This is a genomic window from Aquibacillus albus, from assembly GCF_016908325.1.
In the GTDB taxonomy this organism is placed as follows: Bacteria; Bacillota; Bacilli; order Bacillales; family Amphibacillaceae; genus Aquibacillus_A; species Aquibacillus_A albus.
This window is the reverse complement of sequence record NZ_JAFBDR010000006.1, coordinates 1-115,343: the sequence shown is the minus strand read 5'-3', so window position 1 is coordinate 115,343 and position 115,343 is coordinate 1. Positions and strand designations below refer to the sequence as shown.

Annotated in this window: 121 protein-coding genes, 1 rRNA gene, 1 riboswitch and 1 other annotated feature (1 of these 124 running past the window's edge); of the genes, 87 read left to right on the top strand and 35 right to left on the bottom strand. The window is 36.6% G+C overall.

The annotated features are described in order from the left end of the window. The 3 genes from JOC48_RS07280 to JOC48_RS07270 form a co-directional block, all read left to right on the top strand. Nucleotides 1-1,803 carry the 3' portion of a rhamnogalacturonan lyase gene (locus tag JOC48_RS07280; protein WP_338024242.1) on the top strand. Its footprint begins 1,404 nt before the window's first position, so 1,803 of the gene's 3,207 nt are visible here — the last part of the coding sequence; its start codon lies off the left edge, out of view; the stop codon is at nt 1,801-1,803. A 245-nt stretch (nt 1,804-2,048) separates the two neighbouring features. Beyond that, nucleotides 2,049-2,318, top strand: coding sequence for a hypothetical protein (locus tag JOC48_RS07275; RefSeq protein WP_204498418.1), 270 nt, complete (start codon nt 2,049-2,051; stop codon nt 2,316-2,318). A 5-nt stretch (nt 2,319-2,323) separates the two neighbouring features. Beyond that, on the top strand, nt 2,324-2,578 hold the full coding sequence (locus JOC48_RS07270; protein ID WP_204498417.1) for an alpha/beta-type small acid-soluble spore protein: 255 nt from the start codon (nt 2,324-2,326) through the stop codon (nt 2,576-2,578). A gap of 75 nt (nt 2,579-2,653) precedes the next feature. On the opposite strand, the gene JOC48_RS07265 is transcribed toward JOC48_RS07270, so the two are convergent. The 6 genes from JOC48_RS07265 to JOC48_RS07240 all read right to left on the bottom strand — a co-directional run bounded on the left by JOC48_RS07265 (nt 2,654) and on the right by JOC48_RS07240 (nt 10,036). Beyond that, nucleotides 2,654-3,082, bottom strand: coding sequence for a BrxA/BrxB family bacilliredoxin (locus tag JOC48_RS07265; RefSeq protein WP_204498416.1), 429 nt, complete (start codon nt 3,080-3,082; stop codon nt 2,654-2,656). 12 nt (nt 3,083-3,094) lie between these two features. Then, nucleotides 3,095-4,243, bottom strand: coding sequence for a conserved virulence factor C family protein (locus JOC48_RS07260; RefSeq protein WP_204498415.1), 1,149 nt, complete (start codon nt 4,241-4,243; stop codon nt 3,095-3,097). A gap of 80 nt (nt 4,244-4,323) precedes the next feature. Beyond that, complete coding sequence (gene pabB, locus JOC48_RS07255; RefSeq protein WP_204498414.1) at nt 4,324-6,060, bottom strand: aminodeoxychorismate synthase component I; 1,737 nt, start codon at nt 6,058-6,060, stop codon at nt 4,324-4,326. Then, entirely contained in the window at nt 6,038-6,655 is a 618-nt protein-coding gene (locus tag JOC48_RS07250) for an anthranilate synthase component II (RefSeq protein WP_204498413.1), read from the bottom strand. The genes pabB and JOC48_RS07250 overlap by 23 nt, the downstream gene beginning before the upstream one ends. A gap of 138 nt (nt 6,656-6,793) precedes the next feature. Next, nucleotides 6,794-9,076, bottom strand: a complete 2,283-nt coding sequence (amt, locus tag JOC48_RS07245) for an ammonium transporter (RefSeq protein WP_204498412.1) — start codon at nt 9,074-9,076, stop codon at nt 6,794-6,796. A gap of 327 nt (nt 9,077-9,403) precedes the next feature. Then, on the bottom strand, nt 9,404-10,036 hold the full coding sequence (locus JOC48_RS07240) for a YczE/YyaS/YitT family protein (protein WP_204498411.1): 633 nt from the start codon (nt 10,034-10,036) through the stop codon (nt 9,404-9,406). Between the two features lie 201 nt (nt 10,037-10,237). Here JOC48_RS07240 and JOC48_RS07235 point away from each other — a divergent pair, with 201 nt between their 5' ends. Together JOC48_RS07235 and JOC48_RS07230 are read left to right on the top strand one after the other, a co-directional pair. After that, on the top strand, nt 10,238-11,401 hold the full coding sequence (locus JOC48_RS07235) for an acyl-CoA dehydrogenase family protein (RefSeq protein WP_204498410.1): 1,164 nt from the start codon (nt 10,238-10,240) through the stop codon (nt 11,399-11,401). 142 nt (nt 11,402-11,543) lie between these two features. Then, nucleotides 11,544-12,467 carry a M14 family metallopeptidase gene (locus JOC48_RS07230; RefSeq protein WP_204498409.1) on the top strand — a complete coding sequence of 308 codons (924 nt, stop codon included), beginning with the start codon at nt 11,544-11,546 and terminating at the stop codon, nt 12,465-12,467. 73 nt (nt 12,468-12,540) lie between these two features. Here JOC48_RS07230 and JOC48_RS07225 read toward each other — a convergent pair whose 3' ends face one another. After that, nucleotides 12,541-13,008 carry a YndM family protein gene (locus JOC48_RS07225; protein WP_204498408.1) on the bottom strand — a complete coding sequence of 156 codons (468 nt, stop codon included), beginning with the start codon at nt 13,006-13,008 and terminating at the stop codon, nt 12,541-12,543. A 174-nt stretch (nt 13,009-13,182) separates the two neighbouring features. On the opposite strand from JOC48_RS07225, the gene JOC48_RS07220 reads away from it, so the two are divergent. Further along, nucleotides 13,183-13,602 (top strand): universal stress protein, encoded by a 420-nt coding sequence (locus tag JOC48_RS07220; protein WP_204498407.1) that lies wholly within the window; start codon nt 13,183-13,185, stop codon nt 13,600-13,602. Between the two features lie 29 nt (nt 13,603-13,631). Here JOC48_RS07220 and JOC48_RS07215 read toward each other — a convergent pair whose 3' ends face one another. Then, complete coding sequence (locus JOC48_RS07215) at nt 13,632-13,838, bottom strand: DUF1657 domain-containing protein (RefSeq protein ID WP_204498406.1); 207 nt, start codon at nt 13,836-13,838, stop codon at nt 13,632-13,634. A gap of 99 nt (nt 13,839-13,937) precedes the next feature. Continuing rightward, nucleotides 13,938-14,390: a GtrA family protein gene (locus JOC48_RS07210; protein ID WP_204498405.1), complete on the bottom strand. Its 453-nt coding sequence runs from the start codon at nt 14,388-14,390 to the stop codon at nt 13,938-13,940. An 871-nt stretch (nt 14,391-15,261) separates the two neighbouring features. Between JOC48_RS07210 and JOC48_RS07205 the strand changes: the two genes are divergently transcribed. Next, nucleotides 15,262-16,032: a VLRF1 family aeRF1-type release factor gene (locus tag JOC48_RS07205; RefSeq protein WP_204498404.1), complete on the top strand. Its 771-nt coding sequence runs from the start codon at nt 15,262-15,264 to the stop codon at nt 16,030-16,032. Nucleotides 16,033-16,045: 13 nt separating this feature from the next. Here JOC48_RS07205 and crcB read toward each other — a convergent pair whose 3' ends face one another. From crcB to JOC48_RS07170, 7 genes are all read right to left on the bottom strand, one after another. Then, nucleotides 16,046-16,408, bottom strand: a complete 363-nt coding sequence (crcB, locus tag JOC48_RS07200; RefSeq protein ID WP_204498403.1) for a fluoride efflux transporter CrcB — start codon at nt 16,406-16,408, stop codon at nt 16,046-16,048. A 1-nt stretch (nt 16,409) separates the two neighbouring features. Beyond that, the gene (locus JOC48_RS07195; protein ID WP_204498402.1) at nt 16,410-16,799 is read right to left on the bottom strand and encodes a fluoride efflux transporter FluC; all 390 of its coding nucleotides are present in this window, start codon (nt 16,797-16,799) and stop codon (nt 16,410-16,412) included. After that, nucleotides 16,790-17,197: a Fur family transcriptional regulator gene (locus JOC48_RS07190; RefSeq protein WP_204498401.1), complete on the bottom strand. Its 408-nt coding sequence runs from the start codon at nt 17,195-17,197 to the stop codon at nt 16,790-16,792. Before JOC48_RS07190 ends, JOC48_RS07195 begins: the two co-directional genes overlap by 10 nt. Next, nucleotides 17,194-18,045, bottom strand: coding sequence for a metal ABC transporter permease (locus JOC48_RS07185; RefSeq protein WP_204498400.1), 852 nt, complete (start codon nt 18,043-18,045; stop codon nt 17,194-17,196). Before JOC48_RS07185 ends, JOC48_RS07190 begins: the two co-directional genes overlap by 4 nt. 14 nt (nt 18,046-18,059) lie before the next feature. Beyond that, nucleotides 18,060-18,815, bottom strand: coding sequence for a metal ABC transporter ATP-binding protein (locus JOC48_RS07180; protein WP_204498399.1), 756 nt, complete (start codon nt 18,813-18,815; stop codon nt 18,060-18,062). 281 nt (nt 18,816-19,096) lie between these two features. Further along, nucleotides 19,097-19,423: a spore coat protein gene (locus tag JOC48_RS07175; protein ID WP_204498398.1), complete on the bottom strand. Its 327-nt coding sequence runs from the start codon at nt 19,421-19,423 to the stop codon at nt 19,097-19,099. Between the two features lie 15 nt (nt 19,424-19,438). Continuing rightward, nucleotides 19,439-19,705, bottom strand: coding sequence for a hypothetical protein (locus JOC48_RS07170; RefSeq protein ID WP_204498397.1), 267 nt, complete (start codon nt 19,703-19,705; stop codon nt 19,439-19,441). Nucleotides 19,706-20,045: 340 nt separating this feature from the next. Between JOC48_RS07170 and JOC48_RS07165 the strand changes: the two genes are divergently transcribed. The 22 genes from JOC48_RS07165 (at nt 20,046) to JOC48_RS07060 (ending at nt 43,641) form a co-directional block, all read left to right on the top strand. After that, a complete protein-coding gene (locus JOC48_RS07165; protein WP_204498396.1) occupies nt 20,046-22,445 on the top strand; it encodes a 3-hydroxyacyl-CoA dehydrogenase/enoyl-CoA hydratase family protein in 2,400 nt (799 codons plus the stop codon). Nucleotides 22,446-22,465: 20 nt separating this feature from the next. Continuing rightward, a complete protein-coding gene (locus tag JOC48_RS07160) occupies nt 22,466-23,641 on the top strand; it encodes an acetyl-CoA C-acetyltransferase (protein ID WP_204498395.1) in 1,176 nt (391 codons plus the stop codon). Nucleotides 23,642-23,657: 16 nt separating this feature from the next. Further along, nucleotides 23,658-25,442 carry an acyl-CoA dehydrogenase family protein gene (locus tag JOC48_RS07155; protein WP_204498394.1) on the top strand — a complete coding sequence of 595 codons (1,785 nt, stop codon included), beginning with the start codon at nt 23,658-23,660 and terminating at the stop codon, nt 25,440-25,442. 154 nt (nt 25,443-25,596) lie between these two features. Beyond that, complete coding sequence (locus tag JOC48_RS07150; protein ID WP_204498393.1) at nt 25,597-25,953, top strand: arsenate reductase family protein; 357 nt, start codon at nt 25,597-25,599, stop codon at nt 25,951-25,953. 77 nt (nt 25,954-26,030) lie between these two features. Beyond that, nucleotides 26,031-26,417, top strand: a complete 387-nt coding sequence (gcvH, locus tag JOC48_RS07145) for a glycine cleavage system protein GcvH (protein WP_204498392.1) — start codon at nt 26,031-26,033, stop codon at nt 26,415-26,417. A 175-nt stretch (nt 26,418-26,592) separates the two neighbouring features. Then, on the top strand, nt 26,593-26,943 hold the full coding sequence (locus JOC48_RS07140) for a ribonuclease M5 (RefSeq protein WP_204498473.1): 351 nt from the start codon (nt 26,593-26,595) through the stop codon (nt 26,941-26,943). A gap of 12 nt (nt 26,944-26,955) precedes the next feature. Beyond that, nucleotides 26,956-27,273, top strand: a complete 318-nt coding sequence (locus JOC48_RS07135) for a thioredoxin family protein (protein ID WP_204498391.1) — start codon at nt 26,956-26,958, stop codon at nt 27,271-27,273. Nucleotides 27,274-27,580: 307 nt separating this feature from the next. Continuing rightward, nucleotides 27,581-27,692: riboswitch (SAM riboswitch) on the top strand. Between the two features lie 163 nt (nt 27,693-27,855). Then, the gene (locus JOC48_RS07130; RefSeq protein ID WP_204498390.1) at nt 27,856-28,881 is read left to right on the top strand and encodes a methionine ABC transporter ATP-binding protein; all 1,026 of its coding nucleotides are present in this window, start codon (nt 27,856-27,858) and stop codon (nt 28,879-28,881) included. Beyond that, complete coding sequence (locus JOC48_RS07125; protein ID WP_204498389.1) at nt 28,874-29,542, top strand: methionine ABC transporter permease; 669 nt, start codon at nt 28,874-28,876, stop codon at nt 29,540-29,542. The genes JOC48_RS07130 and JOC48_RS07125 overlap by 8 nt, the downstream gene beginning before the upstream one ends. 88 nt (nt 29,543-29,630) lie before the next feature. After that, the gene (locus JOC48_RS07120; RefSeq protein WP_204498388.1) at nt 29,631-30,536 is read left to right on the top strand and encodes a MetQ/NlpA family ABC transporter substrate-binding protein; all 906 of its coding nucleotides are present in this window, start codon (nt 29,631-29,633) and stop codon (nt 30,534-30,536) included. Nucleotides 30,537-30,669: 133 nt separating this feature from the next. Next, nucleotides 30,670-30,903, top strand: a complete 234-nt coding sequence (locus tag JOC48_RS07115) for a YuzK family famiily protein (RefSeq protein ID WP_204498481.1) — start codon at nt 30,670-30,672, stop codon at nt 30,901-30,903. A 526-nt stretch (nt 30,904-31,429) separates the two neighbouring features. After that, nucleotides 31,430-32,212, top strand: a complete 783-nt coding sequence (gene sufC, locus JOC48_RS07110) for a Fe-S cluster assembly ATPase SufC (RefSeq protein WP_204498387.1) — start codon at nt 31,430-31,432, stop codon at nt 32,210-32,212. Between the two features lie 17 nt (nt 32,213-32,229). Next, nucleotides 32,230-33,537 (top strand): Fe-S cluster assembly protein SufD, encoded by a 1,308-nt coding sequence (sufD, locus tag JOC48_RS07105; RefSeq protein WP_204498386.1) that lies wholly within the window; start codon nt 32,230-32,232, stop codon nt 33,535-33,537. Next, nucleotides 33,537-34,757 (top strand): cysteine desulfurase, encoded by a 1,221-nt coding sequence (locus JOC48_RS07100; RefSeq protein ID WP_204498385.1) that lies wholly within the window; start codon nt 33,537-33,539, stop codon nt 34,755-34,757. Before sufD ends, JOC48_RS07100 begins: the two co-directional genes overlap by 1 nt. Beyond that, complete coding sequence (gene sufU, locus JOC48_RS07095; RefSeq protein ID WP_204498384.1) at nt 34,747-35,187, top strand: Fe-S cluster assembly sulfur transfer protein SufU; 441 nt, start codon at nt 34,747-34,749, stop codon at nt 35,185-35,187. The genes JOC48_RS07100 and sufU overlap by 11 nt, the downstream gene beginning before the upstream one ends. A gap of 71 nt (nt 35,188-35,258) precedes the next feature. Then, nucleotides 35,259-36,656 (top strand): Fe-S cluster assembly protein SufB, encoded by a 1,398-nt coding sequence (gene sufB / locus JOC48_RS07090; RefSeq protein WP_204498383.1) that lies wholly within the window; start codon nt 35,259-35,261, stop codon nt 36,654-36,656. A 424-nt stretch (nt 36,657-37,080) separates the two neighbouring features. Beyond that, a complete protein-coding gene (locus JOC48_RS07085; protein ID WP_204498382.1) occupies nt 37,081-38,475 on the top strand; it encodes a bifunctional metallophosphatase/5'-nucleotidase in 1,395 nt (464 codons plus the stop codon). A gap of 61 nt (nt 38,476-38,536) precedes the next feature. Beyond that, on the top strand, nt 38,537-38,842 hold the full coding sequence (locus JOC48_RS07080) for a YunC family protein (protein ID WP_204498381.1): 306 nt from the start codon (nt 38,537-38,539) through the stop codon (nt 38,840-38,842). Nucleotides 38,843-39,099: 257 nt separating this feature from the next. After that, nucleotides 39,100-40,203: an HD-GYP domain-containing protein gene (locus JOC48_RS07075; RefSeq protein ID WP_204498380.1), complete on the top strand. Its 1,104-nt coding sequence runs from the start codon at nt 39,100-39,102 to the stop codon at nt 40,201-40,203. 101 nt (nt 40,204-40,304) lie between these two features. Next, nucleotides 40,305-41,096 carry a sporulation protein YunB gene (yunB, locus tag JOC48_RS07070; RefSeq protein WP_204498379.1) on the top strand — a complete coding sequence of 264 codons (792 nt, stop codon included), beginning with the start codon at nt 40,305-40,307 and terminating at the stop codon, nt 41,094-41,096. A gap of 899 nt (nt 41,097-41,995) precedes the next feature. Next, complete coding sequence (locus JOC48_RS07065) at nt 41,996-43,537, top strand: sodium-dependent transporter (RefSeq protein ID WP_204498378.1); 1,542 nt, start codon at nt 41,996-41,998, stop codon at nt 43,535-43,537. Then, a complete protein-coding gene (locus tag JOC48_RS07060; RefSeq protein WP_204498377.1) occupies nt 43,537-43,641 on the top strand; it encodes a MetS family NSS transporter small subunit in 105 nt (34 codons plus the stop codon). Before JOC48_RS07065 ends, JOC48_RS07060 begins: the two co-directional genes overlap by 1 nt. Nucleotides 43,642-43,788: 147 nt before the next feature. Here JOC48_RS07060 and JOC48_RS07055 read toward each other — a convergent pair whose 3' ends face one another. Together JOC48_RS07055 and JOC48_RS07050 are read right to left on the bottom strand one after the other, a co-directional pair. Then, nucleotides 43,789-44,748 (bottom strand): M23 family metallopeptidase, encoded by a 960-nt coding sequence (locus tag JOC48_RS07055; RefSeq protein ID WP_204498376.1) that lies wholly within the window; start codon nt 44,746-44,748, stop codon nt 43,789-43,791. 122 nt (nt 44,749-44,870) lie between these two features. Beyond that, entirely contained in the window at nt 44,871-45,503 is a 633-nt protein-coding gene (locus tag JOC48_RS07050) for a YhcN/YlaJ family sporulation lipoprotein (protein WP_239584239.1), read from the bottom strand. A 215-nt stretch (nt 45,504-45,718) separates the two neighbouring features. Here JOC48_RS07050 and JOC48_RS07045 point away from each other — a divergent pair, with 215 nt between their 5' ends. From JOC48_RS07045 to modB, 21 genes are all read left to right on the top strand, one after another. Further along, a complete protein-coding gene (locus JOC48_RS07045; RefSeq protein WP_239584246.1) occupies nt 45,719-45,976 on the top strand; it encodes a YutD family protein in 258 nt (85 codons plus the stop codon). Nucleotides 45,977-46,095: 119 nt separating this feature from the next. Beyond that, nucleotides 46,096-46,533 (top strand): DUF86 domain-containing protein, encoded by a 438-nt coding sequence (locus JOC48_RS07040; RefSeq protein WP_204498374.1) that lies wholly within the window; start codon nt 46,096-46,098, stop codon nt 46,531-46,533. A gap of 386 nt (nt 46,534-46,919) precedes the next feature. Next, nucleotides 46,920-47,960 (top strand): hypothetical protein, encoded by a 1,041-nt coding sequence (locus JOC48_RS07035; RefSeq protein WP_204498471.1) that lies wholly within the window; start codon nt 46,920-46,922, stop codon nt 47,958-47,960. Further along, on the top strand, nt 47,947-50,115 hold the full coding sequence (locus JOC48_RS07030) for a molybdopterin oxidoreductase family protein (RefSeq protein WP_204498373.1): 2,169 nt from the start codon (nt 47,947-47,949) through the stop codon (nt 50,113-50,115). Before JOC48_RS07035 ends, JOC48_RS07030 begins: the two co-directional genes overlap by 14 nt. Next, the gene (locus JOC48_RS07025) at nt 50,116-50,679 is read left to right on the top strand and encodes a 4Fe-4S dicluster domain-containing protein (protein WP_204498372.1); all 564 of its coding nucleotides are present in this window, start codon (nt 50,116-50,118) and stop codon (nt 50,677-50,679) included. A 33-nt stretch (nt 50,680-50,712) separates the two neighbouring features. Beyond that, nucleotides 50,713-51,234, top strand: a complete 522-nt coding sequence (locus JOC48_RS07020) for a Rieske 2Fe-2S domain-containing protein (protein WP_204498371.1) — start codon at nt 50,713-50,715, stop codon at nt 51,232-51,234. Further along, a complete protein-coding gene (locus JOC48_RS07015; protein ID WP_204498370.1) occupies nt 51,224-51,433 on the top strand; it encodes a hypothetical protein in 210 nt (69 codons plus the stop codon). The genes JOC48_RS07020 and JOC48_RS07015 overlap by 11 nt, the downstream gene beginning before the upstream one ends. Continuing rightward, the gene (locus JOC48_RS07010) at nt 51,420-51,716 is read left to right on the top strand and encodes a hypothetical protein (protein ID WP_204498369.1); all 297 of its coding nucleotides are present in this window, start codon (nt 51,420-51,422) and stop codon (nt 51,714-51,716) included. The genes JOC48_RS07015 and JOC48_RS07010 overlap by 14 nt, the downstream gene beginning before the upstream one ends. Before the next feature lie 2 nt (nt 51,717-51,718). Next, nucleotides 51,719-52,006 (top strand): hypothetical protein, encoded by a 288-nt coding sequence (locus tag JOC48_RS07005; protein WP_204498368.1) that lies wholly within the window; start codon nt 51,719-51,721, stop codon nt 52,004-52,006. Beyond that, complete coding sequence (locus JOC48_RS07000) at nt 51,999-53,522, top strand: nitrate/nitrite transporter (protein ID WP_204498367.1); 1,524 nt, start codon at nt 51,999-52,001, stop codon at nt 53,520-53,522. The genes JOC48_RS07005 and JOC48_RS07000 overlap by 8 nt, the downstream gene beginning before the upstream one ends. 19 nt (nt 53,523-53,541) lie before the next feature. Beyond that, nucleotides 53,542-54,198 (top strand): sensor histidine kinase, encoded by a 657-nt coding sequence (locus JOC48_RS06995; RefSeq protein ID WP_204498366.1) that lies wholly within the window; start codon nt 53,542-53,544, stop codon nt 54,196-54,198. A 13-nt stretch (nt 54,199-54,211) separates the two neighbouring features. Further along, the gene (locus JOC48_RS06990; protein ID WP_204498365.1) at nt 54,212-54,865 is read left to right on the top strand and encodes a response regulator; all 654 of its coding nucleotides are present in this window, start codon (nt 54,212-54,214) and stop codon (nt 54,863-54,865) included. Further along, a complete protein-coding gene (locus JOC48_RS06985) occupies nt 54,855-55,328 on the top strand; it encodes a GAF domain-containing protein (protein WP_204498364.1) in 474 nt (157 codons plus the stop codon). Before JOC48_RS06990 ends, JOC48_RS06985 begins: the two co-directional genes overlap by 11 nt. Before the next feature lie 17 nt (nt 55,329-55,345). After that, entirely contained in the window at nt 55,346-57,067 is a 1,722-nt protein-coding gene (locus JOC48_RS06980; RefSeq protein ID WP_204498363.1) for a sensor histidine kinase, read from the top strand. 143 nt (nt 57,068-57,210) lie between these two features. Continuing rightward, on the top strand, nt 57,211-58,218 hold the full coding sequence (moaA, locus tag JOC48_RS06975) for a GTP 3',8-cyclase MoaA (RefSeq protein WP_275580722.1): 1,008 nt from the start codon (nt 57,211-57,213) through the stop codon (nt 58,216-58,218). A 50-nt stretch (nt 58,219-58,268) separates the two neighbouring features. Further along, on the top strand, nt 58,269-59,540 hold the full coding sequence (locus tag JOC48_RS06970; RefSeq protein ID WP_204498361.1) for a molybdopterin molybdotransferase MoeA: 1,272 nt from the start codon (nt 58,269-58,271) through the stop codon (nt 59,538-59,540). Nucleotides 59,541-59,565: 25 nt separating this feature from the next. Further along, nucleotides 59,566-60,030, top strand: a complete 465-nt coding sequence (locus tag JOC48_RS06965) for a molybdenum cofactor biosynthesis protein MoaE (RefSeq protein WP_204498360.1) — start codon at nt 59,566-59,568, stop codon at nt 60,028-60,030. 5 nt (nt 60,031-60,035) lie between these two features. After that, a complete protein-coding gene (moaD, locus tag JOC48_RS06960) occupies nt 60,036-60,269 on the top strand; it encodes a molybdopterin converting factor subunit 1 (protein WP_204498359.1) in 234 nt (77 codons plus the stop codon). Nucleotides 60,270-60,324: 55 nt separating this feature from the next. Further along, complete coding sequence (locus tag JOC48_RS06955) at nt 60,325-60,834, top strand: MogA/MoaB family molybdenum cofactor biosynthesis protein (protein WP_204498358.1); 510 nt, start codon at nt 60,325-60,327, stop codon at nt 60,832-60,834. Nucleotides 60,835-60,858: 24 nt separating this feature from the next. Beyond that, on the top strand, nt 60,859-61,611 hold the full coding sequence (gene modA, locus JOC48_RS06950; protein WP_204498357.1) for a molybdate ABC transporter substrate-binding protein: 753 nt from the start codon (nt 60,859-60,861) through the stop codon (nt 61,609-61,611). Nucleotides 61,612-61,694: 83 nt separating this feature from the next. Then, entirely contained in the window at nt 61,695-62,354 is a 660-nt protein-coding gene (gene modB / locus JOC48_RS06945) for a molybdate ABC transporter permease subunit (RefSeq protein ID WP_204498356.1), read from the top strand. Nucleotides 62,355-62,477: 123 nt separating this feature from the next. Here the strand turns inward: modB and moaC are convergent, their stop codons facing one another. Continuing rightward, complete coding sequence (gene moaC, locus JOC48_RS06940; protein WP_204498470.1) at nt 62,478-62,960, bottom strand: cyclic pyranopterin monophosphate synthase MoaC; 483 nt, start codon at nt 62,958-62,960, stop codon at nt 62,478-62,480. A 105-nt stretch (nt 62,961-63,065) separates the two neighbouring features. On the opposite strand from moaC, the gene mobB reads away from it, so the two are divergent. Both mobB and mobA read left to right on the top strand, forming a co-directional pair. Next, complete coding sequence (gene mobB, locus JOC48_RS06935; RefSeq protein WP_204498355.1) at nt 63,066-63,569, top strand: molybdopterin-guanine dinucleotide biosynthesis protein B; 504 nt, start codon at nt 63,066-63,068, stop codon at nt 63,567-63,569. 52 nt (nt 63,570-63,621) lie between these two features. Next, nucleotides 63,622-64,206, top strand: a complete 585-nt coding sequence (gene mobA / locus JOC48_RS06930) for an NTP transferase domain-containing protein (RefSeq protein ID WP_204498354.1) — start codon at nt 63,622-63,624, stop codon at nt 64,204-64,206. A gap of 133 nt (nt 64,207-64,339) precedes the next feature. Here mobA and JOC48_RS06925 read toward each other — a convergent pair whose 3' ends face one another. Then, nucleotides 64,340-64,852, bottom strand: coding sequence for a phosphatidylglycerophosphatase A family protein (locus JOC48_RS06925; protein ID WP_204498353.1), 513 nt, complete (start codon nt 64,850-64,852; stop codon nt 64,340-64,342). 155 nt (nt 64,853-65,007) lie between these two features. On the opposite strand from JOC48_RS06925, the gene yutH reads away from it, so the two are divergent. The 5 genes from yutH (at nt 65,008) to thrB (ending at nt 70,400) form a co-directional block, all read left to right on the top strand. Then, the gene (gene yutH, locus JOC48_RS06920) at nt 65,008-65,982 is read left to right on the top strand and encodes a spore coat putative kinase YutH (RefSeq protein WP_204498352.1); all 975 of its coding nucleotides are present in this window, start codon (nt 65,008-65,010) and stop codon (nt 65,980-65,982) included. Between the two features lie 22 nt (nt 65,983-66,004). Further along, nucleotides 66,005-66,970 (top strand): 2-hydroxyacid dehydrogenase, encoded by a 966-nt coding sequence (locus tag JOC48_RS06915; protein ID WP_204498351.1) that lies wholly within the window; start codon nt 66,005-66,007, stop codon nt 66,968-66,970. Between the two features lie 176 nt (nt 66,971-67,146). Further along, nucleotides 67,147-68,439, top strand: coding sequence for a homoserine dehydrogenase (locus tag JOC48_RS06910; protein WP_204498350.1), 1,293 nt, complete (start codon nt 67,147-67,149; stop codon nt 68,437-68,439). 3 nt (nt 68,440-68,442) lie between these two features. Continuing rightward, nucleotides 68,443-69,504: a threonine synthase gene (thrC, locus tag JOC48_RS06905; protein ID WP_204498349.1), complete on the top strand. Its 1,062-nt coding sequence runs from the start codon at nt 68,443-68,445 to the stop codon at nt 69,502-69,504. Next, nucleotides 69,501-70,400 (top strand): homoserine kinase, encoded by a 900-nt coding sequence (thrB, locus tag JOC48_RS06900; protein ID WP_204498348.1) that lies wholly within the window; start codon nt 69,501-69,503, stop codon nt 70,398-70,400. Before thrC ends, thrB begins: the two co-directional genes overlap by 4 nt. Nucleotides 70,401-70,523: 123 nt before the next feature. On the opposite strand, the gene JOC48_RS06895 is transcribed toward thrB, so the two are convergent. After that, nucleotides 70,524-70,745, bottom strand: a complete 222-nt coding sequence (locus JOC48_RS06895; protein WP_204498469.1) for a NifU family protein — start codon at nt 70,743-70,745, stop codon at nt 70,524-70,526. Nucleotides 70,746-70,904: 159 nt separating this feature from the next. On the opposite strand from JOC48_RS06895, the gene JOC48_RS06890 reads away from it, so the two are divergent. The 4 genes from JOC48_RS06890 to JOC48_RS06875 all read left to right on the top strand — a co-directional run bounded on the left by JOC48_RS06890 (nt 70,905) and on the right by JOC48_RS06875 (nt 72,896). Beyond that, a complete protein-coding gene (locus tag JOC48_RS06890; RefSeq protein WP_204498347.1) occupies nt 70,905-71,225 on the top strand; it encodes a YuzD family protein in 321 nt (106 codons plus the stop codon). A gap of 96 nt (nt 71,226-71,321) precedes the next feature. Beyond that, nucleotides 71,322-71,561, top strand: a complete 240-nt coding sequence (locus tag JOC48_RS06885; protein ID WP_420829210.1) for a YuzB family protein — start codon at nt 71,322-71,324, stop codon at nt 71,559-71,561. A 54-nt stretch (nt 71,562-71,615) separates the two neighbouring features. Next, nucleotides 71,616-72,470 carry a diaminopimelate epimerase gene (gene dapF / locus JOC48_RS06880; protein WP_204498345.1) on the top strand — a complete coding sequence of 285 codons (855 nt, stop codon included), beginning with the start codon at nt 71,616-71,618 and terminating at the stop codon, nt 72,468-72,470. Nucleotides 72,471-72,536: 66 nt separating this feature from the next. After that, entirely contained in the window at nt 72,537-72,896 is a 360-nt protein-coding gene (locus JOC48_RS06875) for a HesB/IscA family protein (RefSeq protein ID WP_204498344.1), read from the top strand. 539 nt (nt 72,897-73,435) lie between these two features. On the opposite strand, the gene JOC48_RS06870 is transcribed toward JOC48_RS06875, so the two are convergent. Then, the gene (locus JOC48_RS06870; protein WP_204498343.1) at nt 73,436-74,422 is read right to left on the bottom strand and encodes an NAD(P)/FAD-dependent oxidoreductase; all 987 of its coding nucleotides are present in this window, start codon (nt 74,420-74,422) and stop codon (nt 73,436-73,438) included. A gap of 269 nt (nt 74,423-74,691) precedes the next feature. Here JOC48_RS06870 and JOC48_RS06865 point away from each other — a divergent pair, with 269 nt between their 5' ends. The 3 genes from JOC48_RS06865 to JOC48_RS06855 all read left to right on the top strand — a co-directional run bounded on the left by JOC48_RS06865 (nt 74,692) and on the right by JOC48_RS06855 (nt 77,153). Continuing rightward, a complete protein-coding gene (locus tag JOC48_RS06865) occupies nt 74,692-75,909 on the top strand; it encodes an NAD(P)/FAD-dependent oxidoreductase (protein ID WP_204498342.1) in 1,218 nt (405 codons plus the stop codon). Nucleotides 75,910-76,061: 152 nt separating this feature from the next. Continuing rightward, nucleotides 76,062-76,373 carry a YuiB family protein gene (locus JOC48_RS06860; protein WP_204498341.1) on the top strand — a complete coding sequence of 104 codons (312 nt, stop codon included), beginning with the start codon at nt 76,062-76,064 and terminating at the stop codon, nt 76,371-76,373. A gap of 135 nt (nt 76,374-76,508) precedes the next feature. Further along, nucleotides 76,509-77,153 (top strand): 3D domain-containing protein, encoded by a 645-nt coding sequence (locus JOC48_RS06855; RefSeq protein ID WP_204498340.1) that lies wholly within the window; start codon nt 76,509-76,511, stop codon nt 77,151-77,153. A 61-nt stretch (nt 77,154-77,214) separates the two neighbouring features. Here the strand turns inward: JOC48_RS06855 and JOC48_RS06850 are convergent, their stop codons facing one another. Next, the gene (locus JOC48_RS06850; RefSeq protein WP_204498339.1) at nt 77,215-77,691 is read right to left on the bottom strand and encodes a divergent PAP2 family protein; all 477 of its coding nucleotides are present in this window, start codon (nt 77,689-77,691) and stop codon (nt 77,215-77,217) included. Nucleotides 77,692-77,917: 226 nt separating this feature from the next. Continuing rightward, nucleotides 77,918-78,628 (bottom strand): purine-nucleoside phosphorylase, encoded by a 711-nt coding sequence (gene deoD, locus JOC48_RS06845; protein ID WP_204498338.1) that lies wholly within the window; start codon nt 78,626-78,628, stop codon nt 77,918-77,920. Between the two features lie 272 nt (nt 78,629-78,900). On the opposite strand from deoD, the gene JOC48_RS06840 reads away from it, so the two are divergent. The 3 genes from JOC48_RS06840 (at nt 78,901) to JOC48_RS06830 (ending at nt 80,956) form a co-directional block, all read left to right on the top strand. Further along, nucleotides 78,901-79,164 (top strand): phosphocarrier protein HPr, encoded by a 264-nt coding sequence (locus tag JOC48_RS06840; RefSeq protein ID WP_204498337.1) that lies wholly within the window; start codon nt 78,901-78,903, stop codon nt 79,162-79,164. Between the two features lie 117 nt (nt 79,165-79,281). Further along, a complete protein-coding gene (locus JOC48_RS06835; protein ID WP_204498336.1) occupies nt 79,282-79,770 on the top strand; it encodes a cation:proton antiporter regulatory subunit in 489 nt (162 codons plus the stop codon). A 7-nt stretch (nt 79,771-79,777) separates the two neighbouring features. Next, nucleotides 79,778-80,956: a cation:proton antiporter gene (locus JOC48_RS06830; protein WP_204498335.1), complete on the top strand. Its 1,179-nt coding sequence runs from the start codon at nt 79,778-79,780 to the stop codon at nt 80,954-80,956. 175 nt (nt 80,957-81,131) lie between these two features. Here the strand turns inward: JOC48_RS06830 and kapB are convergent, their stop codons facing one another. Then, nucleotides 81,132-81,521, bottom strand: a complete 390-nt coding sequence (gene kapB, locus JOC48_RS06825; RefSeq protein ID WP_204498334.1) for a kinase-associated lipoprotein KapB — start codon at nt 81,519-81,521, stop codon at nt 81,132-81,134. 130 nt (nt 81,522-81,651) lie between these two features. Between kapB and JOC48_RS06820 the strand changes: the two genes are divergently transcribed. Continuing rightward, nucleotides 81,652-81,855, top strand: coding sequence for a hypothetical protein (locus JOC48_RS06820; protein ID WP_204498333.1), 204 nt, complete (start codon nt 81,652-81,654; stop codon nt 81,853-81,855). A 203-nt stretch (nt 81,856-82,058) separates the two neighbouring features. Then, nucleotides 82,059-82,631: a superoxide dismutase family protein gene (locus tag JOC48_RS06815; protein ID WP_204498332.1), complete on the top strand. Its 573-nt coding sequence runs from the start codon at nt 82,059-82,061 to the stop codon at nt 82,629-82,631. Between the two features lie 76 nt (nt 82,632-82,707). On the opposite strand, the gene JOC48_RS06810 is transcribed toward JOC48_RS06815, so the two are convergent. Next, nucleotides 82,708-83,880: a MalY/PatB family protein gene (locus JOC48_RS06810; RefSeq protein WP_204498331.1), complete on the bottom strand. Its 1,173-nt coding sequence runs from the start codon at nt 83,878-83,880 to the stop codon at nt 82,708-82,710. 398 nt (nt 83,881-84,278) lie between these two features. Between JOC48_RS06810 and yugI the strand changes: the two genes are divergently transcribed. Further along, the gene (yugI, locus tag JOC48_RS06805; protein WP_204498330.1) at nt 84,279-84,662 is read left to right on the top strand and encodes a S1 domain-containing post-transcriptional regulator GSP13; all 384 of its coding nucleotides are present in this window, start codon (nt 84,279-84,281) and stop codon (nt 84,660-84,662) included. A gap of 50 nt (nt 84,663-84,712) precedes the next feature. Here the strand turns inward: yugI and JOC48_RS06800 are convergent, their stop codons facing one another. Then, on the bottom strand, nt 84,713-85,927 hold the full coding sequence (locus JOC48_RS06800) for a threonine synthase (RefSeq protein WP_204498329.1): 1,215 nt from the start codon (nt 85,925-85,927) through the stop codon (nt 84,713-84,715). Nucleotides 85,928-86,208: 281 nt separating this feature from the next. Between JOC48_RS06800 and JOC48_RS06795 the strand changes: the two genes are divergently transcribed. Both JOC48_RS06795 and JOC48_RS06790 read left to right on the top strand, forming a co-directional pair. Further along, a complete protein-coding gene (locus tag JOC48_RS06795) occupies nt 86,209-87,555 on the top strand; it encodes a glucose-6-phosphate isomerase (RefSeq protein ID WP_204498328.1) in 1,347 nt (448 codons plus the stop codon). 118 nt (nt 87,556-87,673) lie between these two features. Continuing rightward, nucleotides 87,674-88,075 carry a YugN-like family protein gene (locus JOC48_RS06790; protein WP_204498327.1) on the top strand — a complete coding sequence of 134 codons (402 nt, stop codon included), beginning with the start codon at nt 87,674-87,676 and terminating at the stop codon, nt 88,073-88,075. Here the strand turns inward: JOC48_RS06790 and JOC48_RS06785 are convergent. Continuing rightward, a complete protein-coding gene (locus JOC48_RS06785) occupies nt 88,067-89,068 on the bottom strand; it encodes a potassium channel family protein (RefSeq protein WP_204498326.1) in 1,002 nt (333 codons plus the stop codon). The genes JOC48_RS06790 and JOC48_RS06785 overlap by 9 nt on opposite strands. A 119-nt stretch (nt 89,069-89,187) precedes the next feature. Between JOC48_RS06785 and JOC48_RS06780 the strand changes: the two genes are divergently transcribed. Further along, the gene (locus tag JOC48_RS06780; RefSeq protein ID WP_204498325.1) at nt 89,188-90,243 is read left to right on the top strand and encodes a M20/M25/M40 family metallo-hydrolase; all 1,056 of its coding nucleotides are present in this window, start codon (nt 89,188-89,190) and stop codon (nt 90,241-90,243) included. Between the two features lie 78 nt (nt 90,244-90,321). Here JOC48_RS06780 and JOC48_RS06775 read toward each other — a convergent pair whose 3' ends face one another. Both JOC48_RS06775 and JOC48_RS06770 read right to left on the bottom strand, forming a co-directional pair. After that, entirely contained in the window at nt 90,322-90,705 is a 384-nt protein-coding gene (locus tag JOC48_RS06775) for a hotdog fold thioesterase (RefSeq protein WP_204498324.1), read from the bottom strand. A gap of 55 nt (nt 90,706-90,760) precedes the next feature. Further along, a complete protein-coding gene (locus JOC48_RS06770) occupies nt 90,761-91,708 on the bottom strand; it encodes a 1,4-dihydroxy-2-naphthoate polyprenyltransferase (RefSeq protein ID WP_204498323.1) in 948 nt (315 codons plus the stop codon). A 331-nt stretch (nt 91,709-92,039) separates the two neighbouring features. On the opposite strand from JOC48_RS06770, the gene JOC48_RS06765 reads away from it, so the two are divergent. The 5 genes from JOC48_RS06765 (at nt 92,040) to JOC48_RS06745 (ending at nt 98,425) form a co-directional block, all read left to right on the top strand. Continuing rightward, on the top strand, nt 92,040-93,431 hold the full coding sequence (locus JOC48_RS06765; protein ID WP_204498322.1) for an isochorismate synthase: 1,392 nt from the start codon (nt 92,040-92,042) through the stop codon (nt 93,429-93,431). A gap of 3 nt (nt 93,432-93,434) precedes the next feature. After that, nucleotides 93,435-95,186, top strand: coding sequence for a 2-succinyl-5-enolpyruvyl-6-hydroxy-3-cyclohexene-1-carboxylic-acid synthase (menD, locus tag JOC48_RS06760; RefSeq protein WP_204498321.1), 1,752 nt, complete (start codon nt 93,435-93,437; stop codon nt 95,184-95,186). After that, nucleotides 95,187-95,999, top strand: a complete 813-nt coding sequence (menH, locus tag JOC48_RS06755; RefSeq protein WP_204498320.1) for a 2-succinyl-6-hydroxy-2,4-cyclohexadiene-1-carboxylate synthase — start codon at nt 95,187-95,189, stop codon at nt 95,997-95,999. Further along, nucleotides 96,000-96,818 (top strand): 1,4-dihydroxy-2-naphthoyl-CoA synthase, encoded by an 819-nt coding sequence (menB, locus tag JOC48_RS06750; protein WP_204498319.1) that lies wholly within the window; start codon nt 96,000-96,002, stop codon nt 96,816-96,818. A 119-nt stretch (nt 96,819-96,937) separates the two neighbouring features. Beyond that, the gene (locus JOC48_RS06745) at nt 96,938-98,425 is read left to right on the top strand and encodes an o-succinylbenzoate--CoA ligase (RefSeq protein ID WP_204498318.1); all 1,488 of its coding nucleotides are present in this window, start codon (nt 96,938-96,940) and stop codon (nt 98,423-98,425) included. Between the two features lie 793 nt (nt 98,426-99,218). Here the strand turns inward: JOC48_RS06745 and JOC48_RS06740 are convergent. Both JOC48_RS06740 and JOC48_RS06735 read right to left on the bottom strand, forming a co-directional pair. Further along, nucleotides 99,219-100,469 carry a Y-family DNA polymerase gene (locus tag JOC48_RS06740; protein ID WP_204498468.1) on the bottom strand — a complete coding sequence of 417 codons (1,251 nt, stop codon included), beginning with the start codon at nt 100,467-100,469 and terminating at the stop codon, nt 99,219-99,221. 220 nt (nt 100,470-100,689) lie between these two features. Further along, nucleotides 100,690-100,986, bottom strand: a complete 297-nt coding sequence (locus tag JOC48_RS06735) for a DUF6154 family protein (RefSeq protein ID WP_204498317.1) — start codon at nt 100,984-100,986, stop codon at nt 100,690-100,692. A gap of 250 nt (nt 100,987-101,236) precedes the next feature. On the opposite strand from JOC48_RS06735, the gene JOC48_RS06730 reads away from it, so the two are divergent. The 5 genes from JOC48_RS06730 (at nt 101,237) to asnB (ending at nt 106,923) form a co-directional block, all read left to right on the top strand. Then, nucleotides 101,237-101,551, top strand: coding sequence for a hydrolase (locus JOC48_RS06730; RefSeq protein ID WP_204498316.1), 315 nt, complete (start codon nt 101,237-101,239; stop codon nt 101,549-101,551). A 237-nt stretch (nt 101,552-101,788) separates the two neighbouring features. Then, nucleotides 101,789-102,382 (top strand): hypothetical protein, encoded by a 594-nt coding sequence (locus JOC48_RS06725; RefSeq protein ID WP_204498315.1) that lies wholly within the window; start codon nt 101,789-101,791, stop codon nt 102,380-102,382. A 48-nt stretch (nt 102,383-102,430) separates the two neighbouring features. After that, complete coding sequence (gene ytkD, locus JOC48_RS06720; RefSeq protein WP_204498314.1) at nt 102,431-102,922, top strand: RNA deprotection pyrophosphohydrolase; 492 nt, start codon at nt 102,431-102,433, stop codon at nt 102,920-102,922. Between the two features lie 563 nt (nt 102,923-103,485). After that, nucleotides 103,486-104,685, top strand: a complete 1,200-nt coding sequence (metK, locus tag JOC48_RS06715) for a methionine adenosyltransferase (RefSeq protein WP_204498313.1) — start codon at nt 103,486-103,488, stop codon at nt 104,683-104,685. 333 nt (nt 104,686-105,018) lie between these two features. After that, nucleotides 105,019-106,923 carry an asparagine synthase (glutamine-hydrolyzing) gene (gene asnB / locus JOC48_RS06710; RefSeq protein WP_204498312.1) on the top strand — a complete coding sequence of 635 codons (1,905 nt, stop codon included), beginning with the start codon at nt 105,019-105,021 and terminating at the stop codon, nt 106,921-106,923. Here the strand turns inward: asnB and JOC48_RS06705 are convergent. Further along, nucleotides 106,913-107,809 carry a C39 family peptidase gene (locus JOC48_RS06705; RefSeq protein ID WP_239584236.1) on the bottom strand — a complete coding sequence of 299 codons (897 nt, stop codon included), beginning with the start codon at nt 107,807-107,809 and terminating at the stop codon, nt 106,913-106,915. The two genes, asnB and JOC48_RS06705, sit on opposite strands and share 11 nt — an antisense overlap. A 108-nt stretch (nt 107,810-107,917) precedes the next feature. Then, complete coding sequence (locus JOC48_RS06700; protein ID WP_204498311.1) at nt 107,918-108,433, bottom strand: gamma carbonic anhydrase; 516 nt, start codon at nt 108,431-108,433, stop codon at nt 107,918-107,920. 145 nt (nt 108,434-108,578) lie between these two features. On the opposite strand from JOC48_RS06700, the gene JOC48_RS06695 reads away from it, so the two are divergent. Continuing rightward, entirely contained in the window at nt 108,579-109,646 is a 1,068-nt protein-coding gene (locus tag JOC48_RS06695; protein ID WP_275580720.1) for a tetraprenyl-beta-curcumene synthase family protein, read from the top strand. Nucleotides 109,647-109,674: 28 nt separating this feature from the next. Here JOC48_RS06695 and mnmM read toward each other — a convergent pair whose 3' ends face one another. Next, nucleotides 109,675-110,241, bottom strand: a complete 567-nt coding sequence (gene mnmM, locus JOC48_RS06690) for a tRNA 5-(aminomethyl)-2-thiouridylate-methyltransferase MnmM (protein ID WP_204498310.1) — start codon at nt 110,239-110,241, stop codon at nt 109,675-109,677. Between the two features lie 170 nt (nt 110,242-110,411). Between mnmM and JOC48_RS06685 the strand changes: the two genes are divergently transcribed. The 3 genes from JOC48_RS06685 to JOC48_RS06675 all read left to right on the top strand — a co-directional run. Further along, nucleotides 110,412-110,729 (top strand): DUF2524 family protein, encoded by a 318-nt coding sequence (locus tag JOC48_RS06685; protein WP_204498309.1) that lies wholly within the window; start codon nt 110,412-110,414, stop codon nt 110,727-110,729. Between the two features lie 225 nt (nt 110,730-110,954). Then, nucleotides 110,955-111,167: a binding site (T-box leader), on the top strand. 61 nt (nt 111,168-111,228) lie between these two features. After that, nucleotides 111,229-113,646 (top strand): leucine--tRNA ligase, encoded by a 2,418-nt coding sequence (gene leuS / locus JOC48_RS06680; RefSeq protein WP_204498308.1) that lies wholly within the window; start codon nt 111,229-111,231, stop codon nt 113,644-113,646. A 670-nt stretch (nt 113,647-114,316) separates the two neighbouring features. Continuing rightward, nucleotides 114,317-115,343 (top strand): 16S ribosomal RNA (locus JOC48_RS06675); the annotation flags it as partial.

Here is a 115,343-nt window from a genome sequence, read left to right as displayed (position 1 = left end):
GAGGAATTTACTTACCGTGCTAATGACGCTAGTGTTGCTGATCTTGATGGTGACGGTCAATACGAAATTGTTCTTCAATGGGATCCATCTAATTCACAGGATAACTCTCGTCCTGGGTTTACAGGAAACACGTATATCGATGCATATGAATTAGATGGAACACACTTATGGCGTATCGATTTAGGGGTGAATATCCGATCTGGTGCTCACTATACACAATTTTTAGTTTATGACTTTGATGGCAATGGTAAAGCTGAAGTAGCATTTAAAACAGCAGATGGAACGATAGATGGTAAAGGGAATGTTATAGGGAATGCAGATGCAGATTATCGAAATTCTAGTGGCTATGTGTTAGATGGACCTGAGTATTTAACTATTTTCAATGGTGAAACAGGTGAAGCGATTGACACTGTTAATTATGAGCCACCACGTGGAAATGTTAATGACTGGGGCGATGGTTATGGAAACCGTGTTGACCGATTCCTTGCTGGAGTTGCATATTTAGACGGAGAAAATCCAAGCCTTGTGATGGCTCGTGGATATTATACAAGAACTGTATTAGTTGCCTATGATTTTCAAGGTGGGGAGTTAGTAAAAAGATGGAAGTTTGACAGTGACGAACCTGGAAATAAGAGTTTTGCAGGTCAGGGATTCCATAGTTTAAGTATCAATGATGTAGATAATGATGGAAAAGATGAAATTGTTTACGGAAATGCTGTTATGGATGATGACGGTACGGCTATGTACACAACTGGATTAGGGCATGGAGATGCGATGCATGTGAGTGACTTTGATCCGAATCGGCCTGGAATGGAAGTCTTTACTGTACAAGAAAGTAGTAATGCAAAGTTCGGAATTTCTTTGAGAGATGCTGAAACTGGTAAGAATATTTGGGGCGTCTATACTGGTCAAGACACAGGACGTGGATTAATAGCTGATATTGACCCTAGATACCCTGGTGCAGAGGCATGGGCTATTGATGGAGCATGGAATAGCCAAAATGGCGGCATATATACCACAACTGGAGAAAAAATTTCTTCAAGTATACCACCTGCAAACTTTGCGATATGGTGGGACGGTGATCTTTTGCGTGAAGCGTTAGACCATGATTGGAATCAAGATAAAGGAGTAGGTGTTGGCACAATAGGTAAGTGGGATTATGAAAACAACGAAATGGTGAATCTGCTAACTGCAGAAGGTACTTATTCCAACAACTACACAAAAGGAAATCCTAGCTTACAAGCCGATATCTTAGGTGATTGGAGAGAAGAAGTAATTTGGCGAACAGAGGATAGTAGTGCTTTAAGAATCTATACAACTACTGAAGTAACTGATCACCGTATTTACACACTTATGCATGATCCAGAATATAGATTAGGCATTGCATGGCAAAACATTGGTTATAATCAGCCGCCACATACAAGCTATTTCTTAGGACATGATATGGAGAATGCGCCGATTCCAACAGTTTATACGGGAAAAATGAACACCGCTGATGTAGAATTGACACCGCATACATTAAATTTAAAATCAAAAGGTGGAAAGAATTCGTTACAAGCTAAAATCACCTTAACGTCCTTAGCAGAAGTGGATACTAGTAACATAAGAATAAAGGTGAATGGTCAAACAATTTTTGCAACGGATGCAAATCAACAAGGAAAGGTACTCACAGCAAAATTTGATAGACAACAAGTAAATGAAGCATTTAAAGGAATAAATGGTGATATTGAGGTTGAAGTAATTGGTTATTTAAAAGATGGGAATGCGTTTCTTGGAAGGGATTCTATCCGAGTCATTCATTAAAAAATAATTACCGATTTTATTTAAAAAATGAGCTGCCAATTATTTGGTAGCTCATTTTTAACACATCTAAGGAAAATTAGTTAGGAAGTAAATTCGACAATAAAAATTTTAAGAGTAAAGTTTAAGTTCGACTAGGTCATAGGTTACCAAAGGTTCGGCGATCTAATGCCAAGTTTTCTATTGTATCAATTTTACATAGCTGCTACATAATAATCACAAACGGAAGAGGAAAGAGGGGGGAGAATGTGAATCAATTTAATGGAAGTATTTTTGGTGGAGATTTTTTAGAAAATACCTTTTATTTGACGAGAGTAAAGCATTTGGATACTGCTTCAAATATCTCTTCAGAACAAATGAAACATTTATATCAATATTTAATGAAATATAGTGAGCAAGATGAATCATGTACCATCACAGTTAATGATCAAATGCCAATATTGTTAAATGCAGATGAAGTCCACTTTCTTCAAAACGACTTGAGTGAGCTTTTAGCAAAAATAGATGAAAAGAGGTGAGTAGGATGGCTAGAAGAAATAAAATCCTTGTGCCAGAAGCTAGAAAAGGTTTAGATCAATTAAAAGCAAGAGTCGCTGGAACGGATGATCCAAAAAAGGCAAAATATGAGGTTGCAGAAGAACAAGGAGTTCCATTTAACAAAGGGTATAACGGCAATATACAAGCAAAGGATGCCGGTAAAGTTGGTGGAAACATCGGTGGTCAAATGGTGAAGGAAATGGTAAAAATGGCCCAACAGCAAATGAACAAGAAGCAATAATCTGCAGGTAGAGTAACGAACTGTAATAGGCCGGGCAACTCCGCCCGGCCTGATAAGATGAATCGATTTATTTTATTAGCAGTATTGCTGATAAGTGGTTGTTAAATTATTTACAATTTCTTCGACTTCATGACCTTCGATTTCTTCACGTGGGATAAAGTGAAGCACCTGTCCATCCTTCATTAAAGCAATCGATGGGGAAGAAGGCTCAATCCCTTCAAAGTAATCGCGCATTCTTGCAGTAGCTTCTCGATCTTGTCCAGCAAAAACTGTTACAAGATTGTCTGGCTTTTGCGGACTATCTAGAGATAATCGAACAGCTGGACGTGCAAGGCCAGCAGCGCACCCGCAAACAGAGTTTACGACAACTAAAGAAGTCCCTTTTGTTGTCGTTACAAAATCGTCAACTTGTTCTGGAGCTGTTAATTCTTGAAAACCTGCTTCAGTTAATTCATCTCTCATCGGTTGAGAGATTTCTTTCATGTATTGATCATATGGATTCATTTGTAATCCTCCTCATTTCTTTTCTTTTTTTAATGTTGCTTGTGTCATTTGATGCCACACCGACCCTTTTGCTTCCTCGCCACCCTTGATTCTTTCCAATGCCATATTAACTTGCATACGAACCTCAAACTCAGAATCATCTGCTGCAGCCTCGAGTGCAGGAATAGCTGATTCATCTCCAGCTTCATATAAAAACATAGCTGCTCGCCATCTAACGAGTCTGTTGGAATCTGATAAAGCTTCGATCATTCTTGGCATTGCTTCTTTATAGCCAAGATCAGAAATACAATCCCCGGCAGTTCTTCTAACGGTTACTGCACTATCCTTTAACGCTTTATATAGCAAAGGCAAGACGTCTGGTTCTTCAATCATTCCAAGATAGGCTGTGGCTAATCTTCGGATTGAGGCTTTCTCATCATCTAATGCCTTTTCTAAAATCGAAAAATGTTCAAGGGTTGGTTCCATTTGATCGAGTGCAGCATATCTTGCTTTCCAATCCGGATTATCAAAGGTTGCTAGTGAAATGCTTTGAGTGGTTTTTTCGTTTTTCTCAGGTTTGTCCTGAAATGCAAGCTTTACTAATTGGTTAAGACGATCTTGATCATAACTTGCGGATAATTCCTCAACAACCTCAACACCTATTTCTTCGATTGATCCATATCTAGGACGCTGTTCCTGCCATTTACGTTCCATTACAACATTTGGAGAGGCTGGTGATGCTTCCATAACCGCTTCCATGAAACGTTCCGGTAACCCGAATCGTTTTTCGTCAGTCCCATCATCTAATTTTACTTGAATTGGGATGTTTCGAAACATTTGGATAAATACTTTTACCTCACCAAATGAATTGCCTTCTTGTTCCTGCTTTTTGTCTAAATCCCAATTTTCTTGTTTATTGTCAGAGGTACCTAATATTTTTCGAACTTCCGGAAGAATAGATTCCCATGCAACTTTAGGATGTCGTTCTAAAGCAATAAAGTCAACGACGTGATAGAGACCTTTCACACCATCAATAGTAAACAACTGCTGAACATATTTTGGAGCTTGTTCCAAATTATCATTAAGCTTGTAGTTACGGCTTTCACCATCTGGTAGCTTTTCATCTAGATTTATTTTCATCGAGTGTGGACTTGGGGTAGGCTCGATGGAAGTTATTTTCATTGAAATCCCCCTTAACAGTTCATTATTTGTCATTTTAACAGAGATCTAGCATAGATTCCATTTGCAGGATTGGGTCTGCTCTAAATCAGCTCTACCTCCAGCCATCCCCTTACACTATTAATGAACCAAATCCGATCAAAAGAGGAGAGGTCACTTTTATAAAGTGTTTTTTCAGTAATTTCTCCATTATCGATTAGTTTTTGGCGCCTTGTCCCTGGTAAAACCCCGCTAGTTATTGGAGGTGTATAAAAGTTTCCATTCATCTCTACGACTAAATTTCCAAACGTAAATTCCGTTAATTCCTCTTCTTCATTCCATAATAAGACTGAAAATGAACCTTCCGTAGCACTTTCTTGATGTTTTTCATAATGCTTCCGATATGTCGTTTTATGAAAAAGATATAAATTTTCTCTATTAACTGGTGTTTCAGCAAGGGAACAAGGAACCGGCAGTTTCATTGGTTTAACAGGAATAGATTCAAGGCTTAATTCCCCATTTTCATCTAATGTGAGACGTACCTTGAAATCACCAGTTGGGTTTATTTCGGCATGCTTGGCTAAAGTATCCTCTATTATTTTTTCATGGATAGTAAAATTAAAATATTGGGCAGAATCTCTTAGTCTGTTAAGATGATAAGTTTTTAAAGGGTATGTGCCATTTGTCAGTAAGATTGACTCTAATAATTGAAACTTTTCCTTTTGTTCTGTTAAAAGGCGTGCTTTCGTGAACAGTTCATCATATTCTCCAGTGACCGTTGAATCCCAAGTTATACCACCACCGACCCCATATATAGCTTGTTTGTTTTCGATATCGATGACGACTGTACGGATCGGAACGTTAAATACTGCATTTCGGTGGGGAGTAAAATATCCAATCGCTCCACAATATATATCTCTTGGTGACTGTTCTAGTTGTGCTATATAGTCCATCGTCCGAATTTTTGGAGCACCAGTTATAGAGCCACAAGGAAACAACGCTTGAAACCATTCAAAAATAGATTTGTTCTCTTCTAATTCAGCTCGTACAGTGGATGTCATCTGATGGACGGTAGGGTAGGTTTCAATTTCGAACAGCTTTGGTACATGAACAGATCCTGGTTTGGCTATTTTCCCAAGGTCATTCCGTAATAGGTCAACAATCATTAAGTTTTCTGCAATTTCTTTTTCTGAGTTAAGTAAATGATGCTTTTTTGCTTGATCCTCACTGGAAAAACGTCCGCGCTTTGCAGTACCCTTCATCGGCTTTGTTGTCAGTGTATTTCCATTGACTTGAAAAAATAATTCAGGAGAAGCAGACAGAATCCGGTATTTTCCAATATTCAAATAGGCGCTATAGGAAGATTGTTGATTCTTCGTTAATTGTTTATAAAAGGAAAACTCGTCTCCTTCAAAATCTGCACGTAATCGAGCTGTATAATTGACCTGGTAAGTATTTCCTTTTTTAATCGCTTTTTTTATTTGACTGATTCCTTCCTGGTATTTATCAAAGTTTGCGTCTAAAGACCAATTAGAAACATGATATGGAAGAATGTTATCTTCTTGTTTATCATCCAACGGCTCATCGAAAATTCCGAACCAGACAAGAGGCATATTTGGGCCAGGATGGACAGTGATTTTCGGCTCAAAGGCAGGTGCAGCTTCATAAGAAATATATCCAGCTACATAATAACCATTGGCTATTTCTTCTTCCATTGCTACAAAAATATCATGGACCTTTGATATATCTTCGGTTTGATAAATTCGAATAGGGTTAATGAAATGCTTATTACTTATTTGCCCGTTTTCATTTACAAATTCAAATAACAGGTGAGGATTCATTCGATACACCTCGTTTAGCCTTCCAAGTTCGAGCTATATGATAGTGGTTTTCAATCATTTGAAAGCCGTGTTCCGTTAAAATAGATTCCGGGTGAAATTGGATTCCTTCGATCGGATGCTTTAGATGACGAACACCCATAATTACGCCATCGTTCGTTCGGGCAGTGACAACTAATTCTTCAGGAATCGAAGTAGAATCAGCAATAAGTGAGTGATATCGTGTAACTTTCGTCGGATTAGGAATAGAATTGAACACTCCATCTTGAATGTGATGGATGTTTGATATTTTTCCGTGCATTGGTTGTTCTCCCTTGATAACCTTTCCTCCAAAGAATTCAACGATTAACTGGAATCCTAGACAAACTCCGAAAATAGGGATTGTTTTATGGAATTTTGATACGATTTCTTTGCAGTTGCCAGATTCCGTTGGCTTGCCTGGTCCGGGTGATAAAACAATGATATCTGGATTCAGCCGATCTATGTTAGATATTGATATCTCGTCATTTCGATAAACGTGTACGTCCGGATCCAATTGCTTATAATACTGTACTAAGTTGTATGTGAATGAATCGTAATTATCAATGATTATAATCATGAAAGCACCTTCTTTCTATCGGTGTTAATTACCATGGTTCATTATAACTCGAATTATGCAACACGTCATTAAACGAGAACGATTGACTTGAACACACACTTGAAAAATAGAAAAAAATCAGGTTGCCCTGATTTTTTTCTAATGTTCCGTTTTAAACTGACCTACTTCTTTATCTAGTTGATTGCTACTTCTTTTCATTGTGTTGGAAATATCGGAAATTCGTTTGGAAATTCCAACACCTGTTTGACTTTTTTTACTAATTGAATCGATTTTGTCTGTAAAAGAAGAAAGTTTTATGGCTTGTTCTTTTTTAGATTGATTTATTTCATGAGAATCTTTACTAATACGATCAACATGATTGACAAAATTTTTCGTGTAATCATTGATTTCTTCCATATCGCTATCCATCAACTGGAATTTTGCAGGTATTTGACCTAACTCTTCGTTTAACTCTCGGAAATCATCCATGAATTGAACAATATCAACATCTACTTCTTCCATTTTTTTAACAGAATTGTCGATGATGGAAGCTATTTGCTTCGTTGCTACTTCAGTGTCATTGGATAAAGCTCGGATTTCGCCTGCGACAACCGCAAATCCTGAACCAGAATCCCCTGCACGAGCTGCTTCAATTGCCGCGTTTAACGATAAGAGATTAATTTTTTTGGAAATATTGGCGATTGTATCAATAATTCCTTGGATTTGATTAGAAAAATCACGAATGTGAGTTACGTTGGATTCTACTTTTTCAATTTTGGTGTTGACTGATTGATTTTTTTCATTTACGACATTCACATCTTTGGTCAAAAGCGACACATGGTTTCGGAGTCCTGTAATTTGTGAGCTTATTTCTTCCATTGTTGTAAAAGAGTCTTGAATCATTGAGACAACTTGTTCGTCGGTTTTTAAATCTGCCTCAAAACGCTGATCAAGCTCGATAAAGTACGCTTGGAGTTTATGAACGAAATTGTGTTGATCCTCTGAGTTCACTTTTAATTCGTTACTCAATTCATACATATCTTCAGATAAATCATTTACATTTGTTGTTTGCTTTTTAATATTGGAAACAATGGTGTTTAATCGTCCTAACACTTGATTAAAGGCTTCATTTAATTCTGCTGTATCCTCGCCATGTTCGATCTTCAAGCGTTTAGTCAAATCTCCTTTTGCAGCTGCTATTTCTTTCATGGAAATTAAAGTATCAAGCATGGATATTTTTGCACCATGCTCCGACACATTTAGCCCGGCGATTTCATCCTCCGTACTTACCCGTAAAAGATTCATTTTTTTGAGGACCATGTAAAAAATAATTCCAAGTCCAAATGCCCAAATAAATCCAGCCAGAACACCGATAACTTGTACACCTATTTGTGTCATGCGATCGGAAGCAATTAACATATCACTTTTGGCAAATATTGCTGTAGCAACGGTTCCCCAAGCACCAGCAAAACCATGGACTGCGACCGCACCAACTGCATCATCCACTCGGAATTTTTTTTCTACTAACTCTATCGCTAAAGTCGTCACAATCCCGCCAATAAGACCAATCAAAAATGCACTTCCTGGACCAACAACATTACATCCAGCAGTTATCGCAACTAAGCCACCTAAGACACCGTTTAGTGTGCTAGAAACGTTCGGTAATCCTTTGATGAACCAGCTTACTAAAATCGCTGCAAATCCTCCAGCGACAGCTGAGATATGTGTGTTTAAAGCAATTAAAGCAATACTTGCATCGCCAACGGTTGTACTCCCGGCATTGAAACCAAACCATCCAAACCAAAGCAAAAACATACCTAACGTTGCTATCACTGCACTACTAGGAGAAAAATCATTAGAGGTTTTATCTTCATTGTATTTGCCAATTCGAGGACCTACAGCGATACAAGCTGCAAATGCGACCCATGCACCAATCGAATGTACAACGGTGCTTCCTGCAAAATCCATAAACCCTAAATTTTCCAACCAACCAGTGCTATCGCCTCCCCATAAGCTTCCCCACGCCCAGTGACCATAGATTGGGTAAATAATTAGCGTAATTAAAATGGTTCCAATGATATAACCAGAAAACTTGGAGCGTTCAGCTATAGCTCCACTTACAATCGTTGCAGCAGTACTTGAAAAGGCGATTTGGAATAATAAGAATGACCAATTCCATGGATCATCGTCCATGTTTAAAAAGAAATTGGTGGAGCCAAAAAATCCGCCAACACTTTCTCCAAACATTAGTGGAAAGCCAATTAATGCAAAAACGATGGAAGCAAAGATAAAATCAGTAACATTTTTCATTGCCACATTTATCGAATTTTTTGCACGTGTAAAACCTGCTTCTAACGCTCCAAATCCAGCCTGCATGAAAAAGATAAGAACGGTTGCAATAAGTACCCACACAAAATTTAAATTTAGCTGAAATGTTTCCATAATAACCTCCTTTGGAAATAGAACCAATCGTACCTATGATTTTGTTTTGTATGTAAAAGGTTACAGTTTATGTTATGTTACGTTACATAATTATAACACGAATTGTCAGATAATGGCTCGAATTTTGATTGTTTATCGTAATTTTTTGTGTATTATGTCGGAGAGGATGAGGGTAGGGGGGCTGATTTAGTTCGAAGAGCACGAAAATCGGTTTGGATCCGCAAAAGTTGTCGAAGACTAGTTTGAGGAATCCATAATCAGATCCGCCAAAAAAGATAAACTATGAAACAAAAGAAAGAGGAAGACATCGATGTATCTTCCTCTTTCTTATGAAGCTATTTGATTTTTCTGCTTCCACGTATGCTTTTTTATGATTTCTACGTATGGTAAAAAGAACTGAATAAGAACACCTGTAAACAACGCGTTTATTAATGTACCAATACCGATTGCGCCATTAAAAAAGAAAGCGAGAATAACGAGAGCTATACTGATTAATGCTCTTGAAAATGTAACACTCCAACCGGTTAATTCAGAAACGACTAACATCGAGCGATCCATCGGGTTTGGTGCGAATTTAGACTGTAAATAAGTTGCAACTCCTATGCCTGTAAATATAATTCCGAGTGTTAGGGCAACCGATTGACTAATCCATGTTTGTGGCACAACCCAATTACTTAACAAAAATAGCCATAAGTCAATTCCGATTCCGGTAATGAAAGAAGTTAATAGTGCGTAATATTCAGGAGTTTTTTTCTGTGCTAATGCATTACCTAATACCATTGTTAAGCCGACAACAATTTCCCAGCTTCCTATTGTTAATCCAAACGTTCTATGCAAGCCAACTAGGAGCGCATCAAATGGTGAGGCCCCTAGTTTTGATATAATTGTAAGTGCAATTCCAAGCGTTAATATTAAAATACCAGAAATATAAAATAAAAAACCTTCACGAATTAGCTTCATGACGTCACTTCCTTTTCTATTGTATCGTTCTACGAAGCTACTCTTCATACTATAACAAAGTGGTGGTTAAAAAGGAACAAGGAAATTCATCTACTATGATGAAGTAAATAAGTGGAAGAATTCATTCTATTTTTGTATGATTTAAATAGTGTTAACATGAAAATTTGATCGTTATTTACTAAAAATTTGGAGTGAAAAGCAATGTTACCTTTATTTGAGTCTTTTGTTAAAAATGAGCGACAAAGAAACTTGGTAGAAAAAGCTGCACGGATTGCTTCTCGGGCAAAAGAACAAGTACCAGATACAGAAAAACAGGCTACTTTTTCTTCAAACACTTTGCAGGATCTAAAATCTGAGGATTATGTATCTTTGCCACTTCCTGAATCTTACGGTGGGGAGGACATAAGTCTTTATGAGCTCGTTCTCTTGCAGGAAAGACTTGCTGTAGGGGACGGTTCAACGGCATTATCGATCGGTTGGCATATGGGAATCGTTATGGAATTAAGTGAACAAAAATTATGGTCGCAGGAAAAATTTGAGATGATTGCAAAAGAAGTTGGCGAAAATAAAAAAGTTGTGAATCGAGCCGCTTCTGAAGCAGCAACGGGAAGTCCAACTCGTGGAGGCATTCCCGAAACGAAAGCAGTTCGTGATGGAGATTACTATATTGTAAATGGAAGAAAAACATTTACAACAATGGCAACTGTGTTGGATTATTACATTGTTTCGGCGTATGTGGAGGATAAGAAGGCTGTAGGTTGGTTCCTTATCAGTCGTGAAGAACCAGGTGTATCTGTTGAACATACTTGGAATACATTAGGTATGAGAGGAACTGGAAGTGATGATTTAGTTTTAACTGATGTTAAACTTCATGAAGAGTTATTAGTAGAGGTAAATGAAAAAGGAGGAAAACCTTCTCCAAAGGGGTGGCTTTTACATATTCCGGCATGCTATTTAGGCATTGCTATCGCTGCGCGAAATGACGCCATTGAATTTGCTAAGAATTTTCAACCGAACAGTCTAAATACGACGATATCTGAAGTTCCGCATGTAAAGCAAAAGATAGGTGAAATGGATATGAAATTGCTTTACGCGCGTAACTTTATGTATGCAATTGCGGAGAAATGGGATCAATACCCAGACCAAAGGTCAAAGCTTGGATCAGAATTAGCAGTGGTGAAAACTGTTGCAACGAATGTCGCAAATGAAGTAGTAGACATAGCGATGCGAATTGTAGGTGGGAGAGGTTTATCGAAGGATTATCGTTTTGAACAATACTATCGTGATGTTCGAGCAGGTCTTCACAATCCACCGATGGATGACATGGTTATTCAAATGCTTGCCAATCAAGCGTTAAAGGAATAAGCTCTTTTAATTAGGCTGTTGATAAATCTCAACAGCCTATTCTTTTTCCTTTAAATCAACTTCCATTACAAAAAGAATATAATACCTATAGGAGTTGAATGATAGGAACCCAATTATGTATATAATCTTGGAGGAGAGAGGAATGGATAGAATTGTAAATCCGAAACAGGTCTATACCTATGAACAATTAGTCAAAGACATAACCAAGCTAAAACAAAAATTTCCTGACTTGATTCAGGTAGAGGTGATTGGGCATTCCATTGAAAACAGAAAGCTGTACGCACTAAAGTTAGGAAAAGGAGATAGAGAAATATTTATCAATGGAGCACATCATGCCAGGGAATGGTTAACGACAGCATTACTCATGGTTATGGTGGAGACTTATAGTGAGGCTTTCAAGAATAACCAAAAAATTGGTGGATTTGATGTAAAGGAAATTTTATCGAAAACTTCTATCTGGTTTGTTCCGATGGTGAATCCTGATGGTGTTGCGCTTGTTCAGAATGGGGAGCAAACAATGTCAAATGCAAATCAATTACTTGAATTAAATAACGGTAGTAAAGATTTTTCATCGTGGAAAGCGAATATTCACGGTGTTGATTTAAATAGACAGTATCCTGCTGATTGGGAGAATATCCAAAATGACCCTGGAAAACCGGCTTCGGCGATGTATAAGGGCCCATCCCCATTAAGTGAACCAGAAACGAAGTCTATATATGACTTTACAATAGCGCATAATTTTGAGCTAGCGGTTGCTTATCACTCTTCTGGTGAAGAGATTTTTTGGAAGTATAGGAGTAATGGTGACCTGCTTCGTCAGTCGAAAAAAATTGCTGACATGATTAGTAAAAAGACAGGATATTCATTGATATTTCCTGGACCTAATCCGAGTGGAGGGGGATTCACGGATTGGTTTTTGGATTCATTGAAGAAACCAGGGTTTACCATAGAGATTTCACCATTAGTCGGGCCAAGACCGGTACCAATTAGCTTTTTTGATAAAATTTGGAATGAAAATAAAGAAGTGGGGATCATGCTTGCCAAAGAAGCTGTTAATCCATTTTGATGCAAGGGGTCAGACCCCTCAACTACAAAGTTCACCAAAAATAAGCTTGGAGCCAACAGCTCCAAGCTTATTTTTATTCACCGTCTTTTTTTTTCTTTAGCTCAATAATATCTATATCTGGATTTTCCTCTGAAAATTCTGTTTGTAATTGTCTTGATGTTTGATATCGATCAACATAGATTTCTTCATCACCATTGTGTAATACTTTGTTATCCATGTAGATGTGAAATAAAGCTTCTGTTAAGCTTATGAGGATTGCACAAAACAAAGAAGCTGCTACAATTCCATATTCCAATCCTAAAAAGAATACGGATAACAACCAAATCGCACCAAATGCTAAACCAAAATCGGCAATTGTAGCTATCAAATTCCCGAACCGCGGTAGGATAAATAAATCTCCCACTACGTAAGCAACACCAGTTACAAGTACACTTATAATAAATATATTTAAAAGTGAAGCGGAATAAAAGCTTGTCAAAATGGAGTAGAGCACAATAGCGATGACAAGAAACTTAATGCTAATTGCTTTTAAATGCTTCATCTAAAAATCTCCTTCCAGCAAGATATTTTATATTATCTGTAAAATAAAAAATTAAATTCAAATGAAAGCTGGTAATTCTTTCAGATAAGGGAAAGGCTCGCACGAAAGTTGTTTAGGAAAAGAAACAGGTTTGCTATAATGAATTAAAAAGTATTATTTAAGGGGAATTTATCCATGTTTAACAATATATTATTAGCTTCAGATGGTTCTGCACACGCAATTAGAGCTGCTGAAAAAGCATTAACCCTTGCAAAGAAAAATCCTGACGCAAAGGTCATCATTCTTTATGTAATTGATGGTTCAAAATCTAAATCAGATGTGTTAAATCACTGGAACTCAGTGAACTTAGATCAAACGCGTAAGGAAAAATTGACGATAACGGAACAAAAGATGAAACATGAGCATGTAGATTATGAAATAAAAGTACTTCATGGAGAACCAGGACCAACAATCGTTAAATATGCAAATGAAAATGAAGTGGATATTTGTGTGATAGGTAGTCGTGGCTTAAATTCTTTACAAGAGATGGTGCTAGGAAGTGTAAGTCACAAAGTTGCAAAACGTGCAAATTGTCCGGTAATGATTGTAAAGTAAAAGGGATGGCGATACCATCCCTTTTTTCGTTATTGATTTTTATATTGTGGTTCTTGTGTTTCGATATATTGTAAACGAGCTTTTAGATTATCGAGAATTTGTTGTTGTTGATTACTTAAGTTTTGAAACATTTGCTTTGCTGTTTGATCTTGTGTTTCCAGTGAAAAGCTGTGTAAGCTAGCTATTACACTTTCGCAGCTTGCAATTGCTTGCTGCATTTGTGTCCCTACAGTCAATTCCCTTCACCTCCTTATCAGATGCGTTTACAGTTTTCCCGCGAGAAAGTATTTTATGATTACAAAAGCGCAAGCATTTTTTACTGCTTGCGCTTTTATTTAATGTTCAGTTTGGTTTACATCTTTTTTACGGAATACAAAGAACTTCATGAAGAAAAAGCTGGCTGATGATGACAGAAACATTGCTAAGCCCTTTGCTATGTTCTGGCTTATAAATACAGGAATTGAAATAAAAGTCTGATCCACTAATAGTCGAAACGCACCAATAAATACAAGGTTGCTAATCACTAAAGCAATTGTTGCTTGTAATATAAACAAGGAAATTTCTTTTGTATCAATATTAGCACGGTGACTAAAGGTATATTTCGTATTCCAAATATAGCTGTTGATGATTGTTAGGATATAGGCAATTGTGTTAAACACAAACAATAAAGAGGATTGTGTCGTTGGCCAAATCCACAGCAATACATTTAACGAAACGATATCTACGATTGCATTGCTTATTCCAATAAATCCAAATTGCATCATTTGAGTACGAAGTTTTTTTGCCATTAGATTTCCATCACTTTCTTAAGTTTATGTTTTAAAGATTGTTGCTTTGTATGATAAGCCTAATTGCACAGAAGCTATAATGTGCAGTAACTATTACATGATTTGCTTTCTTCCAGATCTTTTCTATCGAGTGCCATACAATCGCTTCGGCAGAATACTTCGCTTTCCGCGGGCACGGCCTCAGCCTCCTCAGAAGCAAAGAGCGCTTCTTGCGGGGTCTTCGGACACGTGCTGTTCCCGCAGGAGTCTACGTATTCTGCCTACGCTAAAAGCGATTCTTCGATTAATCATATGTGTAAGTACTGGAATTCACATTACGTGGATGTCTTCTCTTCAGGAAAGCACCGACACTATTACATCATACATAAGAAATTGATTTATTTTTTCGAATAGTCTACATGTGCTTCCACCACTTGATAGTCGAAATTTCATAAAATAACTAATTTTAGTTAAAAGAAATGGTATGAGAGCTTCGTTACAGCAGTTGGACAGATTCTCACTTAAAAAAATTTAATCCAAGCTGTGGAAAAATGCGAGACTCCTGCGGGAAAAGCAAATGGTTTTCGGTGGGGCGAGTAATCGAAGTCCCAACAGCTGAAAATCCCGCAGGAAGCGGTTTTCTTCCGAGGAAGTTGAAGCGTTGCCCGCGGAAAGCGAGTGTTTTTCCACAGCGTCGGTTATGCACTCTTTTTATTCGTTAGATTAATGACAAATCATCTTTTATTGCGCATTATCTGTCAATTGTGTAGTAAAAAACAACAAACAATACGAAAAGAGTCTTTATTTAAAATCCGATGTTTGAGCTTACTAAATATAGGATACATATTAGTATATACGATTTCAAATCAATTAAGGGAGGGGAACCATCTATATGAGTTTAGAAGCTGAGTTAAAGTGGTTGCAAAAAGTTGAATTGGACAAGCCAGATAGCGTTCTAAGTATGTATCTGAACACAGACCCTGCCGATCCAGACCAACGTGGAAGAGAGTGGAAAATCCAACTGAAAAATGGGTTGAATAGCTTTGAAAACTATCTTGAGGAAAGTGGAGACAAAGACGAACTACACAATTTTAAAATAGTTAGAAACAAAGTTGAAAAATTTATAGATGAACAACAATTGAATTTTAAAAAAAGTGTTGTCATTTTTGCATCTTCAAACGGAGAGATCTGGTTAGCTAAACATCTGCAAATGAGAGTAAAAACAGAATTTTTTTGGCAAGAATCTCCAGTAACTGACCAGTTGTATCAATTAAGAGAGCTTTTTCCAAAATTAGGCGTGATACTCGTTCAACAAAGTAGGGTGAAAGTTATCGAAGCGGAATTGGGTGACATTATAGAAACAAGAAGATATCAATTGAATCAGGAAACGGGTGATTGGCAGCAATTACCGGATGTGTTTGAAGTTGTTTCGACCACTAATGGGAATGGAAGAAAAGACAATGAAAAGCGTTGGTATAAGTCAATAGCCCCAGTATTGGACAAGCTAGCCAAAAAACATAATTGGGAAAAGATTTATTTAATGGGAGAACCTGAAGACGTTCAATACATGAATGATTGTATGCATAAAAAAGTGGACAAGGTGGAAAAACAGAACATCTTAGATCAACCGGAAACAACGGTTATCGATAAAATAATTGCATAATATAGGGGGCTTATTAAGAAATAGCCCCCGTTAATACTAATATAATACTTACGAAAAAAATACTTACTGCGAATGAAGAGAATGTGTAAAGAAAAGCCTGTTTGTAGTTTTTAGAAAATAACATCTCTATTGTTTCTTTACTAAACGTAGAAAAAGTAGTAAATGACCCACAAAATCCTATTCCAACTAATAGGCTTACCCAATCGTTTTCGGGATTATTTATGCGCAAAGCTACTAGTATTCCTAATAAAATAGAGCCACTGCTATTAACAATAAACGTCCCAAAGGGGTATTTTTTTGAATTCCAGTGTGAGCTAATGATGTATCTTGCTATAGAACCGATTAACCCTCCAAAAGCAACAAAGAAAAATGCCACGTTAAACGCTCTCCTTTTGTTTTCTGACCATGACATAACCTAGGAAGCATAGCAATAAACCACCAAAAAAAGTGGAAAGAATATAGATCATTGCAAGTATGTAGCTGTCCTTCCATAGAAGTACAGTTTCGGTTGTAATCGCAGAAAATGTGGTAAAGGAACCGAAGAACCCTGTTGTCAATGGAACAAAAGCATGAAAAGGAATCAACCCTTTTAAGGTAGCACTATACGATAAATAACTAAGTAAAAAGCAGCCAATCAAGTTCACAAATAAAGTAGCAAATGGAAACCCTTCGGAGATAATCAATAAGGTGACACTATATCTTGTGACTGCTCCACAGGCACCTCCAACACCAATAAACAAAAGCTGTTTGTAGTTGTTTACTGGCATGCAGGACATAAACCGTAAATTTCAAATTTATGACTATCAATAGCAAAACTTTTTAACTCTTCTTCAATTTCATCCATTGGACATTTATGAATTTCTTTCGTTATTCCACAATCCTTGCAAATAAAATGATGGTGATGCTGATGGTCACATTTCATTCGAAAGTGTTTTTCCCCATTTAACTCTGTAGTTTCTAATATTCCAACTTCATGAAACAAGTGTAAGTTTCGGTATATGGTATCAAAACTTATCCCTTGATAATTTGGTTCCATATAGTTTAGTAAATCTTTTGCAGTACGGTAACGGTTTTCACTTGAAAAGAAAGAAATAATATCTTCTCGTTTACCAGTATGCTTATACCCTTTATTTTTTAATAGTGTTAATGCTTCTTGAACATTCATTGGATCGCCCTCTTTCTAGCACGATTAAATTTGATTCGTTTAATCAAAATAGAAAGTAATAATAGTAAAATAGAGGTTAATACAATGGTACCTCCTGGCGGGATTTCAAAATAATATCCTGCTACTAATCCTATAATAACAGATATTTCGCCAAAAATAACGGATAAAAACATTGTTTGCTTAAAGCCATTTGCTATTCGGATACTTGCTGCAACTGGCAATGTCATCAAAGCAGAGACGAGTAAGACTCCAACAATTCGAATCGAGGCTGCGATAACAAGGGCTGTAACAACAATAAAAAGAAAATGAATGCGTTTTGCATGGATACCGGAAACAACCGCGTGTTCTTCGTCAAAAGATAAGGTGAATAACTCTTTGAAAAAAAGCGTAATCACGATTAAAACGATAATGGTAATTGCTAAAATACTCCACAAATCTTGACGACTAACAGCAGAAACTGATCCAAATAAATAGTTATACAGATCTGTATTAAAACCATTAGCAACGGATATAAAAACAACACTTAGGGCAACACCACCAGACAGGATAATTGGAATAGCAAGTTCTTGATAGGCTTTATATACACGTCTTAGTTGCTCGACAAAGGCAGAAGCCATCACTGAAAATCCCATGCCTGTGTAAAAAGGTGATAACCCTAAGGCGAATTTTTTTTCTAACAGTAATCCAAAGGCAATACCGGCTAATGTAACATGGGACAATGCATCAGCAATTAATGATAATCTACGGACGACTACAAATGTACCTAGTAAAGGTGCGATTAATCCAATTAAAAGCCCTGTATAGAATGTGTTTCGTAAAAATTCATATTCAAAAAAATGACCAATCATATAATTTCCTCCGATTAGTGGTGATGTGACACGACATTTAGCTGATGTCCATAAAACGCTGAGAGATCCTGTTCTGATAATTGCGTATATTGTGATGGGTTTCCATGAAAATGTAATGTTTTATTTAAACAAGCAATATCTGTTGCATGATGGGTCATGGTACCTGTGTCATGTGTAATGAGTAGCAATGTTATACCATTTTCATCATTCAACAGATGAAGCAGCTCATAAAACTTCTGAACGTTTTCTGTGTCTACACCAACTGTAGGTTCATCAAGAATTAACAAATCAGGATTACTTACTAACGCTCGAGCGATAAAAATTCTTTGCTGTTGCCCCCCAGATAAATCACCAATATTTTCATGTAAATAATCAGACATTCCAACTTGGGACACAGCTTTTTCTATTTGTTTCTTATGTGATTGATTAAAAAATTTCATGTATCCAACTTTTGCAGTTAACCCCATCGATACTACTTCGGAAACAGTAGCTGGAAAACCACGATTAAAGGTATTAGCTTTTTGTGAGACAAACCCGATTTTATTCCAATCTTTAAATTTTTGGATGGGGGTGCCAAATAACTGAATCGAACCATTTTGAGGTTTGTGTAATCCTAGCAATAATTTTATTAATGTTGTTTTTCCACCGCCATTAGGGCCAACTAACCCTAAAAAGGATCCTCTTTGTATTTCGAAATTTATATCTTTGAGTGTCGGCTTGTTGTCATAGGCGTAACTAACGTTTTTCATTGTAACAATCGGATTAGACATACCTTATTCTCCTCGTTTCTTTATCACATAGGTTAAACTTATTTTTAGTAGGGCATATGCTATTTATTGCCCCTTCCTATCATTTTCTTCCTATATATTATAAATGCAAAATTATTTTATCGTAATCATTACGATTTGTAAACAGTAATAATTACGCTTTAGAAAAGGATATGCATGAGACGAATAATCTTTCCTAAAATTGCTATGGGATTAAAATTTTACTTCCAAATTAAAAAGAGGCTGTCCCTTTGCTTTTGGGACAGCCTGTTATGAGTATTGTCTTAATGAATAGGGAGTTGGCTTGTGTAACCAGAAAACTGTTGGTAAGCTTGTTGAATTTTTTGTTGATCGGCTGCTTCTAAACTATACCAACCATTTTTGAACATAAGATTGTAAAGATTTCTTTGACAGTCTTGTGTCTCTTGGAAAATGGAGAATAAATCCTGATACATAGTTTGGTTACTTGCTTCGTTTAGGGCGTTACTATATGCATCTGTCATATACTTTTCTGTTGTTAATATATCGTTTACGAAGTCTCGATCGTTCATCTGCGGAGTTTTGGGTACTTGTGTTTCAGGATTTTGAATTTTTTGTTGTTGATTATTCATTTTCATTACTCCTTTCTACATCATTGTTGAAGGGTTTTGTTGATTTAAATGCTGCAATAGCTTATTGTAATGATTCGTGTGCATTTGGCATGCTTGCTCTAATGCAGACTTAATCTCTGGATTTGTACACTGTTGAGCAGAGAAATGTGCTTTTTTTGCAGCATTTAAATTCCATGACAGCATATCAGTAAGATAAAGTAAATCTTTCGAACTAATTTGATTTGGCGGCTGTGGCATTGGTTGTCCTTGGTTTTGACCAAGTGATTGATTTTGTTGTTGCATAAAATGAAAGCCTCCTTGACATTTTTTCAACGTTAATTTTCCCAAAAAGATACCTGCTTATGCTCTAATGAATAAACCAAAAGACTTTTTGTTGAAAAAGGATTGCGAAATGTCAGAAAATATTTTATAGTAAATCTAGATGAAGGACTTAATTTTTTCACGTTGGGAAAGTAAAAAAATTTTAGCGCTGAAGTTAATCGACGTAGTAAAAATTTTTAGGAATTAAGTATAAGCGCAACTAGGCGATTTACCTGCGCCTAAAGGCTTGGCGTTAGCCAAGTTTTCTTTGGATCATAAAATGAATGAGTATTCATTCAAGTACAAGATTGGGGGAACATATATGGTTCGAAACATTAACCGTGTTGCGGTAATAGGTTCGGGAATCATGGGTTCTGGAATTGCTGCTCATCTAGCAAATGTTGGTATTCAAACGTATATGCTGGATATAGTTCCGAAACAATTAACGAAGGATGAGGAAGGTGCAGGTTTAACCCTTAATCATCCAGCGGTTCGGAATCGGTTATCGAGAGAAAGTAAAAAAGCTTTAAGAAAACAGAAACCCTCTCCAATTACTAGTGAAGCAAGTCTGGATTTGATTCAAGTAGGAAATTTAGAAGATGACTTGGATGTAATAAGTCAAGCAGATTGGATTATTGAAGTAGTAACTGAAAATTTAGATATAAAGAAGAAGGTACTCGCTACAGTAGATAAATATAGAAAAAAGGAAAGCATCATTAGTTCGAATACTTCAGGTATCTCCCTAGAACAAATGGTAAGTGAATGCTCACACGACATGAAGAATCATTTCCTAGGAACACACTTCTTTAACCCCCCACGTTATTTGAAATTATTGGAAATAATCCCAACTCAATGGACAGAAAAACACGTATTAGACTTTGTTAAGCAGTTTGGCGAGAATTGTTTAGGTAAAGGGGTGGTAGAAGCAAAGGATACCCCTAATTTTATCGCTAATCGAATCGGAACATTTGGCCTTATGGTCACTGTTCGTGAAATGCTCAATCAGGGACTTACAATAGGAGAAGTAGATTCACTCACTGGCCAGTTAATAGGCCGACCGAAGAGTGCGACATTCAGAACGCTTGATGTTGTCGGGTTAGATACATTTATTCATGTTGCAAATAATGTCTATAATCAAGTGGAAGGGGACGAAAAAAGAATTTTTTCCATCCCTCCTTTTATGCAATCCATGCTAGATAAAAAATGGTTGGGGTCAAAGTCTGGCCAAGGCTTTTATTTGAAGCAAAAAGAAAAAGGAAAAAGCGTCATTTATCAATTGAACCCAAATACATTGGAATATGAGGAACGGAATTCTTTAAAAACAAAAGCAACAGAATTAGCGAAGCAAGAAAAAAGAATATCACAGAGAATGAAAGCGCTTCTGGCTATTCCGGGAGATCCTGCTAGTGATTTTTTATGGTCGATTATCAAACCAGTATTCATCTATTCTTCAGAAATGATAGGTGAGGTTGCAGACGATATTGTTGCGATTGATCAAGCAATGCGCTGGGGTTTTGGTTGGGAGAAAGGGCCATTTGAGATGTGGGATGCCCTTGGTTTTCGGTCAACTATGGAAAAAATGAAAGCAGATGGAGAAAAACTACCGAGTTGGATTGAAAACATGGCCCAAAATGGGCGGGAATCCTTTTATAAAAGTGATGGAGGTACTATTTATTTTTATCACAAGGCAGATTACAAACCACTACACTTTAATGATAAAGAAATTCATTTGCATTTAGTTAAAGATCAAAATGGAGTTATCAAAAAGAACAGCGGCGCAAGCTTAATAGATATAGGTGACGGAGTAGCGTGTCTTGAATTTCAATCGAAAAGTAATGCAATTGGCATGGATATCATTCAAATGATCAATGATTCCATTGAAGAGGTTAATAGAAATTATGAAGGGCTTGTTATTGGAAATCAAGGCAAGAATTTTTGTGTTGGGGCTAACATAGCGATGATGTTAATGGCAGCTCAGGACGGGGATTTTTTTGAAATTGATTTAGTTGTTCGTCAATTTCAAAAGGCGATGATGAATATTAAATATGCAGAAAAACCTGTCGTTGTCGCTCCATTTGGGATGACTTTAGGTGGAGGGGCTGAAGTAAGCTTACCAGCAAGCTCTATCCAAGCATCACAAGAGACATATATGGGGTTAGTAGAATTCGGCGTTGGTCTAATACCAGGCGGTGGGGGTAATAAAGAACTCTATTTAAAACAGGTTCGAAATCTTCCAGATCACGTGGATTTTGATTTGCAAAAATTGACAAACAACGTTTTTGAAACCATTGCCATGGCGAAGGTGTCTAGTTCTGCACAGGAAGCAGGAGCAAATGGTTTTTTAAATAAGCAGGACGGTATTTCCATTCACCCAGATCATTTACTTTATGACGCCAAACAAAAAGTACTTAGTCTATCACAGGCTGGCTATCAGCCACCAAAACGTGAGAGGGTTCCTGTCGTTGGGGAGGCTGGCTATGCAACGATGTTATTAGGGGCGAAAACATTTTTTTATGGAGGCTATGCCTCTGAACACGATTTGAAAATTGCCGAAAAACTCGCCTTTGTACTTGCCGGTGGGAGAATAAAGCAAGGTTCACTAGTAGATGAACAGTACCTTTTAGACATGGAAAGAGAGGCTTTCTTAAGCTTAATTGGTGAACCGAAGACCCAACAACGAATGCAGCATATGTTATTGAAAGGTAAGCCTTTACGTAATTAAGCAATGGGGAGGGGAACATCTTGAAAGAAGCAGTCATTGTTACTGGGGCGAGGACACCAGTAGGAAAAGCGAAGAAAGGATCTTTAGCCCATGTTCGTCCAGATGATTTAGCTGCACTAACGATTAAGGAAACATTAAAGAGGACCGGGGATTATCAAGGTACGATAGATGATGTCATTATCGGTTGCGCAATGCCTGAAGCCGAACAGGGGATGAATATGGCTAGAAATATTGCTGGATTAGCAGGGCTACCTATTACCGTTCCAGGCATTACAATTAATCGATATTGCTCGTCCGGGCTGCAAAGTATTGCTTATGCAGCAGAAAGGATTATGCTTGGCTATGCTGAAACGATTATTGCTGGTGGGGGAGAATCGATGAGTTTAATACCAATGGGAGGGCATGTTATAAGGCCGAATCTTGAGTTGGTGAAGCACGCTCCAGGGTATTACATGTCAATGGGTCATACTGCAGAGGAGGTTGCAAAGCGCTTTGACATCTCGAGAGCGGATCAAGATGCTTTTGCAGAAAGAAGTCATCGTCGTGCGGCAAAGGCTTTAGCAGAGGGGAAATTCAAAGAAGAAATTGTACCAGTAGAGGTAACTTCCAGAGAAGTTGACAGTGATAATAAAGTAAAACAAGAAACTATCCTGTTTGATATAGATGAAGGAGTAAGACCAGATACCAATGTAGAAGCATTAGCAAAGCTAAAACCCGCATTCACTGTAAACGGAACTGTAACTGCCGGTAATGCGTCTCAAATGAGTGATGGAGCTGCCTCTGTGTTAGTCATGGATCGTGAAAAAGCAGAAGCGGAGGGATTTCAGCCACTAGTGAAATTTCGCTCTTTTGCAGTCGCAGGCGTAGAACCAGAGATTATGGGTGTAGGTCCTGTTAAAGCTATTCCAAAGGCATTAAAAATGGCAGGGTTATCATTATCAGATATTGGCTTATTTGAATTAAATGAAGCATTCGCCTCACAAGCCATTCGAGTAATACGTGAACTCGGATTAGATGAAGAAAAGGTGAATGTTAACGGGGGGGCAATCGCACTTGGGCATCCGCTAGGGTGTACGGGAACAAAATTGACATTAAGCTTGGTGCATGAAATGAAACGCCGAAACGAACAATTTGGTGTGGTTACAATGTGTATAGGTGGAGGAATGGGTGCAGCCGGTGTGTTTGAATTATTATAAAAAGGAGCGAAATCCTATGAGTGATACACAACAGAAATTGTTTAAAGGCGGATCTTTTATTCTTGATGATTTATCTCCGGAGGATATTGTAACACCTGAAGACTTTACCGAAGAGCATCAAATGATTGCAAAGATGACAGAAGACTTTATTGCAGGTGAAGTATTGCCAAAAGTTGATCTTTTAGAAGGCCAACAATTTGATCATTCGATTGACTTATTGAAGCAAGCGGGTGATTTGGGTTTGTTAAGTGTTGATATTCCAGAAGAGTATGGGGGACTTGATTTAGATAAAATTAGTTCGTCTTTAATTACTGAAAAATTCGCTCGCTCCGGAGGTTTTTCTGTTACACACGGTGCACATGTAGGAATTGGTACGCTCCCAATCGTATTCTTTGGTAATGAGCAGCAAAAGCAAAAATATTTACCGATGTTAGCATCCGGAGAAAAAATCGCCGCCTATGCATTAACAGAACCCGGTTCAGGCTCTGATGCACTCGGAGCAAAGACAACTGCTAAATTAAATGAATCAGGTACACATTACTTACTAAATGGTGAGAAGCAATGGATTACGAATGCTGCTTTTGCAGATCTATTTGTTGTATATGCACAGGTGGATGGTGACAAGTTTACAGCTTTTATTGTAGAGCGTGATTTTCCGGGTGTATCTACTGGACCGGAAGAAAAGAAGATGGGGATTAAGAGTTCTTCTACCCGTACGGTAATTTTTGAAGATGCACAGGTGCCTGTAGAAAATGTACTTGGTGAGATTGGTCGAGGACACATCATTGCATTTAATATATTAAATGTTGGTCGTTATAAATTGGCTGTTGGTGGCATTGGTGGTGCAAAAAGAGGGATTGGATTGTCCGTCAAGTATGCAAACCAACGCAAGCAGTTTAATAAGCCGATTTCAAGCTTTGCACTAATTCAAGAAAAACTTGCTTCAATGGCGATTAACACGTATGCAAATGAAAGTGCAGTTTATCGTACAGTTGGATTATTTGAGCAACGAATGAGTAGTCTCAGTAAGGAACAATTAAAAGATGGAAAAGAGATAGCTAAGGCAATTGCGGAATATCAGATTGAATGTTCACTAAATAAAGTGTTCGGTACGGAGTTAATGGACGATGTCGTTGATGAAGCAGTTCAAATTCATGGCGGATATGGTTTTATGCAGGAATACGAGGTAGAAAGAATGTACCGAGATTCTCGTATTCAACGGATTTTTGAAGGAACAAATGAAATTAACCGTTTGCTTATCCCTGGATCACTTGTGAAAAAGGCAATGAAGGGAGAGCTTCCATTATTCCAAAAGGCTCAAGCACTTCAAGAGGAATTAATGATGCTCATGCCTGAAGAGGTAGGCTCAGAACCATTAGAAAAAGAAAAATATTTGCTGAAAAATGCTAAGAAAATAGGATTAGTTGCAGCAGGATTAGCTGTACAAAAGTATGGGTCTCATTTAGAAAGTGAACAAGAAATATTGGCTAATATAGCAGATATAGTTGGAGAAATCTATAACATGGAATCGGCCATCTTGCGAACAGAAAAGGCTATTACAAAGGATCAGATAGAAAAGCACCGGATGAAGTTACTATATACAGAAGTATATGTTGAAGAATCGTTTAACCGAATAGAAGCACATGCAAAGGAAACAATCATTGCTAGTGAAACAGGTGATGCTTTACGAATAACACTTGCAGCCATTCGGAAATTAACCCGTCATGATCCTACTGATGTTATCCATAAAAAAAGAGAGGTCGCAGAAGCAATTATAGAAGAAGAAAAATATATCGTTTAATTTCACGAAGAAGGGGATATTCCTAGGAATATCCCCTTCTTCTATAGGTTTGGGTCTCAAAAGGGTTCCTTTTTTTAAATCTATCCTTATTTAATCGTTTAAATAAACAAGAATTGGATAATATGATAAAATATGTCGAAGAGGAGGTGGTGTTATGACGCTATCATTTTTTTGGTATCCTAAATGTAGTACATGTCAAAAAGCAAAAAAGTGGTTAGATAGCAAAGAATTGCCTTATAATGCTATACATATTGTTGAAAATCCACCAACGCAGGAACAGCTGACACAGTGGGTTGAAAATAGCCAGCTTCCAGCTAAAAAATTTTTCAATACAAGTGGGAAGAAATATAGAGAGTTAAATCTAAAGGAGAAGTTAAAGGAAGCGAGTCAAGCGGAAATGATTGAATGGTTAGCTTCTGATGGTATGTTAATAAAAAGGCCAATTGTAACAGATGGAGAGAAGGTTACGGTTGGGTTTAAAGAAGAAACATTTGAGCAAACATGGAAGTAAAATGGATGATTGTGTAAGAAACTAAGGCTAAAAGCCAAGTTTTTCTAATAAACAAAATTTAAATGGAGGTTTTTTAAGTGAATTTACCAAAAGAATTACGTTATTCAGAGGAGCACGAATGGGTAAAGGTTGAAGGAGATAAAGTTCGTATAGGTATTACATACCATGCACAGTCAGAATTAGGGGATATTGTATTTGTTGAACTTCCAGAGGTAGGAGATGAGATTGAAGCGGATGAACCTTTTGGAAGTGTAGAATCAGTAAAAACGGTATCTGAGTTATACGCACCTGTTAGCGGGAAAGTTGTAGAAGTAAATGAGGAGCTCGATGATAGCCCAGAATTTGTCAATGAATCTCCGTATGAAAATGCTTGGATGATTGTTGTAGAGCCGTCGAATATGGGTGACGTTGATGAATTAATGACAGCTGAACAATATGAAGCAATGATTAATGAGGAAGATTAATCTTCACATATTAGTGCATGAAAAAATAACTTATTAATACAATGAAATAAGAGGCCTAATCGAAATCCCTTGTTACGTAATAGAATAAAGTAGCAAGGGGTTATTCATACAACAAATTTGGAGTATGTATAATAGTAACATAGCAATTACTATTTTCTTTGAACAGGGTGGTCTGATGGAATCTGTGGAGAAAGTTATTATTGTTGAGGGACGAACGGACAAACAGCAAATTGAAAAAATTATTGATGAAGAAGTACAAATTATTTGTACAAATGGGACATTAGGTGTAGAAAGACTGGAGGAGTTACTGATAGAATATGATTTGGACAACAAAGAGGTATTTATTCTTGTTGATGAAGATAAGGCAGGCAAAAAATTAAGAAAGCAATTATCCATTGAATTACCTCACGCTGAACATATTTATATTGATAAGACCTTTCGAGAAGTTGCAGCAACACCAGAATCTGCGTTAGCTACCGCATTAGTGAGTAGGCATTTTATGATTAATCCAATATTTTTATTGTAAGGTTGATAAAACATGACAGAGATAGAGAGAGAAAATTTTGTAAAGGTAATAAATAAACCAGTTGTTTTCGTATATGTACACACTCCTATGTGTGGTACGTGTAAATTGGCCAGAAAGATGTTAGAAGCCGTTGAAGCTATCAGTGAGGATTACCATTTTCATGAATTAAATGCTTCCTTATATCCTCAGTTTTTACAAAAAAATCGAATCAAAAGTGTTCCATGTTTGTTAATAATGAAAAATGGAAAGGTTAAAGAAACCATTTATTCATTTGAATCAGTCACGAATATATACTTTCGTATTCAAGGCTACGTTCCTTCGATAAATTAACAAAAGGGTGTGTCGAAATCGTCTATTATTTCCCGAGAAATAAATGACGATTTTTTTTGCGTGTTAAGAAGTGTATAAAATGTTAGCAGAGAAGTAATTCGACGTATTAACTGGTACTTTCATTTTCTTCCCTCCACTTATTCCAGTTGATTTTTTGTGTTTTCCATGATTATCTTAACGAATATACAACATAAATCAAAGTGTTTGAAAATCTGCCATATTTTCAAAGTTTTTCCCATTGACACGCTTTTAATCCACATGCTAATCTTACATAGTGCAAATTGTTGTGACGATAATTTCATATATTCTCTTATCAAGAGAGGTGGAGGGACTGGCCCAATGAAGCCCGGCAACCTTTAAACACTATGTTTAAAAAGGTGCCAATTCCTGCGAAGTACAATTGCTTTGGCAGATGAGAGAACAGTCAGTGTGTGTCTTTCTGTTCTTTTTGAAGCAGAAGGGCTTTTTTAATTCAATAAGTTTAATTGTTACGTGTAGTATTGACTAAAATAAATATTAACATAAACGGGGAAAGATACTTCTAAGTAAGTCAATGGGATGTTGGTAATAGGAGGTTGAAGCATGATTACAATAAAAGATTTATCGAAGGTTTTTTCGACTAAGTCGAAAACGATAAGTGCTGTTGATAATCTAAGTTTAGAGATAAATAAAGGAGAAATTTTTGGTGTCATTGGATACAGTGGTGCTGGAAAAAGTACATTTATTCGTTTGATTAATCGATTGGAAGATCCGACTGATGGACAAGTAGTTATAGATGATGAAAATATTACATTATTAAATAAGAAAAAGCTACGCGTAGCAAGGCAAGATATTGGTATGATATTCCAGCATTTTAATTTACTTTGGTCCAGAACAGTTGAGGAGAACATATCTTTCCCGTTAGAAATTGCAGGTGTTCCGAAGCAAGAAAGACAGGAAAGAGTACATGAATTAATTAGATTGGTTGGCTTAGCAGGCAGAGAAAAAGCTTACCCATCAGAGTTAAGTGGAGGACAAAAGCAACGAGTAGGCATAGCGAGAGCGTTAGCTAATAATCCAAAGGTTTTGCTTTGTGATGAAGCCACCTCTGCTTTAGATCCAGAAACAACTGATTCAATCTTGGAGCTTTTAGTTAATATCAATGAGAAATTAGGTTTAACAATCATATTGATTACTCATGAAATGCATGTGATTCGTAAAATATGCCATCGTGTTGCTGTGATGGATGCAGGAAAGGTAGTGGAACAAGGAGATGTATTGGATGTCTTCTTACATCCGCAAAAACAAATAACTAAAAAGTTTGTGGAACAAATTATGGGGGATAAGGATCAAGAGGATGCACTTGATTTGTTAAAAGAAAAGTATGATTCAGGTAAAATTGTAAGGCTTCATTTTATAGGTGAGTTAACCAATCAAGCATTGATTAGTCAAGTAGCCAAACAGTATGAAATAGATATTAATATTTTACAAGGGAAAATTACACAAACTCAAAAAGGAGCGTATGGCTCTTTATTTATCCATATAGATGGGGATGAAGAAGAAATTAAGCGAGCGATCGATTATATTACTTCTACCTCAGTAGAAGTGGAGGTTATTCCATATGTTTAATGAGCTTTTTCCAAATGTAAAGATGGATGATGTATGGGTAGCTACTTATGAAACATTTTACATGACGTTAATTGCACTTCTAGGAACTTTTATTTTAGGGATTTTATTAGGTTTATTGTTATACCTCACATCTAGAGGGGGATTATGGCAAAACAAGGCTCTGAATTTTATTGTTGCGTCAATTGTAAATGTTTTTCGTGCTATACCATTTATCATTCTTATCCTATTATTGTTTCCATTTACTGACTTTATTGTAGGGACGATTAGGGGACCAAACGCAGCTTTACCAGCGCTTATAATTGGCTCTGCACCTTTTTACGGAAGGTTAGTAGAGATAGCGTTAAGAGAAGTGGACAAAGGGGTTGTGGAAGCAGCCAAAGCAATGGGGGCAAAGACAAACACGATTATTTTAAAAGTGTTATTACCAGAATCCATGCCAGCACTTGTTTCAGGTATTACAGTAACAGGTATTGCGTTAATAGGATATACAGCAATTGCAGGAGTAATTGGCGCTGGTGGATTAGGAGATTTTGCTTATTTCTATGGGTTCCAACGTCGTTCTTTTGATGTTGTATTTGTTTGTACAGTACTAATTGTGATTATCGTTTTTATTTTCCAATTTATCGGCGATTCAATTTCAAATAAATTAGATAAAAGATAAAACCATTAGCTATTACCTTGTCTCTAATATTTTTTAGAAAATGTGACAAGTTAATATATAAAAATAAAGAAAAAGGGGAGCAATTGAAATGAAAAAACTTTGGAGTTTATTGGTAGCAGTTTTATTCGTTATCGCTCTAGCTGCTTGTGGAACAGCAGAAGATGAGGCAGAAACAAATGAAACGGATGCGAATAATGCTGACACGGAAGAAAATGCAGGCGAAGAAGAAACTGCAGAAGATACGGAGGAGCTAGTAGAAATTAAAGTTGGCGCTTCTAGTATCCCTCATGCTGAAATTTTGGAAGAAGCAAGACCGTTACTTGAAGAAGAAGGAGTTAGTTTGGCAATTGAAGAGTATCAGGATTACATTTTACCGAACGAAGACTTGGCAAATGGTGATTTAGATGCAAACTACTTCCAACATATTCCTTATCTTGAAGACCAGATAGATGAGTTTGGATATGACTTTGTTAACCTTGGTGGAATTCATGTTGAACCAATGGGAGTTTATTCTAAAAATATTACAAATGTAGATGACATTCCAGATGGAACAGAAGTTATTATTAGTCGATCTGTACCTGACCATGGAAGAATTTTAGCATTGTTCGAATCTAAAGGTCTAATTACTTTAGATGAAAATGTTAGTAAAGCAAGTGCAACGATTGATGATATTGTAGATAATCCGAAGAATTTAGAGTTTTCTCCAGATGTCGATGCAGCATTTCTACCAGAAATGTATGAACAGGAGGAAGATGCGCTTGTAGCGATTAATACGAATTATGCGATTGAAGCAGGTTTATCTCCGATTGAAGATTCATTATTTGTGGAGGGCTCTGATTCACCGTACGTAAACGTTATTGCTGCACGAGCAGAAGATGAGGATAGCGAAGCTTTAAATAAATTAGTTGAAGTTTTACAATCAGAAAAAATCCAAACCTTTATTACTGAAACATATAATGGCGAAGTAGTAGCTGTTGGCGGAGAAAATGAGTGAATTGTAAGGAATCTTTACAAAAATCAAAGAAATTAACTTATTTTTAACAATGACTTTGTTATATTTTGTGTGGTCACTTTCAGAGATGTTCACCATTTCTTACAAGGTTATACTCCTTTTGTGAGATAAGGTGTTGTTTGATACACTTTTTCTTGTAATCAAAAGAAAGGGTGGATTCATTATTTCTGATCTGAATTTAAATTACACTTCCGAAATGGAAAAAGCCATGTATCAATCGCATGGAGTAGGCTATGCTGAATATGAAAGAAAGTTAAATCACCGTTTAAAGGTTGAACGAAATAGAGAGCATAGTCATAAGGAAGGCCAACAAGTTAAAATTGAGATGGATCGACTAGTTCATCGGTAATAAATAGAATGAATAAAAAAGGATGTCCAATAAAGGTGTGGAGCTTCTATAAATTGTAGCTGATTTGCTTTAAGCTATTACAGAATGAGGTTCTTCTCATCACTCTATTGGATATCCTTTTTTTGTACATAATATCCAAGTTCTTGGTGGTTATGAATGTCGAGTTTTTCTAATGAAAATTTGTGTATGTTAAAATAAATAATATAATATAGAAGAAACTAATTATAATCAGTTGTCATTAGGAAAGCACTTTCATAAACAAAAAGTTTTAGAAAGCTGTTAAGACAATGGTGAAATTGTTGATTATAGATTCTAAATGATATAAGATTGTAATGAGAATAAATTGAGAATGGATGAAATTAAGCTTTTACTTTGTGTCTTAACACTTACGAATAAAGCTCGATGGATTCGGTGTTAGCCTTATATCATTTTCTTCAAAGGTTAATGTGGTTTTTTAAGAGGGAATCACCGAGAGCGAATTCCATGTCTACAATAATATAAATATCATTTTGTTGGAGGTATTAGTATGGCTGGATCTACATTAGAAATTAAGGATTTACATGTATCCATTGAAGGTGGAGAAATTTTAAAAGGGGTTAACTTGACGATTAAAGGTGGAGAGTTCCATGCAGTAATGGGGCCAAATGGTACAGGAAAATCTACACTTGCATCGGCAATTATGGGACACCCTAAATATGAAGTTACAAAAGGAAGCATCTTACTTGATGGAGAAGATGTTTTAGAAATGGAAGTAGATGAGCGTGCAAAAGCAGGGCTATTTTTAGCAATGCAATACCCTAGTGAAATTAGTGGTGTAACAAATTCTGATTTTCTTCGTTCATCCATTAATGCACAACGTGAAGAAGGCGATGAAATTTCTTTAATGAAGTTTATTAAAGAAATGGATAAATCAATGGATGAATTAGAAATGGATAAAAATATGGCACAACGTTACTTAAATGAAGGTTTCTCTGGTGGTGAGAAAAAGCGTAATGAAATCCTGCAATTAATGATGTTAAAACCAGCAATTGGTATTTTGGATGAAATTGATTCTGGGCTGGATATTGACGCACTAAAGGTTGTTGCTAAGGGAATTAACAGTTTACGTAACGAAACGTTCGGTTGCTTGATGATTACCCACTACCAACGTTTATTAGACTATATTACTCCTGATTATGTTCATGTTATGATGAAGGGACGTGTTGTGAAATCTGGAGGACCAGAGCTCGCTCAACGTCTAGAAGCAGAGGGGTACGATTGGATTAAAAAAGAATTAGGAATTGAAGACGCAACGGTTGAAAACGCGTAATAGTAAGGAGGGGTTGTATGACTGTGGATACAAAGCTACCGTATGAAAAAGAATATATCAGCAATTATTCAGCTGATCGTAATGAACCAGAATGGATGAAATCATTACGGTTACGAGCATTGGAGTTAGTTGATACACTACCAATGCCTAAGCCAGAAAAAACAAACATTACAAAGTGGAATTTTGATAAATTCAAACATCAATCTGAGGGAAAAAAGCTTGATTCTCTTAACGACTTACCTGAAGATATTCAAGTGTTTTTAGATAAGGAAAATAAAAATAGTAATTTAGTCATTCAACGAAATCAATCGTTAGCATATCAATCATTAGATAATTCATTGCAGGAAAAAGGTGTAATTTTAACAGACTTATCTACGGCTTTAGAGAAACATAGTGAATTAGTGCAACGGTATTATATGAAAGATGCAGTAGCGATTGATGAAAATAGATTGACCGCACTGCATACAGCTTTAATGAATGGCGGGTTGTTTGTTTATGTACCAAAAAATGTAGTGGTTGAGGAACCTCTACAAGCTATTTTTTGGCAAGAAGACCCTGAGGTTGCAACTTTTAATCATGTGATTGTTGTTGCAGAAGAAAACAGCTCTTTAACGTATGTTGAAAATTATATTTCACATAATGAGCAAGAAGAAGCTGTTGCAAATATAGTGACAGAAGTAATCGCAATGGATAATGCTTCTATTTCATTCGGTGCAGTAGATAATTTTGCAAAAGGAACAACTGTTTATGTGAACCGTAGAGGTGTAGCATATCGTGATGCTTCTATTGATTGGGCGCTTGGGCAAATGAATGATGGGAATACTGCTTCCGAAAATATCACTCATTTAATTGGAGATAACTCTCATTCTGAAGCCAAAACGGTAACAGTAGGACGTGGTGATCAATCACAAAACTTTACGGCTAAAATTGTTCACTTTGGGAAACAATCAGAAGGTTATATTTTACAACACGGTGTAATGAAAGATAATGCTTCATCTATCTTTAATGGTATAGGGAAAATTGAACATGGCGCGGCTAAATCAAATGCTGAGCAAGAATCACGTGTATTAATGCTTAGTAAAGGTGCAAGAGGGGATGCCAACCCTATTTTACTAATTGATGAGGATGATGTTACAGCAGGTCACGCAGCTTCGGTAGGGCGTGTAGATCCAATTCAATTGTATTATCTTATGAGTAGAGGTATTTCTCAAAAAGAAGCAGAACGATTGATTATTCATGGTTTCCTTGCACCAGTAGTAAATGAAATTCCAATTACTGCGGTAAGAGAACAATTAACACAAGTAATTGAAGGGAAAGTATATTAATGGATGCAAAAGCCATCCGTGAACAATTCCCGATTCTGAATCAAGAAGTTAATGGAAGTCCATTAGTATATCTTGATTCAGCTGCAACTTCCCAAAAACCATTATCAGTGATTCGTGCGTTGGATGAGTATTATAAGCAAGATAATTCGAATGTACACCGAGGCGTACACACGCTAGGTACTCGTGCAACCGATAAATATGAAGGTGCAAGAGAAAAGGTTCGGAAATTTATTAACGCTAAAAGTACCCAAGAAATAATCTTTACTCGTGGAACAACAACATCTATTAACACAGTCGCGTACAGTTATGCTCGTGCAAACTTGCGTGAAGGTGATGAAATAGTCATTACACAGTTAGAGCATCATAGTAATATTATTCCATGGCAGCAAGCTGCAAAAGCAACAGGCGCTACATTGAAATATTTGCCATTGCAACAAGATGGAACAATAGACTTAGAAGATGTAAAAGCTACTATTACTGATCGAACGAAAATGGTTGCAATCATGCATGTGTCCAATGTGTTAGGAACGATTAATCCGATCAAAGAGGTGACTCAAATTGCTCATCAGCATGGCGCTGTCATGTTAGTAGATGGAGCACAAGCAGTTCCTCATATGAAGGTTGACGTACAAGATTTAGATTGCGATTTCTATGCTTTTTCAGGTCATAAGATGTGTGGCCCTACTGGAATTGGCGTATTATACGGAAAAAAAGAGTTTCTTGAAAATATGGAACCGGTAGAATTTGGTGGCGAAATGATTGACTTTGTTGACCTTTATGACTCAACATGGAAGGAACTACCTTGGAAGTTTGAAGGAGGGACACCAATCATTGCAGGTGCCATCGGATTGGGTGCAGCCATTGATTTTCTAACAGAGATTGGATTAGATGAAATTGCCAAACATGAAACAGAAGTTTCGGATTACGCGATTGAACAGCTAAACACGATTGAAGGTTTAAATATTTACGGTCCTGAAAAAAGAGCCGGACTTGTAACGTTTAATTTGGATGGCGTACATCCTCACGATACGGCTACTATTTTAGATGCTCAAGGAATAGCAGTTCGAGCAGGTCACCATTGTGCTCAACCATTGATGAAGTGGTTGGAAGTAACTGCCACTGCAAGAGCTAGTTTTTATCTTTATAATACAGAAGAGGATGTTGACCGACTTGTAGCAGGTTTAACTAAAGCAAAGGAGTATTTTGGTGATGTCTTTTGATAACCTCGATACGTTATACAGACAAGTGATTATGGATCATTACAAAAACCCTCGTAATCGTGGTTCATTAGATGACGAGTCTTTGACCGTTGATATGAATAACCCGACTTGCGGGGACCGAATCCAAGTACACTTACAAGTAGAAGACGGAAAAGTGAAAGATGCTAAATTTGAAGGGGAAGGATGTTCCATTAGTCTTTCGTCTGCATCGATGATGACACAAGCAATTAAAGGAAAGACAATTGAAGATGCCCTAGGGATGTCAAAATATTTCTCCGGTATGATGCTTGGTGAAAAAGAAGCAGATGAGTCAAACATGGATCTAGGAGATATTGAAGCTTTACAAGGTGTATCTAAATTTCCCGCAAGAATTAAATGTGCTACTTTGGCATGGAAAGCAATGGAAAAAGGCTTTGAAGAAAACAAATAAAAGTAACCTTCGTCTTTACTTTCAAAGTAATTTCAAGGTTAGTTTTATAAACCGAATGAGGAGGTTTTAACATGGCTAAAAAAGCACCTGAAGTTGGAGAATATAAATATGGATTTCGTGACAAAGATATTTCTGTTTTCCGTACAGAAAAAGGGTTAACGAAAAACATTGTTGAAGAAATTTCACGAATGAAAGAAGAGCCAGAATGGATGCTTGAGTATCGTTTGAAAGCTTTAGAACAGTTTTATAAAAAGCCAATGCCACAGTGGGGTGGAGATCTTTCTGAGTTAGATTTTGATGAAATCACTTATTATGTAAAACCATCGGAACGTTCTGAACGTTCTTGGGATGAAGTACCTGATGAAATCAAAAATACCTTTGATAAACTGGGTATTCCTGAAGCAGAACAAAAATATTTAGCAGGTGTTTCTGCACAATATGAATCAGAAGTAGTTTATCACAATCTAAAGGAAGATCTTGAAGAACTTGGTATCGTCTTTAAAGACACAGATACAGCATTGAAAGAAAATGAAGAATTATTTAAAGAGTATTTCGGTAAAGTTATTCCTTCTGCAGATAATAAATTTTCAGCGTTAAACTCTGCTGTGTGGTCAGGTGGATCATTTATCTATGTACCAAAAGGAGTGAAGACAGAGACTCCTTTACAAGCATATTTCCGTATTAACTCTGAAAATATGGGTCAATTCGAACGTACGTTAATTATTGTTGATGAAGGTGCATCTGTTCATTATGTAGAAGGGTGTACGGCGCCGGTTTATACTACAAATTCCTTACACAGTGCGGTCGTAGAAATTTTTGTTAAAAAGGATGCTTATTGCCGTTATACAACGATTCAGAACTGGGCAAACAATGTGTATAACCTCGTAACAAAGCGTGCTATTTGTGATGAAAATGCAACAATGGAATGGATAGATGGCAACATTGGTTCGAAGTTAACCATGAAGTATCCATCTGTAATACTGAAGGGGCAAGGCTCTCGTGGTATGACATTATCGATTGCACTTGCAGGTAAAGGCCAGCACCAAGATGCTGGTGCTAAAATGCATCACCTAGCACCAAACACTTCATCTACCATTGTTTCTAAGTCAATTTCGAAACATGGTGGTAAAGTAACGTATCGTGGAATTGTACACTTTGGTAAAAAAGCGGATGGTGCGCGCTCCAATATTGAGTGTGATACGCTTATCATGGATAATCAGTCTACTTCTGATACTATTCCGTATAATGAAATATTTAATGAAAATATTTCATTAGAGCATGAGGCAAAGGTTTCAAAAGTTTCGGAAGAACAGCTATTTTATTTAATGAGTCGTGGTATTTCCGAAGAGGAAGCAACAGAAATGATTGTAATGGGCTTTATTGAGCCATTTACGAAAGAACTTCCGATGGAATACGCAGTAGAAATGAACCGTTTAATCAAGTTCGAAATGGAAGGCTCGATTGGATAAGAAAGAAGCATAATAAATGAACAGGGATGTCCTGAAAGGGTGTATTTCCATAGAAAGTGTGGGAATACCACCTTTTAAGGACATCTTTTTTTTTACACTTTCAGAATTCTTTGGAGAAAAGCTAAGTTTTACTAATCCTCTCAAAATTTTAGAAAATTAAATATAAATTTCTTGCTTTAATAACGTTTCAGATGTATTTTGGTAAGTGTAAAAAGTTCCTCAAAAGACATTTCTAAAATGGATGTATCCCCCAAATAAGTTTTACCCCATATTTTGTAAGATTAATGCAAGAATGGAAATAATGTATGAAAATGACGAGCCACAATAACGAAGAATATGTTTAAGAGAATACTACTAATTGTCTGGAATAAAATAAATAAGGTATTTGTGGTAAGGAGAGTTGTAGCTAAAGGGGAGTATTATTTTGAATGAACAAATTTATTTATACTATACAAATGACCTTCATAGTCATTTTGAAAATTGGAGCAAGATAGTTGGTTATTTTAAAGAAAAAAAGCAGGAACGAAGGAGAGAAAATCAATCCTATTGGTTAATAGATATTGGGGATCATGTTGATCGTTTTCACCCAATTGCAGAAGCATTTATGGGAAAAGCAAATGTTGACCTTCTCAATATGGCAGAATATGATATTGCTACAATTGGAAACAATGAAGGTATCACGTTGGATTATCAAGATTTATATCATTTATATGATGAAGCAAATTTTAAACTGATCTGTGCAAATCTACAAAGTACAAAAGGAGCTAATCCGTTTTGGCTTCAGTCTAGCTGCCAATTTGAATCGAAAAATGGGGTGAAAATTGCTTTTATTGGACTTACTGCTCCGTTCAATGCCTTTTATAATTTATTGGGTTGGAACATTCATTCACCTTATGATGTATTGGATTATCATATTAAATCGATTGAAAAGCAGGCGGATATCATTGTTTTACTCTCTCACTTGGGTATAAATGAGGATCAAGAAATAGCAAGACAGTATCCGCAAATAGATGTGATTATTGGTGGTCATACACACCATTTATTAAGAACCGGTGAATACATAGAAAATAGTTTATTAACGGCTGCAGGAAAACATGGGAAATATGTGGGAGAGGTTATCCTTACTTGGGATTTCCAAAACAACTGTTTAGCAAAAAAAGAAGCCTATACTACTAATATAAATCATTTTAATGGAGATCAAGATACGGAAAGAAAACTACAAACATATCAAAATCAGGCTAATGAGTTATTACAGGAGACAATCATAACCCTCGAAAAGCCATTAGAAGTTGGCTGGTTTAAAGAAACAATATTAATGAAAAAACTAGTAAAAACATTGCAGGAATGGACAGACTCTGATTGTTCCATGTTAAATGCAGGTCTTATCTTAGATCAATTACAGGCGGGAAAGGTAACCTATGCAGATGTCCACCGAATTTGTCCTCATCCCATTAACCCTTGCGTTGTTCAGCTTTCTGGACAAGAATTAGCTGAAGTGATACGCGGTAGTTATACAAAAGCTTTTATGGAATTAAACTTAAAAGGATTTGGGTTTAGAGGAGAGGTTATTGGGCAGATGATATACTCAGGTTTAGAGGTAAGTGTAAAAAAACATGACAATGGCGATTTTCAAGTGGTTAAAGTATTAATAGATGGTTTACCTTTAAATCCTGATAAAGATTACTTAGTTGCTACAGCTGATATGTTTACATTTGGTAAGTTGTTGCCCGAAGTTGCTCGGTCTAAAGTGAAACGTTTTTATATGCCGGAATTCTTAAGAGATCTACTCGTTCATACACTAAAAACAAAAATTCATTAAAGCATGCACATTTGCTTTCTTTTCCCATATATTGAATAGAAGAGAAAGGAGTGCTTGCAAAATGATTTCAGTTAAACCTTTAATCATTGAGAATCATCCTTTTACCGCTATTCGAGTAGAAATACCAAAAACAAATTTGTTGATTATTTCAAACGAAGTAGGGTATATCATGTGCGGTGCCTTAGACGTCGATCTATTAAGTGATAAACTAGCGGACCGAAAAATCGTTGCAGCCCGTGCTACCGGTGTCAAAACAATTGAGCAATTACTGGAAGCCCCTTTAGATAAAGTAACAACGGAAGCGAAAAATCGAGGGTGGTCTGAAGGTATGAATGCGAGGGAAGCGTTGTTAAAAATTGCAGAATAACATAGTGAAGAAGGGTATAATTGGTTTTCTAGCTCCTGTTTAATGAACTAGATTAATCAGTTATACCCTTTTTACACGTTAGGAAAGTATAAAATTCTAGCGCTAGCCAAGTTTTTCATAATTTAAATGGATGAGGGGATGGTTATAATGTCAAAACAATTGATAAGACATTGTAGTATTTTGTAGATTGATTTAGATTTTTTTGGTAATATTTATACTAAGGTGTCGATTGATATCATAGCAGTTAGGAGAACATTATGAGACTAGTAGCTACCAAAAAAATTAGCGAGGGTACAGAGCTTGCAAAACCAATACATAGTGATACTGGACAAGTATTAATACAAAAAGATGTTCAGCTTACCAGGAGGATGCTCAAGCGTCTACAGCAACTAGGGATTACATATGTTTATATCAAAGACGCCGTTACAGAAGATGTTATAATAAATCCTCCAGTTCCAGATGAACTTCGGATAGAAGCTATACAGACTGTAAGAAATTCATTTGCAGAAATCCAGGATGATGGTTATGTAAAAAATGCCTATCTATTATCTAAAATGGGTGAAAAACTCTCTGGAATGGTTCGACACTTTGTTGATGAAATTAGAAGCAAAGATGATGTCCTAACTATTCTTTCAAACATTTTAATTAGTGATAACTATATTTTTACACATTCCATTAACGTAACCATTTATTCATTGGCACTAGCAACAGAGTTAGGAATGCCTGCTAAAAAATTGGAGCAAATAGGACTTGGGTCTATGCTACATGATGTAGGGAAGGTTTTTATGCCAGAAGACATCCTGCAAAAGAAGGGAAAGCTTAACAGTCATGAATTTGAAATAATAAAGACACATACAGAAGAAGGATTTAACTTTTTAAGAAAAAGGTCCGGTAATTTGCCATTATTAGTCGCTCACTGTGCTTATCAGCATCATGAACGATTAGATGGATCAGGATATCCTAGGGGATTAACAGAAAAGGATATCCACCCATATGGTAAAATACTAGGTATAGCCGATGTATTTGATGCTGTAACAAGTCATCGAGTATATCGAGATGCAATGCTACCACACGAAGGATTGGAGATTCTTTATTCTGGAGCCGGTCAGTTATTTGATAAAAGCATGGTGGAAGCATTCCGAAAAACGATTGCAGTTTATCCAAATGGACTTTCTGTTCAGTTGAGTGACGGCAGATCCGGAGTTGTTGTTCGTCAAAATAAAAACTTGTTTGAAAGACCAGTTATTCGAATTTTGAAAGAAAATGATGAACAGGTTACACCTTACGATATTGATTTATCCAAGTTATTAAATGTAATGATTTCGTCATGTGATTTATCACACGGTGAACGATCGTCATAGAGCCGACTGAGTGAAGTTTCCCTTTATCCAGAAATAAAATAGGTGAATAAAATTCTAACCCCCTTTATAAAAGCATATTGTTTTTTGAGGGGGTATTTAAATTGAATAGGCGACCAGCTTTTCGTAGACAAGTTGCTCCACCTCCACTCCGGCTAGTTGTAGTTATCACTTTTATTATATTTTCTATTCTTACATCATTGAGTATTTGGCTTATTAACGATGGAATTGAACCTACTTTAATGGAGATAGCAAAGACAAGGACTAGACAATTTACTAGGTTAGCGATAAATGAAGCAGTTAGTAAAAAAATTGCAGAAGATTTAGACTATGACCAGCTCATTCAAATGCAAACGGATGAACAAGGGGATGTTGTTTCGGTCGGTTGGAATGGTGCCATAACAAATAGAGTAGTAAGAAACACTACAAATCGTGTTCAAAATTTTCTCAGACAATTAGAAAAAGGGGAGGTTCCCGAACCAGGAACAGCCTTAGACGTAGAGATGGATCCAGATGAATCCCCTACAATTGAGAATATCATAGAAGATCCTACCCTTATTCAAATTCCAATGGGGCAGGCTTTAGGGATTCCTATCCTTGCAAATTTGGGTCCGAAAATACCAGTAAATATTGAGGTAATTGGAGATGTTCAGTCAGAGCCAATTATGGAAAGAGAAGAACTTGGAATAAATAATGTTCTGTTTGAGCTTAAGGTGCATATGGAAGTGAATGTTCGGGTAGTCATACCGTTTACTACTGATACAACAACAATTACTTCAAATATAACGATAGACCAAAGGTATATTGAAGGTGATGTACCTGAATTTTACAATGGTGGAGGCAGTGATAAAAATAACAGTACTGATTTCTCCATTCCTATTAAGACAAATGAATAACAAAGTTAATTAAATCAAAGACAGTAAATAGATATAATCTGTTTACTGTCTTTTTAATAGGCTCTTTCATATTCCTTGTTATTTTTTATTACATAATAGACACATAATGCGCAACAAAAGGTGATTTATCATAAATCTAACGAAAAAAAGAGTGCATAACCGCCGCTGTGGAAAAACACTCGCTTTCCGTGGGCAACGCCTCAGCCTCCTCGGAAGAAAACCGCTTCCTGCGGGGTCTTCACCTGTTGCTTTTCCCACAGGAGTCTCGCATTTTTCCACAGCTTGGATTTGTTTTTTAATAAGTGAGACCTATCCAATTGCTGTAACGAAGCTTTGATACCATTTCTTTAATTAAAATTAGTTATTTTATGAAACTTCCACGATCAAGCGGTGGAAGCACATGTAGAGTAATCGAAAAGATAAACCAATTTCCTATGTGAGATGTAATGGAGTCGGTGCTTGCCTGAGGAGAAGACATCCACGTAATGTGAATTCCAGTACTTACACATATGATTAATCGAAGAATCGCTTTTAGCGTAGGCAGAATACGCAGACTCCTGCGGGAACAGCACGTGTCCGAAGACCCCGCAAGAAGCGTTCTTTGCTTCTGAGGAGGCTGAGGCCGTGCCCGTGGAAAGCGAAGTATTCTGCCGAAGCGATATCCCAGCACTCATTTTAATTTCACTGTATTGCGCATTAATCTTATGTTGTGTATTATAGCTTTTGGCCAAATACTGTGAAATTTATCTCGCCTATATTATATTTCTTTTGACATAGGATAATAGTCTAGTTATAATACTTGAAGTCAGAAAAAAATAAAAATTTGAAACATTCCTTCTCCATTATGTGCATAGTTTGTACGAAAGGATGTTTCAAAAAATAAGGAAAGGAGCTTTTATATGGAAAATCGTTCACAGTGGGGAACGCGTCTTGGCTTTCTACTTGCAGCAATGGGTTCTGCAATCGGTTTAGGTAATATTTGGCGATTTCCAGCAACAGCATATGAAAGCGGTGGGGGCGCATTCTTTTTACCCTACTTATTCGCGCTTCTTACAGCAGGTATTCCACTACTAATTATGGAATACACAATCGGTCACAAATTCCGTGGTTCAGCACCAAGATCTTATTCAAGAATCAGTAAAGGAATGGAATGGGTTGGTTGGTGGCAAGTAGCCATATCTTTCGTCATTTCTACTTATTATCCGATTATTATTGCTTGGGCAATTATGTATGCTTATTTTTCTTTCGGTACACAGTGGGGTGGCGATACAACTACTTTCTTTGTAGCTGATTATTTGCAATTAGCTGATCCGGGTACATTTGGGGCAATGGTTCCCAAGGTCTTATTCCCACTATTAGCTGTGTGGGTAGTCGTATTATTCTTCTTAGGACGAGGAATTAAAAAGGGAATTGAAGTTGCAAACAAAATCTTTATTCCAACACTTGTTGTTATCTTCTTAATTATCGTTGTTCGTGCAGTCACGTTGCCTGGTGCAATTGATGGTTTGGATGCTTTTTTTGCACCTGATTGGACCAAAATTACGGACGGAAAAGTATGGGTAGCAGCATATGGACAAATTTTCTTTAGTCTTTCGATTGCGTTTGCAATAATGATTACTTATTCATCTTATCTACCTAAAAAGTCTGATATTACAAATAATGCCTTCATTACTGGCTTTGCTAACTCTTCTTTTGAATTGTTAGCTGGTATTGGGGTATTTGCTGCACTTGGTTTTATGGCAGCCCAAACAGACCAAGCTGTATCTGAAGTTGTTGCAGGTGGTGTAGGTCTTGCGTTCATGGTATTTCCTGAAATTATTAGTCAAATGCCTGCATCTGGATTGTTTGGATTTCTATTTTTTGCATCACTAGTATTAGCTGGTCTATCATCAATGATTTCAATTTCAGAAACTTACATTGCTGGTGTACAAGAAAAGTTTAATGTCTCACGTGGAAAAGCAGTTACATTAGGTGGCGGATTGGCTGCTATCATATCTTTATTCTTTGCTAACCAAGGTGGACTTAACTTATTAGATACAGTCGATCACTTTATTAATAGTTATGGTGTAGCTTTAGCCGGTTTATTTGAAGTGGTTGCCATTGCATGGTTTGCAAAATCATTAAAAGATTTCCAAAATCATGCCAATGAAGTCTCTGATATTAAACTCGGTACATGGTGGAGAGTTTGCTTAGGTTTCATTACACCAATAGTACTTGGTTACATGATGCTACAAAACCTGAAATCAGAGCTTACAGGTAGTATCGATCCTGAAACAGGTGAATTAGTATTTTATGGTAAGTACCCAGTCGATTTCTTATTTAATTATGGTTGGGTAGTTGCAATTGGTGCCATGTTTGTTGGAGCATTATTTACGTTGAAAAAATGGCCGAAAAATTCTGGCGCAAAAAATAAATCCCAAGATGAGGAGGTGGCGCAATAATGTCTGCTGGCGCTATCGTAATGGGGATTATTGGTGCAGTTGTAATATGGGGAGGTCTTATTGCAAGTATTACACATGCAGTAAAGTCCTCAAAGTCTAATTAATAATGAATACTATAGTACACAAAACGCATGGATGAAATCCATGCGTTTTATATTTGTTAAGCATATTTTGTTAAATTTGCTAATGGTGCTTTACGATTAGTCTATATTTTCGGTTATTTTTCGCTTACATCTCAAGCCAAGATTTCTTTATCTGTTTCTTGCTGCTCTCTCCCACTTACGAAGGTAAGGGTAAGGATCAAATGACCACTCAGAATAACCATTGTCTTTGTACATGCCATAATGAAGATGCGGAGGGAATTTTCCAGACGTTCCTGGAGGTCCATATCCAGTTGCACCAACTGAACCAATGACATCACCTGGTTCAACAACATTCCCCACGTTAATTCCATCCTTATATCCATTTAAATGAGCAAAATAGTGGTAACGGCCGTAAATATCCCGAATCCCAATTCGCCATCCCCCATATCGATTCCATCCTTTTAATTCAACAACTCCATAGGTCGTAGCTTTAACAGGTACCCCATAATTAGCAAAAATATCTGTACCCTCATGTATTCTTCTTCCTCCGAACCCACGAGCATCCCCCCATGTATTCCTATAACTATAATTGTATTGAATTGGTATTGGAAAATCACTTTTCGTTAGTTCTATTGTATTGAATTTCTTGTATACCTTTGCTATGTTCATGATTGTTTGTACAGTAAGCTCTCTTTGGTAATAACGCCATAATGCTATTTTTATATCATGTCTTGAAGTGCCTACTTTTTCAATCCAATGTGCCATACTGTATAATATATCTTCATCGTTTGTTGGATCTGCAATGTTATCCCCATTCCCATCCTGACCAAAGCCATTAAAAATAGGTAGAATGGATGCATTTGAATTTTTACCTACATTCCCCATTCCGTACCATACATCCTCAGGTATCGTAATGGAGATTAAGTCTGAAGAAGCTGTTTCTTTTTGCGTGTTTCTCTCGTATTGATCAATCGCAGCTAAGTAGTACCATGGTATTTGAGTAATTGCTTCTGTTTTTTTATATAAAGCCATTTTATTTTTAGTTTCGTTTTCGCTTTTTTCTTCGGCACTAATTTGTAGTGGTAAAAATAAAATTAGTGAGAGAAAAAAAATCATTCGGATACTCATTTTTCATAAAATCCTCCTGTTAAGATTTAAGCTATACATTAGTTTGTACTACATCTACAGAAAGATGAATGGAAAAAGCACCCTCTCCATGTATTGTGGAAAAGGATGCCTGATTGAAGCTGTTAATCCATACGGTTTTTTGTTTCATAATTATTTTGGTTATCTTCATTGTCATAGGTTTCATTTGAATCATCTATTTCTTCACCTTGAGGTGTTTCTTTCATGTCATCAATTATACTTTGTAAGGTGTTTTCATAATTGTTATTTGCTGTATTTGAATTTTGTAAGCTTTGAATGTCTCTAAAGGTAGTCGGCTGATCAGACACGTAAACATGATAAAAACGAGGTAATGTAGATAACGCTGTTTTTTTGGCGACCGTTGCTGCTTCTTCTCTATCCATGTTTTCTGGTTTTTCATACGCAATTAAAACTTCTTCGTCTGTAACTAAAGTAGCCACTTCCTCAAAGTTGTCTGTACGTATAATTAACCTAGTAATCATATCAGCCATTTTGTTTCTATCCATTGCAACATAGTGATTATTTTCATTATCCATTTCCAATTCATCTTTATTATAATGAACATATCCAAGTTTTGAGGATAGTTCATCATCACGCTCAGGTTCTTGAAATTGATCAAATTCGTTTTCACCATCAATTGTTCGATCTAACGCATCTCCAGCTTGGTCATTTGTCGCACAGCCGGATACTAATATCACAATAAACAATACAGCAAACATAAAATTTTTTTCGAACAATTTTTATTTACCTCCTTTTAAATAAATCTCCCCAATAACTATTGTTTGTATTTTTATTAAAACCATGCTTTTTAATCTTATCCATTGTTTGCTATAAAAATTTGAATGTAGTTAACAAATGAGCATTTATGGTAAACTATAAAGAGCTAAAATGGTGTTTTATTTTTGTCATGAGCCGATAAGGAGTGTAAATAGCAGTGATTGAAATACAAGGGATGAAATATGAAGTACTTGAAAATAAAAAGGACGGCTTTCAAGAAGAAGTGTTAAAAGAACGTTATAGTGAAATATTAAATAAGTACGATTATATCGTAGGGGACTGGGGTTATGAACAACTTCGGTTAAAAGGTTTTTATGACGACCAAAACCCTAAAGCAACATTTGATACAAAAATAAGCACACTCGATGATTACTTATATGAGTATTGTAATTTTGGATGTGCGTATTTTGTTATGAAGCGAATGGATCAGTAAAAGCTACCCTTTGATACGGGTAGCTTTCGTCTAATGTTAAGTTTTTTTTAAAAAAAAATTCTTTTATAGGTACCTTTTTTGGATAATAAAAGAAATTTTCGTAGGAGGGGATGGACATCATGTATTTTGTTGAACGTGATAAAATAGAATCAACATTGCTTTATATGGAAGGGTTACTTCGTGAAACGGAAAATAATTCTTTCCAATCTTTCCTGGATAAGTTAGCCTATGAGCGAATGGTACATATGACCATTGAATCGATGCTTGATGTTGGTAATATGATGATAGATGGATTTATTATGCGTGACCCAGGAAGTTTTACTGACATTATTGATATTTTAGTGGATGAGAAAGTGCTAAGAATGGAAGAGGGCGACGCTTATAAGGAAGTAATTAACCTTCGACATTTGTTAGTTAAGGATTATTTACAAATGGATCATAACAAATTATATGAAGTAGTGACTAAGCATAAACAGGTATTAGAATTGTTTAGTCAACGAATTAGAAATTACTTGGATAACGAGACGGGAGTAGCTACAGCGTTTTCTAATGATTGATAGTAAAAATGAAGGCAAAATGCCGTAGTAGTTCCGATAATTGATGGAAATGGAAAAATCATTGGAAACCACAAACTAAAATAACAGGTTAAATTAAGAATAAAAAACGCATGGATATGAATTCCATGCGTTTTTTATTTAAATTTTTGCTCTTCTCCTCTTTGTATTATATAACACCTTACCCTCAAAGTAACAAAAATTCTTCAAAAGTAGAACATTGATAAATAGGGGAATTTATATTTCATGATGAGGAAGTTCCCCGATTACATGTTAGCATATCTTTTTTTACAATTTATTTAGAGGCATCAGAAACGCAGAAATGTAAGTAAGGAGAATTGAACATGCAGAATATACCAGTGAAACAACGAGCAAAGGGCGTTCAATCGATTGATCGTGCATTTGCATCTCATTTTGCTAAATCCATGTTTATTACAGTTAGCGGAATCTTAATCATATCTTTTTTTGCGACAAGAATGTTTACTCACGTTGACTTAAATCTATATGGATATATGGTTGGTACGATTGTATTTTTAGGTGGTTTCTTTTACCGCTTTATTGCTTGGGGCGAACGCCCTCCTACAAAAAATTTGATTAAAAAAGGGCTGAAGTTACTTTTCCGTAAATCTACTCCAAAGACATCGGCAGAACATTTAGCCACCTATCGTTTTATATGGAATAGGGGAATTTACCGATGGACACAGCATGTGCTGATTGGTTGGGGATGTATTTTATCGTGTCTAGTAACATTTCCACTCGTCTTTGGATGGATGTATTTTACGATGGCAGAGAGTGGAATGTACACAATCGTACTTCTCGGAATGAATGTAATGACTATTCCGGCGGATGGCTTTATTGCTTTCATGTCTTATAACGCTTTGAATTTTAGTGCAATTATGGTTATTTTGGGTGTTTGTATGGCATTATACCGCCGCTTGAAGAATCTACAAGCAAGAGCAGAACAACAGTTCATGTATGACTTTTTACCACTATATTTACTGTTACTCATTAGTATAACTGGGTTAGCATTAACCTTTATTAATGTATTTCTACATGGTGCAGGACACTATGTAATGTCGTTAATCCATCAATATTCCGTGATAATTACATTGATTTATTTACCTTTTGGAAAGCTGGCTCACATTCCATTCCGTCCACTAAGTGTTTTTGCCAGAAACTACCGTGAGCATTATGGAGAAAAGTCAATGAAACAGTGCAGAGTGTGTGGGAATGAATTTGTGTCAACAGAGCAATCCAACGATGTGATTCAAGTACTAGGAGTAAATGACTTGGAATTTGAAATGAAAGAGGGATTTCATTTAGCAGAGCTTTGTCTTCCTTGCCGAAGGAAGTATCGAATTAGCAGATTTTCAGGGTTCCCAACACATGAGGTACCGGTAAAGGAGGCAAATCAAAATGCAAAAGGATAAATTTTTTCGTGAAATAGAAAATGTAAATCACCCAAATGAAAAGCTAATCAAAACGCATTGTAGCTATTGTGGTATGCAATGTGGAATGAACTTACGTGTCAACACGTTAACAAACAAGATTGTAGGTGTAGAACCGAGGTATGAATGGCCAGTTACGGTTGGAAAAATGTGTCCCAAAGGAGTTACGGCATATCAACAGACGAATCATAAAGACCGGATATTAAAGCCGTTGATACGTGATGATTCAAGTCTTAATGGAACAAAAGAAGGATTCCGTGAAGCTAGCTGGGAAGAAGCCTTAACGCTCGTGGCTAAAAATTTTAAAGAGCTACAAGCACACTATGGAAAAGATAGCTTGTCTGTGTTTAGTGGTGTGTCGATGACAAACGAAAAATGCTACCTAACAGGAAAATTTGCTCGAGTTGCATTAGGAACAAGATACATTGATTACAATGGACGTTTCTGTATGTCCAGTGCTGCTGGAGGATTTTTAAGAACCTTTGGTGTGGATCGTGGCTCTACGCTTCCGTGGACAGATATACATGAAACAGATTGTCTATTTATCGCAGGTAGTAATACAGCGGAATGTCATCCTACATCGATGTTTCGGGTCTGGGCCGTTCAAGAACGTGGAGGATATTTAATTGTTGCAGATCCTCGTGAAACGCCACTTGCTAGAAGGGCTGATATTCACTTAGATTTGCGCCCAGGTACAGATTTGGCGTTAGCAAATGGGATTCTCCATTTATTGATAAAAAATGGCCATGCAGATGAGCAATTTGTTAATCAGCATACGAATGGATTTGAAGAAACGAAAGAGCTAGTTGAGCAGTTCACACCAGCGTACACAAGTATGATTACTGGAGTTTCTATTGAGAAAATTGAACGTGCAGCAGAAGTTTACGGGAAAGCACCAAACGCAATTGTGATGTTTGCCAGAGGAATTGAACAACAACATAAGGGTGTGGATAACGTTTCTGCTTACTGTAACTTAGCACTTGTCACAGGGAAAATTGGTCGTCCAAAGGCAGGTGTAGCTACTTTCACTGGTCAAGGAAACGGTCAAGGTGGGCGTGAACATGGTCAGAAATCGGATTTACTACCTGGTTATCGTAAAATTACTGATCCTAAAGCGGTTGAACATGTCAGTAAAGTATGGGGAATCAATCCAGAAGATATGCCACAGCCAGGTGTTTCTGCTTATGAAATGTTTGAACTGATGGAGCAGAAAACGATCCGAGGACTGTACTTGCTTTGCTCGAACCCTGCTGTATCCGCACCAAATCTGAATTTTGTAAGAAATGCGATGAAAAATCTTGATTTTATGGTTTGTAGTGATTTTTATTTATCAGAGTCTGCAGAGTTTGCGGATGTTATCTTACCATCTGTTACATGGTCAGAGGATGAAGGTACTGTTACAAATTTAGAAGGAAGAATTATAAAAATAAATAAGGCACAAGAACCGATTGGGGAGTCAAAGCCAGATTGGCAAATGCAAGTCGAGCTAGCCAATTTACTTGGAAAAGGGAAGCACTTTGACCACTTAAAAACAGCGAGGGATGTAGCGGAAGAATTTAGGCTAGCTACGAAAGGTGGAAACGCAGATTATTATGGTGCCACTTGGGATAAGATTGATAAACAGGATGGGGTGTTCTGGCCTTGTCGAGAAAAAGAGGATAAAGGAACTCCTCACATGTTCCTAGATAATAAGTTTTATCACAGTGATGGGAGAGCAAAGATTTGTGCATTACCATATCGGCCGCCTGCGGAAGAGCCTTGTGAGGAATATCCGCTTCGGCTAACAACAGGCCGTGTCGTTTATCATTATTTATCAGGTAATCAAACGAGAAGAATTCCATTTCTAAAGGATATGTGTCCAGATCCGTATGTGGAAGTACATCCCAGCACTGCTGAAAAATACAACATTAACCATGATGAAGTAGTAAAACTCTTTACGCGTCGTGGTAAAGCAGAATATAAAGTGAAGATTACGGAAGCGATAAGAGAAGATACTGTATTTGTTCCGTATCACTTTGGACATGATGAATCTATTAATCTTTTAACGATTGCGGCATTAGATCCAATGTCTAGGATGCCGGAATTCAAAGCATGTGCTGTCGAGATAGAGAAACTAGATACTGGGAAGGTGCTATAAATGACAAAAAGAAAACTGTATTTAGAACTGGAAAATTGCATTGGTTGTCGTTCTTGCTTGGCAGCTTGTACACAATGTGGGGGGCACGAACAAAAAAATCGGAACTATGTTTATGATGTCAACCCTTTAGTAAACCGACAAACAATGCCGCTGATGTGTTTACACTGTGCTGATCCAGCTTGTGCAAGAAGCTGTCCTGCTCAGGCCATTCAAATTCATGAGACTGGTGCTGTGTTATCGGCATTAGTAGAAAAATGTATTGGTTGCCAAAACTGTACGATTGCTTGTCCATACGGTATTCCAAAATTTGATGAAGAAGAAAACCTAATGTACAAATGTGATTTATGTATTGACCGTACGAAGGATGATATTCCACCAATGTGTGCGAGTGTTTGTCCTTCAAACACATTGCAATGGTTAACAGAAGAAGAAATTGAAATGAAAAAGCAAAGTCATGACGTCGGTAATGATAAATGGGTTACGAGTATGCATTACCTAGAAGGTGAAACGAATGTAACAGTAAATTTACCTGGAATTCTGCAAGGGACAGTAAAGCTATTTTAACTTCAACCATCCAGGTATGAGGAGTGAAATGAAGTGAGAAATAAACATAACGTTCCAATCAAAGATGATAATTATACGCACAACATAAACAGAAATAATGAGCGTTCTTTAGACCGTCGTGGATTTATGAAAACGATGGTAGGTGCAGCAGGTGTATTTGCTGTAGCCTCCCTTCCGTGGGGAACTTTAGCTGCTAAAGAGTTATTCGGATTAGCAGATAAAGAGTACCCCCATAAGAAAATTGTAGATGTTAATGCTATTGCTGTCGGAGATTCAGTAGAATTTCATTTTCCAAGTGAACATGACAGTGCCATATTAATTCGGTTAAGTCAGGACCGATTTGTCGCATACCAAAATGCGTGTACTCATCTTCGTTGTCCAGTTTATTGGGTAAAGGATAAAAACGAAATGGTCTGTCCTTGTCACCATGGTAAATTTGATGTTCAAACCGGTACCCCAACAGCAGGACCACCTAGACGTCCATTGCCAGAGGTTGTTGTGAAAGTCGAGGATGATGCTGTATTTGCAGTAAGGGTGAAACGATATGAAGCGTAGTTATGTCGGAATCATCGGTCTCTGTATTATTTTAGCTTTTAACATTGTGTTGACTCAATTGTTAGTACATCAGTTTTATTATGAGAACTATCAAGCAGTATTCATTTACACAATTGGTAATTTCGTTCTCTTCCCAGTTGCTATCCTCATCTATAAAAAAGAAAAACATAAAGGAGGGGAATCGCATGCAAAAAAGTGAAACGTATTTAGATTTCTGTTTTGTAAGAAAAAAAGTTGGTCATTTATCAGAAGAAATTAACGCTCAATTGGAAAATTTGTTCAAACATGAACGTTTAAATTGGTACTTAGACGAAAAAGAAAACCAAGAAGTTGAGATCATAGTTGCAGAAGTAAAAGGAATGAGTAGCTGGGGATCGGAGCAGGCGGTGATTGATTATCTTGAAGAGTATGCGGATGAAAACTTCTGGTCACTATTACAAGGCTACCAATTTCAAGTAATACCAGTTTTGAAAGGATGTTAGTTTTGAATTCGAATGAGATAAATGATTTGAAAAGCTACAAAACCATACCTGTAGAGCTGTGTATACATGGAGAAACTGGAGAAGAAACAGCTCCTTGGGTGAAAAGAAAAATTATAGATATTACTTATTGTCCAGATAAGACGCATTTACGTTTATATTTTGATAAGCATTTTTTTATAGCTATTCCGCTTTCGAGTGATGTCCAACAAAAGAGGAACAATTGGATTGCATTTGATAAGCAAGCAAGACTCTATTATGCAATTAGAAGAGGGGAAGATTTGAATGATTAAGAAAATCCAACTACCATTACAAACAATGAATTTAGTCATAGGATTCATGGTATGGGTAATTCTGTCCTCATTAATATCATTTATAAGAGAAGATATATCTATTACGATCCAGCAAGCAGCGTGGATTACAGCAATACCAGTTATATTAGGATCCATACTAAGAGTTCCAATTGGCTATTACACGAATTTATGGGGAGCAAGAAAGGTCTTTATCGTCAGTTTTATTTTGTTGATACCTCCAGTGTATTACATCAGTATTGCGGACTCCTTCATTGGTCTAGTGATTGGAGGATTGTTTATAGGTATTGGTGGAGCCGTTTTTTCTGTCGGAGTAACTTCATTACCTAAATATTATCCAAAGGAACGTCATGGGTTTGTTAATGGTATTTATGGCGCAGGAAATATTGGAACAGCGATTACTACATTTAGCGCACCAGTAATCGCTTCAAGGATTGGATGGTCTTCAACGATACAACTTTATACGATATTATTAGCTCTGTTTATATTGGCAAATATCTTCTTAGGAGATAAAAAGGAAGTTAAAGTAAGAACACCAATTATCCAACAAATTAAAAGTGTTTATAAAAGTGATAAGCTATGGTTATTCTGTTTGTTTTATTTTGTAACTTTTGGCTCGTTTGTCGCATTTACTGTTTACTTACCTAATTTCCTTGTTACTAACTTTGACTTAGAAAAAGTTGATGCAGGTATTCGTACAGCAGGATTTATCGCAGTAGCTACTTTCCTACGTCCTGTAGGCGGTTGGTTAGCAGATCGTTATCATTCATTAATCTTGTTGATGTATGTTTTCGGTGGATTCACGTTAGCCGCTATTTTATTATCCTTTTCACCATCCATCCAATGGTACACGGTTGGATGCATAACGATTGCAGCCTGTGCTGGGATAGGTAATGGTGTTGTGTTTAAGCTAGTACCGATGTATTTTCAAAAGCAAGCAGGGATAGTGAATGGATTAGTTGCTGCAATGGGGGGACTAGGTGGTTTCTTCCCACCTTTAGTTCTGTCCACGGTTTATGAAATGACTGGTCATTATGCGATTGGTTTTATGGCATTATCACAGTTCGCATTAGTAAGCTTTGTTTTAGCAGTTTGGATGTATTATCAGGATAAGTTATCACTGTCGTATCAATTAATGGAAAGCAGTCCACTCGGTATGATGGTTACGGACAGGTATGGTAAAATAATGACAGTAAATCCAGCTTTTACCGAGCTTACTGGATATAGCTATGAGGAGACAGTCGGTAACAATCCAAATATGCTTAGTTCTGGACAGCAGTCGAAAAAATTTTATGAAGACATGTGGGAAAAATTAACGAATGATGGTTTTTGGCAAGGGGAAATATGGAATAAACGAAAAGATGGTAAGAATTATTTAGAGTGGTTAACGATCAGCGCCATTCAAGATGATGCTGGCCAGACGATTCAATATGCAGGTGTGTTTAGTGATATTACAAATACTCAAAGCTTGCAAAAACAGAACACGAACAACCTGTAATAACGAGAGGAGGCTTTTCATGGAGCTTAAATCATCAATACAAGCCAGCACCTATATTATTCAAGCACAGGAAGAAGAAATAAAACGTATTTCAAACGAGCTCCATGAAGGCATTAGTCAGCACCTCTATAGTGTTAACACAGGCTTGGAGTTCTTGCATTCAGCATTAGAAAACCCCGATTTAAAAAGCTATGTTAAAGAGTTAGCTGCACAATTGAACAGAACAATTCAAGAGGTAAGGCTACTATCAGTTGAGCTTTATCCATCATCATTGTCGACACTTGGCCTGGTTGCAGCCATGAAAAGTTACTTAAAGCAATTCACTTCTACTTTTGGAGTAATTATTCATATCGATACAATTGGTCATGAGCAATTTCTTTCCGAATCTAATCAATTAGCTGTGTTTCGAGCTTGTCAAGAAGCTTTGATTAATATTGCAAAGTACGCAGATACATCCGAAGCAAGTCTTCGATTTATATGGAAAGATAATATACTGAAGATTGAGATTGAAGATGATGGTAAAGGTTTCCACTTGAAAGAGATACTTGGTAATACTCGCTGTAAAGGTATTGCAGCAATGAAACAAAGAATGGCAATGGCTGGAGGCGATTGTCAAATATCCTCTGAAGAGGGCAAAGGAACGAAGGTTTCGTTGTCTTTGCCATTCCAGAGATAGGGGGCTGTAAAGCGTGATAAAGGTTCTGCTAGTAGATGATCATGCAGTTGTTCGAATGGGACTAAAAGTGTTAATAAACGCAGTTCCAGACATGGAGGTGATTGGAGAAGCTTCTGAAGGTAATGAAGGAATAGATAAAGCGTTAGAGTTACAACCAAATGTGGTGCTTATGGATTTAAGCATGCCACATGGAAAAGACGGCTTATCGGCAACTTCAGAATTAAAAAAACGGCTGCCCGAGACGGCCATTTTGATATTAACGATGCATGATGATGAAGAATATTTATTTCGTGCTATTCAAGCAGGTGCTTCTGGGTGTGTGTTGAAGAGTGCGCCGCATCAAGAACTGATTGAAGCAATTAAATATGTTCATAGCGGAAATGCTTATCTGCATCCGTCTGCGACGAAACGTCTCATGGATGAATATTTGCAGTCAGTAAAAAATAATGTTTCTGATGATTATCAATTGTTGTCTGACAGAGAAAAAGAGGTATTAACACTTATCGCAAAGGGATATTCCAATAAAGAAATAGGAGAACAACTCGTTATTAGTGTGAAAACAGTTGAAACACACAAGAGTAATTTAATGGAGAAATTGCAAATGAAAACGAGACCTGAATTAGTTTCTTATGCTTTAAAAAAAGGATTACTTGGATATGGCATATAATAAAGAAATGGCTGATGTAGAAAATTTAGATACACTATTTTTAGCTGAATGTAAAAATCTTCATAAACGAATAAGCTGTGACTTTATAGGTGTTGCTTTACAAAAATTTCATCATCCAGATGTTAATTGGCCTTATGTATGTGGGAATACAAACGAAAAGTATAAACACGTTACAGTTAGATACGGTAAAGGGATTGCCGGTAAAGTAATTGCAACGGGTAGTGACATGCTAATAAGCCATTTTCCTGAAAATATTCTGGGTAAATCAACTGATTATCCAATTATGTTAGCAGAAAGACTAGTATCTGCCTATGCCGTACCAATACGCGTCAACGGCGTTCCTAAAGGATCACTACTCATTGGCTATCGAAAAGAACATCCAATCGATGGGGATCAGTTTTATAAAGTTAAAGAAGCAGTTGAAAATATGGAAGAGTTTCTACCATCCTACTTTAAAAACTAGGGGGTTAACTGATACCGATGATAGAGCATAGAAATCACTTAGGCAATAGGGAAGCCTCTGGTGATGCGACGATTGTTATTAGTCAAGATGGATGTATTGAGTCCATGAATGAAAAAGCAAGACAACTTTTTGATTTTGCACAATATGACAGTATTGGTCAAGGTGTACAGTCAATTATTCCGGATATAAAGATGGATGAGGTAGAACAAGGGACAATCATTCATCATTATGGACGAAACAAAGATGGACACCAATTTTCTTTATTTTTTAAGAAAAATACAATTACACTTCATCAAGTGACCTACCATATAATCACCTTGCACAAAAGTAATCATGAGACAGTTACAGGTGTTGAGCCACAACGAATTCTAAATGAACTGTTAGATATGAAATACGCTTTAGATGAATCAACCATTCTTGCTATTACAGACCAGACAGGAAAAATAAAATACGTCAACGATAAATTTAGTGAGGTTTCAAAGTATAGTAAAGAGGAGCTCATTGGTCAGGACCATCGGATAATAAATTCTGGATATCACGATAAAGGGTTTATGCGCAACTTGTGGCGGACAATTGCACATGGACATGTTTGGCGGGGAGAGATTAGAAATAAAGCAAAAGATGGAACGTATTATTGGGTCGATACAACGATCGTTCCGTTTTTGAATAACAAAGGAAAACCATATCAATACGTAGCTATCCGTAAAGAAATTACTGATTATAAACGTGTTGTTGACGAGCTGAAGAAATCTATGCAAGAGTTAGTTGATTTGAAATTTGCATTGGATGAATCTTCTATTGTCGCAATTACCGATAAACAAGGAAAAATTACGTATGTTAATGATCAATTCGTACATGTTTCTCAATATAGTCGGGATGAATTGATTGGTAAAACGCATTCTATCATTAATTCTGGATATCACTCTCGCTCATTTTTTAAAGAATTATGGAAAACGATTGGCACCGGAAACGTATGGAAGGGAGAAATAAAAAATAGAGCAAAGGATGGGACTTATTATTGGGTCGATACAACGATTGTTCCGTTCTTAGATGAGGATGGTAAGCCTTATCAGTATCTTTCCATTCGTTTTGAAATAACAAGACGTAAGCGAATTGAGGAAGAATTACAGGATACGATGACAAAAATAATTACGGTTCAAGAGGAAGAGAGAAAGAGGCTGTCAAGAGAGCTTCATGATGAAATTGGTCAAAATATGTATAGTCACTTGATTACGATCAATCGATTAAATAATGAAATGGATCATCCATTATTAACACAACTGCTGGAAGAGGCTACTGAAATTATTCAAGAGATTCGTGATTTTTCATGGGAATTAAGACCTTCTGTTTTGGATGATTTAGGGTTAATACCAGCTATTCGTTCTTTTCTTAACCGTTTCTCGGAAAATTACGGAATTAATGTACATTTTCAATCGACGCTTAAACATAGACTAAGAAGTGATATAGAAATAACGATTTACCGAATCATACAAGAGGCACTTACAAATGTCCGAAAATATGCTGATGTGAATCAAGTATCTGTTACCATTCAAGAGTTACATGATAAACTGCATGTAGTCATTGAGGATAAAGGAATAGGTTTTAATAAAGAACAGTTATCTAAAGGTGTTGGTTTAGTGAGTATGGAGGAAAGGGCTCGTTCCGTTGATGGAACCCTTCAAGTGGACTCCATTCCTGGTAAAGGAACAACCATCTTGTTAAAAATTAAAACAATGTAGAAGGGGTTCACATGATACGATTGTGAACCTCCTTCTTTTTACTTTTCCAAATACCTGTTAAAATGAATTACAATAAGTACGTGTTCATTTTTGAATAACCTCAATAAGAAAATTAGGAGAGATATCCCATGAGAACACCATCGATGCCGTTGCAAGATAAGTTTGGTCGAGTTTTACAGGATTTACGTATATCAGTGACGGACCGTTGTAATTTTAGGTGTAGATATTGTATGCCTAAGGAAATATTTGGTAAAGATTATGCCTTTTTACCAAAAGAACATTTGTTGAATTTTGAGGAGCTGGAACGTTTAGCAAACCTTTTCGTTCAGTTAGGGGTAAAGAAAATCCGAATAACAGGTGGAGAGCCATTATTAAGGAGAGACTTACCGAAGTTAATTAGCCGATTGGCTTCCATCGAAGGACTAGAGGATATTGCGCTGACAACGAATGGAATGTTTTTAGACAAATATGCTCAGCAATTAAAGGATGCTGGATTAAATAGAATCAATGTCAGTTTAGATGCATTAAGTGATCAGGTTTTTAAGTCGATAAATGATAGCGGAGTAGGCACAGAGCGTGTTCTAAACAATATGAAAAAAGCTAAAGATCTTGGTTTGGAAGTAAAAGTAAACATGGTTGTAAAAAAAGGGATGAATGATCAAGAAGTTGTTCCTATGGCCAAGTATTTTAAAGAGCAAGGAATGACTCTTCGTTTTATAGAATTTATGGATGTAGGTCAATCCAATGGTTGGGATTTTAGTCATGTTATCACGAAGAAGCAATTGTTTGATGAATTATCGAAGCATTTTAAACTGGAGCCGATTAATCCGGCATATGTAGGGGAAGTAGCTAAGCGTTATCGTTATGCTGGCACCGACTCCGAGGTAGGCTTTATCACATCTGTATCTGAATCTTTTTGCTCGACTTGTACACGAGCAAGAATTTCAGCAGATGGAAAGTTGTACACTTGCTTGTTTGCAACAAATGGATTGGATGTAAAGCAAATACTACGTTCTGAAGCCAATGATGAAGAGATTGTAGAAGCAATAACATCCACATGGAAAAAACGAACCGACAGATATTCTGATTTACGAACAGAAGAGACTGCAAAAAATAGAAAGAAAATTGAAATGTCATATATCGGTGGTTAATTTACTTGGATAGAGAGTAAAAAGTTAGTTGGAAAAAGGAGAACGAATGTATGGTAGAAAAAAGACGACCAATAAAAGTTAGGGAAGCAGTAAACCGGTTAATGACCTTTTCTTCATCAGGCAGTGTTGAAAATATCTCAATTGAAGAATCTTATGGACGATTTCTCGGTGAAGACCTAGTAGCAGATCATGACATACCTCTATTTGATCGCTCCCCATATGATGGATTTGCTTTTCGATCAAATGATACAGAAGGAACGACAAGAAATGAACCCTGTGAATTAGAGGTTATTGGTGAGATTGGTGCCGGAAGCGTATTTACATCACGTGTAGGGAAAAATCAAGCCGTTAGAATTATGACAGGAGCTCAAATTCCAGATGGCTGTGATGCTGTAGTTATGCTAGAGGAAGCAAAAGAAATTGATAGAAGTGGAAAAAACATGATACAAGTAAGAAGACCTTTTAAATCAGGTGACAACATCTCCTTTAAAGGGGAAGATACAAAACAAGGAACAGTACTTGCTTCGAAAGGGACTTATATCAATCCAGGAGTTATTGCATTATTAGCTACATTCGGTTATAAAACAGTTCCTGCTAGCAAGAAGCCAACGATTGGTGTTATTGCTACAGGAAGTGAGCTTCTTGAAATTGATGAACCTTTACAACCTGGAAAGATTCGTAATAGTAATGCTTATATGATTTGTGCACAAATAGAAAGAGCTGGTGGGATTCCTCTTTATTTAGGTCAATTCAGTGATGATTTTGATACCTGTTTTCAGCAAGTGGAGGATGGGATGAAAAAGGTAGATATGCTGATTACAACAGGAGGAGTTTCCGTAGGAGATTATGATTATCTACCTGATATTTACCAAAAGTTAGGTGCGAATGTGTTATTTAATAAAGTGGCCATGCGTCCTGGTAGTGTTACTACGATTGCAGAAAAGGATAATAAGCTTTTATTTGGATTGTCAGGTAACCCGTCGGCATGCTTTGTTGGTTTCGAATTGTTTACTAGACCGATTATTCGTACTTATCTCCGTTGTGAACATCCATTTTTAAATAAAGTATCCGCTGTTCTAGGTAATGATTTTCCTAAACCGAACCCATTTGATCGATTTGTCCGGGGCCAATTAACGATTGAAGAAGGTAGATTAATAGCAACCCCGGCTGGATTAGATAAATCGAATGTTGTATCATCGCTTGCGGGAAATAGTTTAATTGTGTTGCCTGGTGGAACGAAAGGTTATCAAAAGGGCTCAAATGTTAAAGTAATCTTGTTAGAAGACCAAGCCGGTACATCATTCGAAAATTTTACTATTTAAAGTATAGTGAGAGGAGCTTTATATAATGAAAGAGGAACTTTTTCTAATCGTTGAAGAGCCAATCGATGTTCCAGCGTTAGTAAAAAAAGTAGAGAGAAGAGAAGCTGGGGCTATTACTACATTTATTGGCACTGTTCGTGAATGGACCAAAGGAAAACGAACAGTGTATTTAGAGTACCAAGCCTATAAGCCCATGGCTGTGAAAATGATGAAAGTGATTGATCAAGAAATTAAGGAAAAATGGCCCGATACAAAAATAGCAATTACCCACCGGATTGGTCAATTAGATATTACAGATATTGCGGTTGTTATTGCTGTCTCTTCTCCTCATCGAAAAGCCGCCTATGAAGCAAATGAATATGCCATTGAACGTATTAAACAAATTGTACCAATATGGAAGAAAGAACATTGGGAAGATGGACAAACATGGCTTGGCGATCAATTAGAAACAGTTCCATATCCGAGTGGAAAACCAATTATAAAGGAATGAGCGGTATGATAACAATTTTGCTTTTTGCCCACCTTCAAGAGGAAGCCGGTAAGGATTATTTAGAACTGCCATTAGAAAATATAACGGTCGAAGAACTGAAAAAAACATTAAAAAACGATTATTCGTTTACTCAAATGGATCAAATAATGGTAGCAATTAATGAAGAATTTGCTTTATCTACAGATATTATCAAGCAAGGTGATACTGTCGCACTAATACCTCCAGTAAGTGGTGGATAGAATTAATATGAATTATCCTATATGCTGTTAAGAAAATTCATGGAGGTGAAACAATATGCTAGCCAATCATCGTAATAGTGCTCCCACACAAGTGAGATGTGGGATAATAACTGTAAGTGATACAAGAAATAAAGATACCGATAAAAGTGGTTCAATCATTCAACAACTATTAAAAAATGCAGGTCATCAAGTTATCGAGTATGAGGTTATTCCAGATGAACAAGTAATCATTAAGTCGCAAGTGGAAAAAGCAGTGCTAAATCCCGATGTAGACGCAGTGATTGTAAACGGAGGTACTGGAATTGCCAAACGTGATGTAACGATTGAATCGATTCAGCCATTATTATCGAAAGAGCTTCCAGGCTTTGGAGAATTATTTCGCTACTTAAGTTATGAATTGGACATAGGTTCAGCTAGTATTTTGTCGCGTGCAATTGCAGGTATTGCAAAGGATACAGTTATTTTTTCTGTTCCTGGGTCATCAGGCGCTGTTAAATTAGCAATGGAGAAATTAATTCTGCCAGAGCTAGGACACGTTGTTATGGAAATAAATAAAGATCAATAAATGGAAAGATAAGAGGGGAAACAAATGAAATGGCCTGTCATACATCTTTTGCTTGTGGCATCACTAATCGTAGCTTGCAATTCGTCATCGCAGGAAGATAAAACAACATTAACCATATCAGCTGCAGCCAGTTTGTCAGACAGTTTAATGAAAGTGAAAAAAGAATTTGAGAAAGAAAACCATACGATTGAATTGGTCTTCAATTTTGGTGGAACTGGTACGCTTAGAAGACAAATTGAACAAGGGGCACCGATTGATGTGTTTATTGCTGCAGCTAAAAGTGACTATGAAATGTTAGCGAAAGATGATGTGCTTGATAGAGGTACTTCTTTTTTGACTAATCAACTCGTTCTCATAAAAGCTCCTGAGGTCAAAGGGGAGTCACTGGAGGACTTTATTGACACGAATAGTCCATTGGCAATTGGAACACCTGAATTTGTTCCAGCAGGGATGTATGCAAAACAATCGCTTGAACAATTAGAAGTTTGGGACGAGCTTTCGGATCAGCTTGTATTTGCAAAAGATGTAAAACATGTACTTACACTTGTTAAAGATCAAGCCGTTGATATAGGGTTTGTTTATTATAGTGACACGATTGGTGAGCAAGGTGTTGAAATAATCGAAGAAATGAATCCTAACCTTCATACATCAATTGACTATTACGTAGCTACTGTTGCTGCTAGTAACTATCAAAAAGAAACAGATATTTTTTATAACTTTATAAAAAGCAATGAGGGTCTAGATATATTTAAATCCTATGGCTTTCAAATAAGGTGAATGTTCATTCCGTGTGGGGCTTATGGACAATTATTCACCGTGGTAAATCATCATAGTAGAAAAAAAGTTGGTGGAAAGTGTTGATGGGTTGGTCTTGGTTTCCGGTACAATTATCCTTTTTTGTCGCTTTTGTGGCGACTATTATAACAGCAGTAATAGCAATTATAGCTGCCTATTTTTTAGTTGCAAATAAACGAAAACTAAACGTAGTAATGGAAACAATTTTTTTCTTACCTTTAGTGTTACCGCCGACAGTGATTGGCTTTATGCTAATTGTAGTATTTGGAAAAAATAGTCCGATTGGAAGAGCAATGGAATGGATATTTGGACAGAGCCTCTTGTTTACAGCCACTGCAGCAATCATTGCAGCTGTAGTGGTGGCTTTTCCTTTGTTGTATCAAACAGTCAAAACAGGTTTCACATCTCTGGATGACAATGTTTTAGGTGCAGCAAAAGTCGATGGGGCCTCTGAGTGGAAATTGCTATTGTTCATTATGCTTCCATTATCTATTCGCTCGATCACAGCTGGACTAGTTTTAGGTTTTACTCGGGCATTTGGAGAATTTGGAGCAACATTAATGTTTGCAGGAAATATTCCAGGCAAAACACAAACAATACCGACAGCAATATATATAGCAATAGAGTCAGGACAAACAGCAGTTGCCTGGTACTATGCATTAATTAGTGTTACTGTTTCTTTCCTGTTATTATTTATCATTAATCAATTAAAAGTGGATAGGTAAAGGATAGCAATATTCGCTATCCTAGTAATTTCCACGTTAAATACATGTTAGCCCAGAAGGTAATTCGAAGTAGTATAATTGGCAATCACCTGTGCCTGCGGGCTTGGTGCTAGCCAAGTTTTTCTAACGCTTATAGTCGCCGCTTTTTCCTCCACTTTTTTCTAGTAGGAAGGTTTGTCCAATAATCATTGATTTATCGATTGCCTTGCACATATCATAAATCGTTAACGCTGCGACTGATGCGGCTGTTAAGGCTTCCATCTCAACACCTGTACTTCCAACAGTTTTTACTTCAGCAAGAATCACTAATTCATAAAGATTATCTTCAGGCGTTTTCCACTCAAAGGATAGATTAACACCACTAATAGGAATCGGGTGACACATAGGGATTAATGATGAAGTTTGCTTAGATGCCATTATTCCCGCTACTTGTGCTACGGATAGCACGTCTCCTTTTTTGTTTTTTTGGTTAACAATATTATCATAAACGTCTCCGCTCATTTGGACGCTGGAACGTGCAACAGCTTTTCTTGCACTTTCTTTTTTAGCTGTTATATCAACCATTTTCGCTCTACCATGTTCATTAAAATGAGTAAATCCTGTCAAATTAATCACCTAACCCTTTTCAGTATGTATTTCATATTTTAGCAAATGTAGGTTAATAACAAAAAATAAAAACGATAAATGTTTAATTATAAAGGATGAAAGCAAATGGAAATCATTCAAGTAGTCGGCTATAAGAATAGTGGAAAAACAACATTTGCACAACAGATTATCCATCATTTTTCTAGTAGGGGGTTAAAGACTGCAAGTTTAAAACACCACGGCCATGGTGGGACTCCTGATGTTGTGGAAAACAAGGATAGTACAAAACATCACGAGGCAGGTGCAATTATGACAGGGGTAGAAGGTGATGGTATGATTCAATTGAACATCGATTATGTCATGGATGACTTTGATCGTCTTTTAGCCTTTTATCGTGTGCTTGATGTTGATGTATTAGTGGTTGAAGGGTATAAAAAGCTTGATTTTAATAAAATAGTAATGATTAAAGGTGAAGAAGATCTTCATTTACTTGAGGAGCTAACAAATATAAAAGCAGCTATTGCTAGCATACATATAAAAAATAAAAATTATCCTTTTCCGATATATGATTCACAGCAACATAAAGAGGTAATAGACAGGATAAATCAGGATATACGTTTAACACCGTGAATAATCGTCCATAAGACTCCCACTGAGTGGGAAAGGTAGAGGAGGGGATTAAGTGAGCAAAAAAAACGAAGTAGCTGGTATTTTATTAGCTGGTGGGCAATCTAGGCGGTTTGGTTCACCAAAGGCATTTGCTGAAAGACAGGGTGTTCCGTTTTATCAATATTCCTTACAAGTAATGACTCCTTTTTGTTCCTCGGTTGCATTGGTTGCACATCCTGAGTGGAGACATTTGTTTCGCGTAGATAAGAATAAAATAACGGTTATACAGGATGATCCATCTTTTCAAGGGCAAGGGCCATTAGCTGGAATATTTTCAGGGATGACAACACTGTCTGCGAATTGGTATATCATTTTACCGGTCGATGTGCCTTTTATAGAACACTGGGTGTTGGAAAGGCTAGTGTCAGAAATAGAAGGTGACATTCAAGCAATTATTCCAGTTGTTTCTGGTAAGGACCAACCACTTATTGCTGCCTATCATTGTTCTGTCAAAAATAAAATCAAGAACTTATTGATAAATGGTAGTCGATCCATGCAAAGTCTGTTGAGCGAAATAAATGTAAAGAAAATAGAGATAAACCGTGAAAGAGCCTTTATTAATATTAATAGTAGGGATGATTATGATAATCACTTGTGATTGAGGATAAAGGGAAAGTAAATTACAAGAAGAGACTGTCCAAAAGAAAGGGTCTGCCATCGACACTACAACGGCTAGTACTTGTTAAAATGTAGTTGAGCAGGGGAAAGACCTTTCACGGACAGCCTCTTAATTAGGAATCAATACCTTGATCATTTGCTGCACTATGTGCAAGTCGACTTGAAGCTGCAGCAGCGATAGCACCAACAATGTCATCCAAAAAAGTATGACATTCGCCACTATTTTTATCATTTAACTTTTTTAATATCCCTGGTTTTTGTTTATCAATATATCCATAGTTCGTAAATCCAATCGAACCGTAAACATTAACGATGGAAAAAGCGATAATTTCATCTACACCATATAAACTTTCATCCGTTTCGATTGTTTCTTGTAATGGTGACTCTAATTTTTTTTGTTCTGCCAACACATCTAATTGAATACCAGTTAAAATGGCATTCTGTACTTCTCGTTTCATTAATACCCGGTTTACATGGTGACGGCAATCATCCATTGTTAAGTCGTCAAGATATTTTTTCTGTAAATAAAAAACGAGATCAGCAATATCATCAATGGCTACACCTCTATCTTTTAACCATGTACGTGCTTTTTGTTCAAGTTCTGTTGTATTTGTATGTTGATTCAACTTTATCACACCCTAACTGTATTCATATTACTAGTAAATGCTAACCTCCTATTAGTTATGCCCATCATGAAATGAATATAATAAATCAAGTTCAGATTATCTTTTTACTATCATAGATATTACCAACAAGCTGTTTCATGGGAGGAGAGATTAGATTGTTGGATATTCTTAATCATTATGTCCAAAATTTACAAGGAAATAAAGTGTCGGTTAACGGATATGATGGATACAAAAATGGAGATGATTTCTATTTTATCATTTCAAAACAAAATGATGAAGAGGTCCATTTTGAACAAAAGGCAATAAGTGACTTTTGCATTCAACAAGGGATAGAAAATATTGCAGTACCACTATTTAATTATCGTGGTACATTGACGACAGAAGTTGACCAAAAGGAGTACCTAGTACTTGCTGCAAAGGATAGAAAGTATGTAAAGCAATCTTCACATGCTAAAGATTTGGCATCTTTTCACAATATTGGGTCAGAATATCCTTATACTCCTAATTACTTATCAAGCTATGGACAATGGAAGGAATTATGGGAAAACAAAATTTCGATGATTGAAGATATATATAATCAGCAATATGTAGAACGTCCTGTTTCCCCATTTCATCGGCTATTTATTGATACATTTCCTTATATTATTGGCTTATCTGAAAATGCACTACAGTATTTACAAGAGACCGAAACAGATCAAAGGTTTCATGATGGTGATAAACCTAGTATAACCTTTCGAAGGTATTCCAATCAGTTACAAAGGTCGATTATTTGGTCAACTGATTTTAGCTATGATCATCCGGTACGAGATTTAGCGGAGTATATTCGTCCATTATTATTACAAGATAATTATCAATCACTAACTAGGATGAGCTCATTTTTTACTGAGTATGAGCAAGAACGACCATTATCCATCTTTGGGTGGCGCCTTTTATATGCTCGTCTTCTTTTTCCAATTCATTTATTTGACCATTTAGAAGCAGGATTTCGTTCAAACAATCTAGAAATATTCTATAAGGAATACAAGGAACTATTACAAAAGCAAACAAACTATGAAACAAACCTTAAATCTTTTTATAAAAATTTGGAATTCGACACGGAATCATTGAACATTCCTGTAATAGATTGGTAAGGGTTTGAAAGGAGATTAGGAAATGACGAAGCCTTATATTTATATAACTAGAAAAATTCCTGAAGAATTAATTGTTGCATATCAAGATCGATATACCATTAACATGTGGCCACATGAACAGAAGCCAGTGGAACAAGAAACACTAGCTTTGGAAGCCCAAAAAGCGGATGCCCTTCTAACGATGTTATCAGACAAAATTGACATGGATGTTCTAAATGATGCTGAAAATTTAAAAATAATTGCTAATTTAGCAGTTGGATATGATAATATAAATTTGGAAGATACGAAAAGGAAAGAAATTACCGTTACGAATACACCAGATGTCTTAACAGAGACTACAGCTGATTTAACATTTGCACTATTACTAAGTACAGCTAGAAGAATCGTAGAAGCCAGTGACTTTATAAAAAATGGTAAATGGCAAAACTGGTCTCCTTTCCTTTTAGCAGGAAGTGATGCTTATAATAAAACGATTGGAATCGTAGGGATGGGGCGCATTGGTGAAGCTGTTGCTAGACGTGCTAAGGGGTTTGGGATGAATATCATCTACCATAACCGAACTAGAAAAGGACAAGCAGAAGAAGAATTAAATGCATCTTATGTGTCATTTGATACATTGCTTGCTGAATCAGATTTTGTCGTTTGTCTCGCTCCATTAACACCAGAAACAAGGGGAATGTTTAATGAGCAAGCCTTTCGTAAGATGAAACAATCTGCTATTTTTATTAACGCTTCAAGAGGACAAAACGTTGATGAAGATGCGTTATATGATGCGTTGGTTAATGGAGAAATAAAAGGGGCTGGCTTAGATGTCTTTGCTAAAGAACCAATTGGGAAAGAACATCCGCTTCTTAAGCTAGACCAAGTCGTTTGTTTACCTCATATTGGATCATCAAGTACAGATACGCGTAGTACGATGATTGATTTATGTTTGAATAATATTGATTTGGTATTATCCGGACGTAAGCCTCACACTCCAGTACTATAGAGGTGTGGTACAGCCTATGATTACATTGTTTGTATTTGTAAGCTCGGTTCATTACCGAGTTTTCTTTTTTTTAGGCGATTGTACCTTGATAAAGTATTCGGTCAACTGTATAATGTCCACTATAAATAAACAAATGTACTCACAAAAAACACACATGCACACGGGGAGGCGACATAATGAAAGAGATAAAGGTAGGTCTATGCGGCTTAGGTACAGTTGGTACTGGTGTTGTTAATTTATTAAAAAATCACAAAGAAGAAATAAAGCATAAACTTGGCTGTGAAATTGTTATAAAAAAAGTATTAGTAAACAATTTACATAAACAAAGAGATATAGCAATTGATCGAGAATGGTTGACAAATAATCCCGATGAACTTGTAAATAATCCTGATATTGATGTGATTGTTGAAGTAATGGGTGGTATTGAAGATACGAACCTTTTATTAGAGCAAGCAGTTAAAAATAAAAAGCATATTGTTACAGCGAATAAAGATTTAATGGCTGTACATGGTCAAAGGTTATTAAGGCTGGCAAAAGAAAATCATTGCGATATTTTTTACGATGCAAGTGTAGCTGGCGGAATACCGATTTTGCGATCTCTATCAGACGGATTAGCATCAGATCGGATTCAAAAAATAATGGGTATTGTAAATGGAACAACGAATTATATCCTGACAAAGATGACGGATGAAAAGCTTCCATTTGAACCGGTATTAAAAGAGGCACAGGAGCTTGGTTTTGCAGAAGCAGATCCAACTTCAGATGTAGAAGGTTTAGATGCAGCTAGAAAAATGACACTTTTGGCTAACTTAGCATTCAAGATGGAAATCGGCCTTGATGATGTAGAAGTTTCAGGAATTAGCGAAATTTCACAAGAGGATATTACGTTCGCAAATAGTCTTGGATACACGATTAAACTAATTGGAATAGCTTCGATTAATCGTGGAAAGGTAGAGGTGAGCGTTGAGCCAACATTGTTACCTCATGATCACCCATTAGCACAGGTGAAAAATGAATATAATGCTGTTTATGTCTATGGTGAAGCAGTTGGTGAAACAATGTTTTATGGACCAGGAGCTGGAAGTATGCCTACAGCAACAGCGGTAGTTTCGGATTTAATGGAAGTAATTAAAAATATTCGCTTAGGTATAAGTGGTAATTCCTATATCTCACCGCAATACGAAACACAATTAAAGCAAAATACTGAAAAATATACGAAATATTTTATTCGGATGGCTGTTGACGATGAAGCTGGTACGTTCCAGAAAATAACGAATGTGTTTTCTGATCAACAAGTTAGCTTTGCAAAAATTTTACAGCTTCCTAGTAATGAAAAAGAAACTGCTGAAATCGTGATGGTAACCCATCAAATTAGTAAGCAGCAATTATTATCTAGTATTGAAAATCTATATGGATTATCTGTTGTAAATAAAATCATTAGCTACTACCGAGTGGATGGGGAGGAATAACAAATGGCATGGCAAGGATTAATATCTCATTATGAAAATTATCTACCAATTACTGATAAAACACCAAAAATAACTTTACATGAGGGCAACACACCATTAATAAAACTTGAAAAATTATCAGAAAAGTATGACATAAATGTGTTTGCAAAAGTAGAGGGTGCTAATCCTACTGGGAGCTTTAAGGATAGAGGAATGGTTATGGCAATGGCTAAGGCAATAGAGGATGGTGCCAAGGCAGTTATCTGTGCTTCTACAGGAAATACGTCAGCGTCAGCAGCAGCCTTTGCAGCAAGAGCTGGACTAAAATGTATCATTGTAATCCCTGAAGGAAAAATTGCCCAAGGGAAACTCGCCCAAGCCGTTATGCATGGTGCTGAAATTTTTTCCATTGAGGGTAACTTTGATGACGCATTAAAGATTGTCAGAAAGCTAGGAGAGAAAGATGATATTACTTTAGTGAACTCTGTAAACCCATATCGAATTGAAGGCCAAAAAACAGCAGCATTTGAGGTTTGCGATACACTAGGTAAGGCTCCTGACTTTTTGTTTATCCCTGTTGGTAATGCTGGCAATATTACGGCCTACTGGAAAGGATTTAAGGAGTACCATGAAGAAAAAGGAACAGGTTTACCAAAAATGATGGGATATGAAGCAAGTGGCGCTGCAGCTATTGTTCATAACCGGGTTTTTGAAAATCCTGAGACTGTCGGTACTGCTATTCGGATAGGAAACCCTGCTAGCTGGGAGGCTGCAGTAAATGCAAGGGATGAATCTAAGGGAGCGATCGATGAAATTTCGGATGAAGAAATGATTGAAGCATACCAGTGGTTAGCTGCTAATGAAGGAATATTTGCAGAGCCAGCGTCTTGTTCTTCCATTGCTGGTTTGTTTAAGGCATTAAAGCAAAACAAGATAGAGCCTGGTTCAACGATTGTAACTGTATTGACGGGTAATGGCTTAAAGGACCCTAATACAGCTATTGAATATAGTGAAATTAAACCACGTGTCTTACCGAATGAGGAAAAAGTGGTGGTTGAAGAAATTATGGGTAGTGTATTTGTATGAGTTGGACAATAAGAGTACCGTCAAGTACATCGAACTTAGGAGCAGGTTTTGACTCCGTTGGCTTGGCTCTAAATCTTTATTTGGATTTAAAGGTAACCCCTGCAAGCGATTGGGAATTTATACCTTGCTCTGATATGTTAATGGATATACCAACTGGGAAAGACAATCTTGTTTATCAAATTGCTATACAGACAGCAAAACAATACGGCTATGAAGAATTACCACCTTGTCGGGTAGAGATGCAAAGTGAAATTCCTTTAGCTAGAGGACTTGGAAGTAGCGCTACAGCTACGATTGCAGGAATAGAGTTAGCAAATGTATTATTAGAACTTGGCTTTTCTGAAGAAGAAAAGTTGTCGATAGCAACAAATATAGAAGGTCATCCTGATAATGTAGCCCCCTCTTTAATGGGGGGATGCGTGATTGGTCATTTTGATTATGAGGTTGATTGGATTAAAGTTCCTATTGATAACATTACCTTTTTAGCTATTATCCCAAATTTTGAGTTGAAAACGAAAGAAGCAAGAGCAGCGTTACCAGATACATTTGCTTATCAAGAAGGCGTTCATGCTAGCAGTGTAGCTAATGTTAGTGTAGCTGCAATATGTCAGCAAAACTGGAGCTTATTAGGGAAGATGATGAAGAAGGATCTCTTCCACCAGCCATACCGGAAAAGTTTAGTACCACATTATGATGAATTAGAAGATTTTTTAGCACCAGAGGTTTATGGTACGTTTTTAAGTGGAGCAGGTCCTACGATGATTTCAATCGTAGATAACCAAAAAATGGAATTGTTGTTACCAAAGTGGAAAGAGCAATATCCCCAATTTAATTGGCTACCATTGAAAGTCGAAAACGAGGGTTTGGTTACGATGAAATTAAATGTAACCTACTAATTTAAGAGCGGATAGTTTTGAAATAAACTGTCTGCTCTTTTTTGTTCCTTGTTATAGAAACAGAAACGTCTACAAAAAAATCCCCCAGCTTTATAAAACTGGAGGATCACTTGTATTTAGTGATTAAAAAACTTGCTCTATTTCAGTCACTCCAGGTACTTCGGCCATAAGTGCTCGTTCAATACCTGCTTTTAACGTGATAGTAGAACTTGGACAGTTGCCACATGCACCCATTAGACGAAGACGTACAATGCCATCTTCAACATCTACTAATTCAACATCGCCGCCGTCGCGTAGTAAAAATGGACGTAGTTTGTTTAAAACCTCTTGTACTTGTTCTTGCATCATCCATCTTCTCCTTTCATTCATATACTATTATATATGGAATTTCATAAAATATCTATGATAAAGATTACATTTATGTCATGCTGTAATTACTATTATTTTATCTTTAACTGAAGCTTTTGTAAAATATAAGTAACCAAAAAATAAGGGGTGTTGGCTTTGAATCAATCACCAGTTACGGTAACTGTTTATGGTGCCGAGAAACTTTGTGCTAGTTGTGTAGGAGCACCTAGTTCTAAAGAGACATATGAGTGGCTACAAGCTGCTATTTCACGAAAATTTAAGGAAGCTACTGTTCAATATAACTATGTAGATATTTATAATCCTCCAGACGAAAAAGTACATCGGGATTTTTCTAAACGAGTGATTGAAGAAGATTTATTTTATCCGGTAGTACTAGTTGATGATGAAATTGTTGGAGAAGGAATTCCAACAATTAAACCAATCTACCATGCCTTGGAAAAAAAGGGAATGAAATAGTCCGTTTGTACTGGCGTATCTGTTGATTTCCATTCATTGTTCCTATATCTTGTTATATAGATAGGGGATTCATCAATACAATGTATAGGGGAGAGTATGATGAATCCAATCATAGAATTTTGTGTCAATAATTTAGCTAGTGGTTCACAGAAAGCTAGAGAAGTATTTGAAAAGGATCCTGATCTTGATGTAGTCGAGTATGGTTGCACCAGTTTTTGTGGTATATGTTCCCAGTTTATGGTTGCTATCGTGAATGGCGATCCTGTGATGGCTGATACGCCAGAAGAGTTAGTTGAGAAAGTTTATAAATATATAGATGAGAATCCCCTATTTTAAAATTTGAATAACTTGCTCTATTCTAAAAATGGAGAGCGGTAGTTGGGGGTAAACATGAAAATACCATTTACAAAGATGCATGGTCTAGGAAACAGTTATATTTATGTTGATTTATTTGCTTTTCATTTAGAGGAGCAACAACTTGCTCCATTAGCAATGGAAGTTTCCGATGTCAATACTGGCATTGGCTCTGATGGGTTAATATTAATTCAACCAAGCCGTGTGGCAGATGTAGGAATGAGAATTTTTAATAAGGATGGCTCCGAAGGAAAAAACTGTGGAAATGGTTTAAGATGCGTTGCTAAGTATGCGTATGAAAAAGGTATCGTTGAGAATCGTTCATTTACCATTGAAACGAAAGCTGGCAATGTAACTGCTCATGTGCATGGGGATAGCGACACGATTACAGAGGTTACCGTTGATATGGGGAACCCAATATTAAATCGAAACGCAATACCAATGCAAGGCAGTAACGATGAACAGGTTGTAGCGGAAAGCTTCGAAGTTAGTCATCATCCATTAGAATTAACAGCTGTTTCAATGGGGAATCCACACGCGATATTTTTCGTTGAAGATATAAAGGATGCACCATTATTAGAACTAGGACCAGTTATTACGAATGATCAGCGTTTTCCTGAGGGAGTCAATGTAGAGTTCGTTGAAATAGTTAGTGAACATGAAATTCATTTCCGTGTTTGGGAACGTGGTTCTGGAGTTACACAGGCTTGTGGTACAGGTGCGTGTGCAGCAGTAGTTGCATCAATCTTAAATGGATATGCTAAACGAAATCAGTTTGTTTGTGTTCATTTAAGTGGTGGTGACCTAATGATAAATTGGGCAAACGATGGACATGTATGGATGAAAGGAAAAGCAGAAACAGCTGCAATCGGAGAATTTATTTGGAGTTAGAATAGTTGATTGTGGAATGTTAACTTTGTATACTTGAATTAAGAAATAAGAAGGAGGCATAGAAGGATGGTTCTAAATATTACGGACAATGCCAGTCTTCAAATTAAGGAAATGATGAAAGAAGAAGATCAGGACAATGCACGCCTTCGTTTTGGAGTTAAAGGTGGAGGTTGTAGTGGATTATCCTATTCCTTAGGATTTGATGCAGAAGTGAACGAGGAATTAGACTTAAAAGAAGAGATTAATGGAATTCCTGTTACCATATTTAAACAAGATATACCTGTAATAGAAGGAACAACAATTGATTTTAAACAAAACATGATGGGTGGCGGATTTACGATTGATAATCCGAATGCCATTGTATCCTGTGGTTGTGGGTCTTCGTTTAAGGCGAAAGAGAGAGAAGGTACACCGGAGAACTGTTAATATCTGCTTAAATGAACTTAGAGTGAAAAAGTCCTTCTAAAAGCCATCTTCGTGAATGAATAAAAGCATTCATGAAGATGGTTTTTGAATTTATCGTTATACTAACAATTGACTTTGGGGTTTTTTGCTATTTCTATAGTATTGTTTGCTTATAAGGCACTTTTTACCTATACTGAAGATATGATTTAATACATCTTCATATACTACAAATATAAAAATTCCAACCCCAAAGGAGAAGTTATGATTTCTGATGAGGAACTGGCAATATTTATTAAAGAAATTTATTTGTTAATTGATGAATATAAGAGATGTGATCATTCAAAAACGAAAGCACAAATCTATGACGATATGCTTTTTTTATATGACATAGTTAAAACTAAAATACATACGTGAGCCTTTCTTTCATGTCATCAGTTGGAAATCTGAAAATGATAATTGAGAATGGAAAATGATTAACATACTCCTTCGTGAAATATAACCATCACGAAGGAGCCTTTTATTTAAGTTGCTATGTAAAAAGTTCGGTGTTGTTTTGACTACTATTCAAATAAACTCGTTGAATGTTTCGGCTGTACGCGAGCATCAGGGTCGATATATGCTTTTGCGTTGTTGATGGCGGTTGGTCCCTCACCAAATCCAGCAGCAATTAAATTAACTTTTCCTGGATATGTACAAATGTCCCCAGCTGCATAGATACCTGGAATGTTTGTCTCCATTTTTGAATTAACAACAATACTATTTTTATTTATTTCAAGTCCCCAATCTTTGATTGGACCAAGGGAGGAAATGAATCCATAATTTACTAATACAGCATCGGTATCAATCGTTATTTCTTTGTCACCCTTCACTTCTTGTAAAATCACCTGTTCAATCGTTTCTTCTCCTTTTATATCGGTAGGTACAAAAGGAGTCAACACTTGCACACTTGAATTCATTAAGTTGTCAACACTGTGTTCATGAGCCCGAAATTTATCACGACGATGGACTAAAGTAACTTGTTTGGCAATTGGCTCAAGCATTAATGCCCAGTCGACGGCAGAATCACCACCACCAAATACAACAACTTTTTTGTCTTTAAATTTCTTCATATCATCGACAAAGTAATGCAGGTTTTTCCCTTCATATTGATCAATGCCTTTAAGCGTTAATTTTCGTGGTTGGAATGCACCGTTTCCAGCTGTAATAATAACCGCTTTTGTATAGTGGACTTCTTGATCGGTGGTTAGTTGTAATGTCTGTTCGTCTAATCGATCAATTGTCTGAACAGCTTGATTTAATACAATAGCAGGGCTAAATAAATCAGTTTGTTCTTTTAAATTATCAACCAATTCTTGTGCACGAATTTTAGGGAAGCCAGCAATATCGTAAATATATTTTTCAGGATACAGCGCACTTAATTGTCCTCCAATATGTGGAAGACTTTCTATAATTTTAACACTGGCTTGACGTAAGCCACCATAAAATGCAGTAAATAACCCTACTGGTCCAGCCCCAATGATTGTAATATCGTAAACTTTATCGGACATAAAAATTCCTCCTAAAAAATCGGTACGTGTATATAACGGTCTTATTTTAACACATTTTTGATATTGTGTAGAACTGAACAGCAAATAACATCGATTTGAAAATTTTGAATTTTTCTAAAATAGAAATAAGGGTTGAAAATTGCAGGAAAAGAGTCTAAGATTATCTTTAGGCTAAATATTACGGATTTGTGACTTTGTATAGTCGTACGTGAAATATATCACGATATGAAAAGGTGAAAAGAAAATACTTATAATTGGAAGTGATTTTAATGAAGAAACCAAACATTGTAATTCTTGGAGCAGGTTATGGTGGTCTGACAACTACAGTAAAATTGCAAAAAACACTCGGTATCAACGATGCTCATATCACGTTAGTTAATAAGCATGATTATCATTATGAAACAACATGGTTGCATGAAAATGCTGCAGGAACCTTACATCATGATCGAAGTAGATTTCGTATTAATGACATTATTCATACGGGTAAAGTAGATTTTGTACAAGACACTGTTCTTTCTATTAATCCTGACGAAAAGAAAGTAGTCCTAGAAAATGATGAACTTGATTATGATTATTTGGTTGTAGCACTTGGTTTTGAACCAGCAACATTTGGAATTCCAGGATTACTAGAAAATGCCTTTACAATAGGTAGCATTAACCAAGCTCGCTTAATTAGACAGCATATTGAATATAATTTTGCATTATACAATAATGAAAAGGAAAAGAAACAAGAACGGTTGAATATCGTTGTTGGTGGTGGCGGTTTTACCGGAATCGAATTCTTAGGTGAACTTGCTGACCGAATTCCTCAGCTTTGTGAGGAATATGATATTGACCGTAATAAGGTAAGAATCATCAATGTAGAAGGAATGCCGTCTATTCTTCCAGGATTTGATCCACAGCTAGTAGAGTATGCCATGAACTCTTTAGAAGCTAGAGGAGTAGAATTTAAACTTGGCGCAATGTTGAAGGAATGTACGGCAGAAGGAATTGTGATTGAAAAGGATGGAGAAAGAGAAGAAATCCCGACTTTCACAACTGTTTGGGCTGCAGGGGTGCGAGCAAACAGCATCGTTGAACAATCCGGATTAGAGCACAACAGAGGTAAAATCGAAGTGAAACCAGACTTGCGAGCTCCTTCGCATGAAGATGTATTTGTTGTTGGCGATTGTGCGTTAATTTGGAATAAAGAAACGGACAGGCCTTATCCTCCAACTGCACAAATAGCTATGCAAGAAGCCGAAGTTTGTGCTCATAACATCGGAGTTCTTGTTAAAGGCGGCGGTGAAATGGAGTCATTCGAATTTGACAATAAAGGTACAGTAGCATCACTAGGACATGGAGATGCAATTGGTGTAATTTTCGGTGATAAAAAGCTATTTGGATGGTCAGCAGCAGTGATGAAAAAAGTAATTGATAACCGTGCGTTACTGAAAATTGGCGGAATTGGGTTATTGTTGAAAAAAGGAAAGTTTAATATATTTTAATTAATTTAAGAAGCAAAAGTGAAGTGATATAGTCTTCACTTTTGCTTTTTTGATAATCGTGAGTGATTAAGAGAACATGCTTGCGCTTTTATTTAGTTAATACTAGAATTGTGTTTGAGTTTGTTGAAATAATATTTAAAGGGAGAACAAAGATGCTACAATTCGTCGTTTCCATTGTGTTATTTTTTGTTTTATTTTTTGGTATATCTTTTATTTTAAATATGCTTATTAGACGTACTTGGGTGATGGCTTTTCTTTACCCATTCATTGTTTTGTTTATTGTTGATGATTTTCCAATTTCTAATTATTTCACAAGACCAATTTGGGCTTTTGTCACTGTTTGGGATAAACTTTTTCAGTTAAGTATTTATGATGTTTTCATTTTATTATTTGGATTATTAGGAACAATTGTTTCAGGAATCGTGATTCGTATGCTTAGAAAAAATGGCTATCAAATGTTTTAACACCATATTATCGCTCTTTTTTACATGTTTGGAAAGCCATAATGTATAAAAAACTCTAATAGTGGACAAGATGACACCCAGAGAGGTGTTATCCTAAAAATGAAGTCGTTTTTAAAGAGAATTTTTTTTTCAATTATGTTTATAGGGGCGTTATACACGACTGTTTCATCGATTTCAAATGTGTCTGCATTTGATGTTATGTTAGGTGAACATGAAAGAGTACAACTAATCTATTCTAATTTTAGTGAGCATCCAGGTAGAAAAGTGAAATTATTGAACAAAACATATAATAAAGTCAATCAAAGAACAAGATATATATCTAGTGAGCAAATTAAAGAACCACAATCCATTGAAGAAGCAATTGACTTTGAACAGTATCCAAGTGAAGTTGTTTTAGCAACTGGTTATACGGCTGGGAAAGAATCAACTGGTAAAACCCCAGATCATCCAGAGTACGGCATTACTTTTTCAGGTGTAAAGGTTAAACGTGATTTATATTCAACGATAGCAGCGGATTTAGACGTTTTCCCACTTGGAACGATTTTGTTTATTCCTGGATATGGGTATGGAGTTGTTGCGGATAAGGGCTCAGCAATAAAGGGAAATAAAATCGATTTGTATTACCCAACTGTCGAAGATGTTTACGATAAATGGGGGAAAAAGGAAGTAGAAGTTTATGTTATTAAAAAAGGAAATGGAGAGCTTACAGAAGAAGTGTTAGCAGAGTTAAATGAAACGGAAGCACTTCAAGTGTTTAGAGAACAGTATCGGGAAAGCTAATAACTAAAAATGAGGGTGTCCATGAATATTTCACATTCAAGGGCATCCTCATTTTCATTTGTTAAAGAAATAAAGGATAGGTAATAAAGGCAATAATGACACCGGTAAGTCCACCAAAAAAAACTTCTATTGGCTCATGACCTAATAATTCCTTCAATTCTTTTCGCTTTTCATATTCTGCTTTTTTCGCCCATTCTTTTGCTTCTTCAACAAAATAGTGAAAGTCTTTCACTAGCATATTTAACAGGACTGCTTGTTCTCCGGCATGTCTTCTTACCCCAGAAGCGTCAAACATTATTATAATACTAAAAATTGCGGATACTGCAAAAATTCCAGACGAAACTCCTTGTTCAATCCCAATTGAAGTAGTAACTGCTGCTACAGCTGCTGAGTGACTACTAGGCATGCCCCCAGTACTAAATGCTAATCCTGGTTTGAATTCTTTTGTAGCTATGAATTCAATTGGAATCTTAATCACTTGTGCAAAGACTATTCCGAAAAGGGCGGCCCATAATGGAAAGTTTGAAAACAAGTCCAATCCCAAAACATCCTTTCTGATAACTTGTACTTTTCTTGTAATATTAGGGGTAATATGTAAACAATAATAACACAATCCAAATGCAAAAGTAATTAAAGTTGATAAGCTTTACAACAAAATTGATAGAGGGGCTCCTAAAAGTTTGGATCTACGACATTCGTTGGAAATTGATTAAATGATGAAAAAAAGACAGTAATCCTTACTGCCTTTTCGAAAATGGAACCATTTACTGTTTAATTGCTGCGTCAAGTGCAACCTCAATCATATCATTAAACGTAGTTTGCCTTTCTTGTGCGCTTGTTTCTTCGCCTGTTAATACATGATCAGATACAGTCAAGACGGATAATGCTTTTCGGTCATATTTAGCAGCTAACGTATATAAGGCTGTTGTTTCCATCTCAACTGCTAATACATTATATGTAGCTAAAAGCTCAAAAAGCTCGATAGCATTATCTCTATAAAAACTATCACTAGTAAAGACATTTCCAACCCGGAGATTAAGTCCTTTTTCCTGACCGGTGTCATAAGCATTCTTTAGTAATTGAAAATCTGCAGTTGGTGCAAAGTCAATCCCTCCGAAAACCATTCGATTCATTTGTGAATCCGTTGTAGCAGTTGATGCTAAAATAACATCTCTAACTTTGACATCTTTTTGAAGCGCTCCACATGTACCAACACGAATTAATGTTTGGACATCATAGCTTTGTATTAATTCATTAGCGTAAATGGAGATGGAAGGAACCCCCATACCTGTACCTTGCACAGAAATTTTTTTCCCTTTAAATGTACCTGTATAACCATACATTCCACGTACTTCATTATAACAAAACACGTCATCTAAAAATTGTTCTGCGATATATTTTGCACGAAGTGGATCACCTGGCAATAAAATTTTATCTGCAATGTCTTCTTTTTTAGCACCAATATGAACACTCATTACATATTACCTCCTACGTTAGTCAGATATTTCAAAAATAACGTATCACAACCAAGCCTAGAAAACAAATTGTGTCATTTTATGTATACCATGGTTCATTTGAAGCATAATAAAAACTAAATTATTTTGTAAAAGTGCTTTCTTTTCTGTTTCGTCAAGGGTATTTTTCGTATATAATGAATTTAGTTAGGAATTTCACATAATCTGGATTTATGATCCGTTTATGTAACTATCATATATTTTGTGTTGATTTGAAAGGGAGGACTTTTTAAATGAAAGAAAGAAAATTTACAATTACAGACGAGACAGGAATTCATGCGAGACCTGCAACACTTCTAGTTAATAAGGCTGGTCAATACGAATCACATATTGAAATGGAATACAATGGAAAAACCGTAAACTTGAAATCAATTATGGGTGTTATGTCATTAGGGGTACCTAAGGGTGCTGAAATTTTAGTTACTGTTGATGGAAGTGACGAGGAACAAGCGATGCAAGGAATTGAAGAAACGATTAAAGAACAACTTGGTGAGTAATTGAATGCGTTTTATTTTGTAAAAGCTAGAAAGTAATATTTTTCTAGCTTTTTTGCACGTTCTAAAAATATTAGATTATTATAAGTTATTATTAGGAATTAAAAGGGTGTGTAGGGTATGGATGTTTCTGTTTCCCAATTACCAGGGATCGGACAAAAAATTTCATTAAAAACAGCAGAGGATAGTATGTTAGTTGTAATCGTCCATCACACAGGGAAAAGGGAATTGTATTTTTTTGAAGATGCTGATAGCGATGAAGCTGATTTTGCCATGGATTTGACCCCAGATGAAACACGAGAGCTAGGAGCACAGCTGTTAGGAGCTACTTATCAACCGGTAAATGCGGAACAACTCCAAATGTTTAAAAAGCAAATTGTTGTTGATTATATTACGCTTACAGAAAAATCAATCCTTTCAAATAAATCAATGGAAGAATCAGAAATCCGTAATAAGACAGGGGCAAATGTTATTGGGATTGTTCAAGGAGATGATATGATCGCTATACCGGAAGTGAGCAGAAAGTTACTACCGGGTGATGTACTTATGGCTATTGGAAAAAAAGAGCAAGTAGCAGCACTTGAAGCGTTATGCAAAGGAGAGGAATGATTGTATTTTGCTTAGTGATTTTCCAACTCTACTTGGTGCCGGAATTGTTCTACTGGGAATTTTTTATTTAGGGTTTTTAAGTTTAAAAATAAATTTTCCCAGTGTCATTTTATATATAATATTTGGTGTTATATTGGCAGAATGGTTGCATCATAATGAGATTTTACATTTTGCTAGCGAGATTGGAATCGTACTATTATTTTTTTTACTAGGATTGGAATTTAGTGTTAAACGATTAGGTTCAATAGCAAAAAAAATATGGCCATCTGGATTGTTGGATACTTTTTTAAGCTTCGGAGTCTCCATGCTTATAGCTATTGGGTTTGGGATGGATTTATTTAGTGCATTTATTATAGGCGGCATTGCCTATGCTACAAGTTCTTCTATTACGGCGAAATTGTTGGATGATAAGAGTAGAATGGCAAATACTGAAACGGAATTTATGTTAGCAATACTAATTTTTGAGGATTTAGTAGCGCCAATTCTAATTGCTGTAATGCTTGCAATTAGTGCAGGTGGGTCTTTTGCACCAACTGATTTATTCATCATTGCTGGAAAAGTAATTGGGTTGATTGTTTTCGCTATTATACTTGGAAAAACATTGTTCAAACCGTTTGATCAGTTACTAGAAAAGATTGAAGACGAGGATTTTAAAATTTCTTTGTTAGTAGGTATAGCAATTGTTTTTGGTGGACTGGCATTATTTTTAGGTCTTTCAGAAGTACTTGGAGCGTTTTTAGCGGGGATGATGCTCGCGGAAATAGGAAAAATTGACAGAGTGGAACATACCGTGCTTCCTATTCGAGACTTAATGCTTCCGACTTTTTTTGTATATTTTGGGACATCCATTGAATTAGGTAATGGATTGCCGATGCCACTATTTTTATTGGTGCTCTTCATATGGTCGATCATAGCAAAAGTTCTGGTTGGTGTCATTGGTGGTAGATGGTATGGTCTTTCAAAAAAAGTATCTTTAAGGGCGGGTCTCTCCCTTTGTGCTAGAGGCGAATTCTCTGTAGTTATTGCAAGCATTGCAACTGGAACCTTAAAAGTATTTGGTGGAATATATATTATTATAGCAGCATTTATTGGTATGGTATTGTTTGATCAAGCACCAAGAATAGTGAATAAAATTTATGGAAAAAAGAAATCAAAGAAAAAAGACTTACAAGTACCTGGTTCATAAACGATTATTGTATTTTAATGCTCACTCATCAAGAAAACTCTTGAGATAATTATCCGTTGGTAAGGGTTAACGGGCGGGCATTATGCCCACCTCTAACCAATAGATGTGTTTAGATTAATGGCGCGAAAAAAGTTAGGTTAGTAAGATAGGTGAAAATCTTTCTTGATCGGTTATGCTAGTTTAACTTTTGAAAATATTGTTTTCTTAAATCTTCTAATAGAAGAGCAGCCTGTTGATTAAAAGTGCTATCCTCCTTATCCAGCTTTTGTTCCAGCGCATCCACCGCTATTTTTAATGACTCAAGATAATCCGGTACTTCATCGTTGTACGGGTGCACAGCAGGTTTTGATACATTCATTTTTTCTTGGTAACTTAACGCCTTTCTTTGATGGAAAAAGACATTTTCTGTTTCCCCGAAATTATGCAAGTCACCCTGTAAAGGATGTTTTAAAACTGCTAATACTTTAATTAAGTAATTCTTTCCCCGGTCTTCTACAACTTCGCCAATATAAGTGCCTGACTTATAATGTGCTTTTACCATTTGTCCAATTTTTGCATCGTCCATTCGTAAAACCTCCAAAAATCTGTTATTATCATATTGCCAAATAGATTGCATTTCTACAAGCCCCAAATTTGGTTTTGTTATAGTTTGAGCAACACGATAAGCGAATTTTTTCTAAAAAGGTGTGATATTTATGATGGAATTTTTGTATTTTCCGCAAGATAAAGCAGAATATATTCCAGCTGTCATCAGTCTATTTATTTTCTTTATGGGTGCAGTTGTTGCAATGTATTTATTTTATAAAAAATCAAAAAGAGATGAAGAGAGGTTTGACGCAGATCATAGCACAGATGTAAATAATCTTTCATTGCAAAGAAAAAATGATGATAAAAAATAGAGATTCCTTAAAGGCTTGCAAGATAGTGAGCACTTTAAGGATTTTTTTTCGCTTTCAAAATTTAAAAATTATAGCCATAGGTTTAAGCACTTCTCCTATATTTAAATGTAATTGGATTATAGAAACTAATGTTGGTAATAATAAGTGGCAGGGCATGTCATAATCGAGGTATAATGATCAACCTTTTGAAGGGAGTTAGTATAATGAAAAAGGTATTTCTTGTCATGGTGAGTGTCTTTTTTCTCGTTTCATGCCAAGAACAGGAACGCTCACCAATTGAAGTAGATATGTATAATAGTGATGATGACGTAATAGGAACAGCAACATTGACTGAACAATCCGGTGGAGTAAAGGTACAAGTTTCTGTAGAAGGGTTGGAGCCAGGATTACATGGAATTCATGTCCATGAGTTTCCAAAGTGTGATAGTCCTGATTTTAAGTCTGCAGGCAGCCATCTTAATCCACAAGGGAAACAACATGGATTAATGCATCCAGAAGGTGCACATTTAGGAGACTTACCTAACATTGAAGCTGGAGAGGATGGTACAGTGGATATTGAGCTAACGTTAAGTGAAGCAACCTTAATGGAGGGAAAAAATTCTTTAATGAAGAATGAGGGAACTTCTTTAATCATTCATGAAAAACAGGACGATGGAGTAAGTCAGCCCGCTGGAGACGCTGGAGCTAGAGTGGCATGTGGTAAAATTACTTTATCAGAGTCCAATAACCCTGACTCACCAACTGATCCAACAGAATCTAACGAAGAAGAAGAATAGGTCTGTCCAAAAGAAAAGGGTCAGACCCCCTCAACTACTACAGATGGATGAGGGAATCAGACCCTTGTGTGACAGTCTATTCTTTTCTATTATTTAAAGCTGTTAGGATTCGGTCTAATCCTTGCTTTACGATCGTAGTTGGGCAAGCAATGTTTATTCGCATAAAACCGCTACCTTCTTCCCCGAAGCTTATGCCGTCGTTTAGACCTACCTTTGCATTTTCTTGCATAAATTTTTTAATCTCTTCATGAGGGAGGTTCATTTGACGACAATCCATCCAAATTAAATAAGTTCCTTCAGGTTCAATAATGGAGACATCATTCCGCCCTTCAAACGCCCTGCTAACAAGCGTTTTGTTTCGTTCCAATACTTCTAATAGTTCTTCTAGCCAATTTTCACCGTCTCTGTAGGCGGCTTCTAGTGCGGTAACTCCCATCGTATTTAAAAAAATGACTCCTTGTCTTTTTAGTTGATCATTCAGCTTCACTCTCATCGCTTTATCAGAAACAATGGCAAATGATGCTTGTAAACCTGCTAGATTAAACGTTTTTGTTGGTGACATACAAGTAATTGTGTGTTTGCTAATTTCTTCAGAAAGAGAGGCTATCGGTATATGTTTATAATCTGAATAAACAATATCAGCATGAATCTCGTCGGAAAAAATCGTCACGTTATATTTCAAACACAAATCTGCCATTTGTTGGAGCTCTTCCTTTGTCCACACTCTTCCGACAGGATTGTGAGGGTTACATAAAATGAACGCTTTTACCCCTTGCTTAAGCTGTGCTTCAAAGTGAGGGAAATCAATTTCATAACGTCCATTTTTCAGCACCAATGGGTTTGTGATTAAAGTCCGGTTATGCTTTTTTACAACATCATAAAAAGGAGGGTACACAGGTGTCTGAATTAAAATAGCATCATCTTTGTTTGTAAATGTCTGAATTGCCATATGTAACGTCGTAATTACACCTGGGCTATATATTAGGGATGAAGGGTTAATATCCCAATTATGTCGTTTTTTAACCCATTTGCAAATAAGGTGATTAACAGAGGGGTCTGTATAAGTATAACCGAAAATTCCATGCTGTGCCCTTTTTACTAATGCTTCCGTAACAGCAGTTGGTACAGGAAAATCCATATCTGCAACCCACATTGGTAATACATCGTCTGCCCCATAAATTGATTTTACTAAATCCCATTTTACGGAACGAGTTTCTTTTCTGTTTGGTACTTTTTCAAAGAAAGTCATGACAATCTCCCCCTTAAAATAGCGATATAAGTTTTATTATAGAGGATGTTTAAGAAGTCACCAAATAAAAGAGTCTAAGCCTTTAAATAGTGTTAATGAATAAAAATAAGTGAGCCTAAAAATAAAAAAGCAAAGCGGGTGAACCGCTTTGCTTTACAGGGGGAATACGAGAAAGTCTTACATACTTATTTATTACCACGTATGATGATGTTTAAACGTTTTTTAAAAAAGTTTTTCATTTTTGTTTAATTATTTGAATAAAAGTCCATCTTTTTTGCGGAAACTCACGTACTATGTTAGAATTAGTAATTGTGTAAAAAGGAAACTATATACGTTCTGGAAATTAACTTATTTTCCAATAAGAAGGTAATAGGAAAAAAACGCGGGAGTTGTTCAGCATGGCGGAAAAATTTACAGAAGGTCAAATATTAGAAGGAAAAGTAACTGGAATTCAACCATATGGTGCATTTGTTGCACTTGATGATGAAATTCAGGGCTTGGTTCATATTTCAGAAGTTACACACGGATATGTCAAAGACGTGAGTGAATTTCTTTCAGTTGGAGATGTAGTCAAAGTTAAAATCCTCTCCATAGATGAAAAAGCTAATAAGTATTCACTGTCCATTCGAGCTACACAAGAAGCACCAAAGCAAGAAGTTACTGACCGTTCTTCAAAAAAGCAAACACAAGAAAAAACGGAGCCTGGCTTCAATACGTTGAAAGACAAATTAAGTGATTGGATTAAACAATCTCAAGAGCGTGAAACTACATTTAAAAAGTAGCAATAGTAAAAGGTCTTCCCTTGATGTAGGGAAGACCTTTTACTATTGCTTTAATTGATGTTAATGCGCTCTTCAGGCTCCATGATAGGCACATTCATTTTAACTGTATTCGGGTATTTAATACCTGCTCCAGTGTTTAACACAACTACTTTGTCAGTCTCTTTAATCCATCCATTTTCTCTTAATTTTCTTGCAGCGTTAAAAGCAGCAGCACCTTCAGGACATATAAAACACCCTTCAGTATTTGCTATTTTCTTTTGTTCCTCAAGTAATGCCTGATCACTAATAGCAATCGCACAACCATCTGTTTCGTACAATGCATCTAAGACAAGAAAGTCTCCTATTGCTTTTGGTACATTTATTCCAAAAGCAACTGTGGAACTATTTTGCCAGTACTCGGAGCTTTTTTCCTTTTTCTCCCATGCTTCCACAATGGGTGCACACCCTTCTGCTTGTACAGCAACTAAACGAGGAAATTTATCTGGTTTTATCCACCCCATTTGCTGGAGTTCTTTTAATGCTTTGAATATACCAATTATTCCGACGCCACCTCCTGTAGGATACAAGATAACATCTGGAATCTCCCAATTAAATTGTTCGGCTAATTCCAATCCCATCGTTTTCTTTCCTTCAATTCGATAAGGCTCTTTTAGTGTTGATACATCATAAATAGTTTGCTTTTGTACTAAGTCTCCAACTATTTTTCCAGCATCACTAATCAATCCGTTTACAAGATGAAGGTTAGCTCCTGCAATAGCACATTCATTTCTTGTGATTTCTGGAGCGTCTACAGGCATAACTATTGTTGCTTTAATTCCTGCGCGAGCAGCGTAAAGTGACCAAGCTGCCCCTGCATTTCCATTTGTAGGCATTGCTATTTCTTTTACTTCTAGCTCTTTTGCTTTTGAAATACCAACTGATGCTCCACGTGCTTTAAAAGAGCCAGTAGGAATTAATCCTTCATCCTTCATATAAAGGGAATGTATCCCTATTTGTTTGCCGAGTTCATCCATCATTACAAGTGGTGTCATACCTTCACCTAAAGAAACGACATTTTCTGGACTGTTTATAGGTAACAACTCATGATACCTCCATAGAGACGAAGGACGAGTCTGCAACATATCCTTATTTATGGCTCTACTCAATTCTTCTAAATGATATTCGACTAATAATGGTGATCCGCAATGACATAGATGTTGTTTTGTCGATGAGTCAAAGTTATCTTGACATTTAGGACAATATAAATGTGAAACGTAGCTATACATTAATTTTTCTCCTTCCTTCAAACTTCTATAGTCAGTTTACCGAATCTAAGGAAAATTTAACAATATTTTGGATAAATTACATTCCACTGATTCTAATTAATGCTTGTATAACTTGAACGAAAGCTCCAATGAAAGCCGATAGCTTAAAGAGATAATGGCATGTATATTTATTCATTCTGAAATAACAATACGACACTATTATTCATCTGTTCACTTGATTTCACCTGCTTGTTTAGGTACAGTAAAAGAGGTAATAACTAACAAAATGGAGGGTGTAAAAAATGGGTCATGTGCGTTTTGAATATGGAAAAGCATTATCTTTTTTTGGTGAACATGAATTAGAATACATGAAAGAACCAGTAAAGCTGGCTCACCAGGCAATACATAATAAAACAGGTGCTGGCAATGACTTTTTAGGATGGGTTGATTTGCCGGAGAACTATGACAAGGAAGAGTTTTCCCGAATTAAAAAAGCTGCAGAAAAGATTAAATCCGATTCAGATGTACTTCTTGTTGTTGGAATAGGTGGATCTTATTTAGGAGCCCGTGCTGCTATTGATATGTTAAATCATTCTTTCTATAATGCATTATCTTCAAGTCAACGTGAAACACCTCAAGTATTTTTTGTTGGTAATAATATTAGTTCATCTTATATTAATGATTTATTTGACGTACTAAAGGATAAAGATGTTTCAGTTAATGTTATTTCTAAAAGTGGTACAACAACGGAACCAGCTATTGCGTTTCGTATTTACCGTAAATTTCTTGAAGAAAAGTATGGTGTAGAAGAAGCAAAAGGCCGTATTTACGCCACAACGGATAAGGCAAAAGGTGCTCTTAAGACATTAGCAAACGAAGAAGGCTATGAAAGCTTTGTCATACCTGATGATGTAGGTGGGCGTTATTCTGTATTAACTGCAGTCGGATTGTTACCAATTGCAGTAAGTGGTGTAGACATTGATGAAATGATGAAAGGTGCTCATGAAGCACAGGTTGATTTAAATGAAGAAGACTTGGCAAAAAACCCAGCCTATCAATATGCAGCAGTAAGAAATGTTTTATATAACAAGGGAAAAACAATTGAAATGTTAATCAATTATGAACCTTCTCTACAATATTTTTCTGAGTGGTGGAAACAATTATTTGGGGAAAGCGAAGGAAAGGACTTTAAAGGTATTTATCCTTCATCAGCGAACTTTTCAACTGACTTACATTCATTAGGTCAATATGTACAAGAAGGTCGTAGAGATCTATTTGAAACTGTCTTACATGTAGAGGAACCAAAATCCAATATTACGCTTGAAAAAGAAGACCAAGATTTAGATGGATTAAACTACTTAGCTGGTAAAACGGTTGATTTTGTCAATGAAAAAGCTTATCAGGGAACAATGCTTGCGCACACGGATGGACAAGTTCCGAACTTAATCGTTCACTTGCCGAAATTAGATGCGTTTACATTTGGATATGTGGTTTATTTCTTCGAAAAAGCATGTGCAATTAGTGGTTATTTACTTGGTGTAAATCCTTTTGATCAGCCGGGAGTAGAAGCATATAAGAAAAATATGTTTGCATTGCTTGGTAAGCCAGGCTTTGAAGATGAAAAGGAAAAATTAGAAAAAAGATTATAAGCAATTAAATAAACATAAAAAAACACATGGTGATTTGCCATGTGTTTTTTTATCAAATAAAATTTGTAACATAATTGGACGGTGAAAAGGGTAAGGTAAAATAAAAAGGAGTTTTATGATGGTTCCTGTTGATTCGAGTTTAGAAAATCATGTCTTGCCCTTGCATGAGTTGGAAAAGCATTTAAAGCCACTAGGTTATGTGATTGGAAATAATTGGGATTATGACGAAGGGTTCGTTGATTACAAAATGGCTGATGATGATGGGTATCAATTTATAAGAATCCCTTTTAAAACAGAGCAGGGAATGCTAGATTCCCCTGGTGCAATTATACGACTTGGCAAGCCATTTGTCCTTACTCACAAGTATCAGGATGACGTTGAAGCTTCAGCTGATAATGGTGTCTTCCAAGGCTCAGTCAATCAATTTCAAGAACCGGTTGACCCTGATGCAGATGTACCAGATAAATATGTGGAAAAAGGAAGACGATTAATCGAGCAAGTCGAGCATGTGTTACTTTAATCTAGATAATACAATTAGGATGTCCTCTATCTGAAGGGTAGTATCAAATGGAGGGTTTAATAATAACTCTCCTTCCCTGATTATCCCAATTAGTAATTTTTCCTCCGCAACATAATAATCCGAACAATCAAGAAAACTTCTTCCCTCCATTTCTTTTGGCAATCTAACCTGTGTAAATTGTTGATTTGACAGCACTTGAAGTAAAATATCAAATGGTTTTAAAGATGAATCACGGAATATTTCGTGATAAAATAATGTACTCATAAAATCATTGGATCGAACGACAGCATCAGCACCTGCACGTTTTGCATTTGTGATTTGTTCTTTTGTTAAAATTTCTGTAATGATATATAAATTTGGATTATTGCCTCGTAAAGCAACGGTAGTCAATATACTCGCTTGATCTGCTTGTCTCTCTTTTTTTGCAGGATCAGCTGTTATAATTGCGTATTTCGCCTCTTGAGTTTTTGCTTTTTGTAGGACTTCATCTTCAGTAGCATCTCCTCGGACGTAATGAATGTTATACTTTTGGAAAGGCAATTTTGTTAATGTATGATCAATTAATACAATTTGATCCTCCGGGTGATGTTTTACAATCATATCTAAAAGTTGCTTTGTTCGTTCATTCCATCCAATAAAAATAATATGGTTTTTCCCTTTGAATGCTACTTTCCCTTTGGATAAATCTTGTTCAAATTTAATCGTTCCAGCTGAAATCGTAGCCATATAAAACGTTACAACTCCTCCGCCAGCAAGTATTAACAAAATGCCAATAATTTTTCCTGTAGTACTCAATGGAACATAATCCCCATAACCGACTGTAGAACCGGTAACAAATGCCCACCAAATGCCATCAAATATACTTGGGAAATGTTTTGGCTCGATTAAATGGATTGTCAATCCAAATAGAAACATTAATATACAAACAGTTGATAATAATCGTAAAAATATGGGAAGCTTAAAGTAATGTTGCCAAATTCGGTAGAAATTCATAAACTTTCCCCTAACTTTTTTTTACCAGTATGGACAGAAACTTTTAATTCTATAAAGAAGCAGGTGAAAAACTCGTTCCAGTTAACTATTTTTGCTATGATAGGATGAGGAGGATGAAAATGGAATTAAATCACGATTTTTTATTTCAGTTGTTAAGAACACCATCTCCATCTAGTATGGAAGTGACGATTCAAAAGAAGTGGATGGATTATGTAAAGCCATTTGCGGATGAAATAATAACAGATAATGCTGGGAACGCCATTGGAGTATTAAATAAGGATGCTGATTTTAAGGTGCTTTTGGCTGGTCATTGTGACGAAATTGCTTTAGTTATCAATCGAATTGATGACAATGGATTTTTATATTTCGATAAAATGGGTGGGATAAATCCGAAAGCTGCAATAGGTATGAAAGTTGAAATCCTTGGCTTAGATCAAACAATTACTGGTGTGATTGGTGTTAACGCACAGCATCATGGAGGAATCAAGAATGATTTTGAGCTAGACGATTTGTTTATCGATTGTGGTGCAAAATCAAAAAAAGAAATAGAAAAGTTTGTCCAGGTTGGCGATTTAGCTGTTTATAAACGAGAACCAGAGATGTTAATGGATCGATACATATCAGGTAGAGGGCTAGATAATCGTACAGGTGCATTTATTATCGCCGAAGTGTTAAGAAAGCTGTCAGACAAGAAGATAAATGTAGGTGTTTATGCTGCGAGTACAGTGAATGAAGAGACTAATATGGGTGGTGCATATTTTGCGGCAGCTGGCATTAATCCAACAATGGCCATAGCATGTGATGTGACATTTGCAACGGATTATCCAGGTGTAAATCAAAACAAACATGGAGATGTTCGGTTGGAAGGTGGGCCAGTCCTGGCAAAAGGAGCGCCAATTAATATAAAAATCAATAGAATTTTAGAAAAAACGGCGAGATCCCTAAACATGAAGGTACAATATGAGTTAACTTCAAGAAGTACGGGAACAGATGCAGATCGTATGCGTTTAACGGGTAAAGGTGTTCCAGTTAGCTTAGTTTCCTTACCGTTACGCTACATGCACTCGCCAGTAGAAACAGCAAGTACCAAGGATATTGAAGAAGAAATTGAGTTACTTGTTCACATGATTGAAGGGTTATCAGGGAATGAAAGTTTAAATCCATTAGAGGATTAATTAATGATCGAATAGTTCGCTATGTGCAATTAGGGGAAAAGGGTGTGTCCCAAACCAAATTTGGGGACACACCCTTTTCTAATCTGTATGAATGATTCCAACGGTACACCTAGAAATAGAAATCAATCTATCTTGTTCGTCAACTATTTTTATTTCCCAAACCATGGTTGTTCTCCCTTTATGAATCGGAGTTGCTCTTCCTATTACAAATCCATCCTGTTTACTTTTTACATGATTTGCGTTAATTTCAATGCCTACTATTTGCTGTTGCCTTGAATCAATGGATAAAAATGCGCCAATACTTGCAGCGGTTTCTGCTAACGCGACACTAGCACCACCATGTAAGAGGCCCATCGGTTGCTTGGTGTTCTCATTAACAGGCATCTGAATTTCTACTAAGTTTGCATTAAGCGTGATTACTTTCATACCAAGAGCATCCATCAGAGTATTTGAAAAATCCAATTTTTGTAGCTCCTTTGACATTTAGTTATCGGATTAGAAAGATTTTGGCGTATTTTTAAAAAGAAAAGGGAATGAAAAGCTGCAACAATAAAGATAATCCTAATAAAAACCCGTAAATTGTATTCGTTTGGGCAGTAGCTTTCATTGCCGGCATCATTTCTATATTCATTGTTTTTCCTTGGAATCCTTTAATAGCTACAGTCGCTTTCTTTGCACTTAAAAAGGTTATCAATGACCAAATCGGGAGGATGCCTATGACAACAAAAATAACGGTTGATAAGTAGCTTGAGATAAAACTAATTGCTAACAACCGAACTGATTGGTCATGTCCAAGTAAGATTGCTATCGTTTTTCTGCCGTTTTGCTGATCTCCAATACGATCACGAATGTTATTGGCTAATAGAATGGTACCGATAAAAATTGCGATAGGAATTGAAATCAATAGTATTTCACTAGTAATGGTATTCGTTTGTATAAAATAACTAATCACAATAATAACTGTTCCCATAAAAAAGCCAGCGAATAGCTCACCAAACGGAGAGGAGGAAATCGGAAAAGGACCTCCAGTGTAAAGGTAACCACAAAGCATGCAAATAACCCCGACTAGTGCTAACCACCAGTTTGATTCGATACAAATATAAATACCTAATAGTATAGCAATACCGAAGAAAGCAATTGCTAATTGTAATACTGTTTTTGGTGATACTCCATCACGTACAATTGTTCCACCTATCCCAACTGAACCTTCATTATCAAGGCCTCGTACATAGTCATAGTATTCATTAAACATATTTGTTGCTGCTTGGATTAACATGGAAGCAATTAACATAGCCAAAAATAATAAAAAATAAAAAGATCCATCTAGAACTGCAAGCATTGTTCCAACAAATACTGGAATAAATGATGCAGTTAACGTATGTGGTCGTAACATCCTCCACCAAACGTGGAATCCTTCTTTTTCATTTAAGGCGCCTTTCATATTGTTTTCTTCTAGCGATTGCATGTAAACTTCTCTCCTTAATAACGCCTAGTTAAACGATCTTAAAATAAATTAGTGTTATCATAAAAATACTCCCAGTCGTGCATTATTCATAATAAGTTTAGGCAAATAAAAGAATAGTGTCAATTAGTTATCATCATTAATTGTTAGGAAATAGTGGGAATTGTTGAGAATCGTTGAAAAAGCTTATAAAATAGTATCAGGGAAAAAGGATATATATTGTTTATAAAAACTATTACATGAAGTTTTTTAAAGGTATATCTTTTTCGTTTATATTATAATAGTATTATCTTTGCATTTAGGCCAATGCCTCTATGATATTGGAGGGTTAGGAATGATCCAAACAGAAGTAAAAGAGTTAGAAGAAGCTTTGGAAGAAGCAATTATGATTGCAAAAGACAAAAATGAACCTCAATTACTGAGTTATACAGATAAAATCAATGAAGTAAATCCTATTAGCTTTTTTAACAAAGCAAAAGATATAAATGATCGAAATCGATTTTTTTGGACAAGTTCTACAGATTCGTTTTTCTTAGTCGGAGCTGGTGAAGCTTTTGGTTTACAGTCGACGAGTGTTAATCGGTTCGAGGGAATAGAGATGCAATGGAAAAAGATGTTGGACAAAAGTTTAATCTTCAATTCATTTCAACAACCAGGAACTGGACCAATTGCATTAGGAGGCTTTTCCTTTGATCCAGAAAAAGAGAACACAGAATTATGGGAAAAATTTGGGGGCAGCCAATTTCGGGTGCCTGCTTATTTATTAACGGTTAGTAATGGAAATTATTACCTTACCATTAATGTAGTTGTTCATGCAGAGGATCATGCAAAACAATTGTATTTTGAGTTAGTAAAAAATAAAAAGTCCCTAATTAAAAAAGATAAATTATGGCCTGTTAAGTCAGTTATAAGTAAGAAAGCAGAAGTTAACCCTGATCAATGGAAAGAACTAGTGTTAAAAGCTATGAAAGAAATAAAGAAGGGGAAAGCAGATAAGATTGTCCTCGCTAGAGAAATGATTGTATCATTTGAGAAGGATGTGGACCTTTCTTCCATCTTACATGATTTAATAGAGACACAAACCAATAGCTATATTTTTGCTTTTGAAAATAGTGAAGATTGCTTTATTGGAGCTAGTCCAGAACAATTGGTTCGTGTAGAAGGAAATCAGCTCTTTTCATCATGCTTGGCAGGTACGGCACCTAGAGGTTTTACGTCGATAGAAGATAGGACAATAGGTGAGGAATTATTAACGGATGTAAAAAATCGGCAGGAACATAAATTTGTCGTGCAAATGATTAAAGAATCAGTAGTGGAATGCTGTGAAGAGGTGAGGGTGCCAAATCATCCTGTTTTGTATCCATTGAAAAATTTACAGCACTTGTATACTCCTGTACAGGCAAGGTTAAAAAATAATTATTCCATTTTTGATATCGTTCAGAGACTACACCCTACACCTGCTCTAGGAGGCTTTCCGCAAGATAAGTCGCTAGCATTTATTCGCGAAAATGAACAATTAGATAGAGGATGGTATGGTGCTCCAATCGGTTGGCTGGATGCCTATCAAAATGGAGAGTTTGCTGTAGCGATTCGTTCTGCTCTAATAAAAGGGCGTGAAGCTTCCTTATTTGCAGGGTGTGGTGTCGTTAAAGATTCAGACCCTGAAGCAGAATATCAAGAAACCAATATGAAATTTATACCAATGTTGTCTGTACTGGGGGGTTAGTATATGAGTCATTCGGAGACGTTAACAAGATATGTTGCAAATTTTGTTGATGAGTTATATAAAAGTGGTTTAACAGATGTTGTTATTTCACCCGGTTCTAGGTCTACTCCTTTAGCAATGACATTTGCAGAATACCCGTCTATTACGCACTGGGTGAATATGGATGAGCGATCTGCAGGCTTTTTTGCATTGGGAATGGCGAAACAAGAGAATAAACCAGTTGCTCTTGTTTGTACTTCTGGAACTGCAGCTGCTAATTACTATCCTGCCATTGTAGAAGCTTATTATGGAAGAGTTCCACTGCTTGTCCTAACTGCTGATCGCCCCCATGAATTGCGAGATGTTGGTGCACCACAAGCAATCGAGCAACTAAACATGTACAGGGATTATGTGAAGTGGTTTCATGAGATGTCTTTGCCGGATATGTCTCCCAGCTTACTAAACTATGTAAGAAGTAAGGCTGCACGTGCTTATTATACAGCAGGGAATGAAAATCCTGGACCAGTTCATTTAAACTTTCCATTTCGTGAACCTCTCCTGCCTGACTTTTCAGTTCCTCAATTGTGGGGGGATGATAAGAAGCAGGAGACGTTTCATCATCTGATGGATGGAGAGAGAAAGTTAACGACAGAACAACTAGATTCTCTGGCTTCTCAGTTGAGGGAATTTGACCGAGGATTAATTGTTTGTGGACCTCAGGTTGATTGTAATTTAGGAGATAGAATTGCAGCATTAGCCGAAGAGTGGAATCTACCAGTATTGGCTGATCCTTTATCACAGTTACGGGCTGGTCATCATTCAAAGGCTAACATAATCGAATGTTACGATGCGATTCTAAAAAGTAAACAAATAAGGGATCAGCTTTCCCCTGAATTTATCATTCGTTTCGGGGCAATGCCTGTCTCCAAACCATACTTATTGTTCGTAAAAGAAAAACCATCGATTGTGCATTATGTTGTTGAACCTAACTCTGGTTTTAGAGAGCCAGCGGGTATTGAAGCCCAATTTATTTTTGCAGATCCCGCGCAGTTGTGTCGCGATTTGGTCCAGAATAGAAATCATTCATACGATAAATCATGGTTACAAATATGGAAGTCTTTAAATGAACAGGCAAAGCAATTGTTGTTAGAAGAGAAAGAAAGCAATAAGTTAACAGAAGGACATGTTGTAAAATATTTAGCCGACGCTGTTCCAATTCAAAGTACCCTATATGTAGGGAATAGTATGGCTATCAGAGACGTGGACACTTTTTTTATGAATACAAACAAGCAAATGAAAGTAATCGGTAATCGAGGAGCCAATGGAATTGATGGTTTAACATCTAGTGCATTAGGAGCTGCTGCACATGGAGAACATGTTACCTTATTAATTGGCGATTTATCTTTCTACCATGACCTCAATGGATTATTAGTTGCGAAGCATTATAACCTTTCCTTAACAGTAGTGTTAGTGAATAATAACGGTGGTGGAATATTTTCGTTTTTACCACAAGCAAATGAAGATGATAAACACTTTGAAGTATTATTTGGAACTCCTTTGGATATTGATTTTAAACATATTATTGGCATGTACAAAGGTGATTACTATAAGCCTCAATCATGGGAACAATTTACAGATGTTTTAAGAGAGAGTTATAATCAATCAGGCGTAACGATTATTGAGATAGAAACAGATCGAAATGAAAATACTTCGTGGCATAAGCAGAAATGGCAAGAGGTTGAAAAGTGTTTAGTTGAATATATGCGGGGTGACTAAGTGTATATAGAAATAAGTGGTATTAGATACTGGGTTGAACAACACGGTGAAGGGCCCCCGATTGTATTGTTTCATGGATTTACTGGTAGCTCGCGGACATGGGATCGATTTATTGATAATTGGAAACAGTCGTTTAGACTGATAACGGTTGATATGCCTGGGCATGGGAAAACAGAAACGAATATTCCAATGGGGATGGAAGTATTTTGTGAACATATCAATCTTTTATTAGATAAACTTTCGATTAAACAAGCAGCGTTCCTTGGTTATTCAATGGGAGGAAGAGCTACCTTATCATTTGCAATGTTGTATCCGGAAGCAGTCAAGGCACTTGTTCTTGAAAGTGCTTCTCCTGGTCTTTTAGATGAAAGTGAACGAATGTTAAGGAGAGACAAGGATGAACGTTTAGCTGAAAAAATAGAAGAAGAGGGGATAACTTCTTTTGTTGATTACTGGGAAAACATCCCGCTATTTGAGAGTCAGTCGGTACTAAGTAATGAAGAAAAACAAAAGATAAGGTGTGAGCGGTTAAGTCAGGATCCAAAGGGGCTTGCAGCCTCTCTCCGTGGTATGGGCACAGGAAAGCAACCTTCCTGGTGGGGAGAGCTATCAAGTTTATCATTCGATGTCCTATTGATTGCAGGGGAGTTAGATGAGAAATTTGTTTCGATTGCCCAAAAGATGAAACGTGAGCTTACACAAGCCCAATTAGAAATAATACCAAATGCTGGTCATGCTGTTCATGTGGAACAACCAGAAACTTTTGGTACAATAGTAAGTGATTTTCTACATAAAGGATTGGAGGCTATATAAATGACAGTAGAATGGGTAAACGAAAGAGAATACGAAGATATTTTGTATCAAACATACAATGGTATTGCAAAAATAACGATTAATCGTCCAGAAGTTCGAAATGCATTTCGACCGCAAACGGTAAATGAATTAATCGATGCTTTTGCTTATGCGAGAGACGATTCATCTATCGGAGTTATTGTATTAGCTGGTGCTGGAGACAAAGCTTTTTGTTCCGGTGGAGATCAAAAGGTTCGAGGGCATGGTGGTTATGTAGGTGATGATCATATTCCACGTTTAAATGTACTTGATTTACAACGATTGATTCGTGTTATTCCTAAACCGGTAATCGCTATGGTGTCCGGTTATGCAATCGGTGGTGGTCACGTATTACATGTGGTATGTGATTTAACGATTGCTGCAGACAATGCTATATTCGGACAAACTGGTCCAAAAGTTGGAAGCTTTGATGCAGGATATGGTGCTGGTTTATTAGCACGTATGGTTGGTCAGAAAAAGGCGAGAGAAATCTGGTTCCTATGCCGCCAGTACAATGCACAGGAAGCATTGGATATGGGATTGGTAAATACCGTTGTTCCATTAGAAAAACTAGAGGAAGAGACGGTTCAATGGTGTGAAGAAATACTAGAAAAATCACCGACTGCTTTACGCTTCTTGAAAGCATCTCTGAATGCTGATACAGATGGACTTGCTGGTCTTCAGCAAATGGGCGGAGACGCTACATTATTGTATTATACGACAGACGAAGCAAAAGAAGGGCGAGACGCGTTTAAGGAGAAACGTAATCCAGACTTTAAACAATTCCCTCGCTTCCCTTAATACTTAGCGTTTTAAGTTAAACAACTGAACCTATGGTTTCAAAATGTTAGGAATACAGACAAAACCGGGCTCAGGGTGCCCGGTTTTCTATTGATGAATGGAATGAAAGGTGAATTACCATGACGGTAGAAACAATGCCACACTGGCTGGATAAACGTGCAGATTTAACACCACATGAAATTGCTATTGAGGATTCGGTAGGACCATTAACTTTTGAGCAATTACAAAGATATTCAAAAATGATGGCCAAAAAATTAGCAAATGTAGGAGTGTTAGAAGGTGATCATGTAGCCATCTTTTCTAACAACTCAGCTGACTATCCTTGCGCACTGTATGCACTTTCTTATTTAGGTGCAGTTGCAGTCCTTATAAATACACGATTATCACCAAAAGAAATTGCTTATCAGCTTAACGATGCTGAAGTTTCCTTATTGTTCACATCATCGGAAATGCATGACGTTAGTAAACGGGTGATAGCGAAAGCTGATAAAGATATTGAGTTACGGGCCATTGAGGCACTTATCATAGAAAAAGAAAAACAGGTTCCTTTAAAAGAAGAAATAAACCTGAATGATTTGTTTACGATTGTCTATACCTCTGGTACTACAGGATCTCCAAAAGGTGTGATGCATACATATGGGAATCATTGGTGGAGTGCAGTTTCTTCGGCATTAAATTTAGGATTAAATGAGAAGGATAAATGGTTAGCTGCTCTTCCGCTTTTTCATGTTGGTGGTTTGTCTATCTTAATGAAAAGTGTTATTTATGGGATGCCTGTCTATTTATTAGATAAGTTCGATGTTGAACAAGTGCATGATGCAATAATGAATAAACAGGTTACAAGTGCCTCAGTGGTTGCGGTTATGTTAGAGCGGTTAATGGAAAGACTGGATGGTTCCCATTATCCTGAAACGTTTCGTTGTATGTTATTGGGAGGCGGGCCAGCACCAAAACCACTTTTGGAAAAGGCCAAAGCAGCCCGAATTCCTGTATATCAGACGTACGGAATGACGGAAACCTCTTCGCAAATCGTTACATTAAGTCCACAGTATGCGTTAACAAAATTAGGTTCTGCAGGGAAAGCTTTATTTCCAGCTCAGCTTAAAATTGTCAATGAAGGCGGCTCGGAACAGCCTGCAATGTGTGCAGGGGAAATTTTAGTTAAAGGCCCAATGGTTACTGGTGGTTATTATCAAAATAGTGAGGCAAACAAACAGGCTTTTCAACAAGACTGGCTGGCAACAGGTGATATAGGATATCTTGATGAGGAAGGGTTTCTTTACGTATTAGATAGGAGAAAAGATTTAATAATTTCTGGCGGTGAAAATGTGTATCCTGCTGAGGTTGAGAGTGTTCTTTTAGAAATGGATGGTATTAAAGAAGTAGGAGTTGTTGGTAAAGAAGATGATGCATGGGGGCAAGTTCCAGTTGCTTTTGTAGTGAAGAGTGAAGAAGCTGTAACCGACGATCAAATAATAAACCATTGTCATCTACATTTAGCAAAGTTTAAAGTTCCTAAAGCGGTTTACTTTGTCGACAGCCTACCACGTAATGCATCCAATAAACTCTTAAGAACCAAGCTAGTTGATCGGTTGAAAAACTTTTAAAATAAGGCTAATTAATTCGCATTCCCATAAGCTATCATGGGTAGTAAAAGATAAATGCGACATAACAATCGCTTCGGCAGAATACTTCGCTTTCCGCGGGCACGGCCTCAGCCTCCTCAGAAGCAAAGAACGCTTCTTGCGGGGTCTTCGGACACGTGCTGTTCCCGCAGGAGTCTACGTATTCTGCCTACGCTAAAAAGATTCTCCGATTAATCATGTGAGTATGTACTGGAATTCACATTATGTGGAAATCTTCTCCTCGCTTTTCACGAAAGACAAGGAAAGCATCGACATTATTACATCGCACATAAGAAATTGGTTTATCTTTTCGATTAGTCTACATGTGCTTCTATCGCTTGATCGTGGAAATTTCATAAAACAATTAATTTTAGTTAAAAGAAATGGTATGAAAGCTTCGTTACAGCAGTTGGACAGTTTCTCACTTATAAAAAAATAAATCCAAGCTGTGGAAAAATGCGAGACTCCTGTGGGAAAAGCAACAGGTGAAGACCCCGCAGGAAGCGGTTTTCTTCCGAGGAGGCTGAGGCGTTGCCCACGGAAAGCGAGTGTTTTTCCACAGCGTCGGCTATGCACTCTTTTTATTCGTTAGATTAATGGTAAATCACCTTTTGTTGCGCATTATGTTCAATTGTGTAGTAAAAAACAACAAAGAATACACGAAAAGAGCGAACAATAAAAATTTCGCCTACGTCCATGTTGTTTTTATTAGACGTAGTCGAAATTTTTTAACCTAATATGGAGAGAGTTGATTTAATATCTATCTGGAGGTAGTCTATGCCTTATGACCACCGATTTTCTTACTGCGCTCTAATGTCACGCCATTATCTGTAAAGCTAGTTGCTCGTAATAGTGCTGTAGGTCCATAGCGTTCTCGAATCTGATCCATGATATAGCCGATATCCTTCTTTTTTGTTTGATTTTCAAATAAATCTAGTTGCGTTTCCCCATCATCAAATAGATGATCAAGTGTGACAAAGACGCGTCGAATACTACTACGTCCATCATAAAACTCATTAAATAGTTGAACACAAATATGATAAACGTCCATTGTTACGTTAGTTGGTAAAGGGATAGAACGAGATCTGCTGAAGCCACCTCCAGTCTCCTGGGAATAACCAATTCCAAGATGAATTGTTCTACCAGCTTTTCTAGCTGTTCTAGCCCGACGACAAACTTCTTCGACCAAATCCAATATACATGCAAACACTTCGTCACGCTGGTAATCGCGCAATAATGTAATACCATGACCGAAGCCTTTTTGCTCTTGTTTTTGAAAATTACCAATTACAGGGCTAAGGTCTATTCCCCATGCATGCCAGTAAAGTTGCTCTCCCATGACACCAAATCGTTTTTTTAATTGTTCTAATGGGTGATTGGCTAGTTGACCTAACGTAACAACTCCCATTCGATTAAGATTACGCATCATTCGTTTGCCAATTCCCCAAATCTCTTCAACAGGAATTGGCCACAATTTTTCTGCCACATCTTCATACGTACATTCGGAAATACCTTCTTTTTTTGCGTATAAATCCATGACAACCTTAGCTAGAAACTTATTATCACCAATTCCAATGGAGCAGGTTAACCCCATTGTGTCGTATAATTCTTGTTTAATAAGGCGGGCAACATTCCAGCGGTTTCCGTATAGTTTTTCTAATCCATTAACGGTTACCCATAACTCGTCTACTGAATATTGATGAATGGCTTCTTTAGGTACATACTGGTTGATTAATTTGGTTATTTCTACAGATACTCGCAAATAATCTCCCATCTTCGCCTCGACAACATAAATGGCAGGATCGTTAGGTAAATCAAAATAACGACTTACATTTTTGACACCATGTCGTCTTTTTAATTCAGGGGAAGCAGCCAGGATTATACTACCGGATCGTTTTTTATCCCCAACTACAGCTAGCATCGCTTGCATGGGATCTAAGCCGTTCTTCAGGCACTCAACGCTAGCATAGAAGGATCGCATATCAATACAGAGTACATCATTTCTGGGAAAATCACTATAATTAATCATATCCGATCATCTCCAACTGAAAAGAACATATGTTCCCTTTTTGAATAGTATAACCTGAATTTTATTAATCTAAAAGTGTAAATACATTCCAATATTGTAAGGAAACTTATTGAGAAAGATTATAGAGAGATTGCAGGATGGAAGCATTAACAGCCAGAGATTTCACGATAATCCAGCTTGTATAGCCCAAATTACACCAATTTTTTAATAGTTGAAGTTAAACAGTCCATTTAAATGTATCCGCTTTCAAATTATGGCTGGTTCCTTTTAATTTTCCTTCAATACTATTACTAAGATAGTTACTTAGCATTTTGTTTAGTTCTTCTTTTGGATAAGATTCAACAATTTCAATAATATCTTGATAATCCATCTGTTCCAAAATAGAGCGAACAAATAATTCAAGTGATTCAGACTCATTATCGTCAAAATGTCTTAAATATAATTGTAGCAATTCATCAGAAGTAAGTCTCATCGTTTCACCCTTTCTGTTTAAAATTTTAAAAAGGCCCTCCATCTTAGTTAGTCACCTATCAATTTCAAATGTGTTTATTGGAGGTTGTTCAACAGTAAACACTGCATCCGACCAATGAAATGGAAAGCTTCGTTGAATTCACATTCTCCCCCTTTTTTAAACACACACTATTACTTATTTAATGTCATTTCTTTAAAATTGGTTCCTTTGTATCATACCTTATGCAGAAATAACAAAAAGTTGTTCATAAATCTTTTGAATTGGAGAAAATTAAAGGGTAGGAGGGTGGATTATGGAAAAGAAAAAATATTTTTTGGATCTTGGTAGCCAAGAGATTTCACAGGTAGAGGTTGGAGATAACAACGATTTCACGATATATGCAACCGATGAAGAAGTGTTCCAATTAAGACAAACATTAACGGAAATGCATGATTCTGATATTCGCGCTTTTTGGAGAGCTCATGTGCCGATTATGTCTTATCACAATGATGATTCAAATGATGATTATGATGACCGACTTGTTAAAGCATTTCAAATGGTTTATGACTTAGGAGACGATGAAACGAAAGCACATATTGAAAGTATGGGGATATTAGACTTGGATTAATGAAATTTGCCTAGCTGTTATTGTAGCTGGGCATTTTTTTGCACCAGGAAAGGAAAAATTTTAGCATCGAAGATTATCGGCATAAAGAAAATTTTATAATACTACATAAAAAACAAAAATTGAAACGTTCTAACCTATTTATACGTCTATATAAATAAAAGGTTTTGCTATTTGTTGAGAATAATGTTTAAAAGTACCAGATAAAGGAATAAATATTATAAGAGGAGGTGGACAAGTATGAAAAAACATCCGATTTATGTAAGAACAATTTGTGCAGTTGCAATTATTTTATTTTTAATATTACCAATACAGGAAAATCATAATGATCATGTCTTTGCTGACGGGAAACGGTTTAATGATAATCATACATTTTCACAGGCCCGTGTTACTACGCTAAATAAACAAGATTATCCGAAAAGGAACGTTAATACCGCAAACAGAAAAGAAGTAAAGCTAACGCATGCTGATGTAGTGGCGATAACCGAAAAGTTCCTCCAGCTACTTGTGCAGGAAACTGATGAAAATTATAAAGTAATCAATCACGATTCAAAAGCATCCCTTTTAAAAGAATTTAGATCTGTATGTGAAATTTCGGTTGCTAAAAAATACGTAGATTATTATTTTGAAGAGCGTAATGAAAGTCTGTATATTGTACCTACAGAAACACCTCCATGGTTTGAAAAAAATCAAGATTATGAGATGATAGATAAAGGTCATGTGTATGAAATAACACAAACGAATGAAAGTGCACTATATGGTTCATATAAAATTGAGTTTGAATTCACCTATGATAAAAAGTGGAAAATTACAAACATAACTCATTTAACATAACGACAGTTGGATAAAAACTATTTTCAGAAATAAAGGTAGCTGAATAAAATGATAACGTTTCAGGATTATTACAATAATGAAGTAAGGCTATCATTTGAACATCAACCATTTGAAAAAAAACCGAAGCACGTTTGGGTTATCTGCAGGTATCGAGATTATTGGCTATTAACAAAACATCGAGATAGAGGATTGGAATTTCCAGGTGGAAAAGTGGAGGATGGGGAAACACCTGAAGAAGCTGCTATTCGTGAAGTAAAGGAAGAAACTGGCGGAAATGTCAGTAAATTAAAATATATAGGACAATACTTTGTTGCGGGTAAAGGTGGAAATATCGCTAAAAATGTATATTTTGCAATAGTAGATACACTAAACGATCAGTCATCTTATTTTGAGACAGATGGACCGGTTTTAATACATGAACTTCCAGATAACATGGGTACTAATCCTAGCTTTAGTTTCATGATGAAGGATAAAGTGTTGCCTAAAAGTATAGATCGATTATACAAATTAAATTTTCTCACGGTGAATAACCGTCCGTAATCCCCACTAAGTGAGGTTCACTTTATAAAAGAGGGAAGGTCAGACGATAAGTTAAGTTGTCTGGCCTTATTTTTTATTCGATTTCTGTTAATAAGGAACAACATATCATAACCCCAAGTTCATTGGTTAGAATGATTGACATTACAAGTCTGTTTCGATACGATAAAGTGCGAACGGAATAAGTAAGGATTATTTTAACAATTTTGTCAAAAGGTATGTTCAAAAGATTAAATTGTGTCAGGTGAGGTTCCTTGTCATAAGGTGCTATCCATCTATCCATTATTTTTTAAATATCCTTTTATGGGAATAATCTAAGCAAGCTCATAAATGAAGCTATATTAGTAAACACTTAATATATATTAGAGGTTGTTCAAAAAGTCGCCAAATGATAAACATCGGCTTTTTGAACACGCACTATTAGTATTCAAAAGGAATCGAGTAGCTATATGCACTTATTGACTTTTTGAACATCTTCTATAAGTGGAATCACCTTTAAATAGTTTCTTAATATCATACTTGAGAATGAATTCCGTATAAAGATACATGAAGGAGGATTTAGCAGAATGGCTGCAAATCGTCGATTATTTACGTCAGAATCAGTCACAGAAGGTCATCCGGATAAAATTTGTGACCAGATTTCTGATGCCATTCTAGACGAAATATTAAAAAGTGATCCTAATGCACGAGTAGCATGTGAAACAACGGTCACTACAGGTTTAGTATTGGTAGCAGGAGAAATAACAACATCAACCTACGTTGACATACCAAGCATTGTCCGAAAAACGATAAAGGATATAGGATATACACGGGCAAAGTATGGATTTGACGCAGAAACATGTGCTGTTTTGACAGCAATTGATGAACAGTCCCCCGATATTGCTGGTGGTGTGAATGAAGCACTAGAATCACGCGAAGGAACGATGACAGACAATGAAATAGAAGCAATTGGTGCTGGTGATCAAGGATTAATGTTTGGATATGCCAATAATGAAACCCCAGAGTTAATGCCATTACCAATTTCACTTGCCCATAAGATTTCTAAACGATTATCTGATGTAAGAAAGAACAATACATTGGATTATTTGCGTCCGGATGGGAAGACACAAGTTACGGTTGAGTACGATGAAAACAATAAGCCTATTCGAATTGATACGATTGTCATTTCAACACAGCATCATCCAGAGGTTGAATTGAAAACGATTCAAGCTGATATAAAGGAACATGTTATTAATCCAATGGTTCCAGAACATTTACTTGACGACCAAACAAAATACTTTATAAATCCAACGGGTCGATTTGTAATTGGAGGTCCACAAGGTGATGCTGGTTTAACCGGACGTAAAATTATTGTTGATACGTATGGCGGCTATGCCAGACACGGTGGCGGTGCTTTCAGTGGAAAAGATGCGACGAAAGTAGACCGCTCTGCAGCTTATGCGGCTCGTTACGTTGCAAAGAACATTGTTGCGGCAGGATTAGCTGAGTCGTGTGAAGTGCAATTAGCTTATGCAATTGGTGTAGCTGAGCCAGTATCCATTTCAATCGATACGTTTGGAAGTGGTACAGCAAGTGAAGAAGAGTTGGTGTCAGCAGTTCGGTCGATATTTGATTTAAGGCCTGCAGGAATTATTAAAATGCTTGATTTAAGAAAACCAATTTATAAAAATACTGCAGCCTATGGACACTTCGGAAGGACAGATGTGGAATTTCCTTGGGAGAACACAGATAAAGTTGATCAATTACAGGGATATGTAAGTAAATAGAAGGTTAAGTAAGGATCAAGTTAATGCTTGATCCTTTTTATTGGCATAGGAAATTATAGGGTGGATGGCTTATGGATAAATGGTGTAGGTAGCGCTTTTGTTCTACGTTTAGTGTAGGTACAATGAATTTTTCACTATAAGGATTTAGCGAGAAAAATTATTTGATTTTATGAAACATAGATATTTTTGAAACGACTAATAAATATAAATGATAAGAATATGTTTCATGCTAATATTTTTGTGATATACTCAAAAATATGTAAGTGTGACATATTTTGTACTAATTCGACATACGATTGTACACCTTTTGGTAAAGAAAGTGAGGCTGAAAAAATGTGTGGGTTTATCGGAATGATTAGAAATCATGCACAACCAACAGATATGGACTTTCAAAATCAGTTTCAGCAACGAAACAATTATATTGCCCACAGAGGTCCAGATGATGAAGGCTATTATCATGATAACTATATTTCTTTTGGTTTTAGAAGACTAAGTATAATTGATATAGAAAGTGGACACCAACCATTTAGTTACGATGATGATCAATTATGGATGGTCTTTAACGGTGAAGTATATAACTATGTTGAATTAAGAAATCAATTAATCCAACAAGGATATACGTTCACTACCGAGTCTGATACGGAAGTAATTGTAGCTATGTTTAAAGCATATAAAACGGATGCATTTAAGCAATTAAGAGGGATGTTTGCAGTCCTTATCTGGGATAAACAAGAACAAACCTTATATGGTGTTCGTGATCCGTTTGGAATAAAGCCATTATTTTACCGTGAGACACCAGAAGGTACTTATTTTTCATCGGAAAAGAAAAGCTTAACATTGCTTGATGATAAAGAGGAAGTAAATGTAGGAGCTTTACAGCACTATTTAAGCTTCCAATATGCACCAGAACCATTAACCTTAACGCAAGATATTTATAAGGTTGAAGCCGGTCATTTTTTTGTAAAAAAACCTGGAGAAGTGATTGAATTCGAACGGTACTGGCATGCTGAATTTAATCCTGTTCTAATGGCAAAGCAGTCATGGATAAAACGAATTCAAGATGCTATGTATGATTCTGTAAATCTTCATATGAGAAGTGACGTCCCAGTTGGATCATTCCTATCAGGGGGAATAGATTCATCTTTAATTGTTGCGATTGCTAGAGAATTTAACCCGAATTTAAAGACGTTTTCAGTAGGATTTGAACGAGAGGGTTATTCCGAAGTAGATGTTGCAAAAGAAACTGCCGAAAAACTACAGGTGGAAAACATCTCTTATATGATTACACCCGAAGAATATGTAGAAAAGCTGCCAAAAATTATGTGGCACATGGATGATCCACTAGCGGATCCTGCTTGTGTTCCTCTGTATTTTGTTGCTAGAGAAGCTAGCAAACATGTAACTGTTGTTTTATCCGGAGAAGGCTCCGATGAACTGTTTGGCGGGTATAATATTTATCGCGAACCAGAATCACTTAAGCTTTTTCAATCCATACCGACACCTGCCAAAGAGCTGCTCTCTCGCATTGCTACTGTGCTGCCTGAAGGTGTTAAGGGGAAAAGTTTTATTGAAAGGGGTACAACTCCTTTAAAAGATCGGTATATTGGAAATGCGAAAATGTTTACCGATGAAGAAAAAATGCATTTTCTCAAGACGTATAATTCGAACACTAATTATCAACAAGTAACGAACAAACTATATGAAAATATTCATAAAGATCCACTTGTCAATCAAATGCAGTATGTCGATATTCACACTTGGTTACGTGGAGATATTTTGTTAAAGGCTGATAAAATGACAATGGCCCATTCATTAGAGTTACGCGTTCCATTTTTGGATAAAGATGTATTTCAGGTTGCTAGTGAAATACCTGTTCGTTTTAAAATAGCGAATGGTACAACAAAAAGTATTTTAAGAGAAGCAGCCAGAGGTATTGTACCTGATCATGTGCTTGATCGTAAGAAACTGGGCTTCCCTGTTCCGATTCGTTTTTGGCTAAAGAATGAGCTGTACGATTGGGCAAAGACGTTAATTAAAGAGAGCGAAACGGATCATTTATTTTATAAAAACTATATTCTGAAATTGTTAGAAGACCACTGCCTTGGTAAAGGTGATTATAGCAGAAAGATTTGGACGGTATTAATGTTCATGCTATGGCATCAGGTTTATGTGGAAAGAAAGTTCTCATTTGATACATTCAAAGAAGAGGATAAAACGAAAAGCAAGCTTACGGTGTAACAACCGTAATAGCTTGCTTTCCCATTTGCACCCAAGCTTCTTTGAAGCCTTTAATGGGTGCTTTTCTTATATCGGCACGTATTGGATCGTTGAAGTAAATATATTCTTCATCATAACCAGTAACTAAGACGGAATGTTCTTTTCTCGTAATACGAATGGGTCCATCCTCGGTTTGCCAAGTTTCGAACTGATCATTTGACAATTGTTTATAAGTTGAATTAGTAATAATCCAAACAGGACGATTTTGGTTTAGATGTTGGAGAATTTCATAAAAGGACCCCCCACTAAAATCTTTAATATCGTCACCTAAATACTCTCTCGCTAATTTAGCAATTGGTTCATGATAAACCCCTAATCCAGGGGTTGAGAAAGAATACATGTCACCAACAAATCCTTTTGCTGGGTTTCCAAAATAAATGCCCTCTTCTGTTTTTTTGAAAGGAGTTTTGTCTTTGGTTACTTTATCAGCTAACTCCATTTTGGTTACATCAACATTAAAATATTGTAAGAGCATAGCAAGACTCGTTACTTCACATCCTCTGGGTAATTCAGGATGTTGACCGATCACAGGGGCATTTAATCTTACTGAGTTTCTGAATTGAATTTGTTCAACCAATGGCAAGACAGGTTCTAGTTTAGGTTGTAGTTTAGGTTTTGGGTGTTCGATAGCGTGTGCAAAGGACTCCGTTTGCTCTATATTTAATCCACTGTTAAATGCTGCCTTGTAGCTTGAAATAATAAAAACAAGCACCACAATACTAGTGATTCCAAAAAGTATCGTATGAGTTCTCAAGGCGGACGCTAAAATAGGTCTTGTTGTCTTTCTTTTAAAAGATATAAGTACAAACGTCATAAGAATTGAAAACAAGAACAAAAAAATTAACATTCGACATACACTCCTTATAAATAGAGTGCCTCAACTTGGGTTAGTAGAACGATGTAACTTTCTTCCATAACAATTTAAGAGGATTCAATTGGAATAATCCACGCACGATTAGCGATCTTCAAGCTTTTTGTAATATTGCCCTTTTTCTACATAGGATTGCTTTATTCGTTCCATTTCCTTTATATCTTTATCGGTTAATTCACGGACAACTTTAGCAGGTCTCCCAAAAGCTAATGTTTTTGGTGGAATCTTTTTACCGGGTGGTATTAAACTTCCAGCACCTATAAAAGCCTGTTCCCCAACTTCTGCGCCATCTAAAAGAATAGAACCCATCCCAATCAGAGCTTTCTTACGGACAATACAGGAATGTAAGGTTACTTGGTGACCAACCGTAACCTCATCTTCAATGATAAGCGGATAGTTTGGACTTTGATGTAATAAGGATAAGTCTTGAATATTTACTTTTTTTCCTATATGTACAGGAGCTACATCTCCTCTGATAACCGTTTTGAACCAAACACTTGATAATTCGTCAATGATTACATCACCTGTTATAATTGCATCGCTGGCAATATAAGCGGTTTGATGGATGTTTGGTGTTGATCCTTTGTATTCATAAATCACACGAAGAACCTCCTTATATTTGTTTCATTCCTTAAGTGGTTGTTCAATGGAAGATGGATGTATGGAATGATGATATAATTATAATACCATAGAAGATATGATATTTATAAAGCGAAGCAAAAGTTGAAGAAATGAGGGGAAGATTTTGTATAAAAATGTTCCAAAGTCAGCACCGATATTGATGAATTATGTATATCGCAACGTTTTTCCAGAAGTTGACCGAGAACTAAATCATTGGAAAAGAAAAGCGGAGCAAATTCCTAATGAAGAACTAAGACAACAGGCATTGGCAAGTATTCGTACGAAAAAATTTCATTGCCAAGGTGGTGGTGTCTATAGTGTTTTAGCGAAGCAAAAAAGAAAAGAGGCCGTTCGCTTTATTGTTGCTTATCAAACCATTAGTGATTATTTAGATAATTTATGTGATCGTAGTACATCATTAGACCCAGATGATTTTCGAATGCTTCATCAATCGATGGAAGATGCACTTTCGCCGGATAATTCTATAAAAAATTATTATGAATATCGAAGCGAACAAAATGATGGGGAATATTTAGCGGATTTAGTTAGAACGTGTCAAAGGGTCCTTCGCAACGAAAAAAGTTATCCTGAAATGAGACCGTATCTTTTGCAACTAGAGCGTTTATATAGTGACTTACAGGTACATAAACATGTAAAAGAGGAAGAGCGCATACCTCGATTAGAAAAATGGTTTTCGTCGTATCAAGAACGTTGGCCTAAATTAAGCTGGTATGAGTTTTCCGCTTCGAGTGGCTCTACGCTAGGAATATTCTGTATCGTTTCTTATGCGTTGGGTCAACAAATGGATCGCAAGCTAGCAAAAAATATTTTCAACAGTTATTTTCCTTATGTACAGGGATTACATATTTTACTCGATTATTATATTGATCAACTGGAGGATGAAGAAGAAGGGGATTTAAACTTTTGTCATTATTATCGTAATAAAGAAAACTTACAAGAGCGATTGGTTTATTTTATTGAACAGGCAAATAACCATGTTCAAGGTCTTCCGGATAAATCCTTTCATGAAATGATTCATCATGGACTAATAGGTCTTTATTTAGCAGATCCAAAGGTAAATCAATTGGAAAATGGTAAAGAAGTAACGAAGTTGATGATAAAGACTAGTGGCTTACGGTCATTCTTTTTTCATTTAAATGTAAAGGTCTATAACAAATGGAAACGGACTTAACTCAAGTCCGTTTTTACGTATGTAATGGTTAGGCTTTTTCAATTGCTAATACAAATGGTGGATTGTTTCTCTGATTAATAAAACCATATTGCAAAACTTGGTACTTTTTCTGATCAAAGTTCCTAAGATGTTGTAAGAGCTTTTCTTTTTCTATATCTCCACCTGTATGGCCGTGATAGACGACAAGAACAATCAAACCATCAGGCTTTATGTATTTCATTATTGTATCAATCGCTTTTATAGTCTTGTTAGGTGTTGTTATTATTTTTTTATCACTACCTGGTAAGTAACCAAGATTAAAGATAGCACCACCTACTTGTTCTTTGTGTTCTTCGTCCAGGTAGTTATCTATACATTGATGTCCATCATGAATAAGTTCAACATTATTGATATTCTGTGCAATTAACAAGTTTCTCGTGTTTGTAATCGCTTGTTGTTGAATGTCAAAAGCTAGAACTTTTCCGTGATTACCGACTAATTTACTCAAAAATAGTGTATCTTTTCCATTACCACAAGTGCCATCTATTACAATTTCGCCAGGTTTTATCGAATTTTCCAATAGCTCATGGGCATATGGGATTATTTTTTTAAACATAGAAAATTCCCTTTCTTATTTTTCATTTAGTTTAGCACGAATTTCTTTATTTTTAAAAAAAGCTACTTGCATGATAGTGCGTTAAAATTAGATGTTGATTTTTAACTCATGCTGGCAAATGGAGTTTGTTAAAAAAACAAGTGAAACATCTACCATGTATCATAAAGTCAATGTTAGCGAACGTTATAAATGAGGTGATGAAAGTGGCTACTAGAGAATCAGTATACGCTTTAATTGAAAAAGCAAACCAAGCACTTTCCTATGCAGAAGAGCAATTAAAGGTTACAAACAGAAATGGATTTGAAATAGATGCTTCGTATTCTGAGGCACAGCTACAGCTTTCCGAGGTAGAACAAGAAATACAGAAGCTAATGGCTAGCGCTAACCACCAGCAACGGGAGCAACTTCATCGACTTCATTTAAGAGTTAATCAGTATTTAAATGATATGGTGTTAGATCATATTCAAATGAATGATTTTGAATCCTGAGGAAAGATACGAAACCTTGCCTTTATTATCTTAAGGCAAGGTTTTTTACGGGTAAAAGTAAAAGCATAACAAAGGTTTCGCTATTTAGGGCTAAAGGGACAAGAATTTCTAATGAGCAAATAATCAGTGGGAAGATTTAAATGAAATACATAATAGCAAATTGTATGAAATGGCAAACCTTGACAAAGTGTAACGCATTCTTTAAAATACGATTACAATAACTATTGAACGACGATGATAAGGATTAGTAATGAAGCAAGCAGGCTTAAGAGAGATAGCGGCTGGTGCGAGTTATCCCTGCGCTTTGTGAACTCACCTTTGATGTTGCAGAAGTGAAACAAGTAGTTTCTGCCGTTTTCCGCGTTAAGGAATGAAAGCGGGCGCTTTTTTGCGCTAAAGTTGGGTGGTACCGCGGGATCCAAGTCTCTCGTCCCATATAGGGATTTAGAGACTTTTTTTAATTAATAAGAACATGTGTTTTATATGAGGAGGCGCAGTCATGTCATTTAATCATAATAAAATAGAAGAAAAATGGCGTAATTATTGGTTGAACAATAAAACATTTAAATCAAATTCACAAACGAATAAGGAAAAATTTTATGTGCTTGATATGTTTCCTTACCCTTCAGGTGCGGGCTTGCACGTTGGACACCCAGAAGGATATACGGCAACTGATATTATTTCAAGAATGAAACGAATGCAAGGATATGAAGTACTTCATCCAATGGGTTGGGATGCTTTTGGTTTACCTGCTGAGCAGTATGCATTAGATACAGGAAATGACCCAGAAGAGTTTACAAAACAAAATGTGAATACATTTCGCCGTCAAATTCAAGAACTGGGTTTTTCCTATGATTGGGACCGTGAAATAAATACAACAGATCCAAGCTATTACAAATGGACGCAGTGGATATTTTTGAAGCTTTACGAAAAAGGTTTGGCGTACATTGATGAAGTTCCTGTTAATTGGTGTCCAGCACTTGGAACAGTACTTGCAAATGAAGAAGTAATTGATGGGAAGAGTGAGCGAGGCGGTCACCCAGTTGTCAGAAAACCAATGAAACAATGGATGTTAAAAATTACGGCTTACGCAGATCGCTTGTTAGACGATTTAGAAGAGTTAGATTGGCCAGAAAGTATTAAAGATATGCAACGAAACTGGATTGGGCGATCTGAAGGAGCGGAAGTTCAGTTTGAAATTGCTGACCATGAAGAAACGTTTACCGTATTTACAACAAGACCAGATACTTTGTTTGGAGCAACTTACGCAGTATTAGCTCCAGAGCATCCATTAGTGGAAAAAGTAACGACACCTGAACAAAAGGAACAAGTAAACCAGTATATAGAGAAGGTCACTGCAAAATCTGATTTAGAACGAACAGATCTTGCAAAAGAAAAAACAGGCGTATTTACTGGTGCTCATGCAATCAATCCTATTAATGGAGAAAAGCTCCCTATATGGGTAGCAGACTATGTATTAATGACTTATGGTTCTGGTGCAATTATGGCAGTACCTGCTCACGACGAGCGTGACTATGAATTCGCGAAAAAATTTGATCTTAAGATTGTTCCGGTTGTTGAGGGTGGAGATGTTGAAAAGGAAGCTTATACCGGAGATGGAAAACATATTAATTCTGATTTTCTTAATGGTTTAAATAAAGAAGATGGAATACGTAGAGCGATTGACTGGTTAGAAGAAAACGGCAAAGGTGAGAAAAAAGTAACGTACCGTTTAAGAGACTGGTTATTCAGTCGTCAACGATATTGGGGCGAGCCAATTCCAATTATTCATTGGGAAGATGGTTCGATGTCAGCTGTCTCAGAGGATGAGTTACCATTAGAGTTACCGAAGACAACAGAAATCAAACCTTCCGGAACTGGTGAATCTCCATTAGCCAATATTGATGATTGGGTAAATGTAGTAGATCCTGAAACAGGGATGAATGGGCGAAGAGAAACGAATACCATGCCGCAATGGGCCGGAAGCTGCTGGTATTTCCTAAGATTTATTGATCCTGATAATGATCAAAAACTTGCTGATCCAGAATATTTAAAAAAGTGGCTTCCGATTGATGTATATATTGGTGGTGCAGAGCACGCAGTTCTTCATTTGCTATATGCTCGCTTCTGGCATAAGTTTTTGTATGATATCGGTGTAGTCCCTACAAAAGAACCATTTCAAAAGTTATTTAACCAAGGAATGATTCTTGGTGAAAATAATGAAAAAATGAGTAAGTCCAAAGGAAATGTAGTAAATCCTGATGATATAGTAGAGAGTCATGGCGCCGACACACTACGTTTATATGAAATGTTTATGGGACCTCTTGATGCATCGGTTGCATGGTCAACTAATGGATTGGATGGTGCACGTAGATTTCTTGATAGGGTATGGCGCTTATTTATTACTGATGACAATCAATTATCTCATAAGGTGGTTGACAGTGTTACAGAGGATTCGTTAGAGAAAAGTTATCATGAAACAATTAAAAAAGTGACTGAAAACTTTGAAGACTTGCGTTTTAATACTGGAATATCGCAAATGATGGTATTTATAAACGAAGCTTATAAGGCAGAGCAAATTTCGAAGGATTATGCAGAAGGCTTTGTGAAAATTCTATCGCCGGTGGCACCTCACCTTGCTGAGGAATTATGGGAAAAGCTTGGGCATGATGAATCAATCGCTTATGAGGCATGGCCTGCTTATGACGAAGCAAAACTTGTAGAAAATGAAGTGGAAATTGTTATTCAGGTAATGGGAAAAGTTAGAGCTAAAATGATGGTAGATAAAAATGCTTCCAAAGAAGAATTAGAACAGCAAGCGTTAGAGAATGCATCTATTAAGGAGCGTTTAGAAGGAAAAACGGTTAGAAAGGTAATTGCTGTTCCCGGTAAACTAGTTAACATTGTTGCAAACTAAAACAGAAAGAAACCCTTTCTGTGAGAAAGTAGTTCCGACACTATAGAGAAAATCGAAAACATTGAAAATTACAATATAAATAAAAACGCATGGATCATAATGAAATCTATGCGTTTTTAATTTACTCATTATTTAGGAGTAGGTAGAATTTACCTATTAAATAAGTGGTTACAATGTTGACTTTTGTTACAAACCCATGTAGTATTAATATTGCTGTCGCGCTTAGTCAGTGTTTAACAAAAGACACAGGAATAAAATTGACATGAGTCGGCAACAATGCTAATATATAGTTACTGTCTCTAATAAAACGACAAAAACCATTGACTTCCACGAAGTTAAATGGCAAGATAATTTATGTTGTCGTGAGATGGCACGAACGAAATAAAAACATCAAAATAGTTGTTGACTTCCGCGAATAAACTTGTTATACTATAAAAGTTGTCGCGTTAAAGAACAACAAGCATTTGATCTTTGAAAACTGAACAAAACAACCAGTATGTTAAATAGAAAGCGTAGGCGACTGGTCAATGGCGTACGGATAGATAAGCTTGCGTAAAGTCTTCTGAACTTTGAAGACTTGAAGCGAGATTAACTATACGCCAGCCATTAGGAGCCGAAGCTGGATTAAGAAAGAAATGCTAATCAAGTTATTGAGTAAGCAAACTCAACTTTATCGGAGAGTTTGATCTTGGCTCAGGACGAACGCTGGCGGCGTGCCTAATACATGCAAGTCGAGCGCGGGAAGCAAGCAATCGCCCTTCGGGGCGAGCGCTTGTGGAACGAGCGGCGGACGGGTGAGTAACACGTGGGCAACCTGCCTGTAAGACTGGGATAACTCCGGGAAACCGGGGCTAATACCGGATAACACTTTCTCCTGCATGGGGAAAAGTTGAAAGATGGCTTCTGCTATCACTTACAGATGGGCCCGCGGCGCATTAGCTAGTTGGTAGGGTAAAGGCCTACCAAGGCAACGATGCGTAGCCGACCTGAGAGGGTGATCGGCCACACTGGGACTGAGACACGGCCCAGACTCCTACGGGAGGCAGCAGTAGGGAATCTTCCGCAATGGACGAAAGTCTGACGGAGCAACGCCGCGTGAACGATGAAGGCCTTCGGGTCGTAAAGTTCTGTTGTTAGGGAAGAACAAGTACCGTTCGAATAGGTCGGTACCTTGACGGTACCTAACGAGGAAGCCCCGGCTAACTACGTGCCAGCAGCCGCGGTAATACGTAGGGGGCAAGCGTTGTCCGGAATTATTGGGCGTAAAGCGCGCGCAGGCGGTTCCTTAAGTCTGATGTGAAAGCCCACGGCTTAACCGTGGAGGGTCATTGGAAACTGGGGAGCTTGAGTACAGAAGAGGAGAGTGGAATTCCACGTGTAGCGGTGAAATGCGTAGATATGTGGAGGAACACCAGTGGCGAAGGCGACTCTCTGGTCTGTAACTGACGCTGAGGCGCGAAAGCGTGGGGAGCGAACAGGATTAGATACCCTGGTAGTCCACGCCGTAAACGATGAGTGCTAGGTGTTAGGGGGTTTCCGCCCCTTAGTGCTGAAGTTAACGCATTAAGCACTCCGCCTGGGGAGTACGGCCGCAAGGCTGAAACTCAAAAGAATTGACGGGGGCCCGCACAAGCGGTGGAGCATGTGGTTTAATTCGAAGCAACGCGAAGAACCTTACCAGGTCTTGACATCCTCTG

Excerpts from the sequence above, each read along its gene's own strand:
- JOC48_RS07270 (WP_204498417.1), top strand. The coding sequence starts at position 2,324 with ATGGCTAGAAGAAATAAAATCCTTGTGCCAGAAGCTAGAAAAGGTTTA.
- JOC48_RS07265 (WP_204498416.1), bottom strand. The coding sequence starts at position 3,082 with ATGAATCCATATGATCAATACATGAAAGAAATCTCTCAACCGATGAGA.
- JOC48_RS07260 (WP_204498415.1), bottom strand. The coding sequence starts at position 4,243 with ATGAAAATAACTTCCATCGAGCCTACCCCAAGTCCACACTCGATGAAA.
- pabB (WP_204498414.1), bottom strand. The coding sequence starts at position 6,060 with ATGAATCCTCACCTGTTATTTGAATTTGTAAATGAAAACGGGCAAATA.
- JOC48_RS07250 (WP_204498413.1), bottom strand. The coding sequence starts at position 6,655 with ATGATTATAATCATTGATAATTACGATTCATTCACATACAACTTAGTA.
- amt (WP_204498412.1), bottom strand. The coding sequence starts at position 9,076 with ATGGAAACATTTCAGCTAAATTTAAATTTTGTGTGGGTACTTATTGCA.
- JOC48_RS07240 (WP_204498411.1), bottom strand. The coding sequence starts at position 10,036 with ATGAAGCTAATTCGTGAAGGTTTTTTATTTTATATTTCTGGTATTTTA.
- JOC48_RS07235 (WP_204498410.1), top strand. The coding sequence starts at position 10,238 with ATGTTACCTTTATTTGAGTCTTTTGTTAAAAATGAGCGACAAAGAAAC.
- JOC48_RS07230 (WP_204498409.1), top strand. The coding sequence starts at position 11,544 with ATGGATAGAATTGTAAATCCGAAACAGGTCTATACCTATGAACAATTA.
- JOC48_RS07225 (WP_204498408.1), bottom strand. The coding sequence starts at position 13,008 with ATGAAGCATTTAAAAGCAATTAGCATTAAGTTTCTTGTCATCGCTATT.
- JOC48_RS07220 (WP_204498407.1), top strand. The coding sequence starts at position 13,183 with ATGTTTAACAATATATTATTAGCTTCAGATGGTTCTGCACACGCAATT.
- JOC48_RS07210 (WP_204498405.1), bottom strand. The coding sequence starts at position 14,390 with ATGGCAAAAAAACTTCGTACTCAAATGATGCAATTTGGATTTATTGGA.
- JOC48_RS07205 (WP_204498404.1), top strand. The coding sequence starts at position 15,262 with ATGAGTTTAGAAGCTGAGTTAAAGTGGTTGCAAAAAGTTGAATTGGAC.
- JOC48_RS07195 (WP_204498402.1), bottom strand. The coding sequence starts at position 16,799 with ATGCCAGTAAACAACTACAAACAGCTTTTGTTTATTGGTGTTGGAGGT.
- JOC48_RS07190 (WP_204498401.1), bottom strand. The coding sequence starts at position 17,197 with ATGAATGTTCAAGAAGCATTAACACTATTAAAAAATAAAGGGTATAAG.
- JOC48_RS07185 (WP_204498400.1), bottom strand. The coding sequence starts at position 18,045 with ATGATTGGTCATTTTTTTGAATATGAATTTTTACGAAACACATTCTAT.
- JOC48_RS07180 (WP_204498399.1), bottom strand. The coding sequence starts at position 18,815 with ATGTCTAATCCGATTGTTACAATGAAAAACGTTAGTTACGCCTATGAC.
- JOC48_RS07175 (WP_204498398.1), bottom strand. The coding sequence starts at position 19,423 with ATGAATAATCAACAACAAAAAATTCAAAATCCTGAAACACAAGTACCC.
- JOC48_RS07170 (WP_204498397.1), bottom strand. The coding sequence starts at position 19,705 with ATGCAACAACAAAATCAATCACTTGGTCAAAACCAAGGACAACCAATG.
- JOC48_RS07165 (WP_204498396.1), top strand. The coding sequence starts at position 20,046 with ATGGTTCGAAACATTAACCGTGTTGCGGTAATAGGTTCGGGAATCATG.
- JOC48_RS07155 (WP_204498394.1), top strand. The coding sequence starts at position 23,658 with ATGAGTGATACACAACAGAAATTGTTTAAAGGCGGATCTTTTATTCTT.
- JOC48_RS07150 (WP_204498393.1), top strand. The coding sequence starts at position 25,597 with ATGACGCTATCATTTTTTTGGTATCCTAAATGTAGTACATGTCAAAAA.
- JOC48_RS07140 (WP_204498473.1), top strand. The coding sequence starts at position 26,593 with ATGGAATCTGTGGAGAAAGTTATTATTGTTGAGGGACGAACGGACAAA.
- JOC48_RS07135 (WP_204498391.1), top strand. The coding sequence starts at position 26,956 with ATGACAGAGATAGAGAGAGAAAATTTTGTAAAGGTAATAAATAAACCA.
- JOC48_RS07130 (WP_204498390.1), top strand. The coding sequence starts at position 27,856 with ATGATTACAATAAAAGATTTATCGAAGGTTTTTTCGACTAAGTCGAAA.
- JOC48_RS07125 (WP_204498389.1), top strand. The coding sequence starts at position 28,874 with ATGTTTAATGAGCTTTTTCCAAATGTAAAGATGGATGATGTATGGGTA.
- JOC48_RS07120 (WP_204498388.1), top strand. The coding sequence starts at position 29,631 with ATGAAAAAACTTTGGAGTTTATTGGTAGCAGTTTTATTCGTTATCGCT.
- sufC (WP_204498387.1), top strand. The coding sequence starts at position 31,430 with ATGGCTGGATCTACATTAGAAATTAAGGATTTACATGTATCCATTGAA.
- sufD (WP_204498386.1), top strand. The coding sequence starts at position 32,230 with ATGACTGTGGATACAAAGCTACCGTATGAAAAAGAATATATCAGCAAT.
- JOC48_RS07100 (WP_204498385.1), top strand. The coding sequence starts at position 33,537 with ATGGATGCAAAAGCCATCCGTGAACAATTCCCGATTCTGAATCAAGAA.
- sufU (WP_204498384.1), top strand. The coding sequence starts at position 34,747 with ATGTCTTTTGATAACCTCGATACGTTATACAGACAAGTGATTATGGAT.
- sufB (WP_204498383.1), top strand. The coding sequence starts at position 35,259 with ATGGCTAAAAAAGCACCTGAAGTTGGAGAATATAAATATGGATTTCGT.
- JOC48_RS07080 (WP_204498381.1), top strand. The coding sequence starts at position 38,537 with ATGATTTCAGTTAAACCTTTAATCATTGAGAATCATCCTTTTACCGCT.
- JOC48_RS07075 (WP_204498380.1), top strand. The coding sequence starts at position 39,100 with ATGAGACTAGTAGCTACCAAAAAAATTAGCGAGGGTACAGAGCTTGCA.
- JOC48_RS07065 (WP_204498378.1), top strand. The coding sequence starts at position 41,996 with ATGGAAAATCGTTCACAGTGGGGAACGCGTCTTGGCTTTCTACTTGCA.
- JOC48_RS07060 (WP_204498377.1), top strand. The coding sequence starts at position 43,537 with ATGTCTGCTGGCGCTATCGTAATGGGGATTATTGGTGCAGTTGTAATA.
- JOC48_RS07055 (WP_204498376.1), bottom strand. The coding sequence starts at position 44,748 with ATGAGTATCCGAATGATTTTTTTTCTCTCACTAATTTTATTTTTACCA.
- JOC48_RS07045 (WP_239584246.1), top strand. The coding sequence starts at position 45,719 with ATGAAATATGAAGTACTTGAAAATAAAAAGGACGGCTTTCAAGAAGAA.
- JOC48_RS07040 (WP_204498374.1), top strand. The coding sequence starts at position 46,096 with ATGTATTTTGTTGAACGTGATAAAATAGAATCAACATTGCTTTATATG.
- JOC48_RS07030 (WP_204498373.1), top strand. The coding sequence starts at position 47,947 with ATGCAAAAGGATAAATTTTTTCGTGAAATAGAAAATGTAAATCACCCA.
- JOC48_RS07025 (WP_204498372.1), top strand. The coding sequence starts at position 50,116 with ATGACAAAAAGAAAACTGTATTTAGAACTGGAAAATTGCATTGGTTGT.
- JOC48_RS07015 (WP_204498370.1), top strand. The coding sequence starts at position 51,224 with ATGAAGCGTAGTTATGTCGGAATCATCGGTCTCTGTATTATTTTAGCT.
- JOC48_RS07010 (WP_204498369.1), top strand. The coding sequence starts at position 51,420 with ATGCAAAAAAGTGAAACGTATTTAGATTTCTGTTTTGTAAGAAAAAAA.
- JOC48_RS07000 (WP_204498367.1), top strand. The coding sequence starts at position 51,999 with ATGATTAAGAAAATCCAACTACCATTACAAACAATGAATTTAGTCATA.
- JOC48_RS06995 (WP_204498366.1), top strand. The coding sequence starts at position 53,542 with ATGGAGCTTAAATCATCAATACAAGCCAGCACCTATATTATTCAAGCA.
- JOC48_RS06985 (WP_204498364.1), top strand. The coding sequence starts at position 54,855 with ATGGCATATAATAAAGAAATGGCTGATGTAGAAAATTTAGATACACTA.
- JOC48_RS06980 (WP_204498363.1), top strand. The coding sequence starts at position 55,346 with ATGATAGAGCATAGAAATCACTTAGGCAATAGGGAAGCCTCTGGTGAT.
- moaA (WP_275580722.1), top strand. The coding sequence starts at position 57,211 with ATGCCGTTGCAAGATAAGTTTGGTCGAGTTTTACAGGATTTACGTATA.
- JOC48_RS06970 (WP_204498361.1), top strand. The coding sequence starts at position 58,269 with ATGGTAGAAAAAAGACGACCAATAAAAGTTAGGGAAGCAGTAAACCGG.
- JOC48_RS06965 (WP_204498360.1), top strand. The coding sequence starts at position 59,566 with ATGAAAGAGGAACTTTTTCTAATCGTTGAAGAGCCAATCGATGTTCCA.
- moaD (WP_204498359.1), top strand. The coding sequence starts at position 60,036 with ATGATAACAATTTTGCTTTTTGCCCACCTTCAAGAGGAAGCCGGTAAG.
- JOC48_RS06955 (WP_204498358.1), top strand. The coding sequence starts at position 60,325 with ATGCTAGCCAATCATCGTAATAGTGCTCCCACACAAGTGAGATGTGGG.
- modA (WP_204498357.1), top strand. The coding sequence starts at position 60,859 with ATGAAATGGCCTGTCATACATCTTTTGCTTGTGGCATCACTAATCGTA.
- modB (WP_204498356.1), top strand. The coding sequence starts at position 61,695 with ATGGGTTGGTCTTGGTTTCCGGTACAATTATCCTTTTTTGTCGCTTTT.
- mobB (WP_204498355.1), top strand. The coding sequence starts at position 63,066 with ATGGAAATCATTCAAGTAGTCGGCTATAAGAATAGTGGAAAAACAACA.
- JOC48_RS06915 (WP_204498351.1), top strand. The coding sequence starts at position 66,005 with ATGACGAAGCCTTATATTTATATAACTAGAAAAATTCCTGAAGAATTA.
- JOC48_RS06910 (WP_204498350.1), top strand. The coding sequence starts at position 67,147 with ATGAAAGAGATAAAGGTAGGTCTATGCGGCTTAGGTACAGTTGGTACT.
- thrC (WP_204498349.1), top strand. The coding sequence starts at position 68,443 with ATGGCATGGCAAGGATTAATATCTCATTATGAAAATTATCTACCAATT.
- thrB (WP_204498348.1), top strand. The coding sequence starts at position 69,501 with ATGAGTTGGACAATAAGAGTACCGTCAAGTACATCGAACTTAGGAGCA.
- JOC48_RS06895 (WP_204498469.1), bottom strand. The coding sequence starts at position 70,745 with ATGCAAGAACAAGTACAAGAGGTTTTAAACAAACTACGTCCATTTTTA.
- JOC48_RS06885 (WP_420829210.1), top strand. The coding sequence starts at position 71,322 with ATGATGAATCCAATCATAGAATTTTGTGTCAATAATTTAGCTAGTGGT.
- dapF (WP_204498345.1), top strand. The coding sequence starts at position 71,616 with ATGAAAATACCATTTACAAAGATGCATGGTCTAGGAAACAGTTATATT.
- JOC48_RS06875 (WP_204498344.1), top strand. The coding sequence starts at position 72,537 with ATGGTTCTAAATATTACGGACAATGCCAGTCTTCAAATTAAGGAAATG.
- JOC48_RS06870 (WP_204498343.1), bottom strand. The coding sequence starts at position 74,422 with ATGTCCGATAAAGTTTACGATATTACAATCATTGGGGCTGGACCAGTA.
- JOC48_RS06865 (WP_204498342.1), top strand. The coding sequence starts at position 74,692 with ATGAAGAAACCAAACATTGTAATTCTTGGAGCAGGTTATGGTGGTCTG.
- JOC48_RS06860 (WP_204498341.1), top strand. The coding sequence starts at position 76,062 with ATGCTACAATTCGTCGTTTCCATTGTGTTATTTTTTGTTTTATTTTTT.
- JOC48_RS06855 (WP_204498340.1), top strand. The coding sequence starts at position 76,509 with ATGTTTATAGGGGCGTTATACACGACTGTTTCATCGATTTCAAATGTG.
- deoD (WP_204498338.1), bottom strand. The coding sequence starts at position 78,628 with ATGAGTGTTCATATTGGTGCTAAAAAAGAAGACATTGCAGATAAAATT.
- JOC48_RS06840 (WP_204498337.1), top strand. The coding sequence starts at position 78,901 with ATGAAAGAAAGAAAATTTACAATTACAGACGAGACAGGAATTCATGCG.
- JOC48_RS06835 (WP_204498336.1), top strand. The coding sequence starts at position 79,282 with ATGGATGTTTCTGTTTCCCAATTACCAGGGATCGGACAAAAAATTTCA.
- kapB (WP_204498334.1), bottom strand. The coding sequence starts at position 81,521 with ATGGACGATGCAAAAATTGGACAAATGGTAAAAGCACATTATAAGTCA.
- JOC48_RS06820 (WP_204498333.1), top strand. The coding sequence starts at position 81,652 with ATGATGGAATTTTTGTATTTTCCGCAAGATAAAGCAGAATATATTCCA.
- JOC48_RS06815 (WP_204498332.1), top strand. The coding sequence starts at position 82,059 with ATGAAAAAGGTATTTCTTGTCATGGTGAGTGTCTTTTTTCTCGTTTCA.
- JOC48_RS06810 (WP_204498331.1), bottom strand. The coding sequence starts at position 83,880 with ATGACTTTCTTTGAAAAAGTACCAAACAGAAAAGAAACTCGTTCCGTA.
- yugI (WP_204498330.1), top strand. The coding sequence starts at position 84,279 with ATGGCGGAAAAATTTACAGAAGGTCAAATATTAGAAGGAAAAGTAACT.
- JOC48_RS06800 (WP_204498329.1), bottom strand. The coding sequence starts at position 85,927 with ATGTATAGCTACGTTTCACATTTATATTGTCCTAAATGTCAAGATAAC.
- JOC48_RS06795 (WP_204498328.1), top strand. The coding sequence starts at position 86,209 with ATGGGTCATGTGCGTTTTGAATATGGAAAAGCATTATCTTTTTTTGGT.
- JOC48_RS06790 (WP_204498327.1), top strand. The coding sequence starts at position 87,674 with ATGGTTCCTGTTGATTCGAGTTTAGAAAATCATGTCTTGCCCTTGCAT.
- JOC48_RS06785 (WP_204498326.1), bottom strand. The coding sequence starts at position 89,068 with ATGAATTTCTACCGAATTTGGCAACATTACTTTAAGCTTCCCATATTT.
- JOC48_RS06780 (WP_204498325.1), top strand. The coding sequence starts at position 89,188 with ATGGAATTAAATCACGATTTTTTATTTCAGTTGTTAAGAACACCATCT.
- JOC48_RS06770 (WP_204498323.1), bottom strand. The coding sequence starts at position 91,708 with ATGCAATCGCTAGAAGAAAACAATATGAAAGGCGCCTTAAATGAAAAA.
- JOC48_RS06765 (WP_204498322.1), top strand. The coding sequence starts at position 92,040 with ATGATCCAAACAGAAGTAAAAGAGTTAGAAGAAGCTTTGGAAGAAGCA.
- menD (WP_204498321.1), top strand. The coding sequence starts at position 93,435 with ATGAGTCATTCGGAGACGTTAACAAGATATGTTGCAAATTTTGTTGAT.
- menB (WP_204498319.1), top strand. The coding sequence starts at position 96,000 with ATGACAGTAGAATGGGTAAACGAAAGAGAATACGAAGATATTTTGTAT.
- JOC48_RS06745 (WP_204498318.1), top strand. The coding sequence starts at position 96,938 with ATGACGGTAGAAACAATGCCACACTGGCTGGATAAACGTGCAGATTTA.
- JOC48_RS06735 (WP_204498317.1), bottom strand. The coding sequence starts at position 100,986 with ATGGAGGGCCTTTTTAAAATTTTAAACAGAAAGGGTGAAACGATGAGA.
- JOC48_RS06730 (WP_204498316.1), top strand. The coding sequence starts at position 101,237 with ATGGAAAAGAAAAAATATTTTTTGGATCTTGGTAGCCAAGAGATTTCA.
- JOC48_RS06725 (WP_204498315.1), top strand. The coding sequence starts at position 101,789 with ATGAAAAAACATCCGATTTATGTAAGAACAATTTGTGCAGTTGCAATT.
- ytkD (WP_204498314.1), top strand. The coding sequence starts at position 102,431 with ATGATAACGTTTCAGGATTATTACAATAATGAAGTAAGGCTATCATTT.
- metK (WP_204498313.1), top strand. The coding sequence starts at position 103,486 with ATGGCTGCAAATCGTCGATTATTTACGTCAGAATCAGTCACAGAAGGT.
- asnB (WP_204498312.1), top strand. The coding sequence starts at position 105,019 with ATGTGTGGGTTTATCGGAATGATTAGAAATCATGCACAACCAACAGAT.
- JOC48_RS06705 (WP_239584236.1), bottom strand. The coding sequence starts at position 107,809 with ATGTTAATTTTTTTGTTCTTGTTTTCAATTCTTATGACGTTTGTACTT.
- mnmM (WP_204498310.1), bottom strand. The coding sequence starts at position 110,241 with ATGTTTAAAAAAATAATCCCATATGCCCATGAGCTATTGGAAAATTCG.
- JOC48_RS06685 (WP_204498309.1), top strand. The coding sequence starts at position 110,412 with ATGTTAGCGAACGTTATAAATGAGGTGATGAAAGTGGCTACTAGAGAA.
- leuS (WP_204498308.1), top strand. The coding sequence starts at position 111,229 with ATGTCATTTAATCATAATAAAATAGAAGAAAAATGGCGTAATTATTGG.